At 60.0% G+C, this 115,343-nt stretch carries 87 protein-coding genes, 1 tRNA gene and 1 pseudogene; 36 read left to right on the forward strand and 53 right to left on the reverse strand.

Translation table 11 applies throughout. The annotated features are described in order from the left end of the window. Positions 1 to 294 precede the first annotated feature (294 nt). The 6 genes from WJU23_RS15975 to mdoH all read left to right on the forward strand — a co-directional run bounded on the left by WJU23_RS15975 (position 295) and on the right by mdoH (position 6,839). On the forward strand, positions 295 to 1,230 hold the full coding sequence (locus WJU23_RS15975) for a PmoA family protein (protein ID WP_346333603.1): 936 nt from the start codon (positions 295 to 297) through the stop codon (positions 1,228 to 1,230). A gap of 111 nt (positions 1,231 to 1,341) precedes the next feature. Beyond that, positions 1,342 to 2,136, forward strand: coding sequence for an SDR family oxidoreductase (locus tag WJU23_RS15980; RefSeq protein ID WP_346333604.1), 795 nt, complete (start codon positions 1,342 to 1,344; stop codon positions 2,134 to 2,136). Between the two features lie 29 nt (positions 2,137 to 2,165). Further along, positions 2,166 to 3,002 (forward strand): carboxylating nicotinate-nucleotide diphosphorylase, encoded by an 837-nt coding sequence (nadC, locus tag WJU23_RS15985; RefSeq protein ID WP_346333605.1) that lies wholly within the window; start codon positions 2,166 to 2,168, stop codon positions 3,000 to 3,002. Positions 3,003 to 3,097: 95 nt separating this feature from the next. After that, positions 3,098 to 4,045 carry a polymer-forming cytoskeletal protein gene (locus WJU23_RS15990; RefSeq protein ID WP_346333606.1) on the forward strand — a complete coding sequence of 316 codons (948 nt, stop codon included), beginning with the start codon at positions 3,098 to 3,100 and terminating at the stop codon, positions 4,043 to 4,045. A gap of 71 nt (positions 4,046 to 4,116) precedes the next feature. After that, the gene (locus WJU23_RS15995; RefSeq protein WP_346333607.1) at positions 4,117 to 4,695 is read left to right on the forward strand and encodes a hypothetical protein; all 579 of its coding nucleotides are present in this window, start codon (positions 4,117 to 4,119) and stop codon (positions 4,693 to 4,695) included. Further along, positions 4,692 to 6,839, forward strand: coding sequence for a glucans biosynthesis glucosyltransferase MdoH (gene mdoH, locus WJU23_RS16000; RefSeq protein WP_346333608.1), 2,148 nt, complete (start codon positions 4,692 to 4,694; stop codon positions 6,837 to 6,839). Before WJU23_RS15995 ends, mdoH begins: the two co-directional genes overlap by 4 nt. Positions 6,840 to 6,842: 3 nt before the next feature. Here mdoH and WJU23_RS16005 read toward each other — a convergent pair whose 3' ends face one another. Both WJU23_RS16005 and WJU23_RS16010 read right to left on the reverse strand, forming a co-directional pair. Next, complete coding sequence (locus WJU23_RS16005; RefSeq protein WP_346333609.1) at positions 6,843 to 7,835, reverse strand: TIGR03885 family FMN-dependent LLM class oxidoreductase; 993 nt, start codon at positions 7,833 to 7,835, stop codon at positions 6,843 to 6,845. Between the two features lie 94 nt (positions 7,836 to 7,929). Then, positions 7,930 to 9,759 carry an alpha-amylase family glycosyl hydrolase gene (locus WJU23_RS16010; RefSeq protein ID WP_346333610.1) on the reverse strand — a complete coding sequence of 610 codons (1,830 nt, stop codon included), beginning with the start codon at positions 9,757 to 9,759 and terminating at the stop codon, positions 7,930 to 7,932. A 105-nt stretch (positions 9,760 to 9,864) separates the two neighbouring features. Here WJU23_RS16010 and WJU23_RS16015 point away from each other — a divergent pair, with 105 nt between their 5' ends. Further along, on the forward strand, positions 9,865 to 10,173 hold the full coding sequence (locus WJU23_RS16015; RefSeq protein WP_346333611.1) for a hypothetical protein: 309 nt from the start codon (positions 9,865 to 9,867) through the stop codon (positions 10,171 to 10,173). Between the two features lie 80 nt (positions 10,174 to 10,253). After that, complete coding sequence (locus tag WJU23_RS16020) at positions 10,254 to 10,577, forward strand: hypothetical protein (RefSeq protein WP_346333612.1); 324 nt, start codon at positions 10,254 to 10,256, stop codon at positions 10,575 to 10,577. Positions 10,578 to 10,620: 43 nt separating this feature from the next. On the opposite strand, the gene WJU23_RS16025 is transcribed toward WJU23_RS16020, so the two are convergent. Both WJU23_RS16025 and WJU23_RS16030 read right to left on the reverse strand, forming a co-directional pair. Next, a complete protein-coding gene (locus tag WJU23_RS16025) occupies positions 10,621 to 11,142 on the reverse strand; it encodes a TlpA disulfide reductase family protein (RefSeq protein ID WP_346333613.1) in 522 nt (173 codons plus the stop codon). Between the two features lie 56 nt (positions 11,143 to 11,198). Then, complete coding sequence (locus WJU23_RS16030; protein WP_346333614.1) at positions 11,199 to 12,140, reverse strand: metalloregulator ArsR/SmtB family transcription factor; 942 nt, start codon at positions 12,138 to 12,140, stop codon at positions 11,199 to 11,201. A gap of 120 nt (positions 12,141 to 12,260) precedes the next feature. Between WJU23_RS16030 and WJU23_RS16035 the strand changes: the two are divergent. From WJU23_RS16035 to WJU23_RS16045, 3 genes and pseudogenes are all read left to right on the forward strand, one after another. Further along, positions 12,261 to 12,374 (forward strand): annotated as a pseudogene (locus WJU23_RS16035) (transposase); the annotation flags it as partial. Between the two features lie 227 nt (positions 12,375 to 12,601). Then, entirely contained in the window at positions 12,602 to 14,104 is a 1,503-nt protein-coding gene (locus WJU23_RS16040) for a hypothetical protein (protein WP_346333615.1), read from the forward strand. Between the two features lie 139 nt (positions 14,105 to 14,243). Further along, positions 14,244 to 14,945 carry a hypothetical protein gene (locus tag WJU23_RS16045; protein ID WP_346333616.1) on the forward strand — a complete coding sequence of 234 codons (702 nt, stop codon included), beginning with the start codon at positions 14,244 to 14,246 and terminating at the stop codon, positions 14,943 to 14,945. A 44-nt stretch (positions 14,946 to 14,989) separates the two neighbouring features. Here the strand turns inward: WJU23_RS16045 and WJU23_RS16050 are convergent, their stop codons facing one another. The 12 genes from WJU23_RS16050 to WJU23_RS16105 form a co-directional block, all read right to left on the reverse strand. Next, entirely contained in the window at positions 14,990 to 16,168 is a 1,179-nt protein-coding gene (locus WJU23_RS16050) for an ABC transporter permease (RefSeq protein ID WP_346333617.1), read from the reverse strand. Further along, positions 16,165 to 16,812 carry an ATP-binding cassette domain-containing protein gene (locus WJU23_RS16055; RefSeq protein ID WP_346333618.1) on the reverse strand — a complete coding sequence of 216 codons (648 nt, stop codon included), beginning with the start codon at positions 16,810 to 16,812 and terminating at the stop codon, positions 16,165 to 16,167. Before WJU23_RS16055 ends, WJU23_RS16050 begins: the two co-directional genes overlap by 4 nt. Positions 16,813 to 16,843: 31 nt before the next feature. Then, positions 16,844 to 18,007: a KamA family radical SAM protein gene (locus WJU23_RS16060; RefSeq protein WP_346333619.1), complete on the reverse strand. Its 1,164-nt coding sequence runs from the start codon at positions 18,005 to 18,007 to the stop codon at positions 16,844 to 16,846. Between the two features lie 142 nt (positions 18,008 to 18,149). Next, positions 18,150 to 18,905, reverse strand: coding sequence for an ABC transporter ATP-binding protein (locus WJU23_RS16065; protein ID WP_346333620.1), 756 nt, complete (start codon positions 18,903 to 18,905; stop codon positions 18,150 to 18,152). 11 nt (positions 18,906 to 18,916) lie between these two features. Continuing rightward, the gene (locus WJU23_RS16070; protein WP_346333621.1) at positions 18,917 to 20,104 is read right to left on the reverse strand and encodes an ABC transporter permease; all 1,188 of its coding nucleotides are present in this window, start codon (positions 20,102 to 20,104) and stop codon (positions 18,917 to 18,919) included. 117 nt (positions 20,105 to 20,221) lie between these two features. Next, positions 20,222 to 20,704, reverse strand: a complete 483-nt coding sequence (locus tag WJU23_RS16075; protein WP_346333622.1) for a YidB family protein — start codon at positions 20,702 to 20,704, stop codon at positions 20,222 to 20,224. A 27-nt stretch (positions 20,705 to 20,731) separates the two neighbouring features. Further along, the gene (locus tag WJU23_RS16080) at positions 20,732 to 21,256 is read right to left on the reverse strand and encodes a hypothetical protein (protein ID WP_346333623.1); all 525 of its coding nucleotides are present in this window, start codon (positions 21,254 to 21,256) and stop codon (positions 20,732 to 20,734) included. Positions 21,257 to 21,564: 308 nt separating this feature from the next. After that, positions 21,565 to 21,641, reverse strand: a tRNA-Arg gene (locus WJU23_RS16085). 131 nt (positions 21,642 to 21,772) lie between these two features. Further along, the gene (locus WJU23_RS16090; protein ID WP_346333624.1) at positions 21,773 to 24,331 is read right to left on the reverse strand and encodes a VWA domain-containing protein; all 2,559 of its coding nucleotides are present in this window, start codon (positions 24,329 to 24,331) and stop codon (positions 21,773 to 21,775) included. A 41-nt stretch (positions 24,332 to 24,372) separates the two neighbouring features. Then, entirely contained in the window at positions 24,373 to 24,912 is a 540-nt protein-coding gene (locus tag WJU23_RS16095; RefSeq protein WP_346333625.1) for a sigma-70 family RNA polymerase sigma factor, read from the reverse strand. A gap of 354 nt (positions 24,913 to 25,266) precedes the next feature. After that, entirely contained in the window at positions 25,267 to 27,225 is a 1,959-nt protein-coding gene (gene thrS, locus WJU23_RS16100; RefSeq protein WP_346333626.1) for a threonine--tRNA ligase, read from the reverse strand. Between the two features lie 77 nt (positions 27,226 to 27,302). Further along, entirely contained in the window at positions 27,303 to 28,283 is a 981-nt protein-coding gene (locus WJU23_RS16105) for a YihY/virulence factor BrkB family protein (RefSeq protein WP_346333627.1), read from the reverse strand. A gap of 345 nt (positions 28,284 to 28,628) precedes the next feature. On the opposite strand from WJU23_RS16105, the gene WJU23_RS16110 reads away from it, so the two are divergent. After that, positions 28,629 to 29,792: a hybrid sensor histidine kinase/response regulator gene (locus tag WJU23_RS16110; protein ID WP_346333628.1), complete on the forward strand. Its 1,164-nt coding sequence runs from the start codon at positions 28,629 to 28,631 to the stop codon at positions 29,790 to 29,792. A gap of 4 nt (positions 29,793 to 29,796) precedes the next feature. Then, entirely contained in the window at positions 29,797 to 31,200 is a 1,404-nt protein-coding gene (locus WJU23_RS16115) for a sigma-54 dependent transcriptional regulator (RefSeq protein WP_346333629.1), read from the forward strand. Between the two features lie 33 nt (positions 31,201 to 31,233). Here the strand turns inward: WJU23_RS16115 and rpoN are convergent, their stop codons facing one another. Beyond that, on the reverse strand, positions 31,234 to 32,640 hold the full coding sequence (gene rpoN, locus WJU23_RS16120) for an RNA polymerase factor sigma-54 (protein WP_346333630.1): 1,407 nt from the start codon (positions 32,638 to 32,640) through the stop codon (positions 31,234 to 31,236). A gap of 212 nt (positions 32,641 to 32,852) precedes the next feature. On the opposite strand from rpoN, the gene WJU23_RS16125 reads away from it, so the two are divergent. After that, complete coding sequence (locus tag WJU23_RS16125; RefSeq protein ID WP_346333631.1) at positions 32,853 to 33,698, forward strand: transglutaminase family protein; 846 nt, start codon at positions 32,853 to 32,855, stop codon at positions 33,696 to 33,698. A 54-nt stretch (positions 33,699 to 33,752) separates the two neighbouring features. After that, positions 33,753 to 34,661, forward strand: coding sequence for a transglutaminase family protein (locus WJU23_RS16130; RefSeq protein ID WP_346333632.1), 909 nt, complete (start codon positions 33,753 to 33,755; stop codon positions 34,659 to 34,661). A gap of 110 nt (positions 34,662 to 34,771) precedes the next feature. On the opposite strand, the gene WJU23_RS16135 is transcribed toward WJU23_RS16130, so the two are convergent. From WJU23_RS16135 to WJU23_RS16190, 12 genes are all read right to left on the reverse strand, one after another. Further along, a complete protein-coding gene (locus tag WJU23_RS16135) occupies positions 34,772 to 34,957 on the reverse strand; it encodes a CsbD family protein (protein WP_346333633.1) in 186 nt (61 codons plus the stop codon). Between the two features lie 182 nt (positions 34,958 to 35,139). Next, positions 35,140 to 36,003, reverse strand: coding sequence for a HAMP domain-containing sensor histidine kinase (locus WJU23_RS16140; protein WP_346333634.1), 864 nt, complete (start codon positions 36,001 to 36,003; stop codon positions 35,140 to 35,142). A 233-nt stretch (positions 36,004 to 36,236) separates the two neighbouring features. Continuing rightward, on the reverse strand, positions 36,237 to 38,318 hold the full coding sequence (locus WJU23_RS16145; protein ID WP_346333635.1) for a response regulator: 2,082 nt from the start codon (positions 38,316 to 38,318) through the stop codon (positions 36,237 to 36,239). A 32-nt stretch (positions 38,319 to 38,350) separates the two neighbouring features. Beyond that, positions 38,351 to 38,845, reverse strand: coding sequence for a response regulator (locus tag WJU23_RS16150; RefSeq protein ID WP_346333636.1), 495 nt, complete (start codon positions 38,843 to 38,845; stop codon positions 38,351 to 38,353). Beyond that, the gene (locus tag WJU23_RS16155; RefSeq protein WP_346333637.1) at positions 38,842 to 41,088 is read right to left on the reverse strand and encodes an ATP-binding protein; all 2,247 of its coding nucleotides are present in this window, start codon (positions 41,086 to 41,088) and stop codon (positions 38,842 to 38,844) included. Before WJU23_RS16155 ends, WJU23_RS16150 begins: the two co-directional genes overlap by 4 nt. After that, positions 41,073 to 41,672, reverse strand: a complete 600-nt coding sequence (locus tag WJU23_RS16160; RefSeq protein WP_346333638.1) for a biliverdin-producing heme oxygenase — start codon at positions 41,670 to 41,672, stop codon at positions 41,073 to 41,075. The genes WJU23_RS16155 and WJU23_RS16160 overlap by 16 nt, the downstream gene beginning before the upstream one ends. A gap of 89 nt (positions 41,673 to 41,761) precedes the next feature. Then, positions 41,762 to 42,316 carry a hypothetical protein gene (locus tag WJU23_RS16165; protein ID WP_346333639.1) on the reverse strand — a complete coding sequence of 185 codons (555 nt, stop codon included), beginning with the start codon at positions 42,314 to 42,316 and terminating at the stop codon, positions 41,762 to 41,764. A 51-nt stretch (positions 42,317 to 42,367) separates the two neighbouring features. Then, on the reverse strand, positions 42,368 to 43,405 hold the full coding sequence (locus tag WJU23_RS16170; RefSeq protein ID WP_346333640.1) for a hypothetical protein: 1,038 nt from the start codon (positions 43,403 to 43,405) through the stop codon (positions 42,368 to 42,370). Between the two features lie 55 nt (positions 43,406 to 43,460). Next, positions 43,461 to 44,408, reverse strand: a complete 948-nt coding sequence (gene lgt, locus WJU23_RS16175; RefSeq protein ID WP_346333641.1) for a prolipoprotein diacylglyceryl transferase — start codon at positions 44,406 to 44,408, stop codon at positions 43,461 to 43,463. A gap of 95 nt (positions 44,409 to 44,503) precedes the next feature. Then, positions 44,504 to 45,859 carry a hypothetical protein gene (locus tag WJU23_RS16180; protein ID WP_346333642.1) on the reverse strand — a complete coding sequence of 452 codons (1,356 nt, stop codon included), beginning with the start codon at positions 45,857 to 45,859 and terminating at the stop codon, positions 44,504 to 44,506. A 386-nt stretch (positions 45,860 to 46,245) separates the two neighbouring features. After that, complete coding sequence (locus tag WJU23_RS16185) at positions 46,246 to 47,571, reverse strand: phosphatase PAP2/dual specificity phosphatase family protein (protein ID WP_346333643.1); 1,326 nt, start codon at positions 47,569 to 47,571, stop codon at positions 46,246 to 46,248. A 4-nt stretch (positions 47,572 to 47,575) separates the two neighbouring features. Then, complete coding sequence (locus WJU23_RS16190) at positions 47,576 to 49,285, reverse strand: bifunctional alpha/beta hydrolase/class I SAM-dependent methyltransferase (protein ID WP_346333644.1); 1,710 nt, start codon at positions 49,283 to 49,285, stop codon at positions 47,576 to 47,578. 205 nt (positions 49,286 to 49,490) lie between these two features. Here WJU23_RS16190 and WJU23_RS16195 point away from each other — a divergent pair, with 205 nt between their 5' ends. Then, positions 49,491 to 51,680 (forward strand): AMP-binding protein, encoded by a 2,190-nt coding sequence (locus WJU23_RS16195; protein WP_346333645.1) that lies wholly within the window; start codon positions 49,491 to 49,493, stop codon positions 51,678 to 51,680. Between the two features lie 52 nt (positions 51,681 to 51,732). Here WJU23_RS16195 and WJU23_RS16200 read toward each other — a convergent pair whose 3' ends face one another. Further along, positions 51,733 to 53,193 (reverse strand): arylsulfatase, encoded by a 1,461-nt coding sequence (locus tag WJU23_RS16200; RefSeq protein WP_346333646.1) that lies wholly within the window; start codon positions 53,191 to 53,193, stop codon positions 51,733 to 51,735. Positions 53,194 to 53,212: 19 nt separating this feature from the next. Beyond that, the gene (locus tag WJU23_RS16205; protein ID WP_346333647.1) at positions 53,213 to 54,553 is read right to left on the reverse strand and encodes a sulfatase-like hydrolase/transferase; all 1,341 of its coding nucleotides are present in this window, start codon (positions 54,551 to 54,553) and stop codon (positions 53,213 to 53,215) included. A gap of 48 nt (positions 54,554 to 54,601) precedes the next feature. Here WJU23_RS16205 and WJU23_RS16210 point away from each other — a divergent pair, with 48 nt between their 5' ends. From WJU23_RS16210 to WJU23_RS16220, 3 genes are all read left to right on the forward strand, one after another. Then, complete coding sequence (locus tag WJU23_RS16210; protein ID WP_346333648.1) at positions 54,602 to 54,982, forward strand: UPF0175 family protein; 381 nt, start codon at positions 54,602 to 54,604, stop codon at positions 54,980 to 54,982. Continuing rightward, positions 54,979 to 55,470 (forward strand): DUF3368 domain-containing protein, encoded by a 492-nt coding sequence (locus WJU23_RS16215; RefSeq protein WP_346333649.1) that lies wholly within the window; start codon positions 54,979 to 54,981, stop codon positions 55,468 to 55,470. The genes WJU23_RS16210 and WJU23_RS16215 overlap by 4 nt, the downstream gene beginning before the upstream one ends. A 75-nt stretch (positions 55,471 to 55,545) precedes the next feature. Further along, a complete protein-coding gene (locus WJU23_RS16220; protein ID WP_346333650.1) occupies positions 55,546 to 56,898 on the forward strand; it encodes a sulfatase-like hydrolase/transferase in 1,353 nt (450 codons plus the stop codon). 7 nt (positions 56,899 to 56,905) lie between these two features. On the opposite strand, the gene WJU23_RS16225 is transcribed toward WJU23_RS16220, so the two are convergent. From WJU23_RS16225 to WJU23_RS16245, 5 genes are all read right to left on the reverse strand, one after another. After that, the gene (locus WJU23_RS16225; RefSeq protein WP_346333651.1) at positions 56,906 to 58,312 is read right to left on the reverse strand and encodes a sulfatase; all 1,407 of its coding nucleotides are present in this window, start codon (positions 58,310 to 58,312) and stop codon (positions 56,906 to 56,908) included. Positions 58,313 to 58,441: 129 nt separating this feature from the next. Then, positions 58,442 to 60,001 (reverse strand): sulfatase-like hydrolase/transferase, encoded by a 1,560-nt coding sequence (locus WJU23_RS16230; RefSeq protein ID WP_346333652.1) that lies wholly within the window; start codon positions 59,999 to 60,001, stop codon positions 58,442 to 58,444. A 96-nt stretch (positions 60,002 to 60,097) separates the two neighbouring features. Continuing rightward, positions 60,098 to 65,104 (reverse strand): PVC-type heme-binding CxxCH protein, encoded by a 5,007-nt coding sequence (locus tag WJU23_RS16235; RefSeq protein WP_346333653.1) that lies wholly within the window; start codon positions 65,102 to 65,104, stop codon positions 60,098 to 60,100. Next, positions 65,101 to 65,409, reverse strand: a complete 309-nt coding sequence (locus WJU23_RS16240) for a Dabb family protein (RefSeq protein WP_346333654.1) — start codon at positions 65,407 to 65,409, stop codon at positions 65,101 to 65,103. Before WJU23_RS16240 ends, WJU23_RS16235 begins: the two co-directional genes overlap by 4 nt. A 62-nt stretch (positions 65,410 to 65,471) precedes the next feature. Continuing rightward, entirely contained in the window at positions 65,472 to 65,804 is a 333-nt protein-coding gene (locus WJU23_RS16245) for a hypothetical protein (RefSeq protein ID WP_346333655.1), read from the reverse strand. 192 nt (positions 65,805 to 65,996) lie between these two features. Here WJU23_RS16245 and asnS point away from each other — a divergent pair, with 192 nt between their 5' ends. Further along, a complete protein-coding gene (asnS, locus tag WJU23_RS16250) occupies positions 65,997 to 67,358 on the forward strand; it encodes an asparagine--tRNA ligase (protein ID WP_346333656.1) in 1,362 nt (453 codons plus the stop codon). 85 nt (positions 67,359 to 67,443) lie between these two features. Next, positions 67,444 to 68,334: a protein-disulfide reductase DsbD domain-containing protein gene (locus tag WJU23_RS16255; protein WP_346333657.1), complete on the forward strand. Its 891-nt coding sequence runs from the start codon at positions 67,444 to 67,446 to the stop codon at positions 68,332 to 68,334. Positions 68,335 to 68,407: 73 nt separating this feature from the next. Here WJU23_RS16255 and WJU23_RS16260 read toward each other — a convergent pair whose 3' ends face one another. Then, a complete protein-coding gene (locus tag WJU23_RS16260; protein ID WP_346333658.1) occupies positions 68,408 to 70,279 on the reverse strand; it encodes an Hsp70 family protein in 1,872 nt (623 codons plus the stop codon). Positions 70,280 to 70,378: 99 nt separating this feature from the next. Between WJU23_RS16260 and trpD the strand changes: the two genes are divergently transcribed. The 3 genes from trpD to WJU23_RS16275 all read left to right on the forward strand — a co-directional run bounded on the left by trpD (position 70,379) and on the right by WJU23_RS16275 (position 73,131). Further along, the gene (trpD, locus tag WJU23_RS16265) at positions 70,379 to 71,416 is read left to right on the forward strand and encodes an anthranilate phosphoribosyltransferase (protein ID WP_346333659.1); all 1,038 of its coding nucleotides are present in this window, start codon (positions 70,379 to 70,381) and stop codon (positions 71,414 to 71,416) included. Positions 71,417 to 71,491: 75 nt separating this feature from the next. Then, complete coding sequence (locus WJU23_RS16270) at positions 71,492 to 71,971, forward strand: hypothetical protein (RefSeq protein ID WP_346333660.1); 480 nt, start codon at positions 71,492 to 71,494, stop codon at positions 71,969 to 71,971. Between the two features lie 2 nt (positions 71,972 to 71,973). Continuing rightward, positions 71,974 to 73,131: a serine hydrolase domain-containing protein gene (locus WJU23_RS16275; RefSeq protein WP_346333661.1), complete on the forward strand. Its 1,158-nt coding sequence runs from the start codon at positions 71,974 to 71,976 to the stop codon at positions 73,129 to 73,131. Positions 73,132 to 73,235: 104 nt separating this feature from the next. On the opposite strand, the gene WJU23_RS16280 is transcribed toward WJU23_RS16275, so the two are convergent. From WJU23_RS16280 to WJU23_RS16295, 4 genes are all read right to left on the reverse strand, one after another. Continuing rightward, entirely contained in the window at positions 73,236 to 73,562 is a 327-nt protein-coding gene (locus WJU23_RS16280; RefSeq protein ID WP_346333662.1) for a hypothetical protein, read from the reverse strand. Positions 73,563 to 73,808: 246 nt separating this feature from the next. Further along, positions 73,809 to 74,879, reverse strand: coding sequence for a zinc ribbon domain-containing protein (locus tag WJU23_RS16285; RefSeq protein ID WP_346333663.1), 1,071 nt, complete (start codon positions 74,877 to 74,879; stop codon positions 73,809 to 73,811). Positions 74,880 to 74,943: 64 nt separating this feature from the next. Further along, positions 74,944 to 76,350, reverse strand: coding sequence for a Gfo/Idh/MocA family oxidoreductase (locus tag WJU23_RS16290; RefSeq protein WP_346333664.1), 1,407 nt, complete (start codon positions 76,348 to 76,350; stop codon positions 74,944 to 74,946). 37 nt (positions 76,351 to 76,387) lie between these two features. After that, positions 76,388 to 78,256, reverse strand: a complete 1,869-nt coding sequence (locus WJU23_RS16295; RefSeq protein WP_346333665.1) for an ABC-F family ATP-binding cassette domain-containing protein — start codon at positions 78,254 to 78,256, stop codon at positions 76,388 to 76,390. Between the two features lie 191 nt (positions 78,257 to 78,447). Between WJU23_RS16295 and WJU23_RS16300 the strand changes: the two genes are divergently transcribed. Next, positions 78,448 to 79,182: a hypothetical protein gene (locus WJU23_RS16300; RefSeq protein WP_346333666.1), complete on the forward strand. Its 735-nt coding sequence runs from the start codon at positions 78,448 to 78,450 to the stop codon at positions 79,180 to 79,182. 147 nt (positions 79,183 to 79,329) lie between these two features. Here WJU23_RS16300 and WJU23_RS16305 read toward each other — a convergent pair whose 3' ends face one another. The 4 genes from WJU23_RS16305 to dnaB form a co-directional block, all read right to left on the reverse strand. Further along, complete coding sequence (locus tag WJU23_RS16305) at positions 79,330 to 80,892, reverse strand: fused MFS/spermidine synthase (protein ID WP_346333667.1); 1,563 nt, start codon at positions 80,890 to 80,892, stop codon at positions 79,330 to 79,332. A gap of 80 nt (positions 80,893 to 80,972) precedes the next feature. Next, positions 80,973 to 81,407: a nuclear transport factor 2 family protein gene (locus WJU23_RS16310; protein ID WP_346333668.1), complete on the reverse strand. Its 435-nt coding sequence runs from the start codon at positions 81,405 to 81,407 to the stop codon at positions 80,973 to 80,975. Positions 81,408 to 81,431: 24 nt separating this feature from the next. Continuing rightward, on the reverse strand, positions 81,432 to 82,271 hold the full coding sequence (locus WJU23_RS16315) for a ParB/RepB/Spo0J family partition protein (RefSeq protein ID WP_346333669.1): 840 nt from the start codon (positions 82,269 to 82,271) through the stop codon (positions 81,432 to 81,434). Positions 82,272 to 82,490: 219 nt separating this feature from the next. Beyond that, positions 82,491 to 84,026 carry a replicative DNA helicase gene (gene dnaB, locus WJU23_RS16320; protein ID WP_346333670.1) on the reverse strand — a complete coding sequence of 512 codons (1,536 nt, stop codon included), beginning with the start codon at positions 84,024 to 84,026 and terminating at the stop codon, positions 82,491 to 82,493. A gap of 147 nt (positions 84,027 to 84,173) precedes the next feature. Between dnaB and WJU23_RS16325 the strand changes: the two genes are divergently transcribed. The 6 genes from WJU23_RS16325 (at position 84,174) to WJU23_RS16350 (ending at position 94,217) form a co-directional block, all read left to right on the forward strand. Continuing rightward, a complete protein-coding gene (locus WJU23_RS16325) occupies positions 84,174 to 86,936 on the forward strand; it encodes a PVC-type heme-binding CxxCH protein (RefSeq protein ID WP_346333671.1) in 2,763 nt (920 codons plus the stop codon). 24 nt (positions 86,937 to 86,960) lie between these two features. Next, positions 86,961 to 87,905 (forward strand): Rpn family recombination-promoting nuclease/putative transposase, encoded by a 945-nt coding sequence (locus WJU23_RS16330; protein WP_346333672.1) that lies wholly within the window; start codon positions 86,961 to 86,963, stop codon positions 87,903 to 87,905. 137 nt (positions 87,906 to 88,042) lie between these two features. After that, positions 88,043 to 89,989 (forward strand): biosynthetic arginine decarboxylase, encoded by a 1,947-nt coding sequence (gene speA / locus WJU23_RS16335; RefSeq protein ID WP_346333673.1) that lies wholly within the window; start codon positions 88,043 to 88,045, stop codon positions 89,987 to 89,989. Positions 89,990 to 90,006: 17 nt separating this feature from the next. After that, positions 90,007 to 90,282 (forward strand): hypothetical protein, encoded by a 276-nt coding sequence (locus WJU23_RS16340; RefSeq protein ID WP_346333674.1) that lies wholly within the window; start codon positions 90,007 to 90,009, stop codon positions 90,280 to 90,282. A gap of 59 nt (positions 90,283 to 90,341) precedes the next feature. Beyond that, positions 90,342 to 91,421, forward strand: a complete 1,080-nt coding sequence (locus WJU23_RS16345) for an ABC transporter ATP-binding protein (RefSeq protein ID WP_346333675.1) — start codon at positions 90,342 to 90,344, stop codon at positions 91,419 to 91,421. A 114-nt stretch (positions 91,422 to 91,535) separates the two neighbouring features. Beyond that, positions 91,536 to 94,217: a protein kinase gene (locus WJU23_RS16350; RefSeq protein ID WP_346333676.1), complete on the forward strand. Its 2,682-nt coding sequence runs from the start codon at positions 91,536 to 91,538 to the stop codon at positions 94,215 to 94,217. A 65-nt stretch (positions 94,218 to 94,282) separates the two neighbouring features. Here the strand turns inward: WJU23_RS16350 and sigJ are convergent, their stop codons facing one another. The 7 genes from sigJ to WJU23_RS16385 all read right to left on the reverse strand — a co-directional run bounded on the left by sigJ (position 94,283) and on the right by WJU23_RS16385 (position 103,669). Then, entirely contained in the window at positions 94,283 to 95,161 is an 879-nt protein-coding gene (gene sigJ / locus WJU23_RS16355; RefSeq protein WP_346333677.1) for an RNA polymerase sigma factor SigJ, read from the reverse strand. A 5-nt stretch (positions 95,162 to 95,166) separates the two neighbouring features. Further along, complete coding sequence (locus tag WJU23_RS16360) at positions 95,167 to 96,192, reverse strand: SgcJ/EcaC family oxidoreductase (protein ID WP_346333678.1); 1,026 nt, start codon at positions 96,190 to 96,192, stop codon at positions 95,167 to 95,169. Between the two features lie 232 nt (positions 96,193 to 96,424). Beyond that, complete coding sequence (locus WJU23_RS16365) at positions 96,425 to 97,018, reverse strand: HAD family phosphatase (protein ID WP_346333679.1); 594 nt, start codon at positions 97,016 to 97,018, stop codon at positions 96,425 to 96,427. A gap of 110 nt (positions 97,019 to 97,128) precedes the next feature. Then, positions 97,129 to 97,515, reverse strand: coding sequence for a hypothetical protein (locus tag WJU23_RS16370; RefSeq protein ID WP_346333680.1), 387 nt, complete (start codon positions 97,513 to 97,515; stop codon positions 97,129 to 97,131). A gap of 117 nt (positions 97,516 to 97,632) precedes the next feature. Next, positions 97,633 to 99,264 carry a PQQ-binding-like beta-propeller repeat protein gene (locus WJU23_RS16375; RefSeq protein ID WP_346333681.1) on the reverse strand — a complete coding sequence of 544 codons (1,632 nt, stop codon included), beginning with the start codon at positions 99,262 to 99,264 and terminating at the stop codon, positions 97,633 to 97,635. 27 nt (positions 99,265 to 99,291) lie between these two features. Further along, positions 99,292 to 101,565 carry a PQQ-binding-like beta-propeller repeat protein gene (locus WJU23_RS16380; protein WP_346333682.1) on the reverse strand — a complete coding sequence of 758 codons (2,274 nt, stop codon included), beginning with the start codon at positions 101,563 to 101,565 and terminating at the stop codon, positions 99,292 to 99,294. 637 nt (positions 101,566 to 102,202) lie between these two features. Then, entirely contained in the window at positions 102,203 to 103,669 is a 1,467-nt protein-coding gene (locus tag WJU23_RS16385; protein ID WP_346333683.1) for a DUF3482 domain-containing protein, read from the reverse strand. 345 nt (positions 103,670 to 104,014) lie between these two features. Between WJU23_RS16385 and WJU23_RS16390 the strand changes: the two genes are divergently transcribed. After that, positions 104,015 to 105,223 (forward strand): PQQ-dependent sugar dehydrogenase, encoded by a 1,209-nt coding sequence (locus WJU23_RS16390; protein ID WP_346333684.1) that lies wholly within the window; start codon positions 104,015 to 104,017, stop codon positions 105,221 to 105,223. An 86-nt stretch (positions 105,224 to 105,309) separates the two neighbouring features. Further along, complete coding sequence (locus tag WJU23_RS16395) at positions 105,310 to 106,263, forward strand: D-2-hydroxyacid dehydrogenase (RefSeq protein WP_346333685.1); 954 nt, start codon at positions 105,310 to 105,312, stop codon at positions 106,261 to 106,263. A gap of 314 nt (positions 106,264 to 106,577) precedes the next feature. On the opposite strand, the gene WJU23_RS16400 is transcribed toward WJU23_RS16395, so the two are convergent. Then, entirely contained in the window at positions 106,578 to 107,744 is a 1,167-nt protein-coding gene (locus WJU23_RS16400; protein ID WP_346333686.1) for a Gfo/Idh/MocA family oxidoreductase, read from the reverse strand. Between the two features lie 139 nt (positions 107,745 to 107,883). Here WJU23_RS16400 and WJU23_RS16405 point away from each other — a divergent pair, with 139 nt between their 5' ends. The 3 genes from WJU23_RS16405 to WJU23_RS16415 all read left to right on the forward strand — a co-directional run bounded on the left by WJU23_RS16405 (position 107,884) and on the right by WJU23_RS16415 (position 115,254). Further along, a complete protein-coding gene (locus tag WJU23_RS16405) occupies positions 107,884 to 108,576 on the forward strand; it encodes a GntR family transcriptional regulator (protein WP_346333687.1) in 693 nt (230 codons plus the stop codon). Positions 108,577 to 108,767: 191 nt separating this feature from the next. Beyond that, entirely contained in the window at positions 108,768 to 113,930 is a 5,163-nt protein-coding gene (locus tag WJU23_RS16410) for an autotransporter-associated beta strand repeat-containing protein (RefSeq protein WP_346333688.1), read from the forward strand. A gap of 61 nt (positions 113,931 to 113,991) precedes the next feature. Continuing rightward, complete coding sequence (locus tag WJU23_RS16415) at positions 113,992 to 115,254, forward strand: polysaccharide pyruvyl transferase family protein (RefSeq protein ID WP_346333689.1); 1,263 nt, start codon at positions 113,992 to 113,994, stop codon at positions 115,252 to 115,254. Positions 115,255 to 115,343: the final 89 nt, after the last annotated feature.

Here is a 115,343-nt window from a genome sequence, read left to right on the forward strand (position 1 = left end):
TTTCTGATTTCCAACTTAGTGAACAACTTCGTTGCTCGCTTCGTTTTTGTCAGCCGCTCCTGTTTCGGTGGCGGATTGGCAGTATGGCCAGTCCCAGACTCCGCGCAACTCCTTTCTGCTCTTTTTTCGAAGTTTTTTGCACTTTTTGAAGCCTTCTGACCCGCAAAAGGGGGGTGTTTTTCGAATACCTTTTTGTTATACAAGACTGGCTAACCTGGAGTGCGTTCGTCTGTACGAAGGAGAGGGTGTTTTTCAGCAACCTGGGAGCCGGTTTCGCGTTCTATCCGGCCTCGAATGAAGACATTTTTCCTCACTTTTATCGCTTTGGGTGGTTTTGCGGTGGCCGGACAGTTCACGGTGACCGAATCCGACACCGAAATCGTTATCAAAAACGGTCCCACACCTGTCCTGACGTATCACAAAGGGGACGTTCTGCCCCCACCAGAGGCCGACCCAGCCTATATAAGGAGCGGTTTTATCCACCCGCTGCACACCCCAATGGGGGGCGTGGTGACGGGAATCCACCCGGATGACCATTATCATCATCTGGGCCTATGGCATGCTTGGGTGAAGGGGGAGCACGAAGGCAAGCCGGTGGATTTTTGGAATCTGGCGGACAAAACCGGGCGTGTGCGCTTTTCCAAAGTGATCTCTGTTTCCAATGACACGGCCAAACCGGGGCTCGTGGTGGAGCAGGAAGCGGTAAGATATCGCGATGGTAAAGGTGGCGATCCTGTGGTGGTGCTGCGGGAGGAGCTGTCCGTGACTGTGCAGGAGGTGGATGGGGCCTATGAGCTGGATTATGACTATGCGCAGACGAACGTGACGGAGCAGCCGCTGGTGCTGCCGGCCTATCGTTATGGTGGCGGTCTGGCGTATCGGGCGCCGCTGGACTGGAACAAGGTCAACAGTGATTACCGTACCAGTGAGGGCAAAACGCGGGAGGACAGCCACTTGACACGTGCGCGCTGGATTGAAATGCACGGGCCGACGAGCCAGGGCAAGGCGAGCGTGACGGTGCTGTGCCACCCGAAGAACCACGATGCGCCGCAAAGGCTGCGCACCTGGGACAACGGGAAGGTCTTTTTGAATTATGTGCCTATCCAGGAAACGGACTGGGAGATCCCGGCGGGCAAAACGGTGACGCATCGTTACCGGATGGTGCTCGCGGATGGGGAGACGACGGCGGAGGATTTGAATAACCGGTGGAAGAGATATGCGGAGGAGTGATGGGGCGCGTGTAGCCGGGGAGGATTAAGGTTTGGAACAAGACAAGTATGAAGAGGGGGGTGGAGTGGCGATTGACTTCCCTGCCCTTCCCCGCGTATTCAGTTTGCGACTATGAGCCAACCACATGCTTTTGACCTGACGGGCCGCACGGCGTTTGTTTCCGGAACTTCACGCGGACTGGGGGAGCGGTTTGCGCTGACCCTGGCCAAGGCGGGAGCGGACCTGATCATTTCCAGCCGTACGATGGCCTCTCTTAAAGAGATGGAAAAACAGGTGACGGACATGGGCCGCAAGTGCCTGAGCCTGGAGCTGGATGTGCGCAGCCTGGAAAGCATCACGGCGGCGGTGGCGGCGGCGAAGGACCAGGTGGAGAAGATTGACATCCTGGTGAACAACGCGGGCTGCAATGTGCGCAAGCCGGCCACGGAGATCACCTGGGATGACTGGAACCTGGTGGTGGATACGAACCTGCGCGGCACGTTTTTCCTGGCGCAGCAGGTGGCGAAGGAATTCATGATCCCGGCGGGCTACGGGCGCATCATTAACATTGGCTCCGTGACCTGCGTGGCCGGCTATGCGGGTCTGGCTCCTTATGGGGCGAGCCGTGGTGGGGTGAAACAGATGACGATGAGCCTGGCCCATGACTGGGGCAAAGACGGTGTCACGGTGAATGTGCTGGCACCGGGCTGGTTCAAGACTTCTCAAAACCGGGTGATGTATGAGGACGCCGGCTGGGTGGAATACCTGACGGAGCGCATCCCGCTGGGCCGCCCTGGGGCGATGGACGACCTGGAAGGGCCGCTGCTGTTCCTGGCCTCTGAAGAAAGCCGCTACGTCACCGGCCAGACCTTGCTGGTGGATGGCGGCATTTCCGTGGGAGCCACACGGGCGCTGCCGAAGAAGTGATTTCCTCTGATTCTCCGCATCCTCTTTCCATGCACGCGACTACCCTCGAACTCATCCTTGCCGCCATCGCTGAAGATGTGGGCACCGGCGATGTCACCGCACACTATTTTGTGCCTGCGGAATCCACCGCCAGAGCGAAAATCGTGGCCCGTGAGCCGGGCGTGCTTGCGGGAGTGGATGTGGCGGAGCGGGTTTTCCTGGAGATCGAGCCACGTCTGGAGGTCAAGACGCTGCTGCAAGATGGAAGCGCTTTTCAGCCAGGGGATGTGCTGATGGAAATCTCCGGCCCGACTCGTGGCCTGCTAACTGGGGAACGTACGGCGCTGAATTTTCTGCAACGGCTGTCCGGTGTGGCCACGCAGGCCAGGCGCTATGTGGAGGCGGTAAAGCCGCACCCGGTGCAGATCTGGGACACGCGCAAGACGACTCCAGGCTGGCGTCTGTTAGAAAAAGCTGCCGTGAAGGCGGGTGGCGGCACCAATCATCGCATGGGGCTCTATGATCATGTGATGGTGAAGGACAACCACTTGGCCGCCCATGGAACATTGGAGGAATTGCAATCCGCCATTGACCGGGTGCGCGAAGAGCGGCCCGGCACACGCATCCAACTGGAGGCGGATACGCTGGAGCAGGTGGCGAATTTCCTGACTCTGCGTGGTGTGGAGATGCTGCTGCTGGACAACATGGGGCCTGCGAAACTGCGCGAGGCAGTGGCGATGAATGCGGGCAGGCTTTGGCTGGAGGCCAGCGGTGGCATCACGCTGGAGACCATCGGCGGCATTGCGGCGACGGGGGTGAATGCAATCTCCGTGGGCGCGCTGACTCACTCGGCACGGGCGCTGGATCTGGGGCTGGATTTTGAATGATGGGGTAACGAAGTGCCGTCTGGTATTGAGTGGTGTGGTGTAAATAAGCACTACCCGTGCGGAGCATTCTTGCGTAGCGTACGATTATCCTACTCATGCACGATCCCTTCATCACGCTCAGTGACGCCGGCTTCTCCACGAAGGGTGGAGCGGGCAGCGCCGGGCCTGGAGAATGGACACCGGAGCTCATCGCCAGTCTGGACTGGCTGCGCCTGGCGGAGCTGGTGCGGGCCATCGCCGCCCATGCGGGATGTGAGCTGGCGGGATCGCGGGTGCTGCCAGACGGGGCGCTGGTTTTTGGCATGCTGGAGCAGCCGGCCTCAGCGTATCCGCAGCGGGCATTGGTGAAAATTTCCGGATGGAATGAATGGGGGGCGACGCCGGAAAGCGTCTCCCGCTTCGCCAAAGAAGTGAGCACCGCCAGCCAGACACGCGGTGTGCTGGTGGCACCTGCGGGCTTCAGTGCCTCCGCCCTGATGGCGGCGCAGGCGCACCGGATCGAGGCCGTGGATGCCACCGCCCTGTGTGCGGTATTGAAAACGCTTTCGCCAGAGCGCAGCGACCTGTTTTATACCATCGCCACCACCGGCGCCTATACCAAACCCACCTGCCCCATATGCCTGGACAAGCTGGAGCGGGTGGATACGGATGCGCATGACCGCGCGCCTGCCATCCAGGTCATCTCGGAGCGCGGGCTATACGCCGGGCATGTGACCTGTGATTTGCTGGACATCGCCGCAGGAGCGGAAGTGGAGTTTTTATACCCGGTGCAGGCGCGGGCAATGCGTGTCTGCGGGCAGGCAATGGGGGACTTTTCCTGCGATGGCACAGTGACCATTGAGGCCGGTGGCACGCTGGACGGACGCATCGCCGCGCGGTCGGTGAATGTGCTGGATGGCGGCGAACTGCGAGGCCAGTTTCGCATCCTGGACGGCCGGGGCCTGAAGCCCTTTGTGACCAAACCGGACCGCTGGCACTGGAGTTGCCGCAATCTGCACGGCAAGGAGGGCTGCGCGGCGGTTTTGTTTGAACCGCACGGCTAAAGAGTCTTTCAAAACCGCTTCCCTATTGGTCAAATCTGCGCATTGTGCGCGCGGCTCATTAGTGAGCGTTCATGGAAGCTGTAAATATCCAATTCGCACCCGACACGGGGACAGAAGAAGAGTGGAACGAGGCGTATGCCCGTCTTGCCGACTACTTCCGCTCCTACCAATTGCACAACCGGATCCGCCGGACCCAGCTGATCCTGGAAACACTGAGGCGGGCCGCCGATGCCCACCGCAAAGATCCCAAGCGCACGCCCACCGCGCACAGCATCGAGCAGGCGCGGGTGATGATGCGGGAATGGCTGGCGGTGATTTACAGCGACATGAATTTGAATGAATCCCAGCTCGAAGCAGCTGGACGCCTGGGCTTCCACCTGAGCGGCGGACCGACGCGCTGGCCGAATTTCTTTTTGGACAAGGAGCACCTGCCCAAAGACATGGCCGAGGCCATGCGGGCGGCGGTGCGCACCTCCGGCCCCGGCATGCAGGTGAGCAAAATGACGCCGCGTGACATGGACCTGGGCATCGTTTCTGAAGTGGCTGAAGACACCTTCGACCGCCTGGGCCGCCACCCCATCATTCGTTATTCCATCCTGGTCAGCATTGTCGGCGGGGTGCTCGGTTATCTTTACTTTCTCCTCGGATGAGCACCACTGGGGCCAGCACGGCCAACATCAATCTGACTGCGGGCATGCCGCCGCCACGTCTGGCCCGAACACGCCGGGCGACGTTTTTCTCCTTTGTCGGCCTGGGCACCATCGTGGGTGTGTGGCTGATGTTTGTGTATCTTTCTGAGCACGGCATGAGGCTGGCGGAATGGGGCCTGCTGGCGGTGTTTGTGCCGCTTTATTACCAACTCAATGTCGGCTTCTGGACGGCGCTCTTTGGCGTCTGGCTGATGAACCGTCCCCAACCGGATCCGCTGGATCTCTGGCGCACGCTGAAGCCGGAGGACATGGAGGAGGACATCACCGCCAGCACGGCCATCATCATGCCGGTCTTCAATGAAGATGTGACGCGGGTGTTTGAGGGGCTGCGGGCCATCTACCTTTCCCTGGAGCAGACGGGCCAGTCAAAGAACTATGACTTTTTCATCCTGAGCGATTCCAACCAGACGAGCCAGTGGATCGAGGAAGAAACTGCCTGGCTGGAGCTGTGCCGCCAGCTCAATGCCTTTGGGCGCATCTTTTACCGCAAGCGCCGCAAGCCGATCAACCGCAAGAGCGGCAATGTGAGCGACTTCTGCCGCCGCTGGGGCAAGCGGTACCGCTACATGTTGGTGCTGGATGCGGACAGCCTGATGTCCGGCGGACTGCTCACCAGCATGGTGCGCATCATGGAGAAAAACCCCGGCATCGGCATCCTGCAGACGTTTCCGAAACAGATCGGCGCAGAGACGCTGCTGGGCCGCGTGATGCAGTTTTCCCAGGCGTTGTATGGACCCCCTTTCATGGCCGGGCTGGACTACTGGCAGTGCGGCGAGGCGAATTTCTGGGGGCACAATGCCATCATCCGCCTGGAGCCGTTCATCAAAAACTGCGCCCTGCCGGCCCTGCCTGGCAAGGAGCCCTTTGGCGGCCATATCCTGAGCCATGACTTTGTGGAAGCGGCCCTGATGCGCAAGGCCGGCTACGCCGTGCGGCTGCTGAACACCACACGGGGCAGCTATGAAGAAGGCCCGCCCACACTGGTGGACATGCTGAAACGTGACCGCCGCTGGTGCCAGGGGAACATGCAGCATTTCTGGCTGCTGTTTGCCAAAGGCTGGCACCCGATGAGCCGCCTGAACTTCCTGCACGGCATCCTCAGCTATGCCAGCAGCCTGCTCTGGTTTCTCTTCCTCGCCTTCTCTACCTTCCTGGCCGCCACCCGGCAGCCGCATGACAGCCCGCAGTCCCTGCTGGCAGAGCAACTTTTGTTAGGCGTGACCATCATGCTCATCTTCCTGCCCAAGGTGACCATCCTGCTGGATGAGGTCATCACAGGCCGTCTTTTCAAACCGCTGAAGCGCCGCCTCATGACCTTCCTCAGCAGCATGGCGGACACGGTGATCTTCACGCTGATGGCTCCGGTGCTGATGGTCTTCCACTCGCAGTTTGTCGTCTATACCGTGCTGGGAAAAGGCGTTCGCTGGGTTACCCAGCGGCGCAAGGCGGACAATGGCGTGGACTGGGCGGAGGTGTTTTTCACCTTCTGGCCGGTGAGCGTGCTCTCCATCGTTTGGGCGACCATCGGATGGTTTGTCTCGCACACCTTCCTCATCTGGATCAGCCCCATTCTGATTGCACTCTTTCTGGTCATTCCTGTGGCGCTGCTGGTCTCGGGCAGAAACTCCGGTTTCCGTTTCGGACTCTTCACCACGCCGGAGGAGACGGACCCGCCGAGTGTGCTGGCCATCATGAATGAAAACCTTCAGGAGATCAAAGGCCGCATCCACCTGCCGCCGGAGCTTGAGAAGCATCACGGCCTGCTTCAGGTCTGCCTGGACCCATATGTCAACGGCCTGCACGTCAGCCTGCTGCGGCGGCGCAAAAACATCCACGTCTCCCGTGCGTATCTGGACCAGCTGGCCCTGCGTCTGATCCACGAAGGCCCGCAGTGCCTGAATCCGCAGGAGATCAAAGCCATGATCCACGATACGGAGACCGTCACGGATCTGCATTACCGCCTATGGTCCGCTCGGGAGCAGGAGCTGGCGCCTTTCTGGGCCATCGCCATCCGCCAGTACAATCTCGCCGCATCCAGCCCCTTTACTCATACTCTGGCCCAAAGGGAGACGCTGGCGGCCTAGTCCTCAGAGAAACTGCGGCAGCACCTTGCTGCCAAAGGTGTCAATGAACTCGTCCTGATTGGTGCCAATGTTATGCAGGACGACCTGCGTGAACCCGGCGTCCAGATCATCCTGGATCCAGGCGGCGTGTTCTTCCAGACTGTCGGAGATCCGGATCATTTCGTCCATGTCCTCCGGGCGCACATGTTTGCCTGCGGCATCGAATTCACCTGGCGTGCGCAGCTCCGCCAGGAGATCGGGTGCAAAGGCGACGCTGCGCCACTGCTGATGAGCCTGGAGGCGGGCCTTTTCCTTCGTCACCGCGTAGGACAGGCCACTTTTGAGAAAGAGCGGCTTGCCCTCGCCTCCACCACGATGAAAGGCCTCCACCATCTTCTTCAGTTCATCTCTTGGCCGGGAGGTGGTGAGCAGTCCATCCGCCCAGCCACCGAGCCATTCAGCCGTTTTTTCGCCAATGGCAGCGCCGATCAAGAGAGGTGTGGTTTTGGGCAATGTGTAAAGCTTTGCTTCTTCCACATGGACGAGACCGCGATGGGTGACCATTTCACCCTTCCACAGGGCGCGGATCACGTCCGCGCATTCCCGCAGGCGTGCGTTACGGAGATCTTTCGCCGGCCAGGGCAGGCCGGTCATCCGTTCATTGATGGCTTCGCCGCTGCCGATGGCCAGCCAGTAGCGGCCTTCATTCATCTCCGCCAGCGTGGCGGCCGCCTGGGCCACCACCGCAGGATGATAACGATACCCCGGACAGCAGATCATAGCACCGGGGATGGAAGTCGCCTGGAAAGCCGCCCCCATCCATGACCACGAAAAACCGGCCTGCCCCTGCGCCTCGCTCCAGGGATGAAAATGGTCGGAGCTGAAAAATCCATTAAAGCCTGCCTTTTCAGCCCGCTGCACCCATGTGATCAGCTCGCTAGGACTGAACTGCTCATGAGATGCATGGTAACAGAGCTTGGGGCCGGATGAAGAGTTGGTGAGATTTGAGGAAGGCATGGAGAGGGGCTTCAGGTTTCTTGACGAGAGTTCGCCCCCAAAAGGCGGTCCGGATGTAAGCGTGTTAAAATGGTCTTTGGGTGATATGCCTGCACTACCGCTGCCAACGGTCGCGCCATTTGCCAGCCCCATCCTCAGGCACCTTGCGGCGGCGTGGGGTACGGTTTTCACGCCTGGCGGCATCCACCGTTTCGGGTTTCAGCACTACATATTTGTAGGCGATAGGTTTGCCTGCGGATTCCTCGAAGACCACCTCGCCGAACCATGTCTGGTCATTGATGCACTCCAGGTATTGCATGTGCTCCAGGTCCCATTCGCCTAATTCCGGGCAGTCACCGACAACGGCCACCCGTTCACCGGGTCTTGTCGGGATGCCATGCACCTGCACATGGACAATGGTGTGCGCTTTACAGGTCTCTCCGCGCAAGGCAATCGCCAGAGCATCCATACCGCACAAACGGAGGCTCAGCATCCCATTGGCAATTTCCATTTTCCGCCCGGTCAGCAAGCACTCATAATGACCGTCTGGCAATTCCACATCCTTGACCGTGATGTCGCGGGAGCCACCCCGGTTCAGTATGACCAGGCAGCGGGAATCCCGGTAGCGGCGCAAAAACACATACACGTCCTTTTCCACCAGCTTGGGCCACACACCGCCCCATTGCAGGGCGGGATTGCATCTTCTTTCATGGCTGAGAGTGGCAATGATATGGCGGGCTTGCGTCTGCCCCCAGTCCTTCATCATGGGCCGGTTATAGGGGTCTTCGCCGCCGCCCAGATTGGAATACAGATACTGCTCACAGCCATAATAGACACAAGGGATGCCTCGCACCGTCAGCAGCAGCACCAGCGCCAGATGCAAATACTCTTGGTCAGCATTCAGCGTCTGAAAACGCGGCATGTCATGATTCTCGATGAAGGTCACCATCTCGCTGGCACTTCGATACCGGCCATCTTTGTCCAGGATTTCCTGCACCAGGTGGAAGCCTTCCTCTTTGCGCTTGGCCAGGCAGTCGCGGATGGCCTGGCACAGGCCGAAGTCCAGGATGTTCATGCCGTCCTCATTGGCATACTCCATGGACCGCTCATTGTCCGGGTGGCTGTTGATCCACTCGCCAAAGACAAAAGTCTCCGGTTTGAAAGTATGCATGTCCGTGGTGAACTCCTGCCAGAACCACAGCGGCATGTGCTTGACCGTATCCACCCGCAGCGCATCCACTCCCCGGCTGAGCCACAGTTTGATGGACTCCTTGATGTAACGACGGAAACGGATGTTGTTCTCGTTAAAGGTCGCCAGGCCGCCGACATCCTGGTTTTGAATCTGCCACTCGTCCTCCCAGTCAGTCACCTTGCCGTAATGGTGATACCAGTGGTCCACGTCATTGCCATGGTCGGCCACCAGCTTGCCGTCATCGTAGAGCTTGCCCTTGCCGTCACTCGTCGCTGGAGAGCTGTGATTGCACACCACATCCAGGACAAACTTCATGCCCCTCCTGTGCAGTTCCGCCAGCAACCGGTCAAAAAGCGTGTCCTTGCATTGGAACAACGACGCTTCACCCGGATCATTCAGCCAGCGGGCATTGATGCGCTTGAAGTCGCGTGTCCAGTAACCGTGGATGGGAGCCCGGCACTTGTCATCCTCCAGGCCTTCCACCTGCTCAAACAGCGGCGTCAGCCAGATGGCCGTGACACCTGTTTCCTGAAGGTAGTCCAGCTTGTCCAGCACCCCTTGCAGATCCCCGCCCCAGTATTTGTCCCAGTCCTCCTGGGTAGGGTCGTTCAGCTTGCTGTCTCCGGCCAGGTTATCAGGATTGCCGTCGTGAAAACGGTCCAGAACAATAAAATAAATGACCTCGCGGCGGAACTCGATATCCGCCGGAGAAAAGGATTTAAAACCAGCAGGGTCCAGGTCGGGTGCGTTCATAGCGGTAAGCTTAGCGGTTCACACCCACACATCGCTGATCTCACCGTTTCTGGTCGTGCTTTTTGAAGACGTCTGACTGGCAATCTTGGACCGATCTTTCTCCGTATGTCCCATCTCATCCAGCTGCTGCTACCGCTCTATGGCAATGACCAGAAGGTGTTTCCCTGTGAGCTCCACGAAACGGTGAAAGCCGAACTCATGAAGAAGTTCGGCGGCCTGACCACCTACAGCCGATCCCCTGCGGAAGGCATTTGGAAAGACTTTGAGGGCGACGTGAAGGATGAAATCATCGTTTATGAAGTGATGGTTCCAGAATTGGATGCCGACTGGTGGAGCCAATACAGGCGGATCCTCGAAAAACGGTTTTCCCAGGTAGAGGTGATCATCCGAGCGCTGCCGATGAACCGATTATAATCACGCCGACCGGGCATCCAAATCGAGGCAGGCTTGCGAACCGTTTTGCCCGCCACCAGAAACCCCAACCATCTCCTTTTATGCCTGACGTAAGCCTCTTTACCGCCACCGAGCCGGTCGCTTCAGACATCCCTGTTATCATCCGCTATTCCGTTGAGGTTGGCGGCCTGCCTGTTTACAACGAATCCTATGATGTGGACAAACTCGCTGTTGAACTGGAGGAGGACGAGGCCAGAGCGGCCAGCCTCTGGTTGCGGCGCTTGAAGTGCGTCATCGCCGCACGTCACCGCCCCGGTTTCAGCGCCGCCCTCACCCGCTGCCTGGCTGATGGCCAGTGCTGCGACAACGGGGCTGGCAACGCCGAAAAGATCGATTCCCTCGGCGTTGCCTCCAAAGAGGCTTAGCAGCGGCATCACCTCTCATGCCCCTTAGGGCCGGCTTCATGCCTCAGCGTTTGCTCAGTTCCGCAACCTTTTCTGCCAGCTGCTCAAAGGTGAAGCGGTCCTTGTTGCTCTTGCCGATGTAACGGAACACTTCCTTGCCATCCGGGCCGATCAGAATGAGGGCCGGGTAATGCACCACCAGACCGTGGAAAGCATAATCATCAGGAATGCCAAAGGCCTTGGCCAGCCGGGCGTCCTCGTCGCGGTAAATGGGGTATTTGGCCAGTTCTTCAGCCGGCAGATCCTTGGCCCAATCCTGGATCTCCGCCTCGGTATCAGGCTTCAAAAACACCTGCACCACATTGGGCAGCGTGGGAGCCTTGGTGATCACATCCTGGGTGAAACGCTGGCAGATGGGGCACTCCGTTTTCAGCAAAAAGTGGAGGGCGACGTATTTGCCTTTGGCCTCCTTCAGGGAGAATGAACCTTTACCTGTAGCGGACTGGACAGTGAAGTCTTCTGGCGATGCCGCCTGAACGGTGGCGGCGGTGACGAGGAGGAGGAAGGCAGTGTAGATGGCTTTCATGGTTGGAATGAAACCATGAGAGGCTTGATGAGGGCCTTTATTCCCGCCGCTGCATCTTATACCCTGTCCGCCATCGCCAGGACCGTTTGGAAATGCGGGCTCTGGCTTTCACGATGCACCACACTCGTCTCCACCGACTTGAAGCCCACCTTGCCAAGCATCTCATGCAGTTCCGCCTCGGAAAATCCCAGCCAGACATCGGCATAAAGCTCCCGCGCTTTTTCAAACTGATGCTTCAGCAGGTCCAGGATCACGATGCGTCCGCCTGGTTTCAAAATGCCATGGGCAGCGCGGATGGCCCGCTCAGGATTCAGCGCATGATGCAGCGCCTGGCTTAGAAACACCAGGTCCACCGAGCCCGGATCAATCGGCGGCTCCTCAATATCCCCGAGGCGATACTCCAGGTTTTTGAAGCCGTGTTTGCTGGCCAGATCTGCCCCATAGGCCACCATCTTCTCGCTGTTATCCACCGCGATGACCTTCTCCGCCCTTTGCGCCAGCAGTTGAGAAAGCGTGCCCTCCCCTGCCCCGAGATCCGCAATAATCAGCGGCGGCAACAGTTTTAATAATGTCTCTCCCAGGCCCTTCCAGGAACGGCCAGGGATGTAATGGCGGCCAAATTTTCCTGCCAGGGTGTCAAAGTAAGCCTGGGCTGAGCGCGTGCGCTTCCTTAGCACCACCTTCAGGGCCGACTCATCCTTCTTCGCCTCCTTCAGCTCCCCGCCTGCCGCCTCCATCAGGGCGATGAAATGCTCATGCGCCGCCTTGTCCTTGCTGCTCGGCTCGTCCAGCTGATAAAGACGGTTCTTGCCGCTGCGCCGGTCCGTAACCAGTCCCGCCGACTTCAGCTTGGCGAGCTGCGCCGAAATATTGGACTGCGGCAGCGCCAGCACCTCCTGCAGTTCCGCCACACTCAGCTCCTCCTGTTTCAGCAACAGCAAAATCCGCACCCGCGTCGGGTCGGCAATGAGGCTGAGGGATTTGAGGATTGAAGGCATGCCACCAATCTATCAACATATGATCATTCATCAATAGCGGTGTCACTGGCGGCTGTAGCTTGTCGCTTGGCGGGATCCAAACCAGCAACGCGATCGAACGCGTCAACAAGGAACTCAAGCCGCCCACGGGTCGCCGCGATCTTCCCCAACGAGGCCTCTCTGCTGCGCCTCTTCTCCGCCCTGCTCTACGAGCAGAGCAACGAATGGAACACTGGTAAATTTACCTCAACATGAACTCCCATGATCCATCGCGAACCTGATCGACACTTTTACAGAATCAAATTTGCACGGCCTCAGGTTTCATGAACCAGAGGCTTTCAATATTAGTGCCTATTGCTGGGCATTAGCGGTTTTACAGAGTGTTTAAAGAGGCTAAACGGGAGATGCGTTTTGGCTGGCCATTTGGACGCGGAGTTCGTATGCTTTGTATTGTGGCTCCCCAACCTTTGGAGGTCTTTTTTATGACTGGCAGGCGATCGTTTCTCAAAACCGCAACAGGGGCGGGTGCTCTGGTGACGCTGGGGCAAATGGGAGGACTGCCGGGCGTGACGGCGGCGGAGGCGAGGCTGCCGGCGCATTTGGTGAGGTTTCACCCGGACATTGAGCCGCTGGTGAGGCTGCTGGAGGAGACGCCGCGTGAAAAGGTGCTTGAGGAGGTGGCGATACGGGTGCGCCAGGGGCTGAGCTACCGGGAGGTGTTGGCGGCGCTGCTGCTCGCAGGCGTCCGCAATGTGCAGCCGAGGCCGGTGGGTTTTAAATTTCATGCGGTTCTGGTAGTGAACTCGGCGCATCTGGCCAGCCTGGCATCGCCAGATTCGGAACGCTGGCTGCCGATTTTTTGGGCCATTGACCAGTTCAAATCTTCCCAGGCGGCGAATGTGCGGGAGGGCAACTGGCTGATGGGGCGGGTGGATGAGGCGGCGGTGCCGAAGGGTCACCAGGCGCGGGAGGCCTTCATCAAGGCGATGGACAACTGGGATGAGAGTGCGGCGGATGCGGCGGTGGTGGGGCTGACGCGGACGGCGGGAGCGAATGAGCTTTTTGAAATCTTCGCCCGCTATGGGGCGAGGGATTTCCGCGATATCGGCCACAAAGCGATCTATGTGGCGAACAGTTTCCGCACACTGGAGGTGATCGGCTGGCAGCATGCCGAGGCGGTGCTGAGGTCGCTGGCGTATGCGCTGCTGGACCGGAGCGGGGCGAAGGAAAATCCGGCAAAGGCGGACCTGGCAGCAGACCGGCCCTTCCGGCAGAATGTGGAAGCTGTAAAGGCGATCCGTGAAGGCTGGCTGGCGGGCAAAATGGAGGCCGGAGCGACGAAGGAGATGCTGCAAGGACTGCGGACGGCGAGTGCGCAGGAGAGCAGCGAACTGACGATGAAACTGCTGAACGATGGCATAGCACCGCAGTCCCTGTTTGATGCCTATTTTGAAGGAGCAGGTGAGCTGATGATGCGGGCACCAGGGATCGTTTCCCTTCATGCCGTAACCTTCACGAATGCGATCCACTATGCGTGGAACCGCGTGCAGGATGATGAAACGCGACGCCTGCTGCTGTTGCAGAATGCGGCCTTCCTGCCACTGTTTCGCGGTGACCGTCCAGATGAGGGGACGCGCATTGATGCGCTGGAGCCGGTGACGCCGGAGGCAACGGGAGATGAGGCGGTGGCAGAGATCTTTGCGGAGATCTCTGAGGACCGGCTGCTGGCGGCGCGCAAGATGCTCGGGTATCTGGAAAAAGGCGGGAGCGCACAGGCGATCTCCGATGCAGCGCGGCGGCTGGTGTTTTTGAAAGGGACGAACTCGCACGATTACAAGTTCAGCTCGGCAGTGCTGGAGGATCATGAACAACTGTCGCCGCCGTGGCGCGATGGACTGCTGGCGGCGGGGGCGTTTTACTTTCGCGGATCCGGAGAGAGGGACAATGAGCTGGTGGGGAGGATTCGGGGGGCGCTTGAAAAATGACGAATGCAGAATGACGAATGACGAATGCTCGGAAGTGGAGTAGAGTGGATGGGGTTGCGGGTTGGGGAATTTGGAGGGAGGATGAGGAAATTGGCGGAGCGGTTGGCTGCGCTGGGTGTGTTTATAAAATCTGAACTGAATGAATGTGTCTTTTGAATATGCCCGCATTGGCCGGGTGGAGAGTTTTGAGGAGCTGGTGAGGACGCCTTTTACGGAGGGGGTGAATGCACTGTGCTGGGAGCGGGAGATCGCTGGAGATTACTCCGAGGTGGTGCGGCTGCTGGGCGGGGGCGAGGGGGTCGTGGGGGTGGATGAAGAGATGCTGCTGGCGCTGCCGGTGAGCGAGGCGGGCCAGGTGGCGGTGGACAGGCTGGTGGAGGATCTGCGGCTGCTGCGCGAGCAGGGTCTGGCACCGGAGCTGAATATCATTCATGGATATCCGCGTGATGAGGAGCCGGATGGGGTGCGGACGGATGTCTTTTCCTTCCACGCGGACCGGGCACCGGTGGAGGCGGACACGTATCTGTGCACGTATCATGGTCCGGCGAGCGAGGGTCTGCGCAATGAGGAGGGCCGCAAGCATGTGGAGGTGCCGGAGACGCGCGCCGAACTTCTGAAGCTCTACGGCGGTGAGGAGGGGCCGGAGTTTGAGGAATTTTTAAGCGACAACTGCTATGACCTGCACTACGCGCCCGCAGAGGGTGCGAGGCCGTATGGGTTTGGCCTGGGCCATGTATGGAGGATCGCCGTGGAGTATCCGGGATGCCCGGTGCCGCCGTGCATCCACCGCGCGCCGGAAACGGCGGAGGGAGATGGGGCGAGGTTGTTGATGATTAGCTGAAAAATGACGAATGCAGAATGACGAATGACGAAAACGAGACCTAACTAAAGGCGTAACAACAAACGGACACCCGTGTCGGCATTGAGCCAGACGAGGGTGGTGAGGAACCCGGCGATGGTGAAGGCGAGGAGGGTGACGAGAGTGATCTCCAGGAGGCGGGTGAGGGCGAGGGCGCGGCGGGAAATGCCGAGATCGCCCAGGGTGGTGAACTCGCGGGCGCGGAGGCGGAAGGTGAGGGCAAAGACGAGGGCGGCAACGCTGAGGGCGGCGATGGCAAGGAGGGCGAGGATGAGGAGGGCGAGGGACTCGATCTGGAAAAGGGTGCTCATGAGGGCGAGAAACTCATCCAGCGGACGGATGAGCTGAGCGGATGAATCGGCCTTTAAATAGCGGCCAGCGAGGAGAGCCTCGGCCTTGGCATCGGCGGGTTGCATGAGGATGGCGCTGAGGGGATAGGCGCTCTGGTCGCCATGAAAGTGGAAGCTGCTGAGGTTCTTTTCGGTGACCTCATTGAACATGCGGACGCTGGCATTGCCGACGACATTGCCATCCTCTTTTTTTAAGATGGCGTCTTCATCTTTGGCCAGATCATCATGGCCATGGGACAGGCCTTCGATGAGCCAGGTGGTCTTGAGATCGGCAAAGACGGCTTCGTCATCGGAGCTGCCATTAGGGGCGAGGATGCCGGTGATGCGCATCTTCAAAGGGTAGATGCCGGCGAGGTCGAAGACCTGCTCCTGGGAGGAGAAGATGTGGTCGCCAACATGAAGGCCACGCTTGGCAGCGAGACTGGCTCCGAGGACACAATCGCCCAGGCGACCAAACATGCGGCCTTCCTGAAAGGTGAGCTGGCGGAAGGGAAAGTAGTCCAGCGTGGTGCCGACGATGGCGGCCTCCTGGGCGTGGAAGCGGGTATAGAGGGGAATGGCGGTACCAAGGCGGGCGGCGCGGACTTCCTGGAGGGTATTGACCGTGAGGGGCGGAAGTGGCTGGCGCTTGAAATAAAGGGCGGAGAGGAGGAGATCCAGGGCGCTGCCGCGACCGCCGATGACCTGTGGCGTGGACTCGGCGCGGGCGCGCATGGCGGTCTCTGAGGCGCGGACGATGACGCGGATGGACAGAGGCAGGGCGAGCACGAGGCCGAGGGCGGCGGCGAGCAGGAAAGTCTGGCCGCGATGACGGGCGACGTAACGCCAGGCGAGGTGAAGGCAGGCCGAAGTCACGCCGTGAGATCCTCCACGCGCAGAGTTTGAGGGAAAAACGGCATGAGCGCGGTGTCATGGGTGACCATGACGAGGCAGGCCTGGGACTGGCGGGTGTACTCCAGCAGCAGGTCCATGACCAGGCTGCGGCGGCCAGTGTCCAGGGAGGCGGTGGGCTCATCTGCAAACACAAAACGGGGCCGGTGGGCCAGTGCGCGGGCGATGGCGACCCGCTGGCGCTCGCCTTGAGAAAGGCGGCTGGTGAGGCGCTGCCAGTGGGGCGTGATCTCCAGGCGGTCCGCGAGCTCCTGGGCGTGGGCGGTGACGCTGGGGAGGGAGGGACTGAAGCGGGAGGGAAGCAGGATGTTTTCTGCGACGGTGAGGTAGTCCAGCAAGGCGAAGTCCTGGAAAATGAGGCCGATGTTTTGCAGGCGGAAGCGGCGCTGCTGGTCCGGTGGCAAGGCGGTGAGGCAGGTCTCTCCGCAAGTGATCTGGCCGGCATCTGGCGGCAGGAGGCCGGTCATGAGGCGCAGCAGGGTGGTCTTGCCCCCGCCGCTGGGGCCCAAAATAGCCAGCGGCTCCCCTGCCCTGACGGCCAGCGATTTCACCGCCAGGCAGAAGGGACTGCCAGGATATTGGAAACGGATGTTCTGGAGGGTGAGCATGGGACTGGCCGATGCCCATCCTATCTAGAAATCACACTCTGACCATCGCGGGTTCCGGGTATTCGAAGGTGCGGCCTTCGAAGTTGCGGATGATGGTGCGCTGCTCGTCGCGGAGGAGGACGTAGTCGGGATTCACCGGGACTTTTCCGCCGCCGCCGGGAGCATCAATGACGAACTGGGGGACGGCGTAGCCGGTGGTGTGGCCACGAAGCTGCTCGATGATCTCGACGCCGGTGCTGACGCTGGCGCGCAGGTGTGAGCTGCCCTGGATGAGATCGCACTGATACAGGTAGTAGGGCCGGACGCGGCACATGAGCAGCTTCTGGACCAGGGATTTCATGACGTCGGCATCGTCATTGACGCCGCGCAGGAGGACGCTCTGATTGCCCAAGGGTACACCGTGATTGGCGAGCATTTCCAGGCCAGCTTTGACCTCGGTGGTGAGCTCGCGCGGGTGGTTGGTGTGGATGCTGAGCCAGAGGGGATGATATTTTTGCAGCATCTGGCAGAGCTCGGGCGTGATCCTTTGTGGGAGGAAAATGGGCACGCGGCTGCCGATGCGGATGAACTCGATGTGCGGGATGGAGCGGAGGCGTTTGAGAATGGCCTCGAGCTTGCCGTCGCTAAACAGGAGGGGATCGCCGCCGCTGAGGAGTACATCGCGGACTTCATCGTGCCGCTCCAGGTAACGGAAGACGGCTTCATAGTCCGTGTGGAGTTCCTGCTCGCCGACGCCGCTGACAACGCGGCTGCGGGTGCAATAACGGCAGTAGCTGGCGCAGCGGTCGGTGACGAGGAAAAGGACGCGGTCCGGGTAACGGTGAACGAGGCCGGGGACGGGCATGTGGCTGTCCTCACCGCAGGGATCGGCCATTTCATCCGGGTCTTCCCAGGTCTCCTCGATGCGCGGTATGACCTGGCGGCGGATGGGATCCTCCGGGTCTTCGGGATCAATGAGATTGAAATAGTGCGGCGTGATGGCCATGGCCAGCTTGTTGCCGCTGAGCAGGACGCCGGCGCGCTCTTCATCGGTGAGCGTGAGGTGCTCTTCCAGGCCGGCCAGGGTGGTGACGCGGTTGCGGAGTTGCCATGCGGAAGAGTTCCAGTCGTGCTGGGGGACGAGTTTGTCTTTCCAAAAGCCTGGTGCGTGGGAACGGAATTCCTTCTCCGGGAGCAGGGGGGGCGGCGTGCGCATTGAGGTCGGTGAGTAGAGAGAGGTTACGCCTGGGGTTTTCGGCGTGTCAAACTTGTTGCTGAAAAAGATCGGCCAGGGAGAGGCAAGTGGATGCGAAGAATCTCTATCGCTGCTCCTGGAAGCTGTCTTTTACAAAGAAGAGTCATTGGTGGAAGCCGTGCTTCAAATTCTCCGGGAGAGGGTGCGCGGCATCAATGTCGTGGACCTCGACGATGCGGCCGTCATCCATGGAGGCGATGCGGTTGGCGTGGGGGAAAATGCGGTTGTCATGGGTGACGATGAGGACGGCGCGGTCCGGACTGCGGGCGACGCTCTCGAAGAGCTCCATGATGACCTGGCCGTTCTTGGCATCCAGCGCGGCGGTGGGCTCATCACAGATGATGAGGCGCGGCTCATGGACGAGGGCGCGGGCGATGGCCACGCGCTGCTGCTGGCCGCCGGAGAGCATGTTGGGGCGGCTTTTGGCGCGGTCTCCCAGGCCGACCTGGGCGAGGACATCGCGGGCTTTTTTCTCCGCTGCACGCGAGCCGACACCCTGGATGAGTAGCGGCACGCTGACGTTTTCCGCGAGGGTGAGGGTGGGGATGAGATTGAAGGACTGGAAGATGAAACCGATGTTCTGGGCGCGGAAGCGGGTGGTGGCTCCGGTGCTCATTTTTTGCAGATCCTGGTCCAGGACGGTCAGGTCCTGGCTGCCGGGATCCGGCTTGAGGGTGCCGGCAAGGATGCTGATGAGGGTGGTCTTGCCACAGCCGGAGGGACCGATGAGCATGGTGATGTCACCGAGGCGGACATCCATCTCCACGTCTTTCAGCACATGCAGGCGCGAGGAACCATCGCCAAAGGACTTGTTCAAACCGCGCACACGGGCGGCATATGGAGCAGCAGGAGCGGACATGGGAAATCAAATCAGCCGCGGAAGACCATGGCGGGCTCCAGGCGGGCCACACGCCAGATGCCGAGCAGGGCGGACAGGCTGCAGATGAGCAGAATGACACCGAGCACGACCAGCGGTACAGCCTCCGGCATGTAAAAGGGCGGCTGCTCATTGGCGAGGGCACCTTTGGCAAAACCGGCGGTGAAAAACAGGCCGATGCCGTAGCCGATGAGACCCACAGTGAGAGCCTGGGTGAGCAGCATGAGGCAAAGAGTCCAGGTGGAGGCGCCCATGGCCTTGAGGGCACCGAGGTGCTTCATGTTCTCCAGCACAAAGGAGTAAAAGGTCTGGCAGGAGATGGCAGTCCCGACGATGAAGCCGACGACGACGGTAATGCCAAAACTGATGGGAATGCCGGTATTGCGCACATACCAGGCGACGGTGGTGGTGTTAAAATCCTGGATGGCGGGCGGTTTTTCGGCGGTGTAATCGGCCCAGCTAAAGCCACGGTTGAGGTAGCCTTTGAGGCCGGTTTCGCGCTCGATATCGGCCACGCATTGCTCATCACTGATGCCCTCGCGGGGGGCGGCGATGACGGCGGAGAGCATCTTGCGCTGGGGCGGAGTGTATTGCAGGGCGCGCTCATAGGTGGTCCAGACATAAGGGCCGCCGGTGAAGCTCTGCATGGTATCGGCAATGCCGACGACACGGGCTTCCTGGTCATTGATTTCAAAGGTGTCGCCCACCTTGACTGCGCCGCCACGCTCTTTGGCCAGGCGTTTGACACCGAGGTCGTCAATGATGACGGCGTGCGGCAAGCGGAGGTCCTCCAGACGGCCTTCGATGAGTTTCACCGGCGCACCGGCCAGGGTGGTGGCATCGATGCCGATGAGCTGGATGATTTTGAAATTGCCGTTTTCCAAACGGACGCGCTGGATGCCGGAGTAGAGCGGCGCGGCCCAGGCGACGCTGCTGACGCTGCGGACGCGGGCGACATCGGTATCCAGGAGAGGATTGGTTTCATTCACCTGCTCCACCCGGGATTCCACCACCCAGATAGGGGCGGGAACGTTTTTCAGCGTGGCGGTGGTCCAGCTCATGAGGCCGCAGAAGACGGCGGTCTGCTGGGCCATGAGGAAGGTGGCAAAGACCAGGCCGGCCACGAGCATGAGATACTTGCCCGTATCACCAAAAAGCATCTTGAGGGAGAGACGGAGCATTTTAGCAAAGGGCAGTTTGGAAAGGCGTGGAGGACATCCGGGTGACCATACGCCTGACAATGACCGACAGCGGCAGGAGACATGCCAGGCGGCAACTTTTCCCCTGCCAAGGACAAATTACGAGCGCCCGCCGAAGAAGCCGCCGAGGCCGCCTTTCATGACGCCGGTAAGCACGTCCTGGATCTTTTCCGAGGAGGGATGAGTGTCATCAATGACGCCATTTGGCGTGAGCCGGTCAATGATCTGCGGCAGAAACTGCGACATCAAAGGCAGAACCATTTTGGCATCAAAGCCGATTTTGGCGGCGAGGTCCTTGACCGCATCGCTGCCGAGGGCGGCTTCGAGCTGCGCGGGCAGGACAGGTTGGTTGGCGTCCTTGGACACCCAGGAGGCAAAAGTTTCGCCCAGGCCCGCTGCCTGAAACTGCTGCATGAGGCCGCCGAGGCCGCCGGCCTGGTTCATCAGGTTGCTCAGCAGATCACCCTGCTTGCTGCTGCCGCCCAAAATGCCGCCGAGCGCCTGCTTGGCCAATGTATCAAAAAGTCCCATAAGGCGGTCAGGATGCGGGACGTGGCGGCGGAAGTCAAACGGGAGTGCCATCTCGGGAACTGTTGGTGCCAGAGACCGCTATTCATTCGCCATCGAATAGATCATCCAGCCAAAAATCACTGGCAGCAGCAGCAAAAAAACAATGAGCAGAATAGAGGTTTTGCGCTTCACCTGGGGCGTGGCGGCGACAACGGCCTTGTACTCTGGAGAGAGAACAAAGGTACCACGTTTATTGGCCAGATAATAAATAAAGAGGGCGCAGAAAACCGTGCCCACAGGGAAATTAAGCAGGCCGAGAGCACAGATGAGAATGCCGGGGATGCGGCTCCATGGCTTAAGCAAACGAATACCAAGGCCAATACCCGTCTGGACCGCTCCCACGATAATCAAAAAAGCGGCAGGAACATTGAGCAGGCCAATTTGAATCACCTCCGCAGGGGCTGAGCTCCCGGCACTGAGAGTCACGAGTCCTCCAAGAATTAAAAGGATCCCCACGCTTTTAATAGCTCCTTCTGCGCTTAAATGATCTCTGCGCAACGTTTCCTCTGCTGACACAGCGATGGAAATATCCGACTGAGGAGGGGCGTAAGGATTAGCTTCCATATTGAATGGATTATTTTTATGAATTGAGCCCCAGTCAATAACCTATTGCTGCTCTCGAGAAGAAAGTATGTGGATGATTAATCACGCTGCCTGTTAATGAGATTGTTGGGAGTGGTTTCCAATCACCGCATAAATGCGGTACTGCCAACGATGAACCCCGAGGTTCTCCCCGACTTTGAATGCTTCCACTTGCTGCCAAAAGGCTTTTGAATTCACCGGCTGCTGTTTTGGCGGATCTCCTCGAAAATTTGGGCCATGGTTTTCATTCGGTATTGAAATGAAACAGGTGCACCAAAAGTTTAAACTTTTGGTGCACCCCAGTGGATTCGAACCACTAACCTTCTGATCCGTAGTCAGATGCTCTAATCCGTTGAGCTAGGGGTGCTTTGGCTTTAAGGCCCTGCAGCGTTGGCTGCGGATGGGGAGATTAGATGAAGGTTGGGGTTTGTCAAACAGTGCTGATTAAAAAGTTTCGAAATACCTCACCAGGCTCTTGGAAGAGCCTGGGAGAAGGGTTCAGCGGGTGAGGCCGCGGGCTTTTTCGATGAGCTGGATGAACTCGCCACGGTAGCCGAGGGGATCGGTCCCCTTCCCTTCCAGGGCGAGCCGGCGGACCTGCTCCCAGGTGAGCTGGCCGCTGTAGCTGGACTGGCGGAGGAGGAGGCCGAAACCGGCGACGGCGGTCGTGAACTTGAACTCGCGGCTGGCGGTCTCCAGGCTGCGGTCATCCTGACGGAGTGGCACCTCGATGAGGCTGCTGACGCTGCCTTCGGGTTCCTTGTAGCGCAGCTTGACGGTAAGGGCCTCACCGGATTCCGCAGCAGCGGCGGTGACGGTAGCAGGCGGTGCGGCAGAGGCTGCACTTGGCTGCTGGTATTTCAGGTCATCCACCCTGGGGCGCGGATTGGCACCGGGAGGGAGGTTGGCGGGCACCAGTTCATACAAAGCGGTGACGCTGTGCCCGGCGCCGATTTCACCGGCATCCTTGGTGTCATCATTAAAATCCTCTTTGGCTAACAAACGATTCTCATAACCGATGAGGCGGTAGCTACGGATGACGGCAGGATTGAACTCGACCTGAATTTTGACATCCTTGGCGATGGTGACGAGGGTGCCGTTCATCTGCTCGACGAGGACTTTGCGGGCCTCGCTGAGGCTGTCAATGTAGGCGTAATTGCCGTTGCCTTTGTCGGCCAGGGTTTCCATGGTGCGGTCCTTGAGATTGCCGGAGCCGTAGCCCAGCAGGCTGAGGAAGACGCCGCTGCGGGCTTTCTCGGTGATGTAGGTTTCCAGCTCTTCCGGACTGCTGATGCCGACATTGAAGTCGCCATCGGAGCAGAGGATCACGCGGTTCACGCCGCCCTTGATGAAGCCGGCCACAGCCTGCTCATAGGCCAGGCGGATGCCGGCGCTGCCATGGGTGCTGCCGCCGGATTGCAGGCGGTCAATGGAGGCCATGATCTCCGCCTTGTTCTGGCCGCTGGTGGAGGGCAGGACGACCTGGGTGCCGTCCGCGTAGGTGACCATGGAGACGCGGTCGTTTTCACCCAACTGCTCGGTGAGCATGCGCAGGCTCTGCTGCACGAGAGGGAGTTTGTTCGGCTCGCCCATGGAGCCGGAGACATCCACCAGGAAGACCAGATTGGAAGGCTGGCGGTCCTGGCCGATCTGCCGCCCCTTGATGGCAATGCGGGCCAGGCGATGCTGCGGCTGCCAGGGACAGGCGGCCATCTCCACCTTCACGGCGAAGGGTTCTTTGGCTCCCGGTGCCGGGCCTTCTTCATCGGTGGGAAAGTAATTGATGAGCTCTTCAATGCGGACAGCATCGCGAGGCGGCGCGCTGTTCTGGTTGAGGAAGCGGCGGACGTTGGCATACGCGGCGGTGTCCACATCAATGGAGAAGGTGGAAAGCGGCTCACGCAGGACGTCTTTGAGGACGTTTTCGATGATCTGGGTGTAGGATTCGTTGGTGCGGAGATTGGGGCGGAGGTCGGATCGGCCGTTGAAGGAGTCACTGTAGGGAGTGGCATCAGGTTTCCGGGCAATTTGAGGCTGATTTAAGTCAACGAACCCGTCGGCGTATGGCGCTGCAGGAGCAGGAGGAGCGGTGGCGGCATCGGCGAAAGCTAAACCTGGAGTTGGTGGAGCATTATTCTTGGACTCAATACTGAGTTCTTCAGATGCACCTCCTTGGAGGATGAGATTTCCTCCCCTTCGCGCCGGAACCGAAAGACTCCCGCTAGCGGTAATATTTCCGGTGAGGGTGAGGGTGGATGAGGAGGCGGACGGTGGTGGAGGTGACGATCCGTTCAACATTGTGGCGGCAGAACCGGGTGTGGAGTTGGCATAGGCATCGCTGCGTTGACGCGCAGCATCTCCAGTCATTTGCTCGCTGGCATGGATGGTTGGCAGCGTGGTGGACCCGCTGTAGGTAGCGGTTCCACTGAGGGTTGTGGGGAACGAGTCTGACTTGTCTTTCCCGAGTCCTCCCAGCGGTGCGGATGCAGGCGCGCTGGCCATGTTCATGGTGCCCGCACCAGAGGGATTGATATCCGCAAGCGTCCCTCCACTTTGAATGGTCAGAGAGCCTGTACCGAGTTTGTTGAGGACCACCAGGGAGTCGGGTTTCATGGCGGGTGCGGGCATGGCTGCCGCTTCAGCCTGGAGCTTCGGAGCCGCTGCAGGACGTGTGGCCAGGCTGTCTTCGCGCTGGGCGGTCTTTTCGGCCTCGTGGCGGAGCAGGAGGGTGCTGCCGAGGACGACGGCGGCTGCAGCGGCGAGGTTGACGAGGGCGTGGCGTCTCCAGAAGGGGTTTTTTTTGGCGGGGGCGGAGACTGTCTGTGGTTTGGGCTGGGATGCCGACGGGGCGTCGGCGCTCCATAGGCGTTCACGTTCTTCGGGGGTGAGGGCAAGAGAGTCCTGGCTGAGTTCGGTGGAGAGGAAGTCGCAGAAGGACTTGGTTTGGGCGGCCTGCGTCTGCACGTTGTTGTCCTCCTGCAGCAGGGATTCGATCTGGGCCTTTTCTTCGTCGCTGAGTTCATTCAGCGCCCAGGCGGTCAGTTGTTCCGGTTTCATAAAGGTGATGTTAAAAAGTGTTTGCGTTACAATGCTTCGCGTTAGGCAAGGGCGGCTTTGGGTTTGGGCGGGTGGTCGCCCTCCAGCTCCTGCCATTTGAGGCGCAGGGCCTGGACGCCGTGGTGGATGAGATAGCCGACATTGCCAATGCTGGTCTCCATGGCGGTACTGATCTCCTTGTAGTCGAGACCGGCGATGAATTTGAGACGGACGGCTTCGCGCTGGCGCAGAGGCAGTTCATCAATGAGACCGCGCAGGGCGGCGGCGGTCTCACGGCTTTGCATTTCGTCTCCGGGGCGGGGAGAATCGGAGACTTCGAGGTCGAGGGTTTGGACGTCCATGACGGTGATTCGCTGATGTTTTCGCTGGTGGTCCAGAGCCCGGTTTTTGCAGACCGTGAAGAGCCAGGGCGCGAGGCGCTCCGGGTCCAGGGTGGCCAGGTTCTGGCTGAGTTTCATGAACACATCCTGGACGACGTCGCGGGCGTCTTCGGCATCGTTGGTATAACTGTGAGCATAGCGGAGAAGCGGCCGCTCATAGCGCGTCAACGTATCCAAAAACAGGCGGTGGGTGTCGTTCATGGGTGGGTGTTCGCCAAGCATCACGGAGACGTGGAGGTTTTCTTGGGGCGGGCGGATTTTATTTTTCCGCCCAGAGATGTGGGACGGCATGGCGGGGCCTTTAATGCAGTTTAATCGAGTTACTCCGAAATTAGCAATCCGGCGTTAGGAGTTCCGTTCCGTATGCGGAACGGAATCTACGACCTTCGAAGCTTGCCAATCACCGCATAAATGCGGTACTCCGAACCCTGGATTCCATGCCTGCGAAAGGCAGATTTAATGAAAACAAGTGCACTGCCCTGTACACAAAAAAGCGGCCAGGGAATGGTCCCTGGCCGCTGGATGGGAGGCAGGCATGAGTGCCCGCTTCACTTTTTACAAACTGCGCTCCTTCACCTCCGCAGTCACCTCTGCGAGGAAGTCGGCCACGGCTTTGACGCCGAGGTCGCCGCGCTTGGCATGGCGGACGGCGACGCTGTTGGCGGCGGCTTCCTTCTCACCGAGGACGAGCATGTAGGGGACTTTGTCGAGCTGCGCGTTGCGGATCTTGGCACCGATTTTGTCAGCGTCGTCGTTCAGCGTGACGCGCAGGCCGGCGTTTTTGAGCTGAGCATAGATCTCGTCCGCAAAGGCGTCCACCTTTTCGCTGATGGTGAGGATGCGGACCTGCTCCGGGGCCAGCCAGGTGGGGAAGTGACCAGCAAAGTGCTCAATGAGCACGCCGCAGAAACGCTCCATGCTGCCGAAAGGCGCGCGGTGGATCATGACGGGGCGGTGCGGTTTGTTATCCGGGCCGTTGTAGCTGAGGTCAAAGCGAACGGGCAGTACGTAGTCCACCTGGACGGTGCCGAGCTGCCACTCGCGGCCGATGACATCCTTGATGACGAAGTCAATCTTCGGGCCGTAGAAGGCGGCCTCGCCAGGCTCCTCGGTGAAGGGCACGCCGAGGGTGGCGGCGGCTTCGCGGCAGGCGGCTTCGGCCTTGTCCCACTGGGCTGCATTGCCGGTGAACTTGGTGCTGTCAGGATCCCGCAGGCCGACGCGGACGCGGTAATCGTTCATGCCGAGCGTGGTGAGGACGGTCTTCACCAGGGCCAGACAGCCGATGATTTCCGCCGGGACCTGGTCCTCGGTGCAGAAGAGGTGGGCATCGTCCTGGGTGAAACCGCGGACGCGGGTCAGGCCATTGAGCTCGCCGCTCTGCTCCCAGCGATACACGGTGCCAAACTCTGCCAGGCGGACGGGAAGGTCGCGGTAGCTGCGTGGCTGGCTGCCGAAGATCTTGATGTGATGCGGGCAGTTCATGGGCTTCAGCAGGAAGCCGTCCAGCAGCTTCTCCGGGTCCATGATGCGGTCCTGGCCGATGACTTCTGTGCCGGTGCGCTCATTGAGCTGGCTGGCAAACTGGGCGGAGACGGCATCCAGGCGGGCGGTCATTTCCGCACAGCCGCAGCCTTCATGGGCGATCTGCTCCAGCTGGTTCTGCTCGATGATGGCCGGGAACTGGGCGTCCTTATAATAAGGGAAGTGGCCGCTGGTTTTATACAGGGCCAGCTTGCCGATGTGCGGCGTGAAGACCTGATGGTAGCCCTGCTTGCGCAACTCTTCGCCGATGAAATTTTGCAGTTCCTGGCGTAGCACGGCCCCATTGGGCGTCCAGAGGATGAGGCCCTGGCCCACGTCTTCATCAATGTGGAAAAGCTTCAGTTCCTTGCCCAGCCGGCGGTGGTCGCGCTTCTTGGCTTCTTCCAGGTTCACGAAGTAGGTGTCCAGCTCTTCCTTGCTGGGGAAGGCGGTGCCGTAAAGGCGCTGGAGCTGGCCCTTTGATTCATCGCCCATGTAGAACGAGGAGGACACGGAGGTGAGCTTGACGTTTTTGCACTTGCCGCTGTAGCCGACGTGAGGGCCGGCGCAGAGGTCGATGAAGTCGCCGTTTTGAAAGCAGGAGATCTGCTCGCCTTCGGGAATCTTATCGATGAGGTCCAGCTTGAAGACACTGGGATTGCCCGGACGCTCGGTGAGACCGCCGAGGCGGCCGCTTTCTGCCATGGCCTTGGCTTCCTCGCGGCTGACGCCTTTCCATTCAAACTTCTGGTTCTCCTTGGCGATCTTTTTCATCTCCGCCTCGATCTTCTCGAAGTCATCCGGGGTGATCCGGTGATCCATCTTGAAGTCATAATAGAAGCCGTTTTCAATAGGTGGGCCGTAGGCGAACTGGGCGTCCGGCCAGAGGCGCAGGATCGCCGTGGCCATGATGTGGGCACAGGAGTGGCGGAGGCGCTCGATGTCGGACATCTGGGCGCGTTCTTCAAGGGTCTTGCGTTCGGTGGACATGGGAAAGGGGCAGGCAGTCTGGCGCATGTCACGCATTTTGCGACATGAGATTTTGGGCCAGTTTTCAAAAAGCCGCGCTAGGCCGGTTTGACCGTGTCCTTGAGCACCTGATGGGTGGCGGGATCCAGGCCCTCCTGGAGGCGCTGAGCCACGGTGATGCTTTCCGCTCCGGGAGCGGGCCGGATGTGATGACCGGAGTGGAGGGCATAGACCTGGGTGAACTCCGCCCCCAGAAAGAGAATGCAGGCATTATAATAGACCCAAAGGAGCAGCAGTACCACCGCACCTGCGGCCCCATAGCTGGAGGCGGTGCTTTCACGGCCCAGATAAAGGCTGAGGCCGAACTTGCCGATCTCAAAAAGGGCAGCAGTGAAAAAGGCGCCACTCCAGACGGTGCGCCAGGCGATGCGGGCGTCCGGCAGGACTTTAAAAATGAAGGCAAACAGGACGCTGACCAGGCCGAATGAGATGGCCATGGAGATGAAGGCCCACAACATGCCGGGGAGCGGAAATACCTGCTCCAGGTATTGATTGAAGGCCGCCAGGACGGTGGTGAGCAGCAGGGAGGTGAGCAGAAGAAAACCGATGACCAGCACCATGCCGAAGCTGATGATGCGCTCCCGCAGCAGGCGGAGCCAGGCCTTCCCGGGTTTGACACGGACTTCCCAGATGGTGTTGAGAGCGTCCTTGAGCTGGCCAAACACGCCCGTCGCCCCAACAAAAAGCGTGACAAAACCCAGCAGCGTGGCCACAAAGCCCTGGTCCGCCTGGGCGGCGCTTTTCACCATGGACTGGACGGCCTGGGCGGCGGGCGCGCCGATGTAATCCACAAGCTGGGTATCCAAATGCCCTTTTACAGCCTCCTCCCCCAAAAACAAACCGGCCAGGCTGATGCTGAGGATCAGCAAAGGGGCGATGGAAAAGATGGAGTAGTAAGCGACGGCAGCGCTGAGCCGGAGCGCCTTGTCCTCGATCCAGGATTCAAAGGTGGCCCGCAGCAGTACCACCGGAGTGGTGTTCAGGGTCTGGACCCAAAGGGATTTCAGAGGTTGCAGCATGATGATGATTGAGGCGAGTTTGCCGGAAGGCTCGTTTTATCCAAAAGTCATCGGTCAGAGCGCTGAACATGGCCCCCAGGAATGGTTTGATGGTTTCTAAAAAGCTGGACAAATGCTGTCCGGAAATTGCATACTGCATAACTGAATCATGCAATTCGCCTGAACGTTCGACCTGTAAGACGCCGATTTATAGCCTCAAGAAACCTTGCAAACCGCCTGGAATAAGGGATTCAATCGGTCTACCGTCTGCTGGCATACGTTCTGCATATTATCGGGAGCGATGAAATCCCAAAATCAGCTTCAGGGTCCGCCGCTTTAAGCCCCCCGCCTCCCCAACCTCCCGCCATGGCCGCCATAGAAAAAGACGATCTTTCCGAGAACAAACCCATCATCATGGTGGTGGATGACCAGCCGCAGAATGTGAAACTGGTCAAAGAGCTGCTGACCATCGCGATGCGATACGAAGTGATCGAGGCACAGAGCGGGGAGCAGGCGCTGGAACTCCTGGCGAAAACAACGCCCGACCTGGTGCTGCTGGATGTGATGATGCCTGAGCTGGATGGCGTGGAGACCTGCAAACGCATCAAGGAGAATCCGGTGCTGGCAGACATTCCTATCATCTTCCTGTCTGCCGCTGATGACAAAAACCTGATCGTCCAGGCGCTGGAAAGCGGCGGCGTGGACTACGTCACCAAACCCTTCAGCCGGGCAGAACTGCTGACCCGGGTGCGCACCCACCTGGCGCTGAAATCGGCGCGGGATTCCCTGAAATCGCTGGCGGAGGACAAGGACGAACTGCTGGGCATCCTGACGCATGATTTAAAGAACCATCTGGGCGGCATGCAGATGAGTGCACAACTGATGCATGACCGGCTGACGCGGCAGCCGGTGGATGCAAAGATCAACCAGCTGGTGGACAACATCCTCCTGGATACGGCGCAGATGCTGGCGTTTGTGAAGGAGTTCCTGGCCAACAGCATGGCGGAAAGGACGCTGCAATTTTCCGCTGAACCGGTGAACCTGGCGCAGGCAGCGGCGCAGACGGTGCGCCAGTATCAGATCACCGCAGAGCGCAAAGAAATCCAGTTTGTCTGCGATCTGGACAGCAGCGCGAACAGCATGGTGACGGCGGACCCGACAGGGGTGAAGCAGATCCTGGATAACCTCATCTCCAACGCCATCAAATTTTCTGATAATGGCAAGAGCATCGGCATCACGGTGAAACCGATGACGGGTGACTATGTGGAGTGCCGTATCTCCGATGAAGGGCCTGGCTTTACTGCCGAAGACAAGAGCCGGATGTTCCGCCGCTATGCACGTCTTTCCGCCCGGCCCACAGCAGGAGAGCCGAGCACGGGTCTAGGCCTGAGCATTGTGAAACGGCTCATCGAAGCGATGAACGGAAGGCTGCTGCTGGAATCCGTGCCTGACGAGGGCTCCACCTTCATTGTGCGACTGCCCAAGATCCGCCGCGCCATCCTGGACAAAGAACTGGAGGGCCTGAACTGAAACCATGGATTTTTTAGTGATTGATGATGAGCGGAGCATCCGTGACGCCACCTGCATGCTGATTGATGACGAAGGGCACTATGCAGAACCCGTGGTCAACAGTGCCAGCGCCCTGACGCGGCTGAAGGAGGAAAAGTATGATGCCATCCTGCTGGACCTGAGGCTGGGCCATGAGAACGGCCTGGATGTGCTGGACGTGCTGGTGAAGCAGCATCCGCAGATCCCGGTGGTGATGTTCACGGCCCAGGGCACGGTGAAAACGGCGGTGGAAGCGGTGCGGCGCGGTGCCCTGGACTTTCTGGAAAAGCCATTCACACGCGAAGAATTCCGCGCGGTGCTGGCGCGGCTGAACCGCTTCCGGCAGATGAGCCAGCGGATCGAAACTTTGGAGAAAGAGGTCAAGGAAGTACGCCAGCAGAGCGGGCCGGAGCCGAAGTTTGACTTTGCCACACCATCCATGAAATCCGTGATGGATGTGCTCATGCGGGCCGCCAAGGCACCTGCGGCCATTCTCATCCTGGGAGAGAGCGGCACGGGCAAAAGCGTGGTGGCGCGGGCCGTCCACGACAACAGCCATCTGCGTGACAAACCTTTTGTGACCGTCAGCTGCCCCTCCCTGTCCAAGGAGCTTTTGCAGAGCGACCTTTTTGGCCATGTGAAAGGGGCCTTCACGGGTGCGGTCAAAGACACCTGGGGCAAGATCAAGCAGGCCGAAGGCGGCACGCTGTTTCTGGATGAAATTGGCGAGCTGCCCTTGGAGATCCAGCCGCAGCTCCTGCGCCTGCTTCAGGAGCGGGAATATGAACGCGTGGGTGAAACCGTCACCCGCAAGGCGGATGTGCGCATCATCGCAGCCACCAACCGTGACCTGAAGGAATGTGTGAAGAACCGGACCTTCCGGGAAGACTTGTATTTCCGCCTGAACGTCATCTCTGTGGAGATGCCGCCGCTGCGCCAGCGGCAGGATGACCTGATGAGCTTTGCGGAGCATTACACCCATCACTTTGCCAGCCAGGTGGGCCGCAAGGTACAGGAAATTTCCCCCACGGCCCGGCAGCGGATTCGCAATTATACCTGGCCAGGAAACCTGCGGGAACTGCGCAATGCCATCGAGCGCGCGGTCATCCTTTCCTCCACCGAGGAGCTGGAAGCCAACGACCTGCCAGCGGAAGTGCATCATGGGAGCAGCGGCGATGACACCGCATCCTATGCGCCTGCGGGCATGGGACAGACGGGTGGTGTCAGCGCGGACGCCTTTGCCGGCATGACGCTGGAGCAACTGGAGGAGATGCACATCAAGAGGACTTTGGAGACGGCCGGCAGCCTGGCCGAGGCCGCCGTGATCCTGGGCATTGACCAGGCCACCTTGTACCGGAAGCGGAAGAAGATGGGCATCAACAAAGACTGATGCCCGAACGGCATCACCTAACCAAAAGTGCTTTCACAGTCCGCGCCGGAGCGCACTGGGCAGCAGGCCCAGCCGGTCGCGGTATTTCACCACCGTGCGGCGGGAGATGCGGATGCCGCGCAGGGCCAGGCGCTCGGAAATTTCCTTGTCATTAAGAGGATTGGCGCGGTCCTCATCGGCGATGACGTCCTTGATGGCCGCCTCCACAGCACGCGAGCTGACGGCCTCGCCGGCATAGGTGGCCATGCCGGAGGTGAAAAAGGAGCGCAGTTCAAAAGTGCCATGTGGCGTGACGGCATACTTGCCTGCCACCGTACGGCTCACCGTGCTCTCATGCACGCCCACCTCCGTGGCGATATCGGCCATGGTCATGGGTTTGAGATAGGAGGGACCTGTTTCAAAAAAGTCTTCCTGACGGGCAATGATGTGCTCCGCCACTTTTTGAATCGTTTCATGGCGCTGGCGCAGCATATCAATGAAGAAACGGCCGCGCTTGATGTGGTCGCGGATGAATTCACGGACATCCTTTTTGCCATCGGACTCCGCCATCATGTTCTTGTAAAAATGGCTGATGCGCAGGGAGGGAGTGACGTCTTTGTGCAGGATCACCTGCCAGCGGCCATCCTTCTTTTCGATGGTCATCTCAGGCTGCACATGGAAGCCGCTCACGGGAGCTTCTTCCAGTTCCTTGGCGGGACGCGGATTCAACGTGGTGATGCGTTCTGCGGCTGCCTGCACATCCTCCGTCTCCACATCAAAATGGACGGCGATGTCCTCCAGCTTGCGCCGTGAGAGCAGCGTGAAGCATTCGTCCAAAATGTGATATTCCAGGGTTTTGGACCGGTTTTGCCGCTCCAGTTGCACCATGAGGCAATGGCGCAGATCCGTGGCTCCGATGCCGGGCGGATCCAATGTCAGCAAAATCTCCTGAGCAAATTCGAGGTCTTCCAGTGGCCGGCCTTCTTCCTCCGCCACTTCAGCCAGCGGTTTTTTCAGCCAGCCGTTATCGTTCAGATGGCCCAGCAGGCTGATGATGTCCGCCCGCTCTTCCTCATCAAAGCGCATGCCCAGAAGCTGGCTTTCGATGTGCTCCGTCAGGGTCACCGGTTTGGTGAGCGACTCCATCATGAACTGCCTGCGCTCATCTTCTTCGGGTGAATAAGAAGCGGCCATGGGGGCCGGACGCCACTCATCATCCATCCGGGCCAGATTGCTCAGTTCAGTCTCCCAGGACTCATCATCGTTCTGGTCCTCCGGGCCGGTTTCCATGGTGGAATCCAGGCCGTTTTCCAGTTCCAGCACCGGGTTCTGCTGCATCTCCTGGCGGACGAGCAGGTCCAGCTCATGGGTCGGGGTCTGCAGGACAGCCAGCTTAACGCGGAGCTCCGGTGAAAGATGTAAATTCAGTTCGGCTGATTGAACTAAAGCGGGATGATTCACGACTGACATAGGCACAGTATAGGAGAATGCGCCATACTTAATGCAAAAGCCATGCCATGCTTTTTTCACGGGTTGGGATGCAGGCTCGCCACCCTGATATTTCAAATTGCACAGCAGAGACTTTGCAATCTGCAAGGCAAGGCCCTTTTCATCCTTGGGAGGCCTATGAAGGGCGATGGCACGCCCCATGCACACTATGGCCGTCCCCCCTTATGAAATTTAAAATTCTCAGCGAGCTGGACTACACCGTCACTCTGCCAGTCACTTTTCTCCTCAACATCCGCCCCCAGACCGGGCCGCAGCAGACTGTACTGGAGGAAAAGTTTACCCTGATGCCCGAGATGCCACACGTGGCCCATACTGATGCTGTCACGGGCAACCGGTTTGACCAGATCACGGCTCAGATTCCTGGCGTGTATCACATCCGTTATGAGGCGACCGTGGAAACGCAGGTGCTGAAGCTCACCGACCAGGAACTGCCTGAAATGGATGTCAGTGATTTTAAACTGGATGTGCTGTCCTGCCTGTATCCCAGCCGCTACTGCCAGTCTGACCGGCTGGGGAATCTGGCCATGAAGCTGTTCGGTGAAACGGGAAGCCCTCTGAAGCAGGCGCGGGCGATCGTGGAATGGATCTCCACCCACATTGACTACGTTTCTGGGTCCAGCACGTCCACGACTTCAGTTGTGGATTCGCTGGTGGAGCGGCAAGGTGTATGCCGGGACTTTGCTCATTTGGGGATCGCCCTATGCCGGGCGCTGAACATCCCGGCGCGATACTTTACCGGGTATGCCCACGACCTGAATCCGCCTGACTTTCACGCGTGTTTTGAAACCTGGATTGGCGGGCACTGGCTCCTCTGGGATGCCACGGGCCTCTCTTCACCCGATTCCGTAGTCCATATAGGAACCGGGCGGGATGCGGCGGACGTATCTGTTTGCACGTCATTTGGCAGTCTGCGCCTGGACCGCCAGTCCGTGGTCTGCAAAGCCCTGTCACCTGACTATCGAAAACTTACCCAAGAAGAGCTTCAGAGCATCTGCATTGCCCATGCCTGACCGCTTGCCGGACGCAAGGCTGCGCGGTCTTCCTGACCGCCAGCCCATGAGATTATGAGACGTTACCACATCGAACACCGGACGGTTTACCGCTACTCGGAACCTGTGCGTTTCGGCCTGCACCGGCTGGTCCTGCGCCCCCGCGAAAGCCATGACATCCAGGTGATCAAGCACAAGATCATCGTCCAGCCGGAGGCGAAGTTTTTCTGGCTGACGGACCTTTTTGGCAACAACATCGCCCTGGTGGAAATCCCGCAGGAGGCGAACCGGCTGGAAATCATCAACGAGGTCATCATAGACCGCGTGGAAGGCCTGGAAGACTCCGCTCCACAGCGCATCAGCCGGCCCTCCATGGCCCCGGTGCCGGTGACTTATCCCGAGATGGAGCTGGGTGTCATCCAGGGTTACATCATCCCGGTCTATGAAGACGATCTGGCATCGGTCCATGAATGGACTCAAAAATGCAGTGAATCCGTGCCCAAACCCACGGCGCTGGCCATGGTGGCGCATCTGAACCGGTGTGTGCACGAACAGATCCGCTACCAGCGGCGGGAGGAAAGAGGGGTGCAGTCGCCCGCACGTACACTGACATTAGGTACAGGCTCCTGCCGTGACATGGCCACGCTGCTGATGGAGGCCTGCCGGTCCCTGGGCATTGCGGCCCGGTTTGTCAGCGGTTATCTGGATGCCATGGCCTCTGCTGCAGGACGCGGGTCCACCCATGCCTGGGTAGAGGTGTATCTGCCGGACAGCGGCTGGCGTGGATTTGACCCCACCGTCGGTGCCACCGTCACTCCCAAGCATGTCGCCCTGGGTGTCAGCACCCATCCGCGCGGTGTCATGCCGGTCAGCGGCATCTATGACGGCCCTCCGGGTTCCTATCAGGGCATGGATGTGGCCATCACCATCCGCCGCCTGGACCGTCCGGAAGAGAAGCCACCCGAACCGGAAACCACGGCCTGACCAAAAAAGTCCCTGGTGCTTGAGATTCAAACACCAGGGACGGAAGTTTTCTTCGTGGAGAAGAAGGTCACCGCTAACATGGGGTGAGCGGCTTAAAACCTAACTCATGGTTAGGCTTCTTCGATGTAGCTGCGGATGGTCTCCTTGGCTTCACCGGTGCGTTTTTGGATACGGCCGAGCAGCTCGTCCTCCTTGCCTTCTTCGAAAAGAAGATCGTCATCGGTGAGCTGGGCATACTTCTGTTTCAGCTTGCCTTTGGTTTCGTTCCAACTGCCTTTCATGCTTAGCTTTGTCATAATCGTATAGGGGTGTGGTTGTTAATTGATGAGGGCCTTACCCTCACTCCCCTCTTCTATTGCGTGATCTGTGCCACGCCTGTTTAGCCCGTTTTACCTGGGCAGGCAGCGCCAGGAGACCCTGTCCATTTGCGAGCCATTGGCATTGTGCAAGGCGTGAACCTTGCCAAGTGCAAGCATCACTACGCCGTTGTCTTGGGCAGGGTGAAGAAGAAGCGTGAACCGCCTTCAGCCACGCGCTCATATCCGCAGCGGCCACCCTGGAGGGTGACCAGCCTCTGGGCAATGGAAAGACCCAGCCCTTTGGAGCTATGGGTCGCGTGGAGCTTCTCAAATGGATAGAACAAATTAGGCAGCTTGGCTTCTGCCACACCGGGTCCGTCATCCGTCACGCTGAATTCATATTCTTCCGGCAGCTCGCGCCAGTCCATCTTCACCGTCCGGCCCCGGCCCGTGTGGGTGACGGCATTGATGAGCAGGCTGGACCAGATGACCTCCAGCCAGGCCGGGACTCCTTCCACGGCAGGCCATTCGGTGACTTCTTCCATCTTCGTGCCGCGCTCCATGGCGGTGCGCTCCGCACCCTGGCGGGCCGCCCAGGCGATCTGGCCCATCTCCACAGGTTCCTTGAGCGGGTGGTCCACAGAGGCACGCACAAGCTGGCTCACGCGCTCGATGATCTTCAAGACAGCCTGGGTGGAATCGAACAGCGATCCGGTCAGCGCAGCATCCTCCTCGGAATGCTCGGAGAGGATTTCCTTCAGCAGCTCCGCCGTGGTAAAAATGCCGCTCAGCGGAGTACGCAAATCGTGGCTGATGCGGCGGGCAATGGTGAGCAGATCGCCGCGCAGTCGGCCGTTTTCCCGGATCAGCTCATGCTTCTGCAAGGCTGAGCGAAACACCTGCGCCAGCAACTGGCCATGCCAGTCCTCCGCCGGAATGACGTCCAGACCGGTGCTCTGGATGCTGTCACTGAGACACACCACCGGCCAGCGGGCCATGCCGTCTTCCTGGCTGAGCTTGATGGCAAGCTGTAGTTCAGCCATCTCTGGCTGGACCAAAATCATCAGGCTTTTCCCGCCCGCTCCGCTGGCCTCTGCCGCAGCCTTTTCGATGGAATCCGTTTCCTCAACCCTGCATGGACCAAATGCACGGCTTATCCCTTCAAGTATCGCGGTATGGGCCAGGACGTTTCTTGGGGAGAACAGCAAATGCACAGTCAGCATGGTCATGTCAAAAGGGTCTGCAAATATTCGGACGCGAAACAAGGGGGTTCAATTTAAATCGAATCCGGGGCCGGATCTGCGTGCAGCAATTTGGGCTCTGCGGCCATGGCGGTTTTAATGGCCTGGTCCAGAGACTGCATCTGCACCGGCTTGGTCAGATGCAGGACAAAACCGGCCTCCTCACTCCGGCCCAGATCCTTTTCCATGCCATATCCGCTGAGGGCGATGCCTTTGAGTCCATACAGCCTGGCCACCTCTTTCATCAGTTCATATCCGTTACCATCCGGAAGCCCGATGTCAGAAATCAGCAGGTCATACTCATGGCTTGCGGCCAGTTCCAGGGCCGCCCTGACGCTGCCAGCCGCCTGGATCTGGTAGCGACGGCGCGTCAGCAACTGGGTCAGCGCACTGCGCGTCGGCTCATGATCTTCCACCAAAAGAACGCGCGTCACCTTGGTACCAGCAGGTCTGGCAACCCGCTGCTGGACAGGAGACGGAACACGGTCACAGGTATCCGTAGACGATGGCAGGGAGATGATGAAAGTGGCCCCCTCCCCTGGCCCGTTGCTTCTGGCCTGAATGCTGCCAGAGTGGCTCTGCACCAGCATCTGGCAGATGGCCAGGCCCAGCCCCAGGCCGCCAAAACGATGCGAGCCGCCCTCTCCCGCATGATCTCCCTGCGAAAAGGCGTCAAAAATACGCTCCAGTTCCGGCCCGGAGATACCGATGCCGGAGTCTGTGATGCGGATCTCGATGGCCTTTTTCTCCGGGAGGCTGGTCGTGGCCAGGGTGATGATGCCGCCTTCCGGTGTGAACTTCACCGCGTTCTTCAGGACATTCCAAAAGACCTGCTGCAGTCTCACGGCATCACCCATCACCATCGGATTGGCCGCATGCAGTTCCTGTTTCAAGGCCAGATGTTTGGCATCAATCTCAGGGGCCACATTGGCCACCGCATCCGCAATCACCGTGTGCAAATCCACCGGCACACGCTCCAGCACCATCTTACCCCGGCTGATGCGCGTGATGTTCAGCAGGTCATCAATCAGGCGGGCTTCCAGCTCCACATTCTTGCGGATGGTTTCAAAGATGGCCCTGACCGGCTCCGGAATTTCCGGGTCATTGGCGGCCTCGCTGGACAGCAGCAGGATGGGGTTCAACGGGGTGCGCAGTTCATGGGACAGCGCGGCCACAAAATCATCCTTGGCACGGGAGGCTGCCAGGGCCTCATCACGTGCATGCTCCAGCTCCATGGCGCTTCTTTTCCGCGCTGTCACATCCGACTTCAGGCCGATGAACCCGATGACCGAACCGTCCAGTGCCCGCTCCGGAACATAGACGACGCTCACCCAGCGCAGGCCAAGTTTGGCGTAGGGAATTTCGATTTCGAATTCTACACGCTCTCCGGCAAGTACGGTTTTCAGATGCGGCTGAACGGCAATAAAGGCATCCTTTCCCAGCACCTCACGGATCTCTTTCCCCACGATGTACTCCGGATCCAGACCAAAGCGCTCGGCATAGGGGCGGTTCACATACTTGTAGCGGCAGTCCAGGTCAAACCGGGCCAGAAGTACGTCCGCATGGTCCGTCACCACCCGCAGTTGCTGCTCGCTCTGGCGCAGGCGGGCCTCGGCCAGCAGCCGCTCTGCAGCCTCCTGTTCCAGACGCCGCACATGCGTTTCCAGCTCTTCATTCTTCTGAGCCAGCGCCAGGCGCTGGATTTCCAGCTGCCGTTGAATCCCTGCTTTCTCGGCTGCGTTCTCCACCGCCCGGCGCAGGACGATGGCATTGACCGAGGCCTTTGGCACAAAATCATGGGCACCGCTCTGCATCGCCTCCACCGCACGTTCCACCTCCTGGTTGGAGGTGAGCATGACGATGCCAAACGCATGCTCGCCGTAACTTTCGACGATCTTTTTCACCAGGCTGACGCCGTCACTGTCAGGCAGGTTAAAATCCAGCAGCACGCAGTCAGGCAGCTCCTGGGAGAGCAGCTGCATCGCCAGCGTGGCGGTGGGTGCATCCCGGATCTCACAGGGCACTGCCACGCCGCGGGTCAGATGGCGGCGGAAGATGATGCAGTCCGTCTGTGAATCTTCGACAATCAGTACCTTGAGCGGAGCAAGCTGGGCCATGGCAGCACGGGCATGGAAAAGTGTCTGTTGATTCAGGAGGCCATTTCATCCGGCTTGTCCAGAATGCTGGCGCTTCGTGGCGGCACAGGCAGTCGCACGGCCTCCACCCAATAATCCACCAGCAGCTCCACCGCACGCTTGAAAGACCCGTAATCGGTCTGTTTCACGTGATACGAATTGGCCCCGTGCTCATAGCACCAGGCGATGTCGTGAGGACTGCTGGAAGTCGAGAAGATCACAACCGGAGTGCGTTTCAAACGCGGATGCTGACGCACTGCCAGGAGCACCGAACGTCCGTCCACCCCAGGCAGATTCAGGTCCAGCACGATCAGGGCCGGCAGCACAGGCAGCGGCCGGTCAGGCAGCAGCGGCGCCTTCAGCATGTCCAGCACCTGCTCGGCGCTCACACAACGCTGCAACCGCACCGGAGCGGGAGCCTTGGAGCGCAGAACGATGCGCTCCAAAGCGGCATAGTCCTCATCGCTGTCTTCCACCACAAGGAAGGAGGGATTGATGATCTCATTCATGGTGTGGCGGGATCCTGTTCTAAAGTGAAATAAAAGGTGGTTCCCTGACCTGGCGCGGACTCCAACCACATCCGCCCACCGTGACGCTCAATGATTTTGCGGACGATGGTCAACCCAGCTCCGACTCCTCCACCATACTCCTCCCTGCCGTGAAGTCTCTTAAAGATTTGGAAAACCAGGGTTTTATGTTCAGCAGCGATGCCGATGCCGTTGTCCCGCACGAAATAAATGGCCGCATGAGTGAGCGTGGCCGGCTGCCACCCGATTTCAATTTGAGGCGGTTTTTTATCGTTATACTTGATGGCATTGCTCAGCAAATTGGCGAATACCTCCCCAAGCCGGTCAGCATCTCCAAAGGTCGGAGGCAGATCTTTGGCCACCGTGATCTCGACCTGGCTCTCCTGCACACGCGCCACCACCATTTCCAGGGCATCTTGCACGACGGCATTCATATCCACCCGGTAGGTCTGAAGTTCGGCTCTCGAAAGCCTGGAATAGTATAACAGAGAGTCCAGCAAAGTCTCCATGCGCTCCGTCAGCCGCATCATGGTGCGGAGGTAGTTGATCCCCTGCTCATCCAGCTGCGCGCCACAGTCCTCCAGGATGAAATTGGAAAAATTGCTGATGCCGCGCAGAGGCTCCTTCAGATCGTGGGAGGCCACATAGGCAAAGGAGTCCAGCTGGCGGTTGCGCTCATCCAGTTCGGCATTCAGCCGGGTCAGGTGCTCGGCACGGCGGACTTCCGTTTCAAGGATAGTCTGGCGCAGAGCGCGAGCCGCCTCGGTTTCGCAATTCAGCCAGGGCCGGGAGCGGCCGCGCACCTCCTGCTGCCAGAGTTCAAAGGACTTGCGCGGCGTGAGCCGGTCCCCGTGCGGTCCGGTTTCCACGGGTTTGGTGGGATCTCCCGCCCAGTTACGCGTCTGGGTTTCCTCACGGCGAAACCACATTAGATAGGCCGGTGCCTGCCTGGAGAGGCGAGCGGCCAGCAGACCGCTGGCTGTGGCGGCCGCCGGCTGCCACTCAGGATAGTGGCCCCCCAGGTGATCGGTGGACCAGACGGCCTGCTCCTGCGACTCAGCCAGGCGAATGGCCAGGGCACGGACGGCTGTGGCATCCGGGGTCCGGCCTCTCAGGTGCACCATGTCATTATAAAGCAGGGCGGAGCCCTCCGCCTCAATACCCGCCAGCGTTTCTCCCCGGCTGTGGATCAGCGTGTGGTAGAACTCCGGTTGCAGGATCATCGCATCCGCCAGCACCCGGTGTTCCTGCTGCAGGCGCAGCATGTATTCATGCTGCTCCTCATTCTCTTTGCTGCCCACCTGGAGGGAAAGCATGTGGGCCAGAAACTCACAGGCCATGCGGGTGGAGTGCGCCACGTAGCGCGGAGAGTAATGATGGCAGGCAAACAGGCCCCACAGCTCCTCCCCAACTACGATGGAGATGGACATGGAAGCTGTCACTCCCATGTTTTGAAGATACTCCGCATGGATGGGAGACATGGACCGGCTCACACAGTAGCTCATGTCCAGCGGCTCACCATTGTCCGGCCGGAGACGCGGCAGCAATGCCACCGCCTGGTAGCGGACGTCCGGATTCAGACGCAATTGCGACCTGACAAAAAGCTTGCGCGCCTGTTTGGGAATGTCCGATGCCGGATAATGCATGCCCAGGTAGGACTCCAGGTCGTCCCGCCGTGCCTCAGCGATGATGTGGCCCGATGCATCATCCGCAAAACGGTACACCATGATCCGGTCAAAGCCGGTAAACCGCTTGACATGCTCCGCCGCACGCTGGCAGAACTCCACCACCGAGGTGCTGCTCTGCAGATGGCTGAGGGTGTGCTTCAGAGAAACATAAACCTCATCCTGCACCATGGACGCCTGGTCCGTCCATGTCTCCAGTTCCATGATGAGAACGCCCTGATACCGGTGCACCAACACTTCGAAAGACTGTCCTGCCGGACCCACCTGGAGCGGTGGCAGGTAGTGCGGTGATGCCTCCAGATCCTTGGTCAGGATCTGCTTGCGGAGATAGTCCATATCCTGGGCGGAAATGAGCTCTGGCAGGTCCATTTGCAAGAGCCCTTCCAAATCCAGCCCCAGGCGCTCCGGAGCATTGGCTGTCGCCTGCAGAATGCTCAGTGCAGGTTCCTCCAAAACCAGGAGAATGGCATGAGGCTGGACGGAACCGGGAATATGGATGGGCTCCCGGTCGCAATTGGTCAGATCTACAGGGTCGGACATGAAGAGTGAGGCTGATGAAACCAGCGGGCAAAGGTGTCAAAGGTGCTTTGCGCAGCGGCGGCAGCCAGCGGCTCAATGGCCGGATCCCTTGTTGAGCAGGCTTCCGCCCATTCTCCAAAGAGGCGCCAGTTTGGCAAGGTCTTCGCTCCGTAACCGGCAAAAAAACGTCCCCCGTTTTCAAGAGTTATGGGCAGATGCTGCTGCAAAAGCCGGCTAATCACCTGCCCGCCTAATGTAGATCCCTCAAGCACATAAAGACATCCAATAGCATTAGCCAGGCCCGACACCTGCGGCAGGGTCTGGCATTCTGCAAGATCCAGCCCCTCCTGAGGCTCTGCGCCCAAATGCGCCAAGTCTTCCACAAGCCAAGGCGTCTTGCGCCGATCATCAAAATCAAATCCTGCCTGCTGCCAGTCCACCGCCTCGGCCAGCCTGGCCTCCAGCGGTGCATAAAGAGTATAAAAACGCTCCAGCAAATGGCGGTAGTCATCACGCGTTTTGAAATGACGCGTGATGTCCATCTGCGCTTCCAGCGCCAGGTGCTTTTCAGCCGTTTTGGTTTTGAGGGTGGTTAGCAGGGCCATTGAAGGGTTCACACGAGATCGTATCCCATGCCTGAACCGGATGGGCGGCCCAAGCATTTTATTCCCGTTAACCGTCTGAATTCGCAGTATCAGCGCGGCTCACGCCCCGTCGTCTCGATGAACTGCTGCCGCAGGCTGTTGTAGCTGCGCTCCCACTCATCCATGGCATGCTGGTATTCCACGATCTGCTTTTCCAGCAGGGTCACACGCTGCTGCATGTGGGCATCGCTGCTGTTGCTTTTTTGCAGGTCCGGCCACTGGGCGCCGACAAGGGTGTTTTCCGTCGTGCGGGTGTGCTGCGGGCTGAAGCCGAAAAAAGGCAGTTCGGAAAGACGGGATTCCGTGCCGTTCACGCAGTTGATCAGCACCACGCTCCCATCCACCTGGCCGGTGGCCAGGAATTCCTGGATAGTGGCCACATTGGTGGGGCCGTAGAGATACTGGTCCGGCATCTGGATGAGCCAGTCCATTTGCAGGTCCAGGATCATGGGCGCGCGCTGCCAGGTCTCCCGTCCGTCATTGGACAGCTTGTCCATGGGGGAGATCTTGGCCTCACTGGCCCAGCCGAGCAGTGTTTCCGTGGTGATGGGGCCGTACTCCTGTTTGTCGGCGGCTTTAATAAGATGCCAGGTGGTGTCAGACATGATTTCAATTTAACGCGTCCGCACTTCCCATGGAAAGCACAAACATTTTCTTCATACCAAATGACGTCCCAGCGTCACTTCCAGGTTTTTTTCCACCACGGCACCCATGCTTTCACAGCGGTCAAAAGCATCCGTATTGTGGTATTCACCCAGCTCACGGGCCAGTTGCGCCACCTTGTCCGCCGGCTCGCGCGGATTGTTTTTCATAATCTGTAGCAGGGCTGTGATGCGCTGGTGCTCGCTGATGTAGCGGCGGGCGATCAGGCTGCGCTCCTCGTCCTGATACTGGTTCATGGTCGGTAGGTTCAGCAGCTTTCCGCACAGCCACACCACCGGATTGTTCTCCTTGAAAAACTGCGGCAGGTAGATGCTGCGCCGCCCTTCATAGCTCTGCTGGTCAAAGTCAATGGCCCGCACCCGGTACTGCACGTCCTCGAAGTCCGGCGTGATATCGATGACGTAATTGTAGCTGCGCATGTCGCCCAGCAGGCGCAGGAAGCAGCGCTCACTGAACTTCACAAACTCCTTGGCGATGCGCACCTTGTTCACGTCTGGCCGGTCCAGGTGATCGCGGATGAAGACATCCCCAGGCACGCCAGCGATGTGCTCCTCCACCAGGGTATTTCGCTGCGCCAGGTAATTGATCCGGTTCGGCGAAAGCAGATGCTCCAGCTCCAGGCCATACACGCGGGAGGCATCCGCCGTCTTCACATAAAAATGGTCATAGTTGTCGTTATACTGGTTCACCACCCGGATGCGGAAGGGACGGGAGTTTCCAAACTCGCAGTAGTCCACCCGCTCCACAAAAAGGTGGGGGACCGCATGCAGATCACCCGTTCGCAGCAGGGAATAAATGCTCGTCAGCCGCGGATAAAGCTCATCTTGACGATCTCGCGGATACAGCACGCTGGCCCAGTGTGTGGGATTGCCGTTTTTGTCATCCAGCGGATAGCTCTCCGTAAAGCCCAGCAGGTCCTTATAGGAGGCAGGCAATGAATAGTGCCTGCCGAATTCATCCAGATAAGTCTCCAGCTCATCGGTGACCGGCAGGAAATCTTTGCGCTTGGTGATGAGGATGTCGGAAGCCATAAAACAAACCGGATGCTGACGCAGCCTGCAGTCCAGGCCGGGGATAAAAAGTAACTCAGGCCACACTCTTTTTCACCGGCCCGCGATACCAGCCATAGGCGATGAAAGCCGCCCCAACGAGAATCATGAAAAGGGAGAAAAACTGCCCACGGGTGAGCCCCATGATGGCCTCCGAGCCAGAATCCGGCTGCCGGACGAACTCCAGGCTGATCCGGGCCACCGCATACAGGATGAAAAACAGACCCGTCAAAATGCCATGCGGCAGGCGCGGATACAGCAGGCGCACCGACAGCAAGATCATGGAAAGAAACAGCCCCTCGCCCAGTGCCTCATAAAGCTGGGAGGGATGACGAGGATGCAGCATCGCCTCCAGTCCCGCCACACCTTCCGGCTGCGTCTGGAAAAAGCCGATGATCTCCGGGCTGTACTGAATCCCCTGTGGCAGCGATACCGGTGTGCCGCCCTGGACGACAAAGTCTTCATGCAGCAGCTCCGTGGGAAATTTCATCGCCCAGGGCACCGTCGTCACCCGGCCAAAAAGCTCGCCATTGATGAAATTGGCAATGCGTCCGCAGAAGACCCCCAATGGGGCGCCGCAGACAATGGTATCTCCAATGCCCGTCCAGGAGATCTTGTGTTTGCGTGCATACCACAGACAAAACAGGGCCACTCCGGCGATGCCACCATGGCTGGCCATGCCGCCCTGGTTCAGCAGAAACAGGCTCCAGGGCGCCTCCACAAAATGATCCCAATCATAGAGCAGCATGTAGCCCAGCCGCCCGCCCAGCACCACGCCGAAGAGCGCCACCATGGTGATGAAATCCGCCACCTGCTCCGGTTTGATTTCTGAAAGGCCTTTGCGGGCCAGATAGTGCATGACCAGATAAGTCAGATAAAACCCCAGGACATACGCCAGACCGTACCAGTGCACGGCGAAAGTGTCCGTAAACCGGATGACGTGCGGGCTGAGGTCGTGCAGATAATAAGCAAGGAGGTCAGTCATACAAACATGCCGCCTTTCGTTTCAAATCATGCCCCTGGCAAGCAGCAGGCGGTGAAAGAATGATCCGAAATTTTCACCCGCTCCATTTCCCCCAGTTACAGCTCCCCTGCCCTGACCACCCAGATGACCAGCTTTTTTCCCTGATAACGCGGAATGGAAAAGTCCGGCCACGCCTTGTCAGTGACCTCCAGCGGACGTCCCAGCAAGGCTCCGAGTTGCGTCGGAAAAGCCGCCGGCGCATCCTTCACGGAGTTGGGATGAAAGCTGAGTTTATGATCGTCAAACACACGTACCAGGCTGCTTCTCATCACCAGCACGGGAGAGCCAAAAGTATCCTCAAGCCCGCGCAGGCCCACCATCTGCGTGGACTCCGCCTCCCACTCGTCCTCGGAATTTGCACCCGTCAAAGCACGTGCCAGATCCCCGATGTCCTGCCGCTCGATGAACTGGGCATCCACCATGGGAGTTTCTTCTTTGACCACCTGCGGGTAAGTCTTGCGGATGTGGCGTGATGTCAATACCGCCACTTCCTTCATCGTTTCCGCCGTCCAGTGGGAATCCTGTTTGAAGTAAAACGGCTGGCGGTTCTTCATGTCCCAAAAACTGACGGGCAGCTCCAGGACATCCACTCCGGCAGCGCGCAGGCGCTCCAGTTCCTCCTTATACCCTGGCTGGAGCACAGGAGCCCAGTAGGTCGCAGGCAGGACCGGCTCAGGATAGAGCGAGACCTTGTCCGGTACCGGCAGCAGCAACAGCTTCGCTCCCTGCTGCTCCAGTTCTTTTTTCAGACTCAGCACCTTTTCCGCGAGCCCTGGTTTTTTACGTTTCTGAGTCAGCCGGTCAATTTCCTCAATGGGATAAAGCCAGCCGTCATTGCCGCTATACACCGGGACTGCATCCCACCAGCGAAGAGGCTGGGAAAAGCCAGGGATTGCCAAACCGGCCAGGAAGGCCACAAAGGCGAAGCAGCAAAACAAACCCAGCCCCCTGACCGCCTTGCGCACCGGCTGCGGCCGCTCCATCCACCAGGAATATCCGGGCACAGCCACCGCTGTCAGCACCGCGCCCCACATCACCCAGCCGACCTGCCAGGTGGTAAGCCTGCGGTCCAAAAACAGCGCATACACGGTCTCTGCAGGCGGATTAAAAAGCACCCTCCATTCTTCCACCGCCGCCGCCCAGCTTCCCTTGTAGATCAGCGGCATGCTCAGCACAAACAGGCACACACCCAGGACACCGCGCGCCTGCCTCGGCACACGAAACCAGCCTGCGTGACGGCCTAACAAAAAGTCTAGAACAATCAGCAATCCGTGCAGCAGGAGCCAGATCACCAGGCCCTCCGAGAAACCGTGCAAGGAAAGCAGCATCACCATGGCCACACCCGCGAGCACACTCCGCCAGGCGGGAAATTCAGGCCGGGCCCCCGGCCCCCAACGACTCCAGAAATCCACGGCGCTGCCAGCCCAAAATGGATCGCGGACAAATGGGATCCTGACTCCTGCCAAAAGCATGCCCAAATCCAAAGCGACGGATGCCAACAAGAATGTACGGAGGGCAAAAGAAAGCATCCCAATAAATGCCGACCAGCCATTGTGGGCATCAGGCAATGCCTCATGGCAAAGGAGGTGGATTCCATGCATAGGAAGCACCAGCAAGAGCATCTTCGCCATGGAGAGCCCTGCAATGACAAGCTTTTCCCAAACATCTCGCTTCCCTCTCTTTAGATTGGCAAAGTTGCTGCCTGCCAAAAACAGCAGGACAGCAAAAAATAGCACATCAACGAAAAAACCGTTCATTCAACGCTCATACTTGTAGTGAACCCTCCAGCACTTCAACCTCAAACCGGCTTTCTTCCGGGTGCCATCAATGACGCTTCCATCTGCCGCAGCGCCTTCACCACCTCGGGCCGGATGATCATCCCGGGCCGCGCCTCCTTCATCTGTGCCAGGGCCGCTTCCGTCGTGCCGCCGCTTTGCAAAAGCCAGGCTCCCACTGCCGCTGCCGTGCGGGAATAACCGGCTTTGCAATGCACAAACACGATGCCGTCCTTGCGCGCTTTTTCAATGAATGCCGCCGCTGCAAAGAGCTGCTCCTGCGTCGGTGCTGTCAGGTCCGTCACGGCAATGTTCCGGTATCCGGGCAGATCACGAAAGGCTTTCGGTGCTTCAAATTCCGCTGTCAGGTCCAGCACATGCGTCACCCCGTCTTGGACCATTTCATAAGCCGCATCGTGATCCGGGACTGACCCCATCCAGACACGCGGCGTCAGTTGATCCCATTTGGCCGATTGCCGCCGGTACCACCACCAGGAGATCTCCTGCCCGATAAACCAGGGTGCCAGCAGCCACTGCGTCATGACCGGCAGCCGTCCTTTGTTTTTTCCCAGCACCAGCGCCCCGGCCCCAAAATACGCTGCCGAAACCGTCCCCAGAGCCGCCGCCGGCCAGGACAGCAGCAGGGACCACGGCATGTTCATCTGGCAGGCCAGCAGCAGCACAAACGCCGCCCCCAGGTAATAAAACCCGATGCGTCTGTTCACGGCTGCCTTCCTTTCATGCGCGTCTGGGATAACATGAAAAATCACGGCAGCCAGTAAAAACCCTCCCAGCACATCCACCAGATGATGCTGCCACGTCAGCAGTGTGGAGATCCCGATGAGGCTGAACCAGACATGCAGCATCATGCGAATGATCCCGCTGGAGTGCCGAGCATAGTGCACCGCCATAATCGTCCGCAAAACAATGTGCAAACTTGGAAAAAGATTGTGCGGCGCATCCATCGCCTGGATCGCCCCGAACCAGGATGCAAACATCCCTTCCGTGACCTGCGGCCTCTGCCAGGCAAGCTCCAGCGGAATGATCATGAAACAGGCCCCGGCCACCAGATTGGTCAGCACCAGCCGCTTCTTCAGCACCTGGAGCTCATTCCGGTCCCTGCATAAAAAGGGCGCGACCACAAAGAACGCATCCAGCGACCAGTAGGGAACGATCATCCATTCCACCACCGGAATCATCCGCTCCCAGGCAAATGCCGCCGTCTGCACATCCGGGCGCAGACCGGTCAACCAGTTGCTGGCGTTGTAAATGACCAGGAAAACCATACTGGTCCAGGCACTGACCCATGCAGCCTGCCAGAAGGTGGGACGTCGAGAGGGCGGGCTCATGGAATCAGGCTTTTCTGGCCACACTGATGGTGAAGATGCCGGATGGATCCGTCTCCTGCCGCTCCTTCACAAACCCTGCCGCCCGCACCAGGTCATCCATCTCCTCCTGCGTGCGCCGCCGCATGATCCACGGCTGCCCTTCCCGGTTCGTCAGGACATGGGCAATGAACTTCAACTGTGGATGCCACGGCTGGTTCGTATAGACCAGCCTCGCACCAGGTGCCATCGCATCCCCCAGTCCCTTCAGCGATTCCAGCACCGGTTTGTTGGCATTAAACAGCTCGTATAAGCCAGATACCACCGCCACCATCGGCGGCGGATTCAGCCCCGCCAGGGAGGATCGGTCAAATGCATCCGCCTGCACAAAAGTCACCCTTTCTGTTAGGCCCAGCCCCTCCGCCGTCGCCCGCGCCGTGTCCAGGTTTGGCTGCTGGTAGTCGCGCAGCGTGGCCGTGACAGCCAGTTCCGGATGGTCATGCAGCGTCTGCAAAACATAACGTCCGCCGCCGCAGGCGATGTCCACCAGATGCGGTGTGGGCCCTGCCTGCGCCAGCACATCCGCCAGCACCCGTTGCAGCATTTTTCCACGCCAACGGATGCCCGTCCACCCCGGACTGTCCAGGTAGGACTTGTCCATCAGCCAGCCCAGGCCCAGCTTGCCTGAGGGTTTGTTTTTATAGACATAGTCCAGCGTGCGGCCTGAATCAAAACCCGCCTCCCATCCCAGCGCGATGCCCTTGCTCAGCCGGCCGAGTGTTCCAAACATCAGCCTCGTCACCCGCGATGTAAACTCATCGCGTGTGGACGCCAGTTCATCCCGCTCCGTGCGGGTATGTCCACGGTCATCCGCATCCAGCAGCGGCACCGGCTTTTCCGATGGAGCGTCGAACAGCCTCTGAGCAAACGCCCGCACCCGGTTAAACACCACCTCCCGCTGCGCCTCGTGGAAGATCGCATGGTAAAAACCATGCAGCTTGTAAAACTCCTTGTCGGATGATCCCAGCCTTTCGAAAAACTCCCGCTGCGCGCCCTCCTCTACCACCCAGTCCTGACCCGCGCTGAAAACCAGCGTCGGCACACGGATCGCCGCCGCATCTTCCACCACCCGCCGGGCCGTGTCATAGAGGTCCAGGAGAATGTTCACCGAGATCTCTTTGAAGATCTTTTCATCCTGGTTATACGCCCGCTGCTGTTCCGGGTCATGCGTCAGCACGCGGGATTTCACATAACTTTTCACCACACCGCCCGGCAGCAGCTTCTCCTTGGCCCGCAGCAGCGGCACCGCCAGCGGCACATACAGTTTCACTTTGAAGGCCGGCGTGCCCAGCACCAGTCCGCGCAGCCGGGGCGCATAGTCATGCACCCAGGCCGCCGCCACCACCGCGCCCACACTGTGCGCCACCAGCACGATGTTTTCACGGGCGATGGCGTACGTCTTCTCGATGTGCTGAAAAAATTCCTCCAGGTCCCGGATCACCACACCCAGGTTCTCCGCCCCGCCCCGTGGCCCGGGAGACTCCCCATGTCCGCGCTGGTCCCAGGCAAACAGGGCCGTGTCCGGCATGTCCAGCGCACCGGCCAGCTCCAGCATCCGGCCGGAATGTTCATGCCCACGATGCAGCAGCACGATGGCCTGTTTCGCCTGATAAAAGGGCAACCACGCCCGGTAAAAAAGCCCGGCCCCATCATGCGAAGGAAACGTGTGCGTGGTCATAACTGAAGATGGTGTAGGATTCATTATCATAGCAAGCATGGATTCGTGAGATTGATCTTGACCCTGATCAGGATCATCTTCCCATGCGGGGAATTTTGAAAAAACGGATCATCGCCTTTTTCAAAAGCTGCGTGATCCTTTTCCCGCTGGTAATGCGCATGGTTCATTGCTTACTCTCCTTTTCATTCTTTCCCCCATCACCGCCATGGCCTCAGACACCTCCGTTTCCCTCAAGAACCTCACCCTGCTGGGGAAAGAAAACCTTCCCTCCAAAGGCGGCTACCTCATCCTGCCCAGCCAGCTAAGGCACCTGGACCTCCAGCGGCTGGAAACCTTCCTGAGCGGACATCCCATCGTCTATCTCATGGAGCAGGGCGCGGCATTCTCCCCCCAGCTCAAAGCCCATGTCGAGCAGGACTCCGTCCACACTCTCGTCATCGCCCCGGACCTCACGGATGCCCACGCTTACCGCAAGGCCGTCACGGCCGAGATCGAAAAAGGCTCCGTCATCATCTACCTCCCTGCCGAGGCCGCCACCGGCACCGCCCCTCTCACCACCGTCCCCGGTGCGAAGCTGGAGTTCCTCCTCAAAGCCGCCTGCCCTGTCCTCCCCGTCTATGTCCAGGCCACCGCCGATGTCGCCCTGGCCATCGAGCCCGCCTGCGATGAAACCTCCGTCGTGATGGCCATCGGCCCGCTGCTTCCAGGGGAAGACATCACCCTGGCCGCCTATCAGGAGTCTCTTTTCGTGCTCGCTGAAAAATGCTTCAGCCAGCATCCGGCCCTGTCTATGCACCTGGCCTACGCGCTGCTCAAAGGCCTGAAGCGCCACGGCAGCCGCAATCACGTCCTGGATGGCAAGGACGACAAGGAACTCGGTTACGACAAAGTTCTGGCCGTCGGCATCGCCCTGTCCAAGGTCATCAAAACCGAGACTAACAAAAAGCGTGTCGGCATCATCCTGCCTCCCGGCCTGGGCGGACTCATCGCCAATGTCGCCGTCCTGCTGGCTGGCAAGATCCCCGTGAACCTCAACTTCACTGCCGGCCGCTCAGCCATCGAATACGCCATCAAATCCGCCGACCTGGACCGGTTCATCACCGCCGACATTTTCGTGCGCAAGATGCAAACCTTCCCCTGGCCGCCCACGAAACAACTCATCCTCATCGAGCGCCTCCTGCCCAAGCTCAAGGCCAAGATCGCCCTCTGGCTCGGCCTCAGCAAAGTCCTTCCCGCCTCCCTCCTCGCCACCATTCTCGGTGTGCCCAAAAAAGGCGGCGATACCGAAGCCGTCCTGCTTTTCACCAGCGGCAGTTCCGGCAATCCCAAAGGCGTCGCGCTCACCCATCGCAACGTCCTGGCCAATGTCATTCAGTTCAGCAGCCGTCTGAGCTTGAAGGCCAACGACAGCATCCTCGGCAGCCTCCCGCTCTTCCACAGCTTTGGCAGCACCGTCACCCTCTGGTACCCTATCATCAGCGGCCTGAACCTCGTCACCTACCCAAGTCCTCTCGAGACCAAAAAGCTCGGCGAGCTCATCGAAAAACACCGCGTCTCCCTCCTCATCGCCACGCCCACCTTCCTGCGCGGCTACCTGCGCGGCGTCAATCGCGAGTCCCTCACCTCCCTGAAGATGGTCGTCACCGGGGCGGAAAAACTCCCCACCACCGTCTCCACCGCCTTTGAGCAGCGCTTTGATAAAAAAGTCTTCGAAGGCTACGGCCTCACCGAGACCTCCCCTGTCTCCAATGTCAACCTCCCCGATCCCGTCCCCCTCGGCAGCGAGGACAGCGGCTACGTCTGGATCCCCAATCACCGCCCCGGCAGTGTCGGCCAGCTCATCCCCGGCCTCGCCGTCCGTATCACCCATCCGGAGACCAGCGAACCCCAGTCCCTGCACAGCAGCGGCATGATCTGGTTCAAAGGCACCAATGTCTTCACCGGCTACCTTAACGACCCCAAACGCACCGCCGAGGTCATTGATGAAAACGGCTGGTTCCGCACCGGCGACATCGGCCGCGTGGACATGGACGGCTTCCTTTACATCGAAGGCCGCCTCAGCCGCTTCTCCAAGATCGGCGGCGAAATGGTTCCTCATGAAACCGTCGAAGAAGCCCTCATCAAAGCCATGGGCCTGGAAAACGAAAGCGTCCGCAAGATCGCCGTTGTCGGCGTGCCCGATCTCGACCGTGGCGAGGCCCTCATCCTCCTCACCGCCATTCCCGGCGGCCCCGAGCACCAGGAGATCCTCGACCTCCGCTACCGCCTCCTAGAAAAAGGCCTTCCGCCACTTTGGATCCCCAAAAAGATGATCCGCGTCGCCGACATCCCGATTCTCTCCTCCGGAAAACTCGATGTCCAAAGCTGCGAGACCATCGCGAAAAGCGGTTCCTAAAGCATTCGGCCCCGGCTCCCCTCGAAGGGGAGCTTTGGCACTGAATCACCTTTCAGCGGCTCGCAGGGGCCTCAATGACCGTCTTCATCTCCGCTTGGAGCCGGGCCACAATTTCGGGTTTTTCAAGGTACAAGTTACGCGTTTCAGCGGAATCTTCACGGAGGTTGTAGAGCTGGCCTTTGGGATCACCCAAACCTGGTTTGATGAAACTGGGTTTTGTGAAACCTCCTGAACCGAGCTGGTCAATGTACTTCCAGTCGCCTGAGCGGACGGTCATCGCGCCGTTGCTGCCAGCACGCATCAGCAGGGTGCTGCGCAGACCTTTTCCCTCAGGCTGGCTGCCGGTCAGCACAGGCAGAAAACTCACACTGTCCGGTCCGGCCCCATCGGCCAGCTTCACGCCGCAGATCTCGGCAAAGGTGGCCAGCACATCCGTGAAACCGATCAACTGCGCACTCACAGATGCAGGCATCACCCGCCCCGGCCAGCGCACGATGAAGGGGATCCGATGGCCGCCCTCCCACGCATCGCCCTTCATGCCGCGAAGACCGTTGGCGGAATCATGGCCAAACTTTTCCACGTCCACATCATACCAAGTCGGGCCGTTGTCTGAGGTCATGATGACAAGCGTGTCCTGGGTCATTCCGGTTTCATCCAGGGCCGCCAACACACGGCCGATCTCGGCATCCACCATCGTGGTAAAGTCACCATACATCCCAGCTCCGCTTTTGCCGATGAACTCCGGCGCTGGCAGCCAGGGAGTGTGCGGTGCCGGATAGGCAAGGTAAAGCATCATCGGCTTATGACGGGAGTCATCAGAGGCGGATTTTGCCCCCGCATGTTGATGAATCACGCCCAGAGCTTCTTCAGTGAAAAGCGGAAGCACCTCCTTCAGCTCCAAACCCGGCGCGATGCCGCCCTCACGCCAAAAAGCTCCCTGGATCGGCGACCAGCCGTCCGAATTGTTTGCGGCGATTTGAGCCGTCGGCGGAGCCACGGCGCGGTCTCCACGGATATAAAAGTACGGTGGGATGTCAGTGGAGGCACGCATGCCAAAGAAGCTCTGAAAACCACGATCTACCGGCCCGCCTGGCAGTATTTGGTCGTAACCTTTTTCAAGGAAACCCAGGTGCCACTTACCCACCATCGCCGTCGCATAGCCCTGATCCTTCAGCAATGACGCCAAAGTCATTTGGCCTTCTTTAATCAGCGGCTCGGTAGGCCAACGGGACACATCGGTGCGGAAGGGGTATCGCCCTGTCATGAGGCCATAACGCGAAGGATGACAAAGCGGACCCGCAGAGTGCGCATCCGTGAAACGCATGCCTTCACGGGCCAGGCGGTCCATGTTCGGCGTCGGGATCTTGGAATCCGGATTGTAACACTGCGGGTCCCCATATCCCATGTCATCCACGAGGATGAGGACGATGTTTGGCAGGGCGGCAGAAGTGGACGCTGGAAAAAACAGCGTCACCAGGACGCAGGTCAGAATCAGAGATGAGGGGAAACGCATGCAGGAGCGAGATGCTTTATTATTTCAGATGTCCCTCATGCAGCTCACGCAGGCGGGCGGCGATGTCGGGATGTTTGTCGGCGAGGTTGGTCTTTTCGGAAGGGTCGTCTTTGAGGTTCACCAGCATGTTTTCCACCCGCATGCCCTGCCCGTCGTTGCTGCTGGTGTCGCGGGTGTTGCCGATGAGTTTCCAGTCGCCCTCACGCACCGCCCAGTCGGGATTTTTGGCTCCACCGACCAGCCAGTGCAGCGCATGGTTTTCATGAGGGCTTGGCGCTTTGGCATCGCGGATCACTCCCGCCAGACTGCGTCCATCCAGCCTGGCATCCGGCGGCTGGATGCCCGTCAGCTCCGCCAGCGTGGGCAGCCAATCACAGGAATGGGCGATCTGGTCGCGCACTTCATTTTGCGGCAGGCTTTTTGGCCAGGAGATGATGGCTGGCAGGCGGATGCCGCCTTCAAACAGGCTGAACTTTGCCCCGCGATATTTCCCCGGGCTGCCGCCGCCAAAGTGGGCACGCTCCTCCGTCGAGTGGCCGTTATCGCTTTGGAAAATGATGACCGTATTGTCACGCAGGCCGAGCTGGTCCACCTTGGCAAAGAGCTCTCCAAGGCGCTGGTCCTGCGCGGCCACAAAGGCGGCGTAAAGATTGCGCGGATAAGGCAGATGCCTGAAGTGTTCCAGCCACTTCGCATCGCCTTGATAAGGATAGTGCGGCGTGTTCAGCGCATAATAAATGAAGAAGGGTTTTTCACGATTTTCATCCATGAACTGCGAGGCCTCACGCACCATCAGGTCCGGGAAAAACTCGCCATCGTGATACACCTCCTCACCGTTGCGCCAGAGGTCGTGGATGTTCGGTCCGCTCCAGTAAAAGAAGTGCGAAAAGTTGTCAATGCAGCCGCCCATGTGACCGAAGCTGTGGTCAAAACCCTGCGCCATCGGCTTTGTCTCCGGCGTGTATCCCAGGTGCCACTTGCCGACATGCGCCGTGGCATAACCGGCGGCCTTGAACATCTCCGCCATCGTCACCTCCTCTGGCGGCAGCGCGCCCTTGCCTCCCTTTTGCGAAGAGCAATTGCCCGGCACACCCGCCCGCGCGGGCCAGCGTCCTGTCAAGGCTCCGGCCCGCGATGGTGAGCACACCGGTGCCGCAGAATAAAACTGCGTAAACCGCACCCCGCGCGCCGCCAGCGCATCCGTGTTTGGCGTCACCAAATCCTTGGCCCCATAACATCCCAGATCTTCGCTCCCCTGGTCATCTGCCATGATGAAGATGACGTTAGGAGGAGCGGATAAGGCTGTGTTTGAGAAGCTGAGGAAAAACAGCAGGAAGGTGATTGAAAGGATAGTTTTCATGCGGACTGGCTATGATTGAAAATCACGTAGCAGGCGGGAAACGCCGGTGTGGTCCGTCTTTATCTTTTGATTCCTGGGATCACTTTGAAACGGCCATTGTGCTCATGGGCAGTTGCCCCAAAATTTGACATTGAATACCGAGCCAGGAAACCACACTTTAGGATCATGACTTTGATATTGGATTTCCCGGACTCTTGGCAGCATCTGCTGGGACTTGATGCTGACAATCCGGCACAACGTGCGCGGGAGATGCTGGTGATTGAAGGTTACCGGGAAGGACGGCTCTCCCGTGGGCAGACGGCAGAAATGCTGGGGCTGGGGTTTCACGAAACCGAAGCACTCCTCAAGCGTCATGGCGCTGATCAGCAGGCAACTTGGGAAGAGATGGAGGCAGGCACCCAAGCTTTCAAAGCACTCCTCAGAGAATGAAAACCGGCCTGCTCGCTGTGGCCGATACCACCCCGCTCAATTATCTGATTCTCATCGGCTGCACCGACATTCTGGGGCAACTGTTCAAAGAGGTGCTCATTCCCAATGCTGTCCTGAATGAACTGAGGCATCCCAAGGCCCCCGTTGAGGTCTCCCGCTGGCTCATTTCGCTACCGGCATGGCTGCGAATCCAGTCCGTCACATGGACTGACCCAACGATTCAGCTCGGCGACGGAGAGAACGAGGCCATCAGCCTGGCGCTTGAGCAAAACATTCCCATCGTGATGATGGACGAGCGCAAAGGACGGGCTGCGGCAGAAGCCCGTGGACTACTACCCATTGGCACTCTCAACTTGCTCGATCTGGCCGATGAGGCCGGTTTCATTGACGGCATGCAGGCACTTCGTGAACTGCGAAAGACCACGTTCAGGGCCGAAGCCAAACTGATCTCCCAGTTTGAAAACAAGATGTCTGCGCGGCGAGTGTGATGAGGAAGTGGAGCGTGCATAAAAACCCGCAAGACCTCTTTGTCTTTTCTGACCAAGGATGTCAGGATGGCGGACATGAAAAGCAAATGGATCTGGACGGGCCTGATGGTCTTCATTTTGAATGCAGCGGCAGCGGAGCGGCCTAACATTGTGTTCATGCTGGCGGATGATCTGGGCTATGGCGATCTGCCAAGCTTTGGTGCCAAGGATGTGCAGACGCCGCACCTGGACCGGCTGGCCAAAGAGGGCATCAAGTTTACCCAAGCCTATGCGAACGGACCGGAATGCACCCCCTCCCGCACGGCCATCCACACGGGCAGGCATCCGCAGCGGCCCGGCGGCCTGGAGTGCCCGCTGGGCACGGGGAATGTGGGGCGCTATGACGATGCCATCCGCTTGCGCGAGAAGAACGACCTGGGCCTGCCTCCGAACATGGCGGTGCTGGCACCGGGGCTGAAGCAGGCGGGTTATGCCACGGCCCTCATCGGCAAATGGCATCTCGGTTATGAGCCGAAATTCAATCCGCTGGAGCAGGGATTCGACCGCTTCTTCGGCATCCTCGGCGGCAATGTAGACTACTACCGTCATGTGGAGCTTTCAGACCTGCCGGTCTTCATGGAGGACCGCCAGCCGGTGGCGCGTGAAGGCTACATGACGGACCTCTTTCGCGATGAGTCCGTGGCCTTTATCCGCCAACAGACCAAGGTGGAAAATCCCGCGCCATTTTTCCTCTTCCTCGCCTTCACCGCGCCGCATTTTCCCTTTCAGCCGCCCGGGACTGCGGACGAGCCGATGCCCACCGCCGAGCAATGGACCAAAGGCACCCGCGCCAACTATGTGAAGATGATCGAAAACATGGATGAGGCCGCCGGGGCAGTCATGGCAGCCCTGGCGGAAACGGGCGCGGACAAAAATACCCTCATCGTCTTTGCCAGTGATCATGGAGCCATGCAACCAGGCTCCAACGGGCCGTATCGCGACTACAAGGAAACATTGTTTGAAGGCGGCATCCGCACGCCTGTGCTCGCCCGCTGGCCCGGCAGGCTAAAGGCTGGCAGTGTGGATGACCGCCCTTGGATGCTGATGGACCTTACCGCCTCCATCCTGGCCCTGGCCGATGCCAAAGTGCCGGATGGTCGCCCACTGGATGGCCAGCCGGTGCTGGTGGACGTGATTGAAGGTCGCGAAAGCGCCCCGCGAGACTTCTACTGGCGGGCGCGGCGCGGTGACCGCACCTGGCGCGCCGTGCGCTCCGGCGGCTGGAAATGGATCTCCCGCGAAGACCCTGGCGACAAAGAAGAGTGGCTCTTCAATTTGAGCAGCGATCCCACTGAAAAGACGGATGCCAAGAAATCTCAAAGGGCCGAAGTGACCCGCCTCAAAGCTCTCATGATGAACTGGGAAACGGAGGTGAAGGCGGAGAGGTAGGATCGGCTTACTTCACTTTTGCTTCTCCTAACTTCGCAAGCAGTTCGCGGACGACATCAGGATTGTCGGCGGCGTGGTTGCGGGTTTCTTCGGGGTCGGTTTGATAGTCGAAGAGTTCGATGCGGCCATTTTTACCATCCACGGATAGGCGCCAGCGGTCGGTGCGCAAGGTGCGCTGGTTGGCGGTCCAAAATCCATGGGCAGGCTTGGCGGAGGGGGCGGCGGGATCTTCCAACTGCGGGCGCAGGCTGTGGCCATCCAGGCTGGCGGGAGCAGGCAGGCCGCAGAGGTCGGCCAGTGTGGGGAAAAGGTCCACAGTTTCAACCGTCGCGGCGCTGGTCTGGCCGGGGGATTTGAGACCTGGGTGGCGGATCATCATGGGCGACTTCAGCGCCCGTTCATAGAGGCAGTGCTTGCCCCAGATGGCGTGCTCACCCAGCAGGAAACCGTGGTCGCTCCAGAGGACCACAATGGTGTTTTCCTCCAGCCCGGCCTCGCGCAGAGCGGTGAGCACACGGCCCACCTGCGCATCCATGTAGCTGATGCAGCCGGCATAGGCCTGGCGCATGAGGCGCGCATATTCGGGATCGGTTTCCGGGTCACGACCGGCTTCATGACCATAGTTGCCGCGAAACTCGCCGCCGTCATACCATCCGGCTGGCCAGTCCGGTTTGGCAGCGACTTCCGGCTTAGGATCGGGCACATTGTCAGCATGCAGATCATGCCATTTTTTGGGTGCGGCAAAGGGCAGATGAGGTTTGAAAAAACCGACACCGAAGAACCAGGGTTTGTCCTGTTTGGCCAGCGCCTTCAACGTAGAAACAGCCTCCGCCGCCACCCACGCATCCGGGTAGGCTTCATCCGGTCCGTCAAAGGCCTGCCACGGGGGCGACTTGCCGCGCTCACGGGGCACGCCATTGGCATAGCCATGCATCATGCCTTCGGCCGTGGTCCAGGGCGCTTTGGGCACCCAGCAGCGGTCCCAGGCGCCGGGCAGTTCCTCCGGCCCCACCATCCAGTCCTTGCCGGTGAGGCCGCCGGGATAGTGGCTGATCTTGCCCATGGCCAGGGTCTGATAACCATTCTGCCGAAACACCGCCGGCAAGCTCTGCGCACCCCATTCCTTTTGTGTTTTGGCCACCGCATCATTCGTGACATGAGCAGGCACGGTGGGATAACGCCCGCGCAGAAGGGCACAGCGCGAGGCTCCGCAGGTGGGCACCTGGACATAGTGCTGGCTGAAAACGCGGGCCGTCTGCGCAAAAGCATCCAGTGAGGGCGTCTTCGCATGGGCCACGCCATAAGCGCCGAGGTCGTTGCGAAGGTCATCCACCGCGATGAACAATACGTTAGGCTTCGCAGCCATCGCAGCGTGTGCGGCGAGAAAGGAAAAAAGAGTGAGCAGAAATTTCATATCATCATTTGGTGATCAAGATCCAAGAAAAGGCACAGGAGTGGCTGAATCAGACCGGAGCCACAGACTTGGGGTAATACCTACAGAGACTTCGCAAAGTGAACGGAGCCACCCACAGCCACCTAACCATTATTGCTTTTTCGCCTTCTTGCCCTTGCCTTTCCCCTGCCCTTTACGCGCAGCCGGAGCGGGAGGCGTGGGCAGGCTGTCATCAGGCTGGTTGGAAAAGCGCCAGGGATCATGCAGGCGGCGCATCTCGCTGAGCAGGAGGGCCTGCATTTCGGCCAGCTTTTCAGCATGGGCGGGATCTTTGGCGAGATTGACCTGGCCATCCGCTGGCGTGAAACCGGTGAGAGCGGCCACCTTCGCATCATGATGCTGGGCCAGCAGTTCATCCGGGTTTTCCTTGAGGTTAAAGAGCTGCGTTTCGCTGACGGACCGGTCTGGAGCTTCGTATTGAATGAGCTTCCAGTCCCCCTGCTTCACACAACGGATGCCCGGTTTGCTGCCGCCGGAATACGCGCCATAGAGAACATCCCGGACGACGGTCTTTTCACCAGTGAGGACCGGTTTGAAGCTGCTGCCTTCATTGCTTTCCGGAGCAGTGATTCCAGCCAGGTCACAAAGAGTGGCCAGGATGTCAAGCAGGTAGATGTTGCCCTCCACCCGGCTGCCAGGCTTGATGCCAGGACCTTTCACAATAAAGGGCACGCGCCAGGTGTGCTGATAGAGGTTCTGTTTGCCCATGAGGCCATGGCGGCCAATGGACATGCCGTGGTCTGCGGTGTAGATGATATACGTGTTGTCCAGCTCGCCCATCTCCTCAAGCTTCTTCAGCACGCGGGTGATCTGCTGGTCAATGTTATCACTGCAGGCATACTGGCGGCCGATCTCATTGCGGATGCTGGCCTCATCCCGCCGCCCCCATACGCCGCTTACCTGCTGTTCATCACGCACATCCGCATGAGTCATGTCAAAGGGATGCGCAGTGAGGTAGTTGGCGGGCAGTTTGGGCTGCTTGGAATGCAAAGACGGCGCGGTTTCCGGATCGTCATGATTGGTGGCACCATATTTGGCCAGCAGCTCCGGTTTGCCATCGCGGGTGTCATGCGGATGTGAAAAGCCGTAATAGATGAGGAAAGGTTTTTCATCCTTGGCAGCCTCGCGTTCGCCCAGGTAATCCATCACCTGCTGGGCATGCCAGCCGCTGCCATTCTCCTCATCGCCACCGCGTTTCATCGCATCCCGCCGGACCGTGAAGAGGGCATTGGCGGCCTCATAGCTGTTCCCGGTTTTGCAGGTGCGCATCGTGGCGTATCCAGCACGATTGAAGACGGCGGGCATCGTCTGCTGCTCCAGGTTCGGAGGGCAGCGCTCGGCCGCCCAGGGTGCCTGGGGCAGATGCCACACCGTGCGCCCGCTCATGATCATGTGCCGCGACGGCGAGCACACCGCGCCGCTGAAGGAGCCCATGTGATAAGCCCCGTCAAACACCATGCCCTCCGCCGCCAGACGGTCCAGCGCCGGGGTCTCCAGCTCCGAGGCCGGATTGTAAATCTTCAGATCAAAGGGCGACTGGTCATCCGCCAGGATGAAAAGAATGTTAGGCCGCTTTTCAGCAGCAGAGGCGCTGGAAAACAGCGCACAGGCGGTGATGAGGACGAGCAAAAGGGACGAAAGGACTTTCATTGGGAAAGGGGAACGGAGGCAGAAGGTTGGACGCGGATGGGAACGGCCTCCACGCTGGCACCTTGCACAATTCTGAACCTGCCGGTCAAACACGCATCATCCCTCCGCCTTCAGAAAGGCGATCAAATCCGCCAGATCCTGGGGCGTCAGTGTCGCCTCCAGCCCTTCCGGCATGAGGGAGATGCCCAGGCTCCTCAGCGTGGTGATGTCCTGGCGCAAAATGTTGCGCGAGCTGCCATCGGGCATCTTGAAATTCACGCTGGAAGCGCTTTCGGAAGCAATGAGCCCGAAGAGCTGCTCGCCGCTGTTGAGCGTGCAAGTGTAAGCATGAAAACCAGGCTGGATGTCCAGGTTCGGATCCAGAATGTTGACGAGAATTTTCTCCGCCGGATGCGCGCCCACCGTGCGCAGATCCGGCCCGATGGCATTCCCTTCGCTGCCATAGACATGGCAGGCGGCACAGGCTCGTTGATACACCGCGTGCCCCCGCTTCTTATCAGCGGGCAAGGTCAGCGCACTGTGATATTTCTCCACCACCTGAGTGCGCGAGGGAGACCCGGCCAGGTTGAACAAACCGGATGCCTGTTGTTGCAGCGTTTTGTTAGGGTGGCTCGTCAGGCGCAGACGGCGGGTGGCATCCAGATCACGCGCAGCGAATTTTCCCGCTTCCACCGCCGCCAGCAGATGCCGCGTCCAGCTGTCCCGGGCCAGGATGGCATCCAGCGCCAGGCTGCGCGCCTGCGGCAGCAGGCTTTCCCAAAGACCCAAAAGATTCTCCGGCACCGTATCCGGGCCATGCGTGACCAGGAGGTCCAGCGCCAGGCGCAGATCATCCGGAGCGGTGGCGGGATGCAGCAGCGTCATCAGATGCTGCAGCGCCTGGTCGCGAGCCGACTCCTGCCGGATGAGCAGGGCCGCTGCGGCAACCTTCACCCTTTGATTTTCCTGCGGTCTGGATAAAGCGGCCGTAGCCTGAGCAAAAAGGGATTCGGCATTGCCAAGCATCACCGAAAGATCATCACCAGTCTTTTCATCACGAAGCGCGGCAAGGGTGGTCTGCCGCTCACGCAGCATGTCCATCAACCGGCCTAACAAACTCCACGATTCCTCCTGGCTCATTCCGCCACTGGCTTGCAGCGCAGGTCTCAAAAGCACGGCCAGAGCCTGCCTGCGTCCTTCCCCCAGCGCCATCTTCATCAGCGGATCCCGCGAATGGGGTCCTGCGGATGCCGCCAGCGCATCCAGATGCGGCAAAGCCGAGCTGAGGCAGGCGACACGGATGAAAGCATTGTTCTCATGTTCCCTCAACATCCCTGCAAGGACCTCCCCTGCCCCGGCCTGTGACCATTGGCCCAGGCTGAAGGCGAGTTGCAAACGCACCTTGGCATCCGGGTCAGACGCGAGCGACCAAGCCGCTTTCAGAACTGCGCTGTCATCAAAATCTTCCGCCATGCGCAGCGCATTTTCGCGCACACCGGGGTGTGCATCCTTAAGTGCCGTCAGCACATCTTCAACCTGTAAGGCCCGCAAGCCGTCCAGCTTGCAAAGGGCCTGCAGTCGGGTTTGCGGCCTGCCCGCTGTCCTGGCCAGCTCTCTCAGCTGAGGCAGAATGCCAGTTTCTGATTTCCAAAGAAGCATCTGTTGAGCCTTGTCACGCACCCATGAATTTGATGAATCCAATGCCGTCACAAGGGCAGCGGCGTCAAGCGAGGCAAGCTTTGCAAACGGGGGTATTTCCGCCCCCTGCCGGGTGACCCGGTAGATCCGCCCCAGATCATCACCTAACCGATAATGCGGCAAAAGATCTGCCTTGCCTTCCTCCGGCAGCCACTGCGGATGTTCGATCATGTAACGGTACATGTCCGCAATCCACAGCGCCCCGTCCGGCCCGGTGCGGATCATCACCGGCCGGCACCAGCGGTCCTCGCTGGCAAAAAAGTCCGGTTGACCGTCTGCTTCTGGACGCCGCGCGGAGAAGGTCACGCCCTCAGGTTCCAGTTCCAGATGCTGCACCAGATTATGAAAAGGCTCGGCAATGAAGGCATCCCTGCGATCCTCTCCAAACAGCAGGGAATCCCCATAAATCATGCCGCTGCATGCGGACGTGTAGCGCCCGGCCTGCTTGAAATTGTGGTAGCGTTTTTCCGGCGCGCTGATGGGATACACAGGCGGATTGGAGCCGCCCGGCAGTTGCACCCGTCCCTCAGGCGCGGCCAGATGAGGATTGCGTTTCAAGTATTGCTCCGGCAGCACATAGTGCCACAGCGGATGCGAATTCTGCGTGCCAAACCAGTTTCCCCAGTCATCGCGGTTGCGGCCAAACTGTGCAGGTCCGCTTTGGGCCTCCACCTCGCCAGTATCTGGCCGGATACGAAAGTCCCGGCTGCCGACCATTGTCTCCTTGCCAGTGCGTTTGGATAGCAGCCGCGTATCGGCTCCATGCCTGCCGTTGTGACCGCCCGCCGCCACATACACCCAGTTGTCCAGCCCCCAGCGCAGGCCGTTGGCACGCAGTTGCTGGTTGCCCTCGCTCAGGCCGGTATAAAGCACCTTCTTGATGTCCGCCTTGCCATCACCCGTGCTGTCTTCCATGTATAAAATATCCGGTGCGGCCGTGATGATGCAGCCGCCCCGCCAGGTGAGGATGCCATTGGGAAAATTCAGTCCATCCGCAAAGACACGGCTCTGATCATACACACCGTCTCCATTTACATCCTCCAGGATGCGCACCCGGCCACCTGCCGCGCCGCTGTCATCCAGGCCGAGTGGATAATCCGCCATCTCCACCACCCACAGCCGCCCCTGGCCATCCCAGTCAAAAGCCACCGGGTCCAGCACCAGCGGCTCAGCAGCCACCACAGCGGCTTCATAACCCTCAGGCAAGTGCAGGCTTTGCAGACTCTTTTCAGGAGACATCGGTTCAGAGTCCGGCTTCTTCGCAGGCGGTTTCGGTGCCGTGCGCTCCGCCGCTTTGAAATGCGCCATCACCTGCGCTGCTGTCAGCGCATGAGGATAAAGAGCTACTTCATCCAGCTTTCCCTCCAGCCCGGCAAACCCGTCGCAACGCCCGCCAAAGAACACGCTGCCTCCGTTTTCCCGCAAGGTCCATTCCGCCTCCGCCTCGATCTCCACCTGCCCGTCCAGATAGACCGTGAGCTTCTTCTCATCCCGCACCAGCATCACATGATGCCAGTCCTTGAGCGATAACGGAGACTTGCCAGCAACCACTTTTCCAATCCCGTTACCCGTGTAAAAAAACAGCCGTCCAGGACTGACAACGCCACTCGTGCCGCCGATGCCCAGATGCTCCCCAAGCGCACGTTTGTCACCGTCCACACCGCGTGAAAAAAGATACCCGGTCACCGGACGCACATCTTCCGGCAGCCCGTTCCAAAACCACAACTCGGCGCTGTATTGCCTGCCCAAATCCGCCTTCTGGATATGCAGACGCCCACCTGCCACATGCACCGCCCGGTTGATCTCAGGCCCTGTAAAAGGCGATGGTTTTTCAGGCGGCGCCGAAATCTCACCGCCCTTCCGTTGCACCCCCGGCAGGCCATAGGCCACACCAGGTTCCCAAGCAGCGTCCAGGTCTTTCGCCGCCGCCCGGGGTGAAGGCCCCGCCAGATCATTCAGCCGCCAGTAGGCCAGCGGTTCATCCTTCATCACCGCCTCACTGTAAGGGCTGGCGGCATCCACCAGTGGTCGCCGTGGTTGCCCGCCCGATACCTGCTCCAGCAGGCCCAGCACCGCCTCCACGATCTTGGGCTCGGCTTCCACTTCCAGTCCGGCAGTGCGGGCAGGCCAGGTCGTGTAGCCGCCCAGGCGATGCTGCTCCGGCGGCGGAATGTATCCTTCCGCACCGTTGGCCAGTTCAATATTAAACGTGGCCGACAGCGGACTCTGCGCCTTGATCTTCAATCCAGTGATTCCATACACTTCGTTAGGCATGGCAGCGATGCCCAGCCCGCCGATTCTCAGCGCTTGCAGCACCACTTCCGTGCGCGGATTTTCATGGATCCACACCGCCTGTTCGGCATAGACCTCCGGCCTGTCCTTGGGCGGCGTATCACCGCGCTTTTCATTGATCGGCTTCGCCCATTCGAGCCTCTTTGGCGATGGCACCCGCCGCCCCATTGGCAGACGCGTTTCCGCCATGGCCAGCGGCACGTCCGCCTCGTGACGGATGCCTTTATAAGCCTCCAAGCCAATCGCAGCCAGGCCCTCCGCATACTGCTGGCGCGTGTAGCCCTCCCGCTTCGCCTGACTGTAGTCCATCCAGTGCAGATCACCGCTGGTGCCTTGGGAAACTATGCCCACAGCTTCGCCTCCCAGCCCTTTTTCCAATGCCCGCGCCACGTCCCCAAAATAGTCCGCCGAAAACCCACCCAAATTCCCAAAGTAATGCATGGAAAAATTCGCCAGCACACACAGCGGCTTGTCATTCGCCGCATCAACCAGGCTGAGCAAAGAGAGCTGCGGATCGGTGGGCCCCGATGGCCCCACGTAATCTGGATTCAGATAACCCGGATGCATCATCGCACGTACGGTCTTCTCACCAAACGGGTCCACATCCATCTTGTCGCCTCGGCGGATCCAGCGCCGACAGTTCGTATAACCATGAGCATCCACCGCCGTCCATCCGGCCTTCGCCGGCCGCATCTGGCTATGGGCTTTGACAATAGCCTCCGCCACCTGCGGGATCATTTGCGCCGTATAGACTTCATCCTTCCGTGTACCCAGGCACATATTCATCGTCCCCGGAGCGGAGTGCGTATGCGTGGAAGAAATCAGGATGCGTCCTGACGGGATCCCCGTCTCCTGCGCGACCCGCGCCTTGATGGCATCGCACACATCCGTCGGCAGCATGCAGGAATCCACCACACAGATCACCAGCGTTTCCTCCCCCGACTTCAGCGCCAGCGCGCGAGCATAGAGCGGATCATCCACCCGGTTCCACAGCACCTGGGTAAAGCCGCCATTGCGGATGGCCGGCAGCTTTTTCGGCGAAATGTCCGTCGTCGCCGCACCCGCCATCAGCGGAGCCGCCTCAACCTCGCCCGTCAATAAAGCCAGCGCCAGAAGACCCAGCCACACCTTCATGACAGCGTGCCTCCTTCGAGCGGTTCAAAGTCAGCCTCCAAAAAGTCCTCCACCTCCGCCAGCCACCGCTCCTGAACAAAAGCCACATGCTCTGGATGCTGGCTGTAACCATCGTAGGCCGCCTGCGAATCAAACCGCATCGTGATGCCAAAAGCATGCGGGTTCTTCGCACTCGTCTGGCGGCGGATCGCAAAGTCGCGTACACCGGGCAAAGAGGCCAGCGCCGCAGCCGCTTGTAAAAATCGCTGCTCTTCTACGGAGCCAGATGCGTGTTTGAGAAGAAAAGTTACCGTGTGTTCGATCATAAATTCAGATTCAGATGGAACGGGTTTCGTCGTGTGAAACACAGTAATTTTTTCACTCGCTGTTAAAAGATACTCAGGATCACCCAGGGAGGAGCATTGGGAACGTTGACCACGACAGCTGACCAAAGAATCCAGTCGTCATCTTTTCCTGCGGCGAATGAATAGAACTCTGCCCGTGTCCAATCCACTCCGGGGTTCAAATGCTTTTCAAGATGCTCCCGCGCCCATTCGAGTTCCCAGTCCTCTGGAGACAATCTCTGACCTTCATCCAGACCGGCTGCCAATTCGGACACCTGATATACATGCGTGTTCTCACGCCTGAATCCCGTTGAATGAAGCAGACGCACACCCTCCTTATGCGACACCAGCCCTGACTGGACCAGTCTCTCGATCATCCTCGCCTCATGGCCAAGGACACACCTAGCCATGAACATCAGGACCAACAACCCCAGGCCACCCAGGATGAACAAGCCAGGTCTATGACGGGAAAGAAATCGTGTCATCGGTAGTTCAGCAATTGATCACGAACGTTGATAACCTGTCGCATCCCATTTGCCCAGCCTCTTTCCCTCATCCATAAATGCCCCATGCCGGAAACCCTGCGCCACATCCTAGCCTCCGAATCCCCCCGCTCCTCCATCATCGTCCGTGGCTGGGTGAGGACCAAGCGTGAATCCAAATCCTGTGCCTTCCTGGAAATCACGGACGGCTCCTGCTTTCGCGGCCTGCAGGTCGTGGTTGATGCCACGCTACCCACCGCCTCCCTGCTGGCCAGCGTGCTGACCGGCGCCTCAGTCGAGGTCGTGGGAGATCTCATCGCCTCCCCCGCCGCCGGGCAGAAGTGGGAACTGCAAACCACCGAGCTGCGCCTGCTGGGCGAGGCTGACGCCACCTATCCGCTCCAGAAAAAAGGCCATACGCCCGAGTTTCTCCGCACCATCGCCCACCTGCGCCCGCGCACCAACCTCTTTGGCAATGTCTTCCGTGTGCGCAGCCGCATGGCTTTTGCCGTGCACCGTTTTTTCCAGGAGCGCGGCTTCTTCTACGTCCACACCCCCATCATCACCTCCAGCGACTGCGAAGGTGCGGGCGAGCTCTTCCGCGTGACCACACTCAAGCAAGGCGCTGCCGCGAAACCCGAAGACGACTTCTTTGGCCGCCCCACCTACCTGACCGTCAGCGGCCAGCTTCAGGGCGAGACTTTTGCCTGCGCACTGGGCAACATCTACACCTTCGGCCCCACCTTCCGCGCGGAAAACAGCAACACCGCCCGCCACGCAGCGGAGTTTTGGATGATCGAGCCTGAGATGGCCTTTTACGACCTCCTGGCGGATATGACCCTCGCCGAAGAACACGTCAAATACCTCGTGGATGCCATGCTCACCGAGTGCCCGGAGGAGCTGGAATTCTTCAACAAGTTCGTTGACAAAGAATTGGTTAGCCGCCTGCAACAGACACTCGACAAACCCTTCGAGCGCATCAGCTACACGGAGGCCGTGGACCTGCTGTTAAAATCCGGTCGCAGCTTTGAGCATCCCGTCGTCTGGGGGGAGGCCCTACAGACGGAGCACGAGCGTTTCATCGCCGAGCAGCACGTGCGCGGCCCGGTCACCATTTACAACTACCCGAAGGACATCAAGCCCTTCTACATGCGCCAAAATGACGATGGCAAAACCGCCGCCGCCATGGACCTGCTCGTCCCCGGCATTGGCGAGATCATCGGCGGCAGCCAGCGCGAAGAGCGACTGGACGTCCTGCGCGCCGCCATGCAGCATCACCAGCTCAATGAGGAGGACTACCGCTGGTATGTGGACCTCCGCCGCTATGGCAGCGTGCCCCACGCCGGATTCGGCCTCGGTTTCGAGCGCCTGCTCATGTTTGTCACCGGCGTGAGCAATATCCGCGATGTGATTCCCTTTGCGCGTACACCGGGTCATGCGCCGTATTAATAATGACGAATGACGAATGACGAATGCAGAATGCAGAATGAACAGTGAACTTTCCAGAGCAAAACAAGCCGCCCCATTGCCACGAATGACCCGTCTCCGTTTATTCGTCATTCGTTATTCGTCATTCGTCATTTTCCTTTCCCTTTTTGCCTTCACGCCCTCTTACTCCCAAACAGGCCTCAAATTCCAACTCGTCCCCGAAACATCCGCCATCATTCCCGGTCAGCCCTTCCGCGTGGGCCTGTTCATCCAGCATGAAAAGGACTGGCACACTTATTGGCGGCAGCCGGGCATCGTCGGTGTGCCCACCAGCCTGGCCTGGGAGCTGCCGGAGGGATTTACGGCGGGTGAGCTAGAGTTCCCGGAGCCGGAGAGCGTGCTGATGTTTCACATCAAAGCGCAGGGCTATGAACGCGATGTCCTGCTGCAAACGGAGATTCGGCCGCCGGCGGATTTGCAGCCCGGTGAGAAGATCACCCTCCGCACCAAAGCCACCTGGATGTGCTGCGGCAACACCTGCCACCCCGGTCATATGGGCCTGTCTCTGGAGATGTCCGTGGCCGAAAAATCCACTCCCAATCCGCAATGGCAGCCCCTGTTTGAAAAAGAACGCGCCGCCTATCCCCGCCCCAGCGAGGCCTGGACCTCCACGGCGGTCGAAGACGGCCTGAAGATGACCCTCACCCTCTTCCCTGCCCCCGGTGCCCGCCCCTTCACCCCGGATGAAAAGGTCCTCTTTTTCACCGAAGACGGCTGGATCAACAGCGACGAACCCCAGCCGCAAACAGTGAGCCCGGATGGTGGCCTCACCCTGCATCTCACCCGCGCCGACGTCTTCCTCGGCAAGACCATTCCAGACAAACTCCACGGCCTTCTCCAGCGCGAAGGCGGCTGGGTCAAAGGCCAGACCTGGCGCAGCCTTCAAATCTCCCCGGAGATTCAGCGGATGAAAGAGGCCAAAACAGATCAGGAGTGACCCGCACGCTGGCGGAATCATTGCCCCTTCGAAGCTCCCCAATCACCGCATAAATGCGGTACTCCGAACAGCTTCACACCAGCCCCCGCCGCACAAGCGATTCCTCCATAGCCTGCTCCACCAGCCGTACGGCCAGCTCCTGCGTAGCATCGTCTAGCGCCTGGTTCGCCGCTTTCAGCGCCTTCACATCGTGCTCCGGTGTGGTGAGCACCGCTCGCACCTGCGCCGCCGCCGCTTCAATCACCGCCTTCTCTTCCGGCGTCACTGCATCGCCGAATTGACCCAGCGCCGCCTCCACCGCCGGCAGCAGTTCCTCCGCCTTCAGCCGGGCCTCCGTCCACACACGTTCGTTCATGTCCTCAAAGGCATACTCTACGCTTTCGGCGATCATCTGCTCCACGCGCTCATCGTCCACATTCACCGCTGTATTCTGAATGGCCAGCACCGTATCCGTGCCGGTGGCCGTATCCCGCGCCAGCACCTCCAGGATCCCGTTCGCATCAATGGCAAACTGCACCCCCACCCGCGCGCTGCCCTTGGCACCGGGAGGAAAAGGGATCTCGATACGCCCCAGCTCCCAGTTGTCCTTGGCCAGCTCACGCTCTCCTTGCAGCACCCGGATCAGCATATCCTTTTGGTTAGCCACCGCATTGGTAAACATCTCCCCCGCCTTGCAGGGAATCGTGGAATTGCGCGGAATGATGATGTTCATCAGCCCGCCAAACGTCTCGATGCCTAACGACAAGGGTGTCACATCCAGCAGCAAAACATTCTTCAAAGACCCGCTCAAAATCCCCGCCTGAATCACCGCCCCCAGCGCCACCGCCTCATCCGGATTTTGCGAGGTATTCGGCACCCGGCCAAAGATCTCTTCCACATAACTCCGCACCAGCGGGATGCGCGTACTGCCCCCCACCAGGATGACCTCGTCCAGCTCCTCCGGCTTTACCTTGGCATCGCTCAAAGCCCGCAGACAATGCGCACGGGTGCGCTCGATGAGAGGCCGGGCAAGTTTGTCAAACGCTGCACGGGTAAGTTCCACGCTGAGACTCTGCACCCCGTCAAAAAAAGGCAGCTCAATGCGCACCTCTTCCTCCGTGGACAGCCGCTTCTTCGCCGCCTCCACCGCCCCAAGGAGTGAGGCCATCCTGCCTTCATCATGAGGGCTGGAAGCCCTCACACCTTGACCTTCTTGACCCCCTTGACCCTTCAGCACATGCGCCACCACCGCCCGGTCAATGTCATCCCCGCCCAGCTGCGTATCTCCCGCGGTGCTGAGCACCTGGAACACCCCGTCGCGCATCTCCAGCACACTGATGTCAAAGGTGCCCCCGCCCAGGTCATACACCGCGATTTTCTTGCGCTCATCCAGCTTGTCCAGCCCATAGGCCAGCGCCGCCGCCGTCGGCTCGCTGACGATGCGTTCCACAGTCAGACCGGCCAGCTCACCGGCCTGCTTTGTGGCATTGCGCTGGGCATCATTAAAATAGGCTGGCACCGTGATGACCGCCCGTGAAACCGGCTGCTCCAGCGCCCTTTCAGCAATGGCCTTCAGCCGCTTCAAAATATCCGCAGACACCTCCACCGGACTCGTGTCCAGCTGCCGCAGATCATACGGCGGCTGCCAGCCCCCCTCCCCCGCCCGGCGTCCGATCAGACGCTTCACACTGGTCACCGTGCGCTGCGGCTCCAGCGCCCGTTTGCGCAGCGCCGCCGCCCCCACAATGTGGCTGCCGTCGGCACCATAGTTGACGGCGGAAGGCGTCAGCCGCTGGCCTTCTTCATCAGCCAGGAGGATGGGAAAACCACTGTCCACCACCCCCACGAGGGAGTTGGTGGTGCCGAGGTCAATACCAAGGATGGGCGAGCCCTCCGTAGCCGCGCTCGCCAAAGCGTGTTCCTTTGTACCGAGGTCAAGGCCAAGGATGGGGGATGAATCAGGCATGTCTTTCCCTCCTCATAGCCACGCCTTTAGTGAAAAGACAAGGAATCGTTGCGCACCGGGGATTGCCAAAACCGATCATCTCTGCCAGCATTCGCGCCCATGCAGACCCTATTGACTCCCCTCGCCGAAGGCAAATGCCTGACCGAAGCCCAAGTGCGCGAAGCCGCCGCCTTTCTGGTGGACGAGCAGGAGTCTCCTGAGACCAAGGCCAATTTCCTCCGCACCCTCGCAAAAAAAGGCGAGACGCCGGCCGAGATCGCCTGCTTCGTGCAGGAGTTTCTGCGTCTGGCCGTGGATCCCGGCCTGGACCGCGACAAGCTCCCCGGCCCCATGCTGGACGTGGTGGGAACCGGCGGTGACAAACTGCATCTCTTCAACATCTCCACCACCGCCATGTTCATCCTGGCTGCCGGCGGCGTCTGCGTGACCAAGCATGGCAACCGCGGCGTCACCAGCAAAGCCGGCGGGGCCGATGTCCTGGAGGCCCTGGGCATCCGCATTGACCTGCCCGTGGAGCGCGTGGCACGCGGCATGGAGACCAACGGCCTCGGCTTCTTCTTCGCCCCCCTGTATCATCCCGCCTTCAAGGCCGTGGGCGAAGCTCGCAAGCTCCTCGCCGCCGAGGGCCAGCGCTCCATCTTTAACCTCCTGGGTCCCCTGCTCAATCCCGCCCGCCCCGACTACCAGCTCCTGGGCGTCTTTGATCCCGCCTTCACCCGCTCCTTTGGCGAGATCCTCATGACCCTCGGCCGCAAAAGCGCCTGGGTCGTCCACGGTACTGGCAATGACGGCGGCGGCATGGATGAACTCTCTACCCTGGGTGAAAACCAGGTCTGCCAGGTCAGCAACGGCACCCTCACGGAAACCACCCTTGATCCCGCCAGCCTCGGCTTCGGCCCAGCCCGCCTGGAAGACCTCGTCGGTGGCGATGCCGCTGAAAACGCCGCCATCATCGAAGGCATCCTCGATCATACCCTCAAAGGCCCCAAGCGCGACATCGCCGTGCTGAACGCCGCCGCCGGCTTCGTCATCACCGGCATCTCCCCCGATCTTGCCGAAGGCAAATCCCTCGCCGAATCCCTCCTCGACCGCGGTGCCGCCCACGCCAAGATGGTGGCCATGCGGGACTGGTGTTGAGCAGGCTTCAGGCTGGAGCTGCCCGCCTTGTCTTGTTGACTCGCCCGGGTCCTCTGTCTAATAAGCAGCCGTACCATGAACGAGTCGGAAAGACGCATCCTCGCTGCCCAGGGCTATGTGGAGCTTGGTCTCCATGAGGAGGCGCGGGCGGAGCTCGCTCACCTGCCGCTGCACGCCGCAGACCGGGTGGATGTGATCGAGCTGACCGTGCTCTGCCACATGGGCGACCAGCGCTGGGCCGAGGCGCTGGTGCTGACCCAGAAGCTGTGCGAGCTGGAGCCGGAGGAGCCGGGCGGATTCATCCATGCAGCCTATTGCCTGCATGAGCTGGGCCATACCACGGAGGCGCTTGACCTGCTAGCGAGGGGACCGGTGACGCTGCGCACCAAGCCGGTATATTATTACAACCTCGGGTGTTACCTGGCCTGCTTGGGTCAGGACGAAAAGGCCCTGAACCTGCTGAAGCAATCCTTTGAGATGGATGGCAGCCTGCGCAGCCACGCCCGCAAAGACCCGGATCTGGACCGGCTGCGCCCCCTGCTGGAAAAGCCCTGAAAATGCACGCCATCACCGATTCAGCCCTGACCACCGTCAAGGAATGGTTTGAGGAAAACTTCCGCAGCCGGGGGGAGCTGGGGGCGTCTGTGTCCATCTGGCAAAACGGCATCGAAGTGCTTTCCTTAGCGCATGGATTTTGCGACCGCCAGAGCACCCGGCCCTGGACGGCGGACACATTGGTTCCGGTCTTTTCCTCCACCAAGGCCCCGGCGGCGGTCTGCTGCCTCATGGCGCTGGAGGAAGCCGGTTTACCGCTGGACAGCGCCGTGTCCGAGGTGTGGCCGGAATTCGTCGGCGGCGGCAAAGGGGAGATGCAGTTCGCGCACCTGCTCTCCCACACCGCCGGGCTTTGCGCAATGGATGAGCGCGTGCCCATCTTTAACTATGAGGCTGTGGTGGAGGCCTTGGAGCGCCAGGTGCCGCTGTGGGAGCCGGGCACGAAGCAGGGTTATCACGCGCGCACCTTTGGCTTTTTGATGGATGAAATCGTGCGCCGCATCACCGGCGTGGATTCCTTGGGGCTCTACTTTCGCGATACCTTCGCCACCCCTATGGGCCTGGATTTCTGGATCGGCCTGCCGGAGCAGCATTGGCCCCGCGTCTCGCCCGTGTATCCGGGGCGGATCAGCATCGCCAACAGCGACCAGCCTTTCTTAAAAGCCTATAACAACAGCAGCAGCCTCACGCACCGCACCTTCGTGAGTCCCTTTGGACTGAATGCGGTGAGCGAATACAATACGCCCGAGCTTTGGGCACCCGGCTTTGCCAGCATGGGCGGCGTCGGCACCGCGCATGGCCTGGGGCAGTTCTATGCCATGCTCGCCCAGGGCGGCCTGTGGAAGGGCCAGCGGCTCGTTTCCGAAGCCGTTTTGAAGCAGTTAGGCCACACTCTCTCCCAAGAAGAAGACAGTGTGCTGCTCACCCCCATCGCCTTTGCCGCCGGCGTCATGCAGGACCCGCTAAGCGAGGACGGCAGCAAGCTGCGCCAGCACTTTGGCCCCAGCCTGACGGCCTTCGGTCATCCCGGTGCCGGAGGCAGCCTCTGCTTCGCCGACCCTGAAAACCGCATCGCCCTGGCCTACGTGATGAACCAGATGGAATTCGGTACCCTCCCCGGCCCGAAGGTGCTGGGCATGGTGGAGCGGCTGTACGCCTGAGGAGCGCATACGCCCCCGTCCGCATCAGGCCCAGTTCGCAGTGCACAGCCCTCAGTTCTCAGCATTCGTTCCCGCTTTTCGGGCATCAAAGCCGTATGGATACTTCATATGTGTTTGATGGAGATTATAAAATCAAAACCAATGTATACTAAATTTATCCGTAAAGTGAGACTGGCATGGGGGGAACATGACCTTTTTTGTCTTTTTGCATCAGTGGTAACTTTTTTTCTTATCGTCATAGCACCGGTGTTTGTTTCATCTTCATCATCAGGAGAATCTAGCCCCGAAGTTAGCTTGGTAGGCGCATTTATTGGCTTGGTATTGATAGTGGTGATCGCACTTTTTTCTGTAACTTTCCCTGCTTGGATAATTGGTTGTTTTATGAAACAAAGATAAAGGGGAATCGGGGTCAGGTTGATGACTATTGACATATGGGCAACCCATAGCAGGCACGTCATCCCTGCCAGCCTTCAGGACATCCTCACCGCCTTTCGCCATCCCGGTGCCAGTGGCAGCCTCTGCTTCGCCGATCCCGAAAACCGCATCGCCCTCGCCCTCGCCCTCGCCCTCGCCCTCGCCCTCGCCCTCGTCCGCATCAGTCCTCAGTCCTCAGTCCTCAGTCCTCAGTCTTCGTTCCCTCCCTGCGGGATCATTCGTCATTCATTTCCATCCCTCCCTCAATCGCTATACGCAATGAAGACGAAGAGGATGATGAGTCCAATAATCACCGCGATCGTGATCTTCACCCAGCTCAGCGGGTATTCGCCGGTGATCTTGCCGGTGACGCCGTTGACGGCCACCTGGTAGTTTTTGGTGCCGTAGGTATAGGACAGGAGCCAGACGGGAAGCAGGACGTGTTTAAACGTCTGCTCGCTATACGTGGGGGAGATTTGCAGGTTGCGCTGGGTATCGCCCGGGACTTCGCGGGAGCAGACCTGACGCAGCAGGGCATCCATGCGTTGGCGGGACATCTGGGCCGACTGGATGAGGTCAATCTGATACTGCTCCACCACCCAGCCGGAAAGATAACCGGCATCATAGGGCACCAGCTCAGACGTCGTGGGAAACGGCTCCAGCGCACCGAGCAGTGGCGCATGGACACCTTTGGAGGCAGGTACCAAAACGTCGTCAAAGTCCTCGCTGACATGCCCGCTAGCGTGTTCCCAGCGGGTGCGCCTCTGCTGGCGGCCCTGGCTGTCGCGGACGTAATAATGATAACCCGCCTCCGCCTGCCAGGGGCACTCGGCATGGGCGTCAAAGGTCCAGTAGGGCAGGTAAAGGCCGTGAAGGGTATCCGTGAGGGCTTTGTTGCTCAGATTGCTCCGGGCCCAAAAATGACTGCCATACCAGCGGCGGATGTCTTCGCGCACCTGACCCTCAGCGATCTTAAACGGCAGCAGGCTGCCGGGCCGGATGGGTGCCTGCATGTCCGCCACATCCAGCAGGGCAGAGGAGCCGCAGAAGTCACAGCGCTGCGCCACCCGCTTTTCATCGAAGACGGAAATGGCCTGGCAGCTCTGGCAGCGCACCGTTTTCCGCTGCGCCTCCCAGCCGCGCTGATCGTCCGGAATGGCCCGCAGCGCGGTGACCAGGTCGTTCTCCTCAATGAGCGACCCGTCCGCCTTCAGCTCCGCCGGGGAGACGGTGCCGCAGTAAGGGCAGACGAGGGCCTTTTTGGCCGGAGTCCAGACGGCTTCTCCCCCGCAGCCGGGGCAGGCGAACTTGCTGATGGCGGTGACTTCAGACATGCGCAGCCAAGTGACCTGAGACCGCTCGGGTGCGCAAATCAAAAGCTTGGTCGAGTGGCTTTTGTTACAGCTTCCAGCCCTCGCGCGGCACACGGCTGATGAAGCGGTTGGCCGCCTCGTTATTGGTGATCTTCATGGCCTTGGCATCCCAGGTGATCTTGCCGTCTGCGCGGAAGGCGACGTTGCCCAGGTGGTTGGCCTCCGTCAGCGGCCCGGCATAACTGAAAGGACTGCCGGTCGGTGTGCCGTTTTTGATGGCGTTCAGCCACTCGATGTGCTGACCGGGAGAATCGGCGATGAAGGGCTTGGGCCGCTGGAAGTCCACAAATGCGGCCTCAGGCAGCAGGACATGTTTGTTATAATCGGAAAGCAGCATGCCCTTGTCGCCGATGAACAGGACGCCGTTGTTCCACTGGCTGATGAAGGGATCGTTCTTCCACACATCCGGCTTATGGCTGCCCTGATGCCAGTGGATCTTGCAGGCGGGCATGTCGCCGCGCGGGCCGTATTCATACACAGCGGACATGGACGCCGGAGCGATCTCCGGATGCGGCTCAGGGCCAAAGGCTTCCACCGTCAGCGGCGCATCCAGCTTCAAAGCCCAGAACGGCAGGTCGTTCCAGTGGCTGCCCAGGTCGGACATGGTGCCATTGCCGAAGTCCCACCAGCGATACCACTTCGGACCGGGGAAATAGATCTCGTTATACGGGCGGTAAGGTGCCGGACCGAGCCACAAGTCCCAGTCCAGATACGGCGGCGGGGTCTGCTCCTCGGTCGGGCGTTCGGTCACAAAAACGATGTCCTTGTTGGCTTCCGCCTCCTCCTTCGTCTGGTGGCCCCAGGCGCGGGAAACACACACATGCGCGTCCGTGACATTGCCGATGGCACCGCTCTGGATGAGCTCGACGACACGCCTGTAGTTAGGCATGCCATGGATCTGCGTGCCCATCTGCGTGGCCACTCCGGCCTTGGCCGCCGCCTCCGTGATCAGGCGCGCTTCGGCGATGTCGCGCGTCAGCGGCTTCTCACAATACACCGGCTTTCCGGCCAGCAGCGCGGGCAGCGTGGCATAGGCATGCGTGTGCTCGGTAGTGCTGACGACGACGGCATCTATGTCCTTGGACTCCTCATACATCTTGCGGAAGTCGCGATAAGATTTGGCCTTCGGAAAAGCGGCAGCCGCCCGGTCCAGATGCTGGCTGTTCACATCGCAGATGGCCACCACGTTTTCCGTGGGCTCCTGGGGAGCGGGCACCGCTTCCCCTTCTTTCTTCGGACCTTTGGGATACAGCGCCGTGCCCACCAGCTCCTTGATGTTGCTGCCCGCACGCCCCCCCACGCCAATGAAGGCCAGGTTCACCCGCGCATTCGGAGACCGGGAGCTGACGATGGCAGGGAAACCCAGGGCCGCTCCGGCCAGCAGGGAGCTTTGGGTCAAAAACTGACGACGTGAAGAAAGAGGTCGGGACATGCGGAAGGAACGCCCTTGCGCCCGCCGGTCTTGCGGATCAAGACGCAGCCTCTTTGGCAATCAGCGCTTCCAGCTCCCCGGCAGCCTTTTCCCAGGCGGTTGTTTTCGTGGCGATGCGCGGTTCGATCTGCTCCATCTCCTGGCTCAGCGCCTTGAACTTCGCGGCATCCGCATAGGTGGCGCCATCTTGCAGCAGTTCCACGAGTTCCATCTTGCGCTTGTCCAGAGCGGCGAGTTCTTCCTCGATGCGGGCCACATTTTTCTCCAGGTCCTTGCGGCCTTTGGCGCGGTTGTTGCGGGCCTCCGCCTCCAGGCGTTTTTGCTCTTTGGACTTGGGGGGCGAATAGGCCTTTTTGGCCGGTGTATCCCAGGCTCCCGGCTGGCTGTTGGTCAGGCTGGCGGTCAGCGCCTCACGGGCGGAGGTGGCTTTGGTCTTGTCCAGGTAATACTGGTAGTCCCCGGCATAAGGCGTCAGCACGCCGCCGGCGATATGAACCACCCCTCTGGCCATCGCGCGGATAAAGTGCACATCATGGCTGATGAAAACCAGCGTGCCTTCATAGTCCTCCAGCGCGCCGATGAGCGCATCAATGCTGCCCATGTCCAAATGCGTCGTCGGCTCATCCATCAGCAGCAGGTTCGGCGGATCCAAAAGCAGCCGCACCAGCGCCAGTCGGGACTTCTCCCCCCCGCTCAGCACGCCCACAGGCTTGAACACATCATCCCCATGAAACAGGAAAGAGCCTAACAAAGTGCGACACAAATTTTCCCCCGGCCGGCTGGGCAGGTCCATGGCGGACTGCAAAACGGTATGCTTCATGTTCAGCACGTCACCACGATACTGCGCAAAGTAACCCTGCTTCACATTGTGACCGAGATCCCGCTTGCCGCCCTGCGGCGTCAGCGCCCCGGCCATCAGCTTCAGCAGCGTGGATTTCCCAGCGCCGTTAGGCCCCACCAGCACCAGGCGCTGGCCCCTTTCGACTTCGAAATCCAGGCCATGATACACCGGCGTCTCACCGTAAGCAAAATCCAGCCCTTTCAGCGTCAGCACCCGCTGGCCGCTGCGGGGCGGCTGCGGGAAGCGGAACTTGACCGTCTTGGCCGCCGCCGCCGGGCCTTCCAGCTTCTCCATGCGGTCAATCATCTTCAGCTTGTCCTGGGCACGGGAGGCGAAGTTGGCCTTGGCCTTGAAGCGGTCCGCCCATTGCTGGAGCTTGGCGATCTCCCGCTGCTGGTTTTCAAATGCGCCCTTCATCTGCTCCTCACGCGCGGCTTTTTCCACCAGGTAGGAATCGTAGTTGCCGCGATAGCGGTTCACCTTGCTGTGGGCGATCTCCAGGATGGCATCCGTCAGCGCATTGAGGAACTCACGGTCATGGGAGATCATCAAAATGGCCCCCGGATAGCTCATCAGGTAATTTTGAAACCAGATGAGGGATTCCAGATCCAGGTGGTTGGTCGGCTCATCCAGCAGCAGCAGGTCCGGCTCCTGCACCAGCAGGCGCGCCAGATGCGCACGCATCACCCAGCCGCCGCTCAGGGTGCGGGCATTCCGGTCGAAGTCGGTCTCGCGGAAGGCCAGTCCCTTCAGGATGCGCTTCGCCTTCGGCTCCGCCTCCCAGCGGCTGTGCTCGTGGCAGTGGCTCGTCGCCAGCTCCAGCACCGTCATGTCATCCACAGGGGCGCTTTCCTGCGGCAGGAACCCAAACTCCAGGTTCTTTTCCATCGTCACCAGGCCGTCATCCGGCGTCGTCTCCCGCAGCAGCAGGGAAAAAAGGGTGGACTTCCCTGCCCCGTTGGGTCCGATGAGGCCGATCTTCTCACCGCGATTGATATGGAAAGACACACCGCTGAAGAGGGTGCGGCCTGCATAAGTTTTACTGACATTGGAAACAGAAAGCATGGGGGGCGCACTCTGTGCCCTCTGGCGGGGCGGGAGTCAAGGCCCTACGGAGTGCGGCCCCGCGTCCGCATCCGGGGCCGCTTTCGCCAGAGTGCGCAACTTCAGGACAAAGGGCGTGTTTATCTGCCTTGCCGCCCTGGCCCGTGAGGTTCAGGGGTTGCGCTCCCCTTGATCCGATGAAAATTACCGCAATGACACGATTTCTGGCACTCCCTGGCCTTTTGATGGCACTGGCCCTCGTCGCCCAGGCGGAACCACCGCCTCCGCCCAAAGGGGAGCGCGGGGACAAGCCGCCAGGCTTTGGCCCGCCCCGTGGCGGTGAGCGTGGTGGGGATCGCGGAGGCGAGCGAGGCAGTGATCGCCGCAGCGGCATGCCCGGCTATGGAGGCCGCCCGCCCATGCGCCACGACGGTTTTGACAAACTGCCGGAGGAAGAGAAAAAGCGTGTACGCGAAGCCCTGGACAAGGTGTGGAGCCGTCCGGAAGTGATCGCGGCCAAGGACAAGGCCATGCGCGCCAATGAGGAGATGCGCGACACCATCCGGGAATCCCTGGGCAAGATTGATCCAGGGGCTGCGGCCATTTTGGCACGCATCGAACCGAAAGACCATTTCGACCCCCGTGACCTGCCCCGCCTGCCGCCCCCGGATTCCGCCGAATTTCCCGACATCATGGTGAAGCGCCTGGGCATGGAACTGATCAGTTTCTCCCGTCCGGAAAGGCGTGAAGATACCCGCAAGCTGCATGAGCGCGTCATGGCCCAGCCACAGGTCGCCGAGGCTGTCGCCCGTGTCGTCTCCACCACCGGTGAAGAGCGGATCCAGGCCGTCCAGAAGCTCCGCGAGCTCTATCGCGAAGCCGTCGGCCGGGAATTCCACGCTGCACGTGAAAAACGTGAAGCAGAAGAAAAGGCGAAGCAAAAGTGATGCGGACATTCACTTCGCGGCTGCGCAGCCTGCCTGCAACGATTGACGAGGGACAAGCGATCACCCACGGGCATCTCAACGGAAGGCACCCTTTGGTGTATTCCGAATTCAGACCATTGCAGGCAAGAGTGCCCGCATCACTTAACCTTACCGGATCAGCCCGCGTGCGATGATCGCATCCACGGGGTTGAGGTCATCGGTAAAGACCTGGCCGTTGGCGGGCAGGTAGCGGACCGGAACGTGGGTGCGCAGAAGCCGGGCCTGCCAGGTGCTGGCGGGGAAATGCTGGTCCACAATGAGCGGGGCCATGTCGTGATGGGAAGCCAGGATGATGACGTTTTGGGTGACGGTGCGGTCCCCCTGGACGGCGAAGACTTGCAGGTGGGGGAAGACCTGGCGCAGGGTGGCGAGCATGCCTGCCAGCAGCTCCGCCTTGGGCCCCTGGACGGCGGAGATGACGTTCATCGTATAAACACCCTCAGGGGTGAGGTGGTCGGAAACGAGCTGGAAGAACTCCCGTGTGGCCAGATGGGCCGGGATGGCGTGCATGCCGTTGTAGGCATCGCCAAAAATGAGGTCCCATTTTTTGCCGCCGCTAGTGCGCAGATAGTGGCGGGCATCGCTGGCATGGGCGTGGACGTTGGGGTATTCATCCAGCTTGAAGAACTTGCGGCCGGCCTCAATGACCTCGGGATCCAGCTCGGCCACGTCCACGGTGGCTTCAGGGAAGGTGCGGGAGACTTCCTCAGGCATGCCAAAAGCGCCGGCACCGATGAAGAGGGCGCTGTTCAGAGGACGGTCCTGCAGCATGGCCAGCCGCCAGTAATGCTGATAGGCCAGGATGAGCTCGCCGGTATCCGGGTTCATGCCGCCTTCATGGGTGGAATCCAGTTTCAGCAGGCGGCGGCGGTTGGGGCTGGTGCCTTCTTCAGAGACCTGGATACGATGGTAAAAGGATTCATGCTCATAGATGACACCCTGAACCGGGGCAGGGCCGGTGAGGCCGCCGACAAGGCCTGCGAGGAGGCACATGGCGACGACTTTCGTCATCCGGGCAGCCCCTGTGCCTGCGAGGAAAAAAGCCAGCAGAGCGAGCACCAGCAGCAGCACCGCTGTGCCGACAAAGATGCTGCGCACACCGAAGGTTCCCAGCAGGAAAAAGCCGGAGAGGAAGGTGCCCACAAAACTGCCCAGGGAGCCGAGCATGCTGATGGTGCCTGCCGCGCCGCCGATGTGGGTATCGGCAGAGGTGAGGCTGTAAAGGCGCACAGCAGCGGGAGACACGGCCCCAAGCAACGCACCGGGCACGGCCAGCAGGAAGAGGGAGAACATGACCGGTCCATCAATGAGGCCGGCTTTGGCAAAGGACGGACCGAACCAGGTGCTAAGCGCGGGGATGAAGAAGGTGAGAAAGGCCACTCCTGTCAGCAGCCAGCCGAGCACATCAAGCCCGGCGCGCCGGTCCGCCAGCCGCCCGCCCCAGTAGCCGCCGATGCTGAAAGCGATAAGGATGACGCCGATGAGGGCTGTCCAGGTATAAACGCTGTTTCCAAACAGGGGCGAGAGCAGACGCGCGGCGCTGATTTCAATGACCATCAGAGAGGCCCCGGACAAGAAGCAGGCCGCGCCGAGAAAGAGGCGCGTGAGGAAAAGGCTGCTGGAGGAAGCCTGGGGAGAGGCGGGAGATGGAGTGGCGGGGGTTTTGGCCATTTGGAGGAAGTCTTGGGGTGAAAGGACTTGAGTGCTCAGTTCGCAGTGTCCGGTTTTCAGTAAAGGGACTGCGGTGGATTTTAATCGTTGTAGAAGACGAGGCTGGCGATCTTCCAGCCCTCGGCGGTTTTGACGAGCGTGAAGTAATCGGTGCCGGTCACGGTTTCGCGGCCTTTGGTGAGCTTCCAGCGGACGGCGGCCTGGGAGACGCGGTCATCGCCCGTGATCTGGATGTCGGTGGGTACCTCGGTCATGGGCACGGGGGAGCGTTCGTGGCCCAGCTTCTGACCGTGGATGAAATCGGTCAGGCCCTGGCTGCTCATCTGGCCCCCGTCTTGCACGAAGCTGATGCGCGCGGTGCTGTGGAAGCAGGCCGCATATCCGGTCATGTCCTTGGCAGACCAGGTGGAAAAGTAACGCTGCAAAAACGTCTGGATGGCCGCCTCATCCGCCGGACCGGCCTGGCTGCAGGCACAGAGGAAAAGGCTCAGCAAAAGGGCGGACAACAGACGCATGAGAAGGAGGGGCTGAGGGGAAATTCAGTCTTCAGCCTGCTCTTCCGGTACACCCATGAGGGAAAGCAGGCGGTTGAGATCCTCAACACCGTAGTAATCAATGGAAATATGGCCCTTTTTCTCCGAGTGGCTGACAGAGACATTCGTGGTCAGGTGATGCATGAGGCGCTGCTCCACGGATTCAATGGCGCTGTTCACCTCGTTGTCCCCCAGCACCGGCTTGGGCGCGGGCGGGTTCAGGATGCCACTGGCCAGCTTTTCAGCTGCGCGGACCGTGAGACCTTTTTTGACGATTTCCTCGGCAGCCTTTTCCTGCTGCTCGCCGTCCTTCAGGGTCAGCAGGACCTTGGCGTGGCCGGTGCTGAGCTTGCCCGTGGAGAGAAGGTTCTGCACCGGGGAGGCCAGGTCCAGCAGGCGCATGGTATTGGCCACCGTCGCGCGATTTTTCCCCACCCGCTGGGCGATGTCCTCCTGGCGCATGGAGAAGTCTTTGGCCAGGCGCTCATAGGCCCGCGCTTCTTCGATGGGATTGAGGTCTTCACGCTGGAGGTTCTCGATGAGGGCCATCTCCAGCACGTCCTTGTCGGAAGCATCGCGGACGATGACGGGCACTTCTTTAAGGCCCAGCTCACGGGAGGCGCGGAAGCGGCGCTCACCGGCGATGAGCTCCAGCTTGCCATTCACCCGGCGGACAATGAGCGGCTGGATGATGCCGTGCTCCTTGATGGAGCCCATGAGCTCCGCCAGCTGCTCCTGCACGAACTCCTTGCGCGGCTGCAAGGGGCTGGGCACGATCTGCTCCAGACCGACGCGGTTGACCACATCCCCTGGAGCCGGCTGGGCCAGTGCAGGCGGGCGCGGCATGCCTGATCCGGCGGGTTGTGCCGAGATCAGTGCGCCAAGTCCTTTTCCGAGTGCAGGTTTTGCCATAAGGCCGCGAGGTTAAAGATTCCTCCCCTAATCGCAACCGAGTTTTACCCCTGAATGCGCCCAGCGCTGTCAGATTTGGCTGACGTGGGTCACAGGGCGCACAGCGTAGAGTCTCCTTCCTGCCCCATCATGCAATGCGCCCGTTCATCCTCATCACGGCGATTCCGCCTCACCCTCCTCAGGAAACCGCTCCACAAATCGCATCGCGTAATCAATGAACCGCAGCGGCACATCGTCCGTGGGACCGTTACGGTTTTTTGCCAAAATCAGCACCGCCTGCCCTTTCTTGCGCTCCTCTTCCTCCTCGGTACCCACTTCCATTTTACCCCCGGCATAGTCCTCACGGCTGAGCAGACCCACCATGTCGGCGTCCTGCTCGATGGAACCGGATTCACGCAAATCCGAAAGCACCGGCCGCTGTCCTTTACGGGACTCCACCGACCGGTTAAGCTGCGCCAGCACGATCACCGGCACATCCAGCTCTTTGGCGATGCCCTTGATGCCCGCTGAAATTTCCGCGATCTCAATCTGCCGGTTGTCCTGCGCACGGCGGCTGCTGGAGGTCATGAGCTGCAGATAATCAATCATGATCATCTGGATGTTGTGCTGCTTTTTCATGCGCCGCGCCTTCGCCCGCATCTCCAGCACGTCCAGGCCCGGCGTGTCATCAATCAGGATGTTCGCCTTTTGCAGCTCGCGCGTAGCCTTGGTCAGCGCATCCATCTGCGCCCGCGACATCAGCCCGCGCGACAGGTCCTGCATGGAAAGCTGCGCCCGCGAGACTAGCAGACGTCGCACCAGCATCGTCGCACTCATTTCCAGGCTAAACACCGCACAAGCCTTGTCACAGTCCACCGCCACATGCTCCACCAGGTTCATGGCCAGGGAGGTCTTACCCATGGAGGGACGGGCAGCGATGACAAACATTTCCCCGCCCTGCAGGCCGCTGCTCATGCTGTCCAGCTTGCTGTAGCCGGTGGAAAGCCCGCGCAACTGCCCCGGATGCTCCAGCATGTACTGGATGGAATCAATCGCCTCCGCGACGTGAGATGCCAGGCTTTTCACGCCGTCGCTCTTCCCGGCCATCGTCTCCCGCACCGCCAGCACGCGCTGCTCGCTATGGTCAATCAGCGTATTGATGTCCGCTTCCAGCTCACTGCGCCCATGCTCATAGGAGGCCTCAATATTCAGCGAACAAGCATGAATCATCTGCCGCAGGATGTGCTTGTCCTGAACAATTTTTTTGTAGTAGCTATAGTGCGACGGCACCGGCACAAAGGTGAACAGCTCCGTGATCATCGCCGGTCCGCCCACCCGGTCCAGGAGTCCCTGGTCCCGCAGCGCATTCGTCACCATCACCGGGTCCACCGGCAGGTTTTTGTCGTAGAACGACAAAAGCATCTCATACACCGTGCGGTTCGCCTCATGGTAAAAGGCCGCCGCTGGGAGCGTCACCCGGCTCTCGCTCAGCCGCTCATTCGGGTCCTGCAGCAGGCTCGAAATGACGCCTTTTTCCGCTTCATCACTGAACGGCAGCGCCCGGTTGATGTTCGCCAGCAGCTCCTCCGCCGTCGGGATCTCATTGCGCTTGCGGCCAAAGGGATTGGCCTGCGGCTTCGGCGCAGCTTTTTCGGAGAGTTCTCCCAAAGCTGCGGCTGCCTGGACAAGGTTGGAAACGGATTCTGCCATGTCCCCTTATCAATGACCGATGCCCACCCCGATGCAATGACAGCAATCTGTGTATAACTTAGTTCGCTTTGTGAAAAACTCTGGGCTGGTCACGAACTTCTGCCACGTCGTAAGATGCGACGGAACTTACTCGTTCCCATCGCCCTCATGCTCCGACCCACCTCTGCCCTAGCCCTCATCGCCCTCCTTTCGGCGACCGCTTTCGCCGCGAAGCCTGATCGCCCTGTCAAAGAGGCCCGTCCGGTGAAACCCGCCCGCCCGGCCAAAGAATTCACCCCCGGCAAGCCAGCCTTCACCCCGGATCCCGCCGTCGCCGCCTTTGATCCCGCCAAGGTCACCCCGGAGCATCTCGATACCAGCATGTTCAAGGTGCCCGAGGGTCTGGAGATCAGCGTCTGGGCCAACTCCCCCATGCTTTTTAACCCCGCCAACATGGATGTGGACCACGCTGGCCGCATCTGGGTGGCCGAAGGGGTGAACTACCGCCGCAACAGCGGCCGCAGCCGTGAGGGAGACGCCATCCGCGTGCTCCAAGATACCAATGGTGATGGCCAGGCCGATTCCTCCCACGTCTTCGTCCGCGAAAAAGAACTCGAGTGCCCCCTGGGCGTCGCCGTGTTTGACAATGTCATCGTCGTCTCCAACACCCCCGACATCATCGTCTATACCGATGTGGACCGGAACCTGAAATTCGACCCCGCCGTGGACAAGCGGGAGGTCTTTCTGACCGGCTTTGAGCAGCCCCAGCATGACCACTCCCTGCACTCCGTCTATGCCGGTCCGGATGGCCGCTGGTACTTCAGCAACGGCAACTGCGGTGCCCAGTTCAGCGACAAAAGCGGCAACACTTTCCGCATCGGCGGCGGCTACCTGAACAACACCTACACCGGCGAAAAAAGCGACGACGGCCACGTTTACGTCGGTGGTTTCACCGCCAGCATTGACCCCAGCGGCCACAATGCGCGGGTTCTGGGCCACAACTACCGCAACAGCTACGAAGGCGTGAAGAATTCCTTTGGCGACATGTTCCTCAATGACAATGACGATCCGCCGGCCTGCCGCGTCAGCCACCTCATCGAAGGCGGCAGCTTCGGATTCTTCTCCGCCGACGGCAAGCGCCAGTGGCGTGCCGACAAGCGCCCCGGTCAGACCACGGCCATCGCCGAATGGCGCCAGGAAGACCCTGGCATCATCCCCGCTGGAGATGTCTATGGCGGCGGTGCGCCCACCGGCATGTGCTATTATGAAAACGGTGCCCTGGGTGACCAATGGAAAGGCCTTTTGCTGAGCTGCGAAACCGGCCGTAACGTCGTCTTCGGTTACCTGCCCAAGCCGGACGGCGCAGGCTTCAAGCTGGAGCGTTTTGACTTCTGCACCACCAACACCACCGGCGTCTTCAAAGGCAGCGACTTCGTAGGCGGCAAGGACAACATGTCCGACGAGCGCCACACCCTCTTCCGCCCTAGCGATGTTTGCGTGGGTGCCGACGGTGCCATTTACATCAGCGACTGGTTCGACAAGCGCACCGGCGGCCACATGGACACGGATGAGACCTGCAGCGGCACCATCTACCGCATCGCTCCGAAGGGTTTTAAACCCCAAGTTCCAGTCATCAGCTTTGGCAGCACCGAAGGCCAGCTCGCCGCCCTGAAATCCCCCGCTACCAATGTCCGCCACAGCGGTTTTGTGAAACTGAAGGAGCAGGGTGACAAAGCCCTCGCCGCCATCACTTCCCTCCGGGAAAACAAAGACCCTTACCTCGCCGCTCGCGCCGTCTGGCTGCTGGCCCAGATGGGTGAAAAAGCCTCCCTGCGCATCCGACCCTGGCTGGAATCCGACGATGCCACCAAGCGCCTCGTCGCCTTCCGCGCCCTCCGCGCCGCCGGGGGCGATATTCTGGACCTGTGCAACAGCATGGCCGCCGATGGCTCCGCCGCCGTCCGTAGCGAAGTCGCCATCGCCATGCGCGACCTCCCGTTTGCTCAGAGCGGCAACATCCTTGTGGAGCTGGCCAAGCGCTACAACGGCAAAGACCGCTCCTACCTGGAGGCCTGGGGCATCGGCTGCACAGGCAAGGAGGCCGAAGTCTGGGCCGCTCTGAAAAAAGCCGGCAACGGCACCCAGGCTGAAGAATGGAGCGACGCCTTCGCCCAGGCCACCTGGCGGCTGCGTCCCGAGGCAGCCATTGAGGACGTCAAAACCCGCGCCATGTCCGCCAAGCTCTCCGCCCCCCAGCGCAAGCTCGCCGTGGACACCCTGGCCTTTACCAACGCCCCCGCCGCCGCCCAGGCCATGCTGGCCGTGGCCAAGGACAAGGAATCTCCCGTCCACGGAGACGTCATGTGGTGGCTCATCAACCGCAGCACCAATGACTGGACGGATTACAACATCGCCAGCGAGCTCAAGGCCCAGGGCATTTTTGACCCCGATGCCATCAAGCTCGTCACCATCGAAATCCCGCCCGCTCCGGAAAGCCACGTGAAACTGGAGGAAGTCCTCAAACTCAAAGGCGATCCCAAAAACGGCTCCTCGCTCATCGTCCGCTGCGTCATGTGCCACCAGATCAACGGCCAGGGCGTGGAATTTGGCCCCAGCCTCCAGGGTTGGGGGCTCAGCCAGCCTACGGACATCATCGCCCAGGCCATCATTGACCCCAGCAAAGACATCGCCCACGGCTTCGACGGCATGGAGATCCTGACCAAAGACGGCATCAAAATCCACGGCATGGTCCTCGCGGACGGAGATGTCCTCATCGTCCGCAGCATGGGCGGCCAGACCCAGTTCGTGCCCAAAAACCGCATCGCCAAACGCACCAAAATGGACCGCTCCATGATGCTCAGCGCCTCCCAGCTCGGTCTCACCGCCCAGGACATCGCCGACATCGTCTCCTACATGCGCCAGGCGGAATAAAATCACCCAATCTCACCAGTCTTGATGATCGAGCCGGACGAAGACTTGCTGGCCAGCCAGCCTAACGACGCCTATTTCAAGGAGGTCTTCTCCCAGCCAGTCTATGCGGCGACTTTCTTCCGCCAGCACCTTCCCGCTGAGATCGTGGAGGGCATCCACTGGGATACACTGGCCCTGCTTCCCGCCTCCTTCGTCAAACAGAACCTTCAGCAGACCCACTCAGACCTCCTTTTTTCCGCCGACATGGGCGGAAAGGAGGCCCTCCTTTACTTGCTGTTCGAGCATCAGACCACGCCGGATCCCCTCATGCCCCTGCGGCTGCTCGGGTATGTCCTGGAGATTCTCCAGCAGCATGAGCAGGCGCACGGCTTGCCGCTGCCGCCCGTCATCCCCTTCGTCCTGCACCAAGGGCCTCTACGCTGGACCCCTTCCACCGCCTTCGAAGACCTCTTTGAGCTGCCGGAGGGACAGGCGCAAGCCCTGCTGCCCTTCCTCCCCAAATTCCGCCACGCCCTGCTGGACCTCAGTCTCTTCGATCCCGCCGCGGAGGAAACAGACACCCAGATGCGCGTCGTGCTCCAGCTCATGAAGCTGGCCCGTGAGAAAAAGCTGATCGAGTTCTTCACCTGGATGGCCACAGAGATCGTCCTCAAATCCATGCCCGAGGACCTCCTCCGTCTCAGCCTCCTCTACGCCCTCCACGCCGATACCAATCTTGACGTCGAGGAGATCGCCCATACCTTGGAATTGAACCACGAACTGAGGGAAAACACCATGTCCATCGCTCAAAAACTCCATTCTCGAGGTAAAGCTGAAGGCAAAGCTGAAGGCAAACTGCAACTGCTGCAGACGCTGATGGGGCTTCCTGTTTCTACAGATGCGGAATTGGCGGGACTCAGCACTTCCGAGCTTGAATCCCGATTTGAGGAGCTGGAACAGCGCTATAAAACGGAGTTTAAACGGCTCTAACATACGGCTTCTAAGAGGCTAAAAGCCGCGATTGAGGCCCATTACACTGCGTTATCCGCAGACAACAATCCCGCTTCGGGGCACACTTTCACTTTTCATCCGCGTGATTGCCCCCATAATCGCGCGCTCAGACTGACATGGAACGCCGCCCCCCTAAAACCACCCCTTGGACCATTGACGACAGCGCCGACTTGTACGGCATTCGCGAGTGGGGCCACGGTTACTTCGACATTTCCAACAAAGGCGAGGTCGTCGTTAACCTGAAAGATGGCAAGAAACCGAAGCCGGTTTCCCTCTCTGAAATCGTCAAGGGTCTGCGTGAGCGCGGCACCCAGCTCCCGGTGCTCATCCGTTTTGGCGATCTCCTCCGCTGGCGCATTGACGAGCTGAACGAAGGTTTCCACTCCGCCATCCGCGAGGGCAAGTATCAGGGCGTTTATCGCGGCGTTTATCCTATCAAGGTGAACCAGCAGCAGGAGGTCATTGAGGAGATCACCCGCTATGGCCGCAAGTATCACTACGGCCTGGAAGCCGGCAGCAAACCGGAGCTTATCGCCGCTCTGGCTTACATGCATGACCCGGAGGCCTACATCGTCTGCAACGGCTACAAGGACGAGGAGTTCATTGACCTGGCCCTCAATGCCCAAAAGATGGGTCTGCAGGTGATCCTGGTTCTGGAAATGCCCAGCGAACTCGCCCTCATCCTGGAGCGTTCCAAGAAAATGGGCGTGCGTCCGACCCTTGGTGTCCGCTTCCGCCTCAGCGCGGAAAGCGCCGGCTACTGGAGCGGCTCAGGCGGGGACGCCAGCGTCTTCGGCCTGAACATCAGCCAGCTCATGGGCGTGGTGGACAGCCTGCGTGACCAGGGCATGCTGGACTGCCTGCGGATGCTTCATTACCACCAGGGCTCTCAGATCCCCAACATCCGCGCCATCCGCCAGGCGGTGACGGAAGCCACCCGCGTCTATTGCGGCTTAGTCCATGAAGGTGCCCGCATGGGCATCCTGGATCTCGGCGGCGGCCTGGCCATCAGCTATGACGGCCTCAAAGGCGCCTCATCCGCCTCCAGCAACTACGGCACCAAAGAATACTGTGCCGATGTCATTGAGGCCATCACCGAAGTGACCGCCGAGGCCGGTGTGCCGCACCCGGACATCATTACGGAATCCGGCCGCGCCGTGGTGGCCTACTACTCCGTCCTGGTCATCAACATCCTGGATGTGAACCGCTTCGAGCCTGGCCGTGGCAACATCGAGCTGAAGAAAGATGCGCCCCAGCCCCTTCACAACCTGGCCGAGCTGCGCGAAGAGTACAAAAAAGACACCAAAAAGCTCACCCGTGAGCGCGTGCAGGAAATCTACAACGACGCCGTCTATTACCGCGACAAGCTTCGCAGCGAGTTCAACTACGGCAAAGTGGCCCTGCGCGAGCGCTCCCAGGGCGAGGAAATGTACTGGGACATCATGACCTGGATCTCCGCCAATCTGGAAGCCGTCGGTCACGACGGCAGCCAGATGGAGCGCATGAGCACCGTCATGACGGACTATTATTACGGCAACTTCAGCGTCTTCCAGAGCCTGCCTGACCTTTGGGCCATTGACCAGATCTTCCCGGTCATGCCCATCCACCGCCTCAAGGAAAAACCCACGCGCAATGCCGTCCTCTCGGACATCACCTGCGACAGCGATGGCAAAATCGACAAATTCGCCCATAGCGGTGAAATCTGCGGCAGCCTGCCCCTGCATGATCCGGACTTTGAAAAAGGCGAGGACTACATGCTCGGCATCTTCCTCGTCGGCGCCTACCAGGAGACCCTGGGAGATCTGCATAATTTGTTAGGCGACACGAATGTCGTCAGCGTCAGCATCGAGAACGGCAAGCTCAAATACCGCCGTGAGCAGGAAGGCGACAGTGTCTCCGAGGTGCTCAGCTACGTGGAATACGATCCCAAAGATCTGTCCACCCGCTTCCGCAACCTCGCGGAAAGCGCCGTCGTCTCCAAGCGCATCTCGGCCGCCGAACGGCGCGAGATCATGGGTGCTTACGATGCAGGGCTCCGAGGCTATACCTATTTTGAAACGTAACCCCTGTTCTTCCTCGCATGATGCGCTGCCTGCTCTCCCTGTCCTGCCTGTTTTCACTCCTTTCCTGCATCAGCTTCCCGGCTGCCGAGCGGGCCAGATATGAGCGTCAGATGCAGGGAAACCGTACCGCCTCAGCTGCCACTGACAAGACTGAACCACTCCTGTTCGGCCTGCCCAAATTTGAAAGGACCGCCACAGACAGCACCGTTAATCTGGAGAGCCCGGAGGTTGAGTCAGCCCCGGTCGTCAAATCAAAGAAGAACTTCAAAGATCCCTACTTCCGTCCAGATTGAACGGATTGCTGCGCTGGCGGCTTGCCGAGTCTGCCCCCCTGGCCTAGAAGAGTCGCCGTATGGTTTCCATCTCCATCCGTGATCTCACGAAACGCTTCGGCGGCCAGACGGTTCTGGACCGGGTGAATCTTGATATCGGCCAGGGCGAACTCTTCTTCCTGCTCGGTCCCAGCGGCTGTGGCAAGACCACCCTCCTGCGGCACCTGGCCGGCTTTTACAAGCCCGATGCCGGACAGATCTTGTTTGACCAGGAGGATGTGACCCGCCTGCCTGCTCACAAGCGTGGTACGGCCATGATGTTCCAGAGCTATGCCCTGTGGCCTCATCTGAACGTGGCACAGAACGTGGCCTTTGGACTGGAGGAGCGCAAGCGTCCCCGACAGGAGATTGAGCAGAGGGTGGCGGAGGCGCTGGAGATGGTCCAGCTCGGCGGTTTGGGGGCCAGACGCATTTCCCAGCTTTCCGGAGGGCAGCAGCAGCGTGTGGCCCTGGCGCGTGCACTCGTCGTGCGGCCGCGCTGCCTGCTGCTGGATGAGCCGCTGTCCAATCTGGATGCCAAACTGCGCCATGAGATGCGCACGGAGATCCGGCGTATTTGCAAGGAGTCCGGCCTCACGGCCATCTACGTTACCCATGACCGGGATGAGGCACTCAGCATGGCAGACCGCCTGGCCGTCATGGACGGGGGGCAGCTGGCCCAATTGGGCACTCCGGAGGAAGTCTATCGTCACCCTGCCTCCCGTATGGTGGCCGGCTTCATCGGGGAAAGCAATTTCATCCCCGGCATCGTACAAGCCCGCAGCAGCGATGGCGGGTATGAGGTGCAAACAGCCTTCACCACGTTGCGGGCCCGCACCAGCAGCCCGGACTGGCAGCCGCAGCATGGGGAGAAGGTGCTGCTTTCCATCCGGCCAGAGGCTCTGACCTTTGGCCAGCTCCTGGATTCCCCCAACCACTTCCCAGGGCAGATCGCAGACACCACTTATCTGGGTTCCACGGCGCTCTACCTGCTGCGGATGGCCGACGGCACGGAAATCAAAGTCAGCGAGTCCAATCCACGCCAGATCATGACCGCTTCCATGGCCCAAGTGAGAGCCATGGTCCAGGCGCAGGATGTGGTGATGCTCAAAGGAGAATGACCGCAGGGGTTCGAGTGCGAGCATTATCTGCCCCTTTGCCTACGTTATCATGCGGTGTTACTGAGTCCTGGCTGGATATTCCGGTTCCATCAGGCAGTTAGTTGCCCCCCGCTCATGAAAGAACGTTATCATATCATCTCCACACTCGCCACTGGCGGCAGCGGCAGCATTCTGCATGCCTGGGACAATGCGCAAAGTCGGGATGTCGCCATCAAGCGCCTCAACGGTGGCGCAGTGATGAAAGACTTCCTCCTGCGCGAAGCCCGCTCCCTTTACGCCCTTCGCCATCCCAACATCGTCACCATCCATGAATATGACAGTGATGAAGAAGGCGCCTACATGGTCATGGAGATGATCAAGGGCGAGTCCCTGGAAAAACAGGTGACCTCCCACGGACCGCTCTCCATCCCCGACTTCCGGTTACTCGTCATGAAGACCCTGGATGCAATCACGGCAGCCCATGAGGTGGGCATCATCCACCGGGATCTGAAGCCTGAAAACATCATGCTGCCGTGGAACCAGCACAGCCAGTTTGAGGTAAAGCTCATTGATTTCGGCCTGTCCCAGCAGCTTCCGCCCCAGGGCGGACAGCAGGATTCCATGATCGGCTCCATCCACTTCATGGCCCCAGAGCAGTTTGGCAGCGGTCATGTGGATGTGCGCACCGACCTCTATGCCCTCGGCTGCATCTATTACTTTGCCCTCACGGGCAAATATCCCTTTCCGGGGGAGCAAAGGCATCAGGTCATCACCGCGCATCTGTATCCGCCCAAAGAACCGCTGGGAGAGCTGCGCCCGGATCTCAGTGACGGGCTCTGTGCCTGGGTAGAACAACTGATGAGCATCCAGCCTGCTTATCGTGCCGCCAATGCGACAGATGCCCTCGCCGCCTTCCGCCGCCTGGGGACCCAGTTGCAGATTCAGACCGCCAGCGGTGTGGAGGAGCCGGCCTATATGATTTTGGAAGAGGAGGAACTGCCTGCGGCACTGGTGGTGGAGGAGGCTGAAGAAGAGGCCCATGTCCTGGAGGCTGCACCCGATGAGGAGGAACCTGAGCATGCCGCCCTGATCGAAGCTGATGCACAAACAGAAGCCGAAGGAGATATGGCATCTGAAGCTGCGCCAGAACCAGAAATTGAACCGGAACCGGAGTCGCCGCCCACCCCCGCCTATGTATCGGAAGAAGAAGACTATGTCCCAGCCGCACCCGTTCATGCGCCCGCGCTGAGTGCCGCCCCCGTGGCTCCGCTGGCACCCCCCCAGGCCTACCATGAAACCCACTCATCAGAGGATCTCCCAAGCTCCCGCCGGATGCCTGCGACACCTGGAAAAGGCAAGCCAAAGCGCCGGGCCAACCTGCAACTCATCATCACCGCCTTTGTCGTCATCCTGATCGCCCAGTTCGCCCTCGTCAGTTACTTCAAATATGCTGGTCGTGAATCCCGCGAACAGCGGCTGGTCGAGCTCAGCGAAAGCGAGCAGGCGGTCGGCTCCGATGTGGATGTGCGCATGCTGCTGGACTTCCTGGCCGACCCCACCCACCAGGAGCCTGCAGCCAGGGCCCTGTCCAAGCTGCAGGGCGGCTCTTACATCAATGAAATCCTCAACGCGCATCTGGAAAAGGTGAAAAGCTATCCGGTCAGCGCCCGGCTGGTCCAGGTCATCGGCCAGCGGCGCAGTGCAGGCGCCTTTGACACCCTGCTGGAGCTGGCAAGTGACAAGCGGGGAGATGTGCGCCAGGCCGCCTGGACCGCGCTGGGCCGCATCACCCCCGCAGATAAGATGCCCCAGGTGCTGAACCTCCTGGGCAGCAGCAACAAACGGGATCACGAATACATCGAGAAGGCTCTCATCACCGCCATTGAATCCTCCATGGACCGCCCGGCGGCCACCCAGCATACCTTGCAGGCCTTCCGCAGGGCTACTGACCGCGCCGAAACCCGCACCCTGCTCTTCAATGTCCTCACCCGTGTCGGCGGGGATGAGACCCTGGCCATCGTCAGTGAGGCCATCTCAGATCCATCTGCCAAGATCCGCCTCGCGGCCATCATGATCCTGGCAGAATACCCTACCCACGAACCCCTCGCCGCCATCACTGCCCGCTTCCCGGATGAAACGGATGAAGAATGCCGCGTTTACCTCCTGCTGGCTGCGCGTGAGCTCATCAGCAAACCCGGCCCCAGCTCCCAGCAGCAGCTCTTTGTCCATGGCCAGAGCCTCTATGCGAATGCCAAAGGCGATGTCGAAAAGCGCTACATTCTTAGCGTGCTAAGCCGGACCATTGCCCCCGGCACCGCCACCTTTTTTGAAGAATTCGCCAAGAGTTCAGATGCCGCATTGAAGGGCGAGGCCCGCAGCCTGGCCAAGGCCTTCCGCGACAAGCTCGAGCAGGTCATCTCCATCCCCCCCGGTGGCAGCGCCACCCTCCCTGCCGACAAGGCCGACTACCGCCTGGGCGGCACTCTCATCCAGGAAGAAGGCGCGCTCATCAACTGGACCCAGGAGGGCGACTGGGCCTCCTGGCTGGTGGAAGTACCCGCCAACGGTGAATACGAGATCGCCCTCTATCAATCCCACACCAATGACCAGCTCGGCACCTATGAGATCCTGCTGGCCGGCCAGACCCTGCTGACCTCCGTCGTGAAGACCGACAGTGCCAACGATTTCAAAGGCTTCGTCGTGGGCAGCATCAAAGTCCAGGAAGCCGGCATCTACCGCCTGCGCGTTCGCGCCAAGACCCTTCCCGCAGAAGGGGAGCTGTTCCGCGTGCAGCGTCTGGTGGTAAAGGCTTTGTAAGCCCCGCCTGGAGTCACTCAGGTTCAAATATGTTTGGCCCTCCACGCGGAATAACAAAAAGCTCCTCAAACACCCTCCAGCCCGCGCAGTTTGTCCGGATTCCGCACGGCATAGATGGCCTGGATGCGTCCCGCCTCCACATCAATGGTTAGCGCGGTGACCAGGCGGCCGCCTTCATGGATAAGGATGCCCGGTGCGCCATTGAACCGGCACGGAACCAGTCTGCGGCCTTCATGCGCCTGCGGACGATGATGCATCACCCCGACAAGGAACCGCGCCACGGCATCCACCCCACGCATGATATCCGGCAGGGCAGAGACTTTGCCGCCGCCGTCCGAGCGCATTTCCACAGACTCCGCCAGCAGTGACTTGAGCTCCTGCAACTCCCCCGCATAAGCCGCTTTCAGAAAGGCCTCCAGCAGCCGCTGATGATCCTCCACCCTGGTCTCAAACCTAGGCCGCGCCGCCTGCACAGCGGCCCGCGCACGCGAGGCCAGCTTGCGGCAGGCCGGTCCGGACTTGCCCAGGATCACCGCGATCTCATCAAACTCGTGGCCAAACACATCGTGCAGCAAAAAAGCCGCACGCTCCGCAGGCGAAAGCTTTTCCAGCGCCAGCATCAGCGCCATGGAGACGGATTCATCCACGCCTGCGGCCACCGGACCACCGTCTTCTGTAGTCTCATGAAAAGGCTCCGGCAGCCACACACCGCAGTAGCTCTCCCGCCGCCGCCTGGCGGACTTCAGCACATCCAGCGCCTGCCGGCTGCAGGCTGTCACCAGCCAGGCACGGGCATCCCGCACCTTTGCGAGCTCCGCCCGGCTCCATTTCACCCAGGTGTCCTGCACTACATCCTGCGCCTCCGCCAGCACGCCCGTCATGCGGTAGGCGATCCCCAACAGCAGGCTGCGGTGCTGCTCAAAAAGGCGGGCTTGTTCTTCCATCGGTCTCACTGGCTGTTGTTTGACATCAGAACGGCAAAACGCCAGCCGTCTTCGGTTTTGCGGAGTACATGCGTGTATTTCCGCCGGGCCTGGTAATGCCCCGTTTCCGCCCCTCCCGCCTCCACCCCGGACTCCTGGCTGCCCGTCTCGACCGCCAGTACACCATCCCGCTCGATCCTCAGCGGATTCTGCTGCAAGGTAATAAATCGCGTCCCTGCCAGCAGGTCCGTCTCGCAGCGCAGAAAGGCCTCTCTTCCCGTCACCATTTCCCGCCCTTGCAGCATCAGCACAATGTCATCCGTCACCAGCCTGGCATAAGCCGCCGCATCCCCCTTTAAAATCGCCCGCACCTGCCCCTCCCGCAGCGCCGCGATCTCCGCCCGGTCCTGCGCCGTGAACAGGCCGCGCCATTCGATGCCGTCCGCCGGCGGCCCAGGCTGGAACCACACCTCCACGTCCGCCCAGGCCCGTGTCATCGCCTGCTCCAGTTGCACCGGCCCCAGCATCGTGCCCTCCAGCGCCGTCCACTGCACACGGTCAAACCCCAGGATGCGAAAAACCGAATGCAGCAGCGGCCCCTGAAAGTCCGGCCACAGCGGCCCCACCCCTCCTCGTGCTGTGAGGATCCACGCAGACTTTCCGCTCAGGAGCCCGTGAAAGCCCTTCTCATCCATCGTGAAAGTCCGCCCCGCACGGATGACATGGTCCGCCCACGCCTTCAGCGCCGAGGGCGTGCCAAAATTATAAACTGGCGTGCTCACCAGCACCTCATCCGCAGACTCCAGCTCCGAGATCAGCTCCTCCGACAGCGCCATCGAAGACACCGTCTCCCCATCCGCCACCAGCTGCCCCATGAACGCAGCCAGCGTGACCGCATTCAGATGCGGCACCGGCTCCCGCGCCAGATCCCGCCGCATTACACGGCCCTCCGGATGCGCCTCCAGCCAGCGTTTTTCAAAATGATCCCCCAAAGCCCGCGAGTGCGATCCTTCAGCCCTGATGCTTGCGTCAATTCTCAACAGTGTTCTCATGCACCCCCCTGACGAGACAGGCCCCCGATGTGTGACAGGATTTATTTTTCCGCCTGCCCGAAGGTGAGAAAGTGAAAATTGTCCAGCCCCATGGCAGACGCATCAAGATGAGATCCGGGCAGGAAGAGACAAACTTCACCGTGCACATGCCACACTAAGCTATCGTGACAGGATTCCCGCTGACCACTGATCTGACAGCTGATCTCTACTGCTTACAGTTTCATCATGTGCCTTAGCCCCGCAGGGTGCGGGGGACGAAGGCCCACTGCATGCCGGCCGCCTCGGCGGCGACGATGCCGGCCTGGCCGTCTTCCAGCACCAGACATTCCTTCGGGTCCACGCCCATCTTTTCAGCGGCCAGCAGGAACATGTCCGGCGCGGGTTTGCCACGCTTCACATACGCCGGGGTGACAATGGTAGGAAAGAGATGCAGAAGACCGCTGGCTGCCAGGCAGCCGCGCACGATGATCTCCTCGCTGCCGGAGGCGACGGCCATGGGGAATTTTCCCTCCAGGGAGCGGGCGAAGTCGGCCACCGGCTTGATGGCCTCCATCTGCGGGATGATTTTCAGGAACATCTCCACCTTGGATTCCGCCACGGCATCGGGATCCACCGTGCTGCCGTGCAGGGCATTCAGTTCGATGACCACATCCTGCTCACGCACACCGGCACGCGCATAAAAAAACTCTTCGGTGAACTCAAAGGGCGCGTTGTGCAGTTTCAGTGACGCCAGCCAGGCTTCATAATGCCGGGGCATGGAATCCACCAGGGTGCCGTCGCAGTCAAAGATGTAGGCTTGAAAGGGATAGTCAGGAATCTCGAGCATGAGTTGGAGAAATCCATTTTACCCCCAGATGGCAGAATGTCGAACGCCGAGGTTAAGGGAAGAGAATCCGCGAAAAGCCATCCGCCCCAGACATTCAGTTCACTTGACTGTCACTCCCTGTCCCGGTTCACATGGAGGAAATAGTCATGGATGAACACGCTGACAATCACCAGGCCCCAAACAACAACCCAGACAAGAAACCAGTCCTCCATCCATTGGGGGCGATCCCACTTGTTAGTATCAGCCAGCATCACCAACCCCAGCAGCACCGCAGTCAATGCGCCGATAAAAGCCCCCAGACGTGAGGCACGAAACCAACGAATGCGCCCCCTCCTCCAATACAACATAAAGCCGAGTCGTTTCTGCATCTGCTCCCAGGCAAACAGAACTCCGCAACATCCCAGTCCTCCAATCAGCAGAATAAATCGGCAAGCCCAGAGCCGGGCATTATAGTAATCATCCGTCGAAGCGGCAAGGATCAAAGTAAGTGTAAGCATTGGATTGAGTGCATGCAGGGCCCGCTAGATGATTCCCTGCATTGATGCGCTTGTTATAAAAAGGGCCGGAGGATTGCTCCCCCGGCCCCGTAATTTTAATCAACGATCTGCGACAGCTTATTCAGCACCGGCAGCCGCGACAGGCTTGCCGCCTTCTTTGAAACAATACAGGTGGGTATTGGTGGCGACGTAGAGGCAGCCGTTGGCAGCGACGAGGCCACCGAACAGCGGGGAGGAAAACTCGATGGTGTTGAGTTCCTTCATTTCCTTGCCTTCAGCCAGGATGAACAGCTCACCCTCTTCGTTGCCGATATAGACTTTGCCGTCCACCACCAGGGGGCTGGCCCAGATGTGGCCTTTGGTATCGAACTTCCAATATTCCTTGCCGGTCTTGGCATCCAGGCAGAACAGGCGGCCGGTATAGTCCGGGATGTAAATCAGACCGTCCTTGATGGCGGCGGTGGAGATGGAGCGCTCGATGCCCTTGAAGGTCCACACGGCCTTGCCGGAGATGTCGCCGGTCAGTTTGGGGTCAATGCAGCTCAGCATGCCCACACCTTCGCCGTGCTCAGGGTCCTGGCCGATGGCCACATAAACGAGGCCTTCATACACCACGGGGGTGCCGATGATCTCGCTGGGGCCGTCGTACTCGACGTATTTGATCGGCTCGCCGGCCTCGTTTTTGCGGTATTCAGGCGGGTTGGCATCATAGCGCCAGTATTCTTTGAGGATGTCAAAGTCGTCCTTCTTCTCGGTTTCCGGGGCCATGGAATAGACCCAGCCGTCACCGGCGGCGAAGATGATATGCGGCTTGCCATCCACCTCCGTATAGGTCGGGCTGGACCAGGAGCAATGCAGCACGCGCTCGCTGGCCACGTGGTCCATCTCGCCTAGGAGAGTGCCGTTTTCAGCATCCAGCATGATAAAGCTGGGGGACTGAGGAGACGGAATGTTGGTGTGCGTCCAGTCCACGCCGTTGCAGGTCGGGACGAAGACCTTGCCGTCCACCACGAGGGGATAACCGGCGGTGGCGTTGTGCTGGAAAACGCCCAGCTCCTTGTACATGTCATACACCCAGATGATGTCCGCATCCTGGGCACCGGGCTCGATGGGGGTGAGCTTGCCGTCCTTGTCCGGCACGGCCATGAAGGCGGCCTCTTCTTTCATGCCGTCGTTGCCATTGGCCATGCCTTCGACATCCAGACAGATGATCTGGCAGCGGTTGCCGGGGACATAAGCGCGGTTGCCGACGATGGTGGGGCTGGCGCAGATGCCCAGGTATTCCCAGTCATTCACCTTGCCGCTGCCCATCTTGGGGGAAACGAGCTGCCAGAGGAAGTCGCCGGTCTTTTCGTCAAAGCACATGACGATGCCACGGTCGCCGACGTTCTTCGGATCGCGCGGAGATTCGTTGTTCGTGCCAATATAGACTTTGCCGTCGGCGATGATGGGCGTGCCATAGGTCTGGGAGCCGAGCTTCGCCACCCATAGGCAGTTCTTGGTGGTGCTCATCTCGATGTCCTCAGCGCCAGGGCCTTTGTTGGCCTGTTCAGCATTGGGGCGGAGACGTCCGGCGATCTTGGGTGCGGCCTTGGGGCCGTATTTGGTGCCAGGGCTGAAATCCGAAGGGATGTTCTTTTCGTCGGAGACCATGTTGCGGGTCTTGCCGCCGCCCCATTCGGCCCAATCGGCTGCCTGGAGTGCTGTGGCACTGATGAGTGCCAGGAGGAGGGTGGTTTTTAGCTTCATGTGAAAGGGTAAAGACAAGGTACGAAGTTACTTGTTCGGTGTGATGCTCAAATTGTCCATGAACACGCGCTTCTGGTTCATCTGGCTGAAGCCGAAGATGCCGGGGCTGCCCTGCTTGTGGGCTTTTTCCACCTTGGCTTCGACGGTCCAGGCTTCTGGCTCGGCCTCGCCTTTTGGCCAGACTTTTCCACGGACCACACCGCTGCCGTCTTCATTGACGTCCACGCGGGTCTTGAGGGTGTACCAGGTGTTGGCGGAGACTTTGAAATTGCCTTCCACTTTCAGGCGCTCCGGGTTGGAGCTGACTTCCAGTTTGTTAGCATTGCCGCGCAGGCAGATGAGGTAGCGCTGGTTGATGAAACCGATGTCGGACTTCAGACGGGCGCTGCCTTCGGTCAGCACATCCGCCTGCATGGTGTAGTTGGACAGGTGGGACGGGGCGACGAAGACGGTGCCGCGCTGGAACAGCAGGCGGTCAAAGGTCTTGGCGAAGACTTTGTTCCCCTCATACTCACGGATGTCGAACTTGAAGCGGGCCCCAATCCAGGGAAGCGGCGGATACGAGAACTTCACGCCTTCATTGGGCTGGTCTTCATTGAGGGTGTAGCCTTCGAAGTCCTCCGTCATCGGCAGGTTTTTCAGAGCGCGGCCACGGATGGTGCCGGTGATGCCATCGGGTCCGGTGGCCTTGAAAGCACCAGCGCTTTCTTTGGCATCGGCTGCCACGACAAGTTCGCCTGCCTCATTGAATTTGGCATCCATGCTGGCCTTCACGCGGGCGGTTGGGGGGATGAAAGATTCCCATTTTACGCCTTTGACGTTTTCATCCACGACGAAGCCGTTGGCATCCACGCTGCGGATGCGGAAGGCCTGCTTTTCACCGGCCATGAGCACGACTTCTGCAGGAATGATCTGCAGCGCGGTGGCTTTGCCCGCCTTGGGGATCTCGGCCACCGGTGCTTCATCCACCTTGATGCCGCTGTTGGGGATCGGAAAGCTGTAAAACTTCTCTGTCGTGGTGACGTAAAGCACGCCATCACAGACGGCAGGTGCGCCGAGGCACTGGCCATCCAGTTTGATCTCCTGGACGATCTCTGCATCCTTGTCGCCGGGCTTCACCACGACCACCTTGCCTTCCATCATGGGGCAATAGAGCAGGCCGTCCACATAGAGGGGTGAGGAATGCAGGTTGGCATTGCTGAGCTTTTTCTTCCAGAGCATCTCACCGGATTCCGCGTTGATGCAGTTGAGCTCGCCGCCATCGGTGAGCTGATAGATCATGTCACCCACGATGACCGGAGAACTGCTGGTGGCACCCAAGGGCAGGCGCCAGAGCTCGGCGCCTTCCAGCACGGTGCTTTCAGGCCCTTCGGCGGCCACGAGTTTTTCCGGCAGCTTGATGGCGATCATGCGGCCTTTGTCGGAAGCATCAATGTTTTCATCGGCATGGATGGCGATGAGCTTGTTACCCTTATGCAGTGCGACGGAGGCATTGACGCCGTTTTTACTGATGGGCATCTTCCAGTAGGCAGCACCGTTGCGGGTGTTCACGCAGACAACATGGCCGCAGCCGGTGGTGAAATAGGCCACGCGCTTGCCGTCTCGCGTTTCCAGCACGGGTGTGGAGAAGGCGCTGTCCACCGGCGGCACAATGCCGGGGCGGGACCACCAGACGAGTTCGCCGGTCTTCTTGTCAAAGCCATAGATGCGGTCCGCAGCGGGGCCGTCAGCTCCCCAGTTGGAGAAGATGAAATGGGTCATCACCACATCTCCTTCGATGACCGGGCTGCCCACACGGGCGTTCGGGAAGGTCAGGCGGCCATATTCCTCCATGAGGGGGATTTCGAAGACCTTCTTGCCGTCCATCTCATAGCAGACAAAGACGCCTGCATTGCTGCAGAGGTAGATGCGCTTGGTCTCAGGATCCACCGTGGGCGCCCCGATGGAGTAGCGATTGTAAATGGAATCGCTGAGGTAATCGGCGATCTCCACCTCCCAGATTTTCTTGCCAGTCTTGGCATCCAGAACCGTGAGGAGTTCTACAAGGTCGGAGGTCTCTCCGCGATAGCCCCACAGAATGACCTTGTCTTCAAAGATGACCGGAGTGCCACGACCACGGGCGTCGTAGGTCCAGGCGGGAGCATCAGGCAGTTTGCCCGCATTGGTATAATGCTCCAGGCTGACGCCGTTTTGCAGCGGGCCGCGCCAGGTCGGCCAGTCATTGGCCTGGAGAGAGAGTGTCAGAAGAGACGCCGCAAGTGCGGACCAAGAAGCAGTGCGATAAAAGCGATGGGGGACCATGTGAAAAATTCCTGGCTGGGGTGTGAGCCTTCAACGTCAGCGCGTCCGGCACATCTTCAATCAGTTTCGGTGACTGATGTAGCTGTACGAAATGAGAGTTGGGGGCAGACAGAGTGAACGACGGGAGATCTCTGCATCTTTCTGAACACACTTGTGCGTGACAACGCGTTTTTTGCGTTGCAGTTATTGCACTTATTCACATGAACAGTGAGTTACCCACAGGCGTGTCAAGTCACTTTCTTCTAAAATTATCAGAGTTTCTCGGCATAAACAGGCTCTCAATTGTGAGAATTCATCCCGTTTTTGCAAAAAACAACCCCTTGGGTTGACGCGGTGGAGAAAACTTTTTAACCTCTGGGCGTCTGCTGAGGCTTGACCTGGCAGGCCACGATGTTGCAGCTTTCCTCAAGCTAAGACTTTCGTGCCAACGATCCTCACTGTTGTTGGTTGCTGGATCGCTAAAAAACAGACCCCTCGGCTCCGCATGCCGGGGGGTCTCTTTTTTTTGGGTGTCGGAACGTGAGCAATCCATCTTTGTACTCACGGGCATCTTCGCCATCAGAACTCTTTATTCTTGTCCTGTGACGCGCCTTCATCTCGCACCATTCTTCAGGCGATGCAGTGAGCCATGAAGCGCTCAGACATCAATGCTCACATCGGGATAGAGACGGGCCAGTGTGCATGAGAGGCAGTCTTTGACGAGAGGCAGTGCCGACTTTGACAGGGCATCCGGCAGGACTTCCTTTTCCACACCTTCCTTCCACAAACGGTCCACGCCATCGCTATGCTCATCCAGCACTTCATCCACCAGTTTGTTCCAGTGAGAAGGCTCCGCGCTCTCCTGCCATTCACCACGTCCGCGGCCAAAGTGTGAGACCGCCAGATAGGTAAGCATGGCCAGACGCACCTGCTCACGGAAATGCTCACGCGACCAGTGCAGACGCTGGTCGCCGCCACGCACCAGGTTATAACTGCGGATCAAAGCATACGCTCCAAGGCCCGCGAGAAAACCACCCGCCAAAGCGCCGCCGCCAAAGGTCATGCCGCCCATCTTCAAGTCGGCGATGAGTCCGCCCATGGCTCCACCGGCGACACTGCCCACCACACTCCAGATGGCCTCCGGCACCTTTTGCGGAGCATGGAACTGGTCCTGCGCCAGGGCACCCATGGCCCTTGCGGCCTCGCCTTCCAGACCGTGAAGACGGATCAGTGAATTGGTGGCTGCGGTGATGCGGTCTGCAAGCTGCACAGCCAGTTTCTCCCGTGCTTCCTGGTACTCTTTGTTGAGTTCCGTGCGGCCAATACCCACACGCTCCAGCAGCGTTTCATTGCGCACCGCCACGCCATCCACCACAGCGGCGGTGAGCAATTCCGAGATGACCCGGCATGACTTGTTAAAAACGTCCACATTGCGCTGATGCCAGGCACGCTTGAGATGCTTGAACGGTTCAGTCTTGGTTTCCGGCACCAGTGCCGCCAGGGATTCCATGAGGCGGTCCTCCTGCACCCAGCAGCGGGCGAAGGCATCCATGCGCAAAACGGCGTGGACGAGCGGAAAGGTTTTGAGATGTTCCCGCCAGGCATTCATCTCCGCCGACTCGGCAGCCGGATCCTGGACAGGGCCGGTCTGGTTGAGAAGCACCAGCACCGGCTTGCCCACCCAGCCCAGCACTTCCATCTCCGGGGCGATGTAGGCGGCCACTTCCGGCGGCTCGGTGGCATTGACCAGATAAAGGACCACATCCGCGTCATCGCGCACATTTTTGAGCGCCTGCTGGCTGCACCAGAGAGGTTTGTCCGTGAGGCGGTCCCAGGTCTGGGACAGAAACCACAACACCGGATTGCTTTCCCGTTTCAGCCGTTTCAGCAGCCGTGCACTGTCACCAAAGCCGGGCGTGTCCCACAGCCGCAGCAGACGGGCCTCCTCCTCCAGCAGGGTGTAAGACTCATTAAAAAGCGTCACATGCGCGGCATCCCGCACCTCGCCCACGTCACGGCGCAGCAGCGTGCGGGCCAGCGTCGTCTTGCCCGCATTGGTGTGCGAGATGAGGCTGAGCGTAACAATGTCCGATGCTGGGGGCGCGATGCCTGGCGGGGGTGGCATGGTATCGAGAGAAGGTTGTGAAACAATCCGACCATCTTGGCAAGAAAAGCGATGAGTTCTTTTATTATTATTGTGGAGATAACATTGCAGGAGGACGGCTGAAATCCCGCGCCTTTCGCCACGCATGATTAAAGTTGAAGCTCTTCCATCAGGCCAGCTGCTGCATCAGACGGCACCACCGCCGCGAACTTGAGTTTCTTTCAATAAATTTTAATTTCCGAGTCGCCACTTCGGGGCCGTGGCACGATCTATGCACGTGGGGATCCATCCATCATCGTCATGCATCGCATCCATCTTCCGCTTCAATTTGCGCTTCTTCTCGCTTGGGCGGGTTTTTCCCATGCAGTGCCCGAGACCCCTCCGCTGGAGATCCCCGCCCTGCCGGCCGTTGTGCCGCCCCTGGAGATTCCGGAGGAAGTGTTTGCCGGCGTGACCTTGAACCGCATCGCTTTTGACCGGGAATTTGATTCCCCGGTGATGCTGGCCACGGTTCCTGAAGGCGAGGGTGAGCAGGTCATTGCCATGCAGCGGGGGGAGTTCTGTGCGGTGAAACTGGATGGTAGCGGGGAGTGGCGGGTGTTTTTGGATTTCCGCAAACGCATGGAGGGGCTGACGCTTTTTGAGGAGGGGGTGCATGGCATTGCGTTTCATCCACAGTTTGAAACCAACCGGCTGTTTTACCTGAGCTACACGCAGAATGAGCCGCGCCGCACGGTGATCAGCGAGATGCGCGCGACCCCGGGAAGTGCGCCGGTGGCGCTGCCGGAAAGTGAACGCATCGTGCTGGAGATCCCGCAACCGCTGGCCGACCACTGGGGCGGGCACATCAGCTTTGGTCCGGATGGGTTTCTTTACATTGCCCTGGGTGACGGGGGGCTGCGAAACGATCCTTACCGCCTTGCTCAAAACCCGTGGGTGCTGCATGGCAAGATCCTTCGCCTGGATGTGAACCGGCGCACGGGAAAGCTGCCGTATGGCATCCCGGCGGACAATCCGTTTGCCAACGACCAGCTGGTGCGCCCGGAGATCTATGCGCTGGGCCTGCGCAACCCATGGGGCCTGTCTTTTGATACCCACACCGGGCATCTCTGGTGCGCGGATGTGGGGCAGGATCTGTGGGAGGAGATCAACCTGATCAAGAAAGGGGCGAACTATGGCTGGAGTGACCGGGACGGGCCGGTGGCGTCCGGTTTCCATCCGGGTCCGCTGATGGCGGACACGCCGTTTACAGAACCTGTCCATGCCTACACCCGCCAGCGCGGGGAGGGCATCTGCATCGTCGGCGGGCTGCTGTATCGCGGTGAAAAAATGCCTGCTCTGGAGGGCAGCTTTCTGTTTGCCGACTGGGGCTACGGCACGGTCTGGGCGCTGGAGATGGACAGCTTCAATGAACGCGCCACCCGTCGTCTGCTGATCCACCGCAAACCGGAGGCGATGAAGCTGAACCCGACCCTGATCACGGCCGATGCCGAGGGCGAACCCGTGGTGCTTTCCCAGGAGGGCAATCTGTACCGCCTGGAGTATGGCGAAGAGGTGGCCGCGCTGGAGGAATAAGGCAGGATGTCCGGCCGGCTTACCAGTGCACCGCCTGACATTCTTTCTGGCCAAGCGGCGGCTCCCGTTCATCATGGGCGGGCTTTATGAAAATCGTTCTTCTTGATGCCTTCACCGCCAACCCCGGAGATGCCTCCTGGGCTCCACTGGAATCCCTTGGCACCTGTGCCATTCATGACCGCACTCCGGTGGATGAAACCGTGGCCCGCTGTGCCGGTGCGGAGGTCATCATCACGAACAAAGCGCCGGTCACGCGTGAGATGATCGCGGAACTGCCCGCCCTGAAGTACATCGGCGTGACGGCCACGGGTTATAACATTGTGGATGTGGTGGCGGCGAAGGAGCGCGGCATCGTGGTGACCAATGTGCCGGGGTACAGCTCGCCCGCCGTGGCGCAGCTTGTCTTTGCGCTGTTGCTGGAGCTGACCAATCACGTGGGTCATCATGCCGGAACGGTGGCGGAAGGCCGCTGGCAGGCCTGCCCGGATTTTTGCTACTGGGACCATCCCATCATCGAGCTTAGCGGCCGCACGCTCGGCATCATTGGTTATGGGGACATCGGCAGCGCGGTGGGGAAGATCGCCACGGCTTTTGGCATGAAGGTGCTGGCCAGCAAACGCGAGTGGAAAACGCCGCCGCCGGAAGGCGTGACCCCGGCCAGCATTGATGACATTTTTGTGCAAAGCGATGCCATCTCACTGCACTGCCCGCTGACGGATGCGACGAAGTTTCTGGTGAACGAACGGACGCTGGGCCTGATGAAAAAGACCGCCTTCCTCATCAATACCGGGCGCGGACCTCTGGTGGATGAAGCTGCATTGGCCAAGGCGCTCAATGACGGCCGCATCGCCGGCGCGGGACTGGATGTGCTATCGGTGGAGCCACCGAAAAACGGCAATCCGCTCATCGGGGCCAAGAACGCGCTCATCACCCCGCACATCGGCTGGGCCAGCCGGGAGGCGCGGACACGGCTCATCGCCGCCACGGCGGCCAACCTGAAGGCGTTCATGGACGGCAAGCCGGTGAACGTGGTGGGGTGAGCCTGCGCACTGAATGTGCAGTACTCAGCCTCTGATTAACCACAGATGGCGCAGATAGACACAGATAAGAGTCCCTTCAGCGAGGCGGGGTTCTGTGTCTTATCTCTGTGCACTCTGTGTCATCTGTGGTTCGGTTTTGGGCAGACTGGGCTATACGCACCTGTGGTTTTTGGGGTGTGCTTCTCAGACCCTGATTAACCACAGATAACACAGATCAGAAACCCATGAGGAGGCTGTTTCTGTATCTTATATCTGTGCTCTCTGTGTCATCTGTGGTTCAGTTTTGGGCGGGTGCATGCGCCCTCAAATGACGCTCAGATCTTCGGCACGTCCAGCCACTTGCGCTGCGCCCAGCTTTGGAGGCCGAGTTCGGCGAGCTGCACGCCTTTGGCGCCTTCTCTGAGCGTCCAGCGGAAGGGGGTGTCCAGGGCGACGTGTTTGATGAAGAGCTCCCACTGGATTTTGAAGGCGTTGTCGTACTCTGCCGTGTCGGGCACTTCCTGCCAGTGGTCATAATGATTGATGGGGCTGTCCACATCCGGATTCCAGACGGGCTTGGGCGTGCCGGCCATGGACTGGAACCAGCACTTGCGCAGGCCAACCATGGCGGAGCCGTGGGTGCCGTCCACCTGCAGGGTCAGCAGGTCATCGCGGCGCACGCGGACGTTCCAGGAGCTGTTGAACTGGCAGACGACATCGTCAGCGGTTTCAAAAGTGGCGTAGCAGCTGTCATCGGTGTCACAGGCATAGGTCTGGCCTTTTTCATCCACCCGCTGCGGGATGTGCGTGGCGCCCAGGCAGGAGACGGCCTTGACCTCGCCGAACAAATTATCAATCACGTATCGCCAGTGGCAGAGCATGTCCACGATGATGCCGCCACCGTCGGCCTTGCGATAGTTCCATGACGGGCGCTGGGCGGGCTGGCCCTCATGCTCACCGGTGAAGACCCAGTAGCCGAACTCGCCGCGCACGCTGAGGATGCGGCCAAAGAACCCCTGGGACTTCAGCAGCGCCAGTTTGCGCAGACCGGGGAGCCAGAGCTTGTCCTGCACCACGCCGTTTTTGATGCCGGCTTTTTCACACACTTCGGCCAGGCGCAGAGCCTCGGCGGTTTCCACGGCGGTGGGTTTTTCACAGTAGATGGCCTTGCCCGCAGCAGCGGCCATCTCCACAAACCGGGCGCGATGAAGGGTGCCGGAGGCGTCAAAGAAAATGGGATATGCGGCATCGGCGAGCACGGCTTCCAGGTCGGTGCTGGTCTTCAGCGGGCCGGTTTTTTCGCAGCTGTGCTTTTCCGCCAGGGCCTTCAGCTTGCTGGCGCTGCGGCCGGTGAGGATGGGATCCGGCATAAGCGTTAGGTCATCGGAAACCTTGATGCCGCCCTGGCGAATGATGGCCAGGATGGACCGGACGAGGTGCTGGTTGGTGCCCATGCGGCCGGTGACGCCGTTGAGGATGATGCCGATGCGTTGGATGCTCATGATGGTGACGGTGAGGGTCTCCTGAAACAGGATGGTTGAAGTTGGGTGCGGCGGTTTGAATGCCGCTTGCTTTTATATATCATATATGATATATGGCAAGTAGCTTTTCTTATCCTGCCCCTTCCCTTTTCCTTTCCGCATGTCCAAATCCATCGCCTCATCTGCGGCCGCCGCCAGCCCTCTGGCTGCGGCCATCCCGACCAAACAGCGGGCGGTATATGAGGCGCTGCGCACCGAGATCATGAGCGGCCAGTTGCAGCCCGGAGAGGTGCTGGTGATTGATGCGCTGGCGAAGCGGTTCCAGGTCAGCATCATTCCCGTCCGCGAAGCATTGCGGCAGTTGCAGTCCGAGCGCCTGGTGGAGATCCGCGCACACACAGGCGTGCGGGTGACGCCGGTGGATGTGTCCGCTTTGACCGAAATTTTCGCCCTGCTGGCGGCATTGGAAACAGCCTCTGCTATTCACGCATTGCCCCATTTAACAGAGGTGCATTTGCAGGAGCTGGAGGTCATGCTGAAGCAACTGGAAACTGCGGCTGCCAATGGTGACACCGCCGGCTTTGAGCAGGCCAACCGGCATTTTCATCTCCTGCCCTGCCGCATCGCCGGTTTCACCCGCGCAGAGCAGGGGCTGCAATCCATCCTGGCCGAATGGGAAAGGCTGCATCGTCTGGCTTTCATCGGCACCCGGCCGCCGAGCCAGGAGCAGGCCAACAAAGACCACCGCGCCATCGTCCGGGCCTTCCGCCAAAAGGACGCGGAAAAACTCAGCCAGTTGATCCACCGTCACAACACCTCAGCGCTGCGGCATTATCAGAAGCTAATGGCGTGAGGATGGATCATATGAGCACTTAATAAAGGTTTTGCTTATCTATCCTCGTTTGACGGGAGGATGGCCGCCTTTTAACCTCTGAGTCCCCACCTCCAGAGACATCCCCCATTGTCTCATCCGTCCCGTTCCAAAGGCATCACCATGCCTTGTAACAACCCTGCCGCCGTTCCATGAACTCTTTCCTACCAGCCATGCGCCCATTAAAGAACCTTCTCATTCTTCCCGTGATTGCAGGAAGCCTGCTGATGAATCTTCATGCGGCTGACTTTTTTTGGGATGCAGATGCCGCCATGGATGGAAGTCAAAATGGCAGTGGTGAATGGAGCAGTGCGGGCAGCCCGCTGAACTGGACTGCAGCCCCAGCCCTGACAGGCAGCAGCAATGTGCCATGGGTGAATGCCACTGACAGCATTGCCCACCTGGGCGCAGCGGACGGCTACACCAATGCGGGCACCGGCGGCAGCCTGACGCTGGGGGAAAACATCACGCTGAACCAGTTGCGCATGGGGGCACAGGCGGGGGCCTACAGCATTCTTCCGGGCGCTGGCAGTCATGGGCTGATTTTCAGCGGTACGGCTCCGGTTTTGCACAATGAATCCGCTGCGGACCTGACGCTCCAGGCAGGCTGGCAGGCGGCGGGCGGGCTGGTCAAAACAGGCAGCGGGCGCGTCATTCTGTCCGCTCCGGCAGGTGGCAGCACCGGCACTGGCAGCCTGGCCATCCATGAAGGCGGCGTCACGCTGAATGCAGCGGATACGCTTCCCACCGGCATGGCACTCGTTTTGGGAAATGAGAATACCGCCGGCACACTGGACGTGGGTTTTGACCAGACGGCGGCGGGGCTCTCCTTTCAGAGCCGCAGCAGCGGAGCCACCAATTCGGTGACCATCGCCGAGGGCGTCACATTGACCGTCAACGGCGCGCTGATCACCGGCATTGTGGACGGCACCGCTGCCGGTGGCAGCACCCTGGCGACGATGCAGGGTGGCGGCAATCTGGTGGTGAACCATGCCACCGGGAGTTTCATTGTCTCCAGCGGGGCCAAGGCGGGCGGGAGCACCGATTTCAACACCCTGGATCTGGCCGGTCTAACCAGTTTTACAGCGAATGTGAACCGCTTTGACGTGGGCCGCTCCACCAATGCAACCGGCAGCTTTCAGGCTGGCCGCCCATCCTCCACACTCACGCTCGCAGCCAGCAACAGCATCACGGCAGGCACCCTGGTCATCGGTGCCAACAGCCAGACCACGCTTTCAAGTTTCATGAACCTGGGCCAGGAAAACATCCTCCATACGGACCGTCTCGTCCTGGGTGTTGGCAGGGCCAGTGCCACCCTCCGGTTTGGCGACGGCCTCAGCAATCCCACGCTCATCCTGCGCGGCACTGAAGGCGGAAGCAGCCGCAGCAGTGTGACCTTGGGAGATTCCCGCAATATCACGGCCGTGGGCAGTACTGGCGGGAGCAGCCAGCCCAATGGCATCGTCAACCTCACGGATGGAACCGTGGACCTGATGATGGACACCCTCACCATCGCCGTTGGCGGCACAGACAGCGGCTCCTTCAATGGCGGCACTTATGGCCGGGGCCTGGGCACCTTCAGCTTTGGCGGAGAGGACAGCCTCTTAGATGTGAACTCCCTCATCATCGCCAAAGCGGCCAATTCCAATACCAACGCCCTCAACACTCCGGACACCTACCTGACGACCATCGGCACCCTCAACATGAGCGGAGGCAGCCTGATCGTGAACACGCGCTTTGTACTGGGCCTCAGTGAGGATGGCGCCACTGGCAATCATCAGGACAGCAGCGGCACCTTCAACCTCACGGGCGGCAGCGTCATCGTCGGCACGGCAGACGCCCCAGTGGACATCGAACTGGGCGATCATGACAGCGACGGCGGAGGCACCGGCATCGGGGTGCTGAATCTGACTGGCGGCAGCATGAGCGTCTTTGGCAACATCCGCCGCGGCAGCACCGGCCTCACCAACGGCAGCCTCACCCTGGACGGAACCTCCCTCAATCTCAATGGCGGCAGCATCGGCGATGCAGCACAGCCGGTGACCCTGAGCCTGCAAAGCGGTGCACTCGCCAATGTCGGCGAAATCAATGGCGGCGGCGCTTTGACCAAAACCGGCACCGGCACCCTGACGCTCAGCGGCAGCAATACCTACACCGGGCTCACGGTGGTGAACGAAGGACGCCTGCTGGTCAGCAGCGCCACCGCCATGCAGTCCACAAGCGGCCTCACGGTGGGCGGCAGCGGCACGTTTGACTTTGTGACCGGCAGCGGCGGCAGCCTCACCCTGCCCGCCCTGACGCTGAACAACGGTGCCTCGCTCGGCATGGAGATGGGCAGCAGCACAGGCTCTCTCATCATCAACCCGGCAGCCGTCGTCAGCACGGATGCGGCGGCGGTGGTGAACATCCGCCTGCACCCCATCAACGGCCAGGCCACGCCTGCAAGCTCCACGCTCATCAGCGCCCCCGGTGGCGGGCTCACCAGCAACGGAACCACTTATACTCTGGGAGCGGTTTACAATACCACCGACTTCACCGTCACACTCCAGGCAACGGATACGCAACTGACCGCCACGACCACTGCCGCCACTCCGCTGGCAAACGCTTATTGGTTCGGCGGATTCGCAGGCGACAATGACGCCTGGGCCGCCTCCGACGGCAGCACCCAGAGCAACTGGGTAATGAATGCCGACGGCACCGGCAGCACCGGCCTGGTGCCCGGGGCGGGAACGAATGTGTTCTTTTCCGCCACCGGCGGCAGCCTGCCCGCCACGACTGAGCTGGGAGCCAGCATGGACATCTTGAGCCTAACCATCAATACCGCCACGGCGCTGACGCTGAACTCTCCCGACCACCGCCTGACCATCCATGGAAATGCGGCCATCACCGTCGCTGACGGTGCCGGAGCTGTGACGTTGAATACCATGCTGGACCTGGAAGGAACCGCCCCCGTCATCAGCGTGGACAACACCGGCGGGCTTACCCTGGCAGGAGAAATTTCCGGTAGCGGCGGCCTCACCAAAACCGGCACCGGCACGCTCACCCTGGGTGCCAGCGTAAATTTGTATTCCGGTCGCACCAGCGTGCTCGGCGGCACCCTCGCCATCGGCAGTGAAGCGGCGCTGGGCGGCACCGGGGAGAACCTGGTGACGGATTACCTCCTTATCGATGGCGGCACGCTGCGGGCCATGGAATCCTTTGCCCTCGCCGATGCCAAACGCGGTATCACCCTGGGCAGCAATGGCGGGGGGATCGAGGTGGATGCCGGGAAAACACTGCAAATCCCAAATGGCCTTACCGGCCCGGGCGGCCTAACCAAAAGCGGCGATGGCACCCTGGAACTCAGCGCCGTCAATACCTACACGGGCATCACTTATCTAAACGCAGGCACCCTGGCCCTGCTGGGCGGGAATAATCGCCTGCCCGCCAATGCCCGACTGGATGCCGGCGGTAGCAGCACCCTGGACCTGGGCGGCAACAGCCAAAGTCTCTCCCTGCTCCAGTTCACCACTGGCGTGGCTCCCACATTATTTAACATCACCGGAAACGGCGGATCTCTGACAGTCAACAATAGCGGCACAGCCACCAGCTTTACATCCACCGACCAAACCCGCCCGCTGACGGTGGACATGAGCGGCCTGTCCAGCTTCACTCACAACGGTGGCACGCAGACCTTGCGTGTGGGACTGACTGGCAGCGGACACTCTGCCCAGGGGGCTACCGCCGTGGTGACCGTGACTCTGGCACAGACAAACACCATCACCGCCGGCTCATTCCTGATGGGAGACCAAGTCGGGGCTTCCGGCGGCGGTCTCAGCAGCTTGTATCTGGGGCAGACAAACACCCTCAATTTCAGCAGCATCGCTATGGCATCCTCACGCTCCAGTGCGCTGTTGACCTTTGCCCCAGGGCTTATTGACCCGACCGTCAAAATCCGTGGCAACAATGGCACAGCAGCCCTGGGCACCTGGAACATGGGAGCCATCGGCAATTTCACCAACAACGTTTGGACCTCCACAGCAGACTTCTCAGCCGGCAGTCTGGACGCCCTCATCACCACCCTGACCGTAGGCCGCGCCAGCGGTCGTGCAGGCACGATGAACTCCACTTTCATCATGGGCGCGGGCACACTCGTGGTCACCAATCTGAACCTCGGCCAGACCGCAGGGGCGAATGATACCTCCGGCACCCCACCGGTCCCCGTGGCCCGGACACGTGAGGTCAACAGCCTGTTTGAGCTAAACGGCCCGGGCACCGTCACCGTGACCAACCTGATGCTGGCAGACAACACCGCCACCTCCACCTTGGGCAGCACCAGCGCCAACGGCAGCCTGCTGATGCGCGGCGGCACTTTCAATGTGGGCGCGGGCGGCATCAACATGGTGACCAACATCAATACGGACATCCATACCGCGCATGGCACGCTGGACCTCCGGGGCGGCACGCTTTCTGTCGGCGGCAACATTTTCAAGAACCCCACCGGCGCAGGCCCTGCCCTGGCCACGCTGATCCTCAACGGCGGCACGCTGAACCTGAATGGAAACAGCATCGGCACGGCAGCGCGGCCGCTGGATGTCATCACGCTGCAAGCCGGTGTGCTGGAAAACGTCAGCGAAATCAACGGCGGCGGCTCCATCACCAAAAGCGGCAGCAGCACGGACATCCTGCGGCTGACCGGCACCCACACTTACAGCGGCAGCACCACCGTCACAGGCGGCAGCCTGTTCATCAATGGCAGCCACACGGGCGGCGGTGCTTACACGGTGCAAACCGGGGCCACGCTCGGCGGCAGCGGCAGCCTGGCGCTGGCCAGCGGTGCCGGTGTCAGCCTTGACGCAGGGGCCACCCTGTCCGTCGGCGATGGCACCCTGGGCGGGCAGACGCTGCAGCTTGAAACAGCCGGTCTGGGCCAGGTCAGCTTTACCGACAGCTCCAGCACCCTCACACTGGATCTCTTCAGCCGGCCAAGTCCCGACGTCGCCGCTTTCCTGGATGAGTCTGCCAGCTCTGACCTCCTGGTCGTGGATGGTGGCATCGCGCTGAATGAAGCCCGGCTTGTCATCGCCGATCCTAACGGCATCGCCAGCACCTTTGCCTATGAAGACACCTGGCGCATCTTTGACTGGAGCAATGTCAGCAACCTGGACCTGGGGACTGGCAGCAATGTTTTCACCATTGACCCGCTGCTGGACCTGCCCGCACTCTCCAACGGCCACTTCTGGGACCTGAGCGACCTTTACATCGGCGGCACCATCACCGTCGTGCCGGAACCTGGCCGTGCAGGCCTGCTGCTCATAGCCCTCGGTTTTGCTTTCTTCCGCCGTCGCCGCAGATAGTGTCCGTGCACTGCCATCCAACTGCTTCCCGTCCTTCTCCACAAGGACACTTCCCTTTTCTATGAACCGCCGCCATTTTCTCGCCACCGCCCTTGCCGCCACACTGTCCCCCATCGCCGCCCAGACCGGCCGCGCACCGCGCATCATCCTGCGCTCCTCCTGGCAGACGGTGAACATTGGCGACATCGCCCACACACCCGGCGTGCTCGCCCTTTTGGAAAAGCACCTGCCTGAGGTGGAAGTGCGCCTGTGGCCCAGCAAAGTGGACAACGGCGTGGATGAGATGCTGATGAAGCGCTTCCCCAAGCTCATCATCCTGAAAAGAGAAGAGCTCAATCAGGCCTTCGAAGAATGTGATTTCCTGCTCCACGGTTCCGGCCCTTCTCTGGTCGCGCAGAAGGACGTGGTGAAATGGAGCGAGGCCACCGGCAAGCCCTACGGCGTCTATGGCATCACCGTCGGTGCCCCGGGTGCTTCCGCCACCCAACCTGATCCTGACAGCGCCATCGCCAAGACCGTGGACGTGCTCAGCGGTGCCCGGTTTGTCTTCTTCCGCGACACCGTCTCCATGGCTCTGGTGAAGAGCCTCGGCTGCACCAGCCCCATCATGGAGTTCGGCCCCGATGGCGCTTTCGCCACCGATCTGCGCGATGATGAAAAGGCCCTCGCTTTCCTCAACGAGCACGGTTTGGAAGAGGGCAAATTCCTCTGCTGCATCGGCCGCTACCGCATCACGCCCTACTGGAAAATGAAGCCGGGCTACAAATATGATGAAGCCAAGCATGCCCGCAATATGGAGATGCGTGAGCATGACCTGGGCCCGCTCCGCCAGGCCATCATCGAGGTGGTGAAGCAGACTGAAATGAAGGTCCTCCTCTGCCCCGAGGACTCCAGCCAAATGGAGATCAACAAAGAGAACTTCTATGACAAGCTGCCGGAAGATGTGAAGGCCAAGGTCGTGTGGAAGTCCACCTACTGGCTCACGGGCGAGGCCCTCAGCACCTATGTGCGCAGCGCCGGCCTCTTTGGTGCAGAGATGCACAGCCCCATCATGTGCATCGGCAACGGCATCCCCGCCATCGTCTGCCGCTGGACGGAGCAGACCAGCAAAGGCCTCATGTGGCGCGACATCGGCCTCGGCGAATGGCTCTTCAACATGGATGAAGAGTCCGAGATCCCCGGCATCGTCCCCGCCGTCGTCGCCATGGCCAAAGACCCCGCCGCCGCCAAAGCCAAAGCCCTCAAAGGCCAGGCCGTGGTGCATGAGCGCCAGCGCCTGACCATGGAGATCGTCGGCAAGAGCGCGAAGGCGGCGATGGGCTGATTGGGGTAGCGACCCGACCCAAGGAGCGGGACTTGCCAAGTCCCGGCTTCATTCCTCAAGCACCGTCAAAGAAGAGCGGTGATGCGCTC

The sequence above is a fragment of the Prosthecobacter sp. SYSU 5D2 genome (assembly GCF_039655865.1).
Taxonomy (GTDB): Bacteria; Verrucomicrobiota; Verrucomicrobiia; order Verrucomicrobiales; family Verrucomicrobiaceae; genus Prosthecobacter.

Bases quoted from the DNA above. Each gene is read 5' to 3' on its own strand.
- WJU23_RS15975 (WP_346333603.1), top strand. From the start codon at position 295: ATGAAGACATTTTTCCTCACTTTTATCGCTTTGGGTGGTTTTGCGGTG.
- WJU23_RS15980 (WP_346333604.1), top strand. From the start codon at position 1,342: ATGAGCCAACCACATGCTTTTGACCTGACGGGCCGCACGGCGTTTGTT.
- nadC (WP_346333605.1), top strand. From the start codon at position 2,166: ATGCACGCGACTACCCTCGAACTCATCCTTGCCGCCATCGCTGAAGAT.
- WJU23_RS15990 (WP_346333606.1), top strand. From the start codon at position 3,098: ATGCACGATCCCTTCATCACGCTCAGTGACGCCGGCTTCTCCACGAAG.
- WJU23_RS15995 (WP_346333607.1), top strand. From the start codon at position 4,117: ATGGAAGCTGTAAATATCCAATTCGCACCCGACACGGGGACAGAAGAA.
- mdoH (WP_346333608.1), top strand. From the start codon at position 4,692: ATGAGCACCACTGGGGCCAGCACGGCCAACATCAATCTGACTGCGGGC.
- WJU23_RS16005 (WP_346333609.1), bottom strand. From the start codon at position 7,835: ATGCCTTCCTCAAATCTCACCAACTCTTCATCCGGCCCCAAGCTCTGT.
- WJU23_RS16010 (WP_346333610.1), bottom strand. From the start codon at position 9,759: ATGAACGCACCCGACCTGGACCCTGCTGGTTTTAAATCCTTTTCTCCG.
- WJU23_RS16015 (WP_346333611.1), top strand. From the start codon at position 9,865: ATGTCCCATCTCATCCAGCTGCTGCTACCGCTCTATGGCAATGACCAG.
- WJU23_RS16020 (WP_346333612.1), top strand. From the start codon at position 10,254: ATGCCTGACGTAAGCCTCTTTACCGCCACCGAGCCGGTCGCTTCAGAC.
- WJU23_RS16025 (WP_346333613.1), bottom strand. From the start codon at position 11,142: ATGAAAGCCATCTACACTGCCTTCCTCCTCCTCGTCACCGCCGCCACC.
- WJU23_RS16030 (WP_346333614.1), bottom strand. From the start codon at position 12,140: ATGCCTTCAATCCTCAAATCCCTCAGCCTCATTGCCGACCCGACGCGG.
- WJU23_RS16040 (WP_346333615.1), top strand. From the start codon at position 12,602: ATGACTGGCAGGCGATCGTTTCTCAAAACCGCAACAGGGGCGGGTGCT.
- WJU23_RS16045 (WP_346333616.1), top strand. From the start codon at position 14,244: ATGAATGTGTCTTTTGAATATGCCCGCATTGGCCGGGTGGAGAGTTTT.
- WJU23_RS16055 (WP_346333618.1), bottom strand. From the start codon at position 16,812: ATGCTCACCCTCCAGAACATCCGTTTCCAATATCCTGGCAGTCCCTTC.
- WJU23_RS16060 (WP_346333619.1), bottom strand. From the start codon at position 18,007: ATGCGCACGCCGCCCCCCCTGCTCCCGGAGAAGGAATTCCGTTCCCAC.
- WJU23_RS16065 (WP_346333620.1), bottom strand. From the start codon at position 18,905: ATGTCCGCTCCTGCTGCTCCATATGCCGCCCGTGTGCGCGGTTTGAAC.
- WJU23_RS16070 (WP_346333621.1), bottom strand. From the start codon at position 20,104: ATGCTCCGTCTCTCCCTCAAGATGCTTTTTGGTGATACGGGCAAGTAT.
- WJU23_RS16075 (WP_346333622.1), bottom strand. From the start codon at position 20,704: ATGGCACTCCCGTTTGACTTCCGCCGCCACGTCCCGCATCCTGACCGC.
- WJU23_RS16080 (WP_346333623.1), bottom strand. From the start codon at position 21,256: ATGGAAGCTAATCCTTACGCCCCTCCTCAGTCGGATATTTCCATCGCT.
- WJU23_RS16090 (WP_346333624.1), bottom strand. From the start codon at position 24,331: ATGAAACCGGAACAACTGACCGCCTGGGCGCTGAATGAACTCAGCGAC.
- WJU23_RS16095 (WP_346333625.1), bottom strand. From the start codon at position 24,912: ATGAACGACACCCACCGCCTGTTTTTGGATACGTTGACGCGCTATGAG.
- thrS (WP_346333626.1), bottom strand. From the start codon at position 27,225: ATGTCCACCGAACGCAAGACCCTTGAAGAACGCGCCCAGATGTCCGAC.
- WJU23_RS16105 (WP_346333627.1), bottom strand. From the start codon at position 28,283: ATGCTGCAACCTCTGAAATCCCTTTGGGTCCAGACCCTGAACACCACT.
- WJU23_RS16110 (WP_346333628.1), top strand. From the start codon at position 28,629: ATGGCCGCCATAGAAAAAGACGATCTTTCCGAGAACAAACCCATCATC.
- WJU23_RS16115 (WP_346333629.1), top strand. From the start codon at position 29,797: ATGGATTTTTTAGTGATTGATGATGAGCGGAGCATCCGTGACGCCACC.
- WJU23_RS16125 (WP_346333631.1), top strand. From the start codon at position 32,853: ATGAAATTTAAAATTCTCAGCGAGCTGGACTACACCGTCACTCTGCCA.
- WJU23_RS16130 (WP_346333632.1), top strand. From the start codon at position 33,753: ATGAGACGTTACCACATCGAACACCGGACGGTTTACCGCTACTCGGAA.
- WJU23_RS16135 (WP_346333633.1), bottom strand. From the start codon at position 34,957: ATGACAAAGCTAAGCATGAAAGGCAGTTGGAACGAAACCAAAGGCAAG.
- WJU23_RS16140 (WP_346333634.1), bottom strand. From the start codon at position 36,003: ATGGCTGAACTACAGCTTGCCATCAAGCTCAGCCAGGAAGACGGCATG.
- WJU23_RS16145 (WP_346333635.1), bottom strand. From the start codon at position 38,318: ATGGCCCAGCTTGCTCCGCTCAAGGTACTGATTGTCGAAGATTCACAG.
- WJU23_RS16150 (WP_346333636.1), bottom strand. From the start codon at position 38,845: ATGAATGAGATCATCAATCCCTCCTTCCTTGTGGTGGAAGACAGCGAT.
- WJU23_RS16155 (WP_346333637.1), bottom strand. From the start codon at position 41,088: ATGTCCGACCCTGTAGATCTGACCAATTGCGACCGGGAGCCCATCCAT.
- WJU23_RS16160 (WP_346333638.1), bottom strand. From the start codon at position 41,672: ATGGCCCTGCTAACCACCCTCAAAACCAAAACGGCTGAAAAGCACCTG.
- WJU23_RS16165 (WP_346333639.1), bottom strand. From the start codon at position 42,316: ATGTCTGACACCACCTGGCATCTTATTAAAGCCGCCGACAAACAGGAG.
- WJU23_RS16170 (WP_346333640.1), bottom strand. From the start codon at position 43,405: ATGGCTTCCGACATCCTCATCACCAAGCGCAAAGATTTCCTGCCGGTC.
- lgt (WP_346333641.1), bottom strand. From the start codon at position 44,408: ATGACTGACCTCCTTGCTTATTATCTGCACGACCTCAGCCCGCACGTC.
- WJU23_RS16185 (WP_346333643.1), bottom strand. From the start codon at position 47,571: ATGAGCCCGCCCTCTCGACGTCCCACCTTCTGGCAGGCTGCATGGGTC.
- WJU23_RS16190 (WP_346333644.1), bottom strand. From the start codon at position 49,285: ATGACCACGCACACGTTTCCTTCGCATGATGGGGCCGGGCTTTTTTAC.
- WJU23_RS16195 (WP_346333645.1), top strand. From the start codon at position 49,491: ATGGCCTCAGACACCTCCGTTTCCCTCAAGAACCTCACCCTGCTGGGG.
- WJU23_RS16200 (WP_346333646.1), bottom strand. From the start codon at position 53,193: ATGCGTTTCCCCTCATCTCTGATTCTGACCTGCGTCCTGGTGACGCTG.
- WJU23_RS16205 (WP_346333647.1), bottom strand. From the start codon at position 54,553: ATGAAAACTATCCTTTCAATCACCTTCCTGCTGTTTTTCCTCAGCTTC.
- WJU23_RS16215 (WP_346333649.1), top strand. From the start codon at position 54,979: ATGAAAACCGGCCTGCTCGCTGTGGCCGATACCACCCCGCTCAATTAT.
- WJU23_RS16220 (WP_346333650.1), top strand. From the start codon at position 55,546: ATGAAAAGCAAATGGATCTGGACGGGCCTGATGGTCTTCATTTTGAAT.
- WJU23_RS16225 (WP_346333651.1), bottom strand. From the start codon at position 58,312: ATGAAATTTCTGCTCACTCTTTTTTCCTTTCTCGCCGCACACGCTGCG.
- WJU23_RS16230 (WP_346333652.1), bottom strand. From the start codon at position 60,001: ATGAAAGTCCTTTCGTCCCTTTTGCTCGTCCTCATCACCGCCTGTGCG.
- WJU23_RS16235 (WP_346333653.1), bottom strand. From the start codon at position 65,104: ATGAAGGTGTGGCTGGGTCTTCTGGCGCTGGCTTTATTGACGGGCGAG.
- WJU23_RS16240 (WP_346333654.1), bottom strand. From the start codon at position 65,409: ATGATCGAACACACGGTAACTTTTCTTCTCAAACACGCATCTGGCTCC.
- WJU23_RS16245 (WP_346333655.1), bottom strand. From the start codon at position 65,804: ATGATCGAGAGACTGGTCCAGTCAGGGCTGGTGTCGCATAAGGAGGGT.
- asnS (WP_346333656.1), top strand. From the start codon at position 65,997: ATGCCGGAAACCCTGCGCCACATCCTAGCCTCCGAATCCCCCCGCTCC.
- WJU23_RS16255 (WP_346333657.1), top strand. From the start codon at position 67,444: ATGACCCGTCTCCGTTTATTCGTCATTCGTTATTCGTCATTCGTCATT.
- WJU23_RS16260 (WP_346333658.1), bottom strand. From the start codon at position 70,279: ATGCCTGATTCATCCCCCATCCTTGGCCTTGACCTCGGTACAAAGGAA.
- trpD (WP_346333659.1), top strand. From the start codon at position 70,379: ATGCAGACCCTATTGACTCCCCTCGCCGAAGGCAAATGCCTGACCGAA.
- WJU23_RS16270 (WP_346333660.1), top strand. From the start codon at position 71,492: ATGAACGAGTCGGAAAGACGCATCCTCGCTGCCCAGGGCTATGTGGAG.
- WJU23_RS16275 (WP_346333661.1), top strand. From the start codon at position 71,974: ATGCACGCCATCACCGATTCAGCCCTGACCACCGTCAAGGAATGGTTT.
- WJU23_RS16280 (WP_346333662.1), bottom strand. From the start codon at position 73,562: ATGTCAATAGTCATCAACCTGACCCCGATTCCCCTTTATCTTTGTTTC.
- WJU23_RS16285 (WP_346333663.1), bottom strand. From the start codon at position 74,879: ATGTCTGAAGTCACCGCCATCAGCAAGTTCGCCTGCCCCGGCTGCGGG.
- WJU23_RS16290 (WP_346333664.1), bottom strand. From the start codon at position 76,350: ATGTCCCGACCTCTTTCTTCACGTCGTCAGTTTTTGACCCAAAGCTCC.
- WJU23_RS16295 (WP_346333665.1), bottom strand. From the start codon at position 78,256: ATGCTTTCTGTTTCCAATGTCAGTAAAACTTATGCAGGCCGCACCCTC.
- WJU23_RS16300 (WP_346333666.1), top strand. From the start codon at position 78,448: ATGACACGATTTCTGGCACTCCCTGGCCTTTTGATGGCACTGGCCCTC.
- WJU23_RS16305 (WP_346333667.1), bottom strand. From the start codon at position 80,892: ATGGCCAAAACCCCCGCCACTCCATCTCCCGCCTCTCCCCAGGCTTCC.
- WJU23_RS16310 (WP_346333668.1), bottom strand. From the start codon at position 81,407: ATGCGTCTGTTGTCCGCCCTTTTGCTGAGCCTTTTCCTCTGTGCCTGC.
- WJU23_RS16315 (WP_346333669.1), bottom strand. From the start codon at position 82,271: ATGCCGCGCCCGCCTGCACTGGCCCAGCCGGCTCCAGGGGATGTGGTC.
- dnaB (WP_346333670.1), bottom strand. From the start codon at position 84,026: ATGGCAGAATCCGTTTCCAACCTTGTCCAGGCAGCCGCAGCTTTGGGA.
- WJU23_RS16325 (WP_346333671.1), top strand. From the start codon at position 84,174: ATGCTCCGACCCACCTCTGCCCTAGCCCTCATCGCCCTCCTTTCGGCG.
- WJU23_RS16330 (WP_346333672.1), top strand. From the start codon at position 86,961: ATGATCGAGCCGGACGAAGACTTGCTGGCCAGCCAGCCTAACGACGCC.
- speA (WP_346333673.1), top strand. From the start codon at position 88,043: ATGGAACGCCGCCCCCCTAAAACCACCCCTTGGACCATTGACGACAGC.
- WJU23_RS16340 (WP_346333674.1), top strand. From the start codon at position 90,007: ATGATGCGCTGCCTGCTCTCCCTGTCCTGCCTGTTTTCACTCCTTTCC.
- WJU23_RS16345 (WP_346333675.1), top strand. From the start codon at position 90,342: ATGGTTTCCATCTCCATCCGTGATCTCACGAAACGCTTCGGCGGCCAG.
- WJU23_RS16350 (WP_346333676.1), top strand. From the start codon at position 91,536: ATGAAAGAACGTTATCATATCATCTCCACACTCGCCACTGGCGGCAGC.
- sigJ (WP_346333677.1), bottom strand. From the start codon at position 95,161: ATGGAAGAACAAGCCCGCCTTTTTGAGCAGCACCGCAGCCTGCTGTTG.
- WJU23_RS16360 (WP_346333678.1), bottom strand. From the start codon at position 96,192: ATGAGAACACTGTTGAGAATTGACGCAAGCATCAGGGCTGAAGGATCG.
- WJU23_RS16365 (WP_346333679.1), bottom strand. From the start codon at position 97,018: ATGCTCGAGATTCCTGACTATCCCTTTCAAGCCTACATCTTTGACTGC.
- WJU23_RS16370 (WP_346333680.1), bottom strand. From the start codon at position 97,515: ATGCTTACACTTACTTTGATCCTTGCCGCTTCGACGGATGATTACTAT.
- WJU23_RS16375 (WP_346333681.1), bottom strand. From the start codon at position 99,264: ATGAAGCTAAAAACCACCCTCCTCCTGGCACTCATCAGTGCCACAGCA.
- WJU23_RS16380 (WP_346333682.1), bottom strand. From the start codon at position 101,565: ATGGTCCCCCATCGCTTTTATCGCACTGCTTCTTGGTCCGCACTTGCG.
- WJU23_RS16385 (WP_346333683.1), bottom strand. From the start codon at position 103,669: ATGCCACCCCCGCCAGGCATCGCGCCCCCAGCATCGGACATTGTTACG.
- WJU23_RS16395 (WP_346333685.1), top strand. From the start codon at position 105,310: ATGAAAATCGTTCTTCTTGATGCCTTCACCGCCAACCCCGGAGATGCC.
- WJU23_RS16400 (WP_346333686.1), bottom strand. From the start codon at position 107,744: ATGAGCATCCAACGCATCGGCATCATCCTCAACGGCGTCACCGGCCGC.
- WJU23_RS16405 (WP_346333687.1), top strand. From the start codon at position 107,884: ATGTCCAAATCCATCGCCTCATCTGCGGCCGCCGCCAGCCCTCTGGCT.
- WJU23_RS16410 (WP_346333688.1), top strand. From the start codon at position 108,768: ATGCGCCCATTAAAGAACCTTCTCATTCTTCCCGTGATTGCAGGAAGC.
- WJU23_RS16415 (WP_346333689.1), top strand. From the start codon at position 113,992: ATGAACCGCCGCCATTTTCTCGCCACCGCCCTTGCCGCCACACTGTCC.